A 115343-nucleotide genomic window follows, 5' to 3' on the forward strand; every position below is an offset into this window, starting at 1 on the left:
CGCTCAACCACCATCTGGGTAGCGATACCCGCGTGGTCGGTACCGGCCTGCCACAGGGTATTTTTACCCTGCATGCGCTGGTAGCGAATCATGGTATCCATGATGGTTTGCTGGAAGGCATGACCCATATGCAAACTGCCGGTGACGTTCGGCGGCGGGATCATGATGCAGAAACTTTCCTGGCTTTCGTCGCCATTGGGTTTGAAGTAGCCCTGCTTTTCCCAGTGCTCGTAAAGCGGCTGTTCGATATCTTGGGGGTTGTATGTCTTTTCCATTATTTCCAGGTTGCCGTGTTCAGGTTGAAACCAGCCATGCGGTACGCTTTGTAGCGTTCGCGCGCCAGTTGTTTCAAAGAGTCTTCATAAGGGACGAAGTCTATCACTTCTGTGAAAGCGGTGGCAAAATCTGCAAAGTTTAGCCGCAGGCTAATCAGAATATCCCGCGGGCTGCTGTTGCGTTTTTGCGGCCAGGCGATCTCCACCGGCGCGCCGCCGCGCGGACCTTCCCCCGCCAGATTATGCGGAACGAAACTTTCTGCGGGGCGTGCCCAGAGCGCTTCGTCCAGACGAATGGCCTGCTGCTCATCTTCGCAGGCGATGAGCACGCGTTTACCGCTGCGCCAACGTTCTGCGGCAATGTCACACACCAGCTGTTCAACGGCGCTCAGGCCATCCTGTTGCGTATCATTGTCCAGAAGATAGAACGTTGCGTTTTTCATATATGGGGCTTCTTGTGGTGACTTTAAATGCTTAAGCCGGGCGGCGCTACGCTGACCCGGCCTATAAACGGTATCTTTCCAGAGGCCCGGCAAGCGTAACGCCGCCGGGCATCAGACGGCAATTACTCTTCGCCGGTAAATCCGGCGCGGTTGAGCAGGAACTGCGACAGCATCGCCACCGGACGACCGGTCGCGCCTTTGGCCTTCCCGGAACGCCAGGCGGTGCCGGCAATATCCAGATGCGCCCAGTTGTATTTACGGGTAAAGCGCGCCAGGAAGCAGCCTGCGGTAATCGCTCCGCCAGGACGGCCGCCGATATTGGCCATATCCGCAAAATTTGACTCCAGCTGTTCCTGGAACTCGTCGGCAAGCGGCAGACGCCATGCGCGATCGCCCGCCAGTTCGGACGCGCCGATCAGCTCGTGGGCCAGCGGATTATGATTCGACATCAGGCCGGTGATGTGGTGGCCGAGCGCGATCACGCAGGCGCCGGTCAGGGTGGCCACGTCGATAACCGTTTCCGGCTCGAAACGCTCAACGTAAGTCAGCACATCGCACAGCACCAGGCGACCTTCGGCATCGGTGTTCAGCACTTCCACCGTTTGCCCGGACATCGTGGTCAACACGTCGCCAGGACGATAGGCGCGGCCGCCAGGCATGTTTTCACATCCGGCCAGCACGCCGACAACGTTCAACGGCAACTGAAGTTCCGCCACCATGCGCATCACGCCGTACACCGCCGCCGCGCCGCACATATCGTATTTCATCTCGTCCATGCCTTCTGAAGGCTTGATGGAGATACCGCCGGAGTCAAAGGTCAGGCCTTTACCCACCAGCACGATAGGCCGCGCGTCTTCTGCCGGGTTACCTTTGTATTCGATAACCGACATCAGCGATTCGTTCTGCGAGCCGTTGCCGACCGCCAGATAAGAGTTCATTCCCAGCTCTTTCATCTGCTGCTCGCCGATAACGCGGGTAATGACGTTCTTACTATAGGTATCGGCCAGCTGGCGCGCCTGGGAGGCCAGATACGCGGCGTTACAGATGTTGGGCGGCATGTTGCCCAGATCTTTCGCCGCTTTGATGCCGGCGGCGATCGCCAGACCGTGCTGGATAGCGCGTTCGCCGCTGGTCAGCTCGCGACGGGTGGGAACGTTGAAGACCATTTTACGCAGCGGGCGACGCGGCTCGCTTTTGTTGGTTTTTAACTGGTCGAAGCTGTATAGCGTCTCTTTGGCGGTCTCGACGGCCTGACGCACTTTCCAGTAGTTATTGCGGCCTTTGACGTGCAGTTCGGTCAGGAAGCAGACGGCCTCCATTGAACCAGTATCATTCAGCGTATTGATGGTTTTCTGAATAACCTGCTTATACTGACGCTCGTCCAGCTCGCGTTCTTTACCGCAGCCAATAAGCAGAATGCGCTCCGACAGAATGTTCGGCACATGGTGCAGCAATAAAGTCTGGCCAGGTTTGCCTTCCAGCTCGCCGCGACGCAGCAGGGCGCTGATATAACCGTCGCTAATTTTATCAAGCTGTTCGGCGATGGGGGAGAGACGACGTGGTTCAAAGACGCCGACCACGATACAGGCGCTCCGCTGCTTCTCCGGGCTACCGCTTTTTACACTGAACTCCATGCACTACGCTCCTGAATCTTAAAGACAACGACGGTGGCTACGGATAGAATTGAAAGCTTTCGTAACTCATGTCCGCTGTTGTGGTGACTTCGTGTTAATCTTAACGTTATTACGGCCTTGGTTCGTCAGAAAAGATCCTGATACGCAGAACCAGCGAGTCATTTAATCTTAGCGATGTTTTCGACGACTAAAGAGAATAAATGACGTTTAAGCCATGAAACAAGCAATTTTCCTGCAATAAAACGGGTTTTTACGGGCGTATTTATAGTGATAATCATAAGATATCTGGTTCGTGAGACGCTGAAAAGCCAGTTGGCGATCCTATTCATCCTGCTACTCATTTTCTTCTGTCAGAAACTGGTCAGGATCCTCGGCGCCGCTGTTGATGGCGATATCCCGACAAATCTGGTGCTCTCGCTGTTAGGGCTGGGCGTACCTGAAATGGCGCAGCTTATTCTGCCCCTGAGTTTATTCCTCGGGCTGCTGATGACGCTGGGCAAACTGTATACCGAAAGCGAAATCACGGTGATGCACGCCTGCGGCCTGAGTAAGGCCGTGCTGGTGAAAGCCGCCATGATCCTTGCGCTCTTTACGGGCATTATCGCGGCGGTCAACGTGATGTGGGCCGGGCCCTGGTCGTCCCGTCATCAGGATGAAGTGCTGGCGGAAGCGAAAGCAAACCCCGGCATGGCCGCGCTGGCCCAGGGCCAGTTCCAGCAGGCCAGCGACGGCAGCGCAGTGCTGTTTATTGAGAACGTCAACGGCAACCGTTTCAGCGACGTCTTCCTTGCCCAACTGCGGCCACGAGGCAACGCGCGCCCTTCGGTGGTGGTCGCGGATACCGGCGAGCTCTCGCTGCGTAAAGACGGTTCGCAGGTGGTGACCATGAATCAGGGCACCCGCTTTGAAGGCACCGCGATGCTGCGCGACTTCCGCATTACCGACTTTAAAAACTATCAGGCGATTGTTGGCCATCAGGCGGTGGCCTCCGATCCGAACGATACCGAGCAGATGGATATGCGCACCCTGTGGCGTACCGATACCGATCGCGCCCGGGCGGAGCTGCACTGGCGCTTCACGCTGGTGGCAACGGTATTCATCATGGCGCTAATGGTGGTGCCGCTCAGCGTGGTGAACCCGCGCCAGGGTCGCGTGCTGTCGATGCTGCCGGCGATGCTGCTCTATCTGGTGTTCTTCCTGCTGCAAACGTCGATTAAATCGAGCGGCGGTAAAGGCAAAATGGATCCGATGATCTGGATGTGGGCGGTAAACCTGCTCTATTTCGCGTTGGCCGTGCTGTTGAACTTGTGGGATACGGTGCCGATGCGCCGCTTCCGTGCCCGTTTTAACAAAGGAGCGGCGTGATGCAGGCGTTTGGCGTACTTGACCGTTATATCGGTAAGACGATTTTCAATACCATCATGATGACCCTGTTCATGCTGGTTTCCCTGTCGGGCATCATCAAGTTTGTCGACCAGCTGAAAAAGGCCGGGCAGGGCAACTATGATGCGTTAGGGGCCGGAATCTACACAATTCTCAGTGTGCCGAAAGATATCCAGATCTTCTTCCCGATGGCGGCGCTGCTCGGCGCGCTGCTGGGGTTGGGCATGCTGGCGCAGCGTAGCGAGCTGGTGGTGATGCAGGCTTCCGGCTTTACCCGCCTCCAGGTGGCGCTGTCGGTGATGAAAACCGCGATTCCGCTGGTGCTGCTGACCATGGCGATGGGCGAGTGGGTAGCCCCGCAGGGCGAGCAGATGGCGCGCAACTATCGTGCTCAGCAGATGTACGGTGGTTCGCTGCTTTCCACTCAGCAGGGCCTGTGGGCGAAAGACGGCCATAACTTTGTTTATATCGAGCGGGTAAAAGGTAACGATGAGCTGGGCGGAGTGAGCATCTACGCGTTTAACGACCAGCGCCGTCTGCAGTCCGTTCGCTACGCCGCTTCGGCAAAATTCGATACCGAAAATAAGCTCTGGCGACTGTCGCAGGTGGATGAATCCGACCTGACCGATCCGAAACAGGTCACGGGGACGCAGACCGTCAGCGGGACCTGGAAGACCAACCTGACGCCGGATAAGCTTGGCGTGGTGGCGCTGGATCCGGATGCGTTGTCAATCAGCGGCCTGCACAACTATGTTACCTATCTGAAGTCCAGCGGTCAGGATCCGGGCCGCTATCAGCTCAATATGTGGAGCAAAATCTTCCAGCCGCTGTCGGTGGCGGTGATGATGCTGATGGCGCTGTCGTTTATCTTTGGCCCGCTGCGTAGCGTGCCGATGGGCGTCAGAGTCGTGACCGGGATCAGCTTCGGCTTTATCTTCTACGTGCTGGACCAGATTTTCGGCCCGCTCACCCTGGTCTACGGCATCCCGCCGATAATCGGCGCGCTGTTGCCGAGCGCCAGCTTCTTCTTGCTGAGCCTCTGGCTGATGATGCGTAAATCCTGACGTAACGCGCCCCCTTCCTGAATCAGAAAGGGGGCGTTTTTTTAGCGTTTCCGTCCGCCAAGTAAGCTTCCCAGCATTCCCCTGACTATCTGCCTGGTGACCTGACGTACCGCGCTCTTCGCTGCCGTTTGCACAATGCCGTCGCGTTTGCCGCCGCGCGGCCCGGTAGTGCCGAACAGGATATCTTTGAGCCCGCCGAGCAGGCCGTCGTCATCGCCGTTTGGCTGGCCTTTTGCGGGCGGGGATTGCTGCTGCTCAGTTGTGGCCTGCACGCCCTGCTGCAGCATTTCAAACGCCGATTCACGGTCGATCTCTTCTTCATATTTTCCGTACAGCGGCGAGTGGTTAAGCAGTCCGTTACGTTCGTCATCGGTGACCGGGCCCATGCGCGAGCAGGGCGCGATAACCATCGCCCGCTCTACTATCGAGGGGCTGCCTTTCTCATCAAGAAAGGAGATCAGCGCCTCGCCGGTGCCCAGCTCCTGGATCGCCTGCTCGGTGCTGAACGCCGGATTCGCGCGCATAGTTTGCGCGGCGGTTTTTACCGCTTTTTGGTCTTTCGGCGTGAAAGCGCGCAGGGCGTGCTGCACCCGATTGCCCAGTTGACCCAGCACCGCATCGGGAATGTCCGCCGGGTTTTGTGAAACAAAATAGACTCCGACGGCTTTAGAACGAATCAGGCGGATGACCTGCTCGATTTTATCCAGCAGCACCTGGGGCGCATCGTTAAACAGCAGATGCGCCTCATCGAAGAAAAAGACCAGCTTTGGCTTTTCCTGGTCACCGGCCTCCGGCAGACGTTCGTAAAGCTCGGAAAGCATCCACAGCAGGCTGGCGGCGTACAGCTTCGGCATCTGATAGAGCTTTTCCGCGCTCAGGATATTAATTACCCCTTTACCCTGCGCATCAACGCGCATCCAGTCCTGGATATCGAGCATGGGTTCGCCGAAAAAGTGCTCTGCACCCTGCTGCTCCAGGGTCAGCAATCCGCGCTGAATCGCCCCGACGGAGGCGCTGCTGATGTTGCCGTACTGGTTCTGAAAAGCTTTGGCGTTGTCGCCAATGTGTTGGGTAATCGCGCGCAGGTCTTTAAAGTCGAGCAGCAGCAGCCCGCGGTCGTCGGCGATCCGGAAGATGATATTCAATACCCCGGACTGAACCTCATTGAGGTTGAGCAGGCGAGCCAGCAGCAGCGGCCCGAGATCGGAAACCGTGGCGCGGACCGGGTGGCCTTTCTCGCCAAAGATATCCCATAGCACTACCGGATTAGCATGCGGCTGCCAGTCCGTTGCGCCGATTTTTTCCAGCCGCGCCTGCAGTTTTTCCGAACTTTGGCCCGCCTCAGCGATACCGGTAAGGTCGCCTTTCACATCGGCCATAAATACCGGAACGCCGATTTCCGAGAAAGATTCCGCCAGCTTTTGCAGCGTGACGGTTTTACCGGTCCCCGTGGCGCCGGTAATTAAGCCGTGGCGGTTCGCCATAGCGGGCAATAAATGCAGCTGTTTTTCCAGCGTGCGTGCAATCAGCAGCGGTGAGCTCATGAGCGATTTCTCCATTTATCCTGCTGCGAGTATAGGCAACCTGATAGCAAAAGTGGGGAGATCGCGCACGCCTTCGCTTATTCCCTTCAGGCGCAGTGGCGCTGAACTAACGCGATACTCTGCTCGATTTCGCGGCGGATATCGTCTTCGCTCCAGTTTGCCAGCTCCGGTGAGAAGGGCTCGAACGCATATACGCCCTGATAGCCGCGGGCCTCCAGGTTTTTGACCTGCTCGCAGCTTTGCAGCTGGTCTTTTTCGGTCAGCATAATGCGTTCGTTGTCGGTCAGGGTTTCGCGCGGGCGGGTATCTTCTACGCCGGAAAGGTGCACCAGGCCGATTTCGCCGATATCCACCTGGCTAAACTCCTGCTCCGCCTGTGGATAAAGATGATGGTGAAAGGTATCGATCAGCAGCTTAAACGGCACCCGTGCGTCGTGAATCAGCGTTTGCGCCTGCGCCGAGGAGCGCAGCGAGCTTTGCGGGAAGCCGAGCGGCTCGACGAGTCCCTCAATGCCATAGAAGGCGAATAGCGGCGCCAGGTCGCGCAGGGCGTTAAGGGTTTCGCTCGCCGGAACCTCGGTACCATCGTTCAGTGGACACAGCACCAGCGATTTCGCGCCGACGGCTTTGGCCTCTTTTAGCAGGGACTCCGTCAGGCTGCGAACCTCTGCGGTGCGGCAGTTGAAAGGATAAACCGCGTTGATAGTGAGGATCTCAATATGGTAGCGGTCAGCCAGTTCACGAACCTGCTGGTGGCTCAGGTCGTCGGTCACTTTTCCGCTGGGGAGGTCGTTACGTAGCTCGACTTTGTTTAGCCCGAGGCTGTTCACCAGCCGGAAGAAGGCCTCAATGCTGAGGGAAGGGGCAATCTTGCGGTTGATACAGAAACGCTGTGCTGCAATAGCCATTTTGACTCTCCTGAAATAGATAGTTCGGCGTCGTTCGATTACCCCATAGTCAAAACATTTATTCCAAAATTAGCAATGCATGAAATGGCGATTTTTTGAGCCGACTCGCAAAATATTTTTCTTGTCTTCTTGCATTGCGGCGGGTTCCGGAAGGCGCTACACCTGCTCTCTTTTTATGGGGGCTTTGCCTGTAAGACAGCGTTTCCTTACAAGAAAATGCGACCATCATCACCAAAATACAATTTCATTAATGATGAATATTGAAATATTAATTTCATTTTACTACGGTACAACACAGCAGATCCAGTAATGGGCCGTACTGCGTTGGCCCCCGATACCCCATACATATGAGGCGAGAGCATGACTATCACAGGAAACTTTATTGGCGGGAAGACCGTTACCAGCGGCAGCAACAATACAATGCCGGTTTTCGACCCCGCGACGGGCAAAGTGGTCCGCGAAGTCACGTTATCGACCGCGCAGGAAGTCTCCGATGCGATTCAGGTGGCGCATGATGCTTTTGATGGCTGGTCGCGTACCACGCCGCTGCGCCGGGCCCGCGTGCTGTTTAATTTTAAAATGTTACTTGAACAGCACGCTGAAGAGCTGGCGGGGATTATCGTCAGCGAACACGGTAAAGTCTTTTCCGATGCGATGGGCGAACTGACGCGCGGCATGGAAGTCGTTGAGTTTGCCTGCGGGATTCCGCACCTGATCAAAGGCGAGTTCTCATCGGATGTCGGCACCGGCGTCGATAGCTATTCTCTGATGCAGCCGCTGGGCGTAGTGGCGGGCATTACGCCGTTCAACTTCCCGGCGATGGTTCCGATGTGGATGTTCCCGCTGGCGCTGGCCTGCGGCAACAGCTTTGTCCTTAAGCCGCCAGCGCTGGCCCCTGGCGCTGCGGTGCGCCTGGCGGAGTTGCTGAAAGAAGCGGGGCTGCCGGACGGCGTCTTTAACGTGGTGCACTGCAGCAATGAAGATGCTGAGCAGCTGTACAAGGATCCGCGTATTGCGGCGGTAAGCTTTGTGGGATCTTCCGGCGTGGCGGAGCATATTTATAAAACCGCCAGCGCTTATGGTAAGCGCGTTCAGGCATTTGGCGCGGCGAAAAACCACGCGATTGTGATGCCGGATGCCGATCTTGATGCCACCGTGAATGCGATAATGGGCGGCGCGTTCGGCTCTGCGGGCGAGCGCTGCATGGCGCTGCCGGTGGTCGTCGCTGTGGGCGATGAAACGGCAGATAAACTCATTGCGCGCCTCAAGCCGCTGGTGGAGTCCCTGAAGGTCGGCCCGGGCTGTATGCGCGGAAAAGAAGAGAACGAAATGGGTCCGGTCGTCTCAGAGGCGCATCAGAAAAAAGTGCTGGGATATATTGATAAAGGCGTCAGCGAAGGGGCGACGCTGGTAGTTGACGGGCGCAAGCTGCGAGTTGCCGGTTTCGAAGAGGGTTACTACGTTGGCGGAACGCTGTTCGACAACGTGACGCCGGAAATGACTATCTGGCGCGAAGAGATTTTTGGCCCGGTACTGGGTATTGTCCGCGTGGCGGACTACCACAGCGCGCTGGAGCTGGTAAACAGCCATGAGTTCGGCAACGGCAGCGCCGTCTTTACCAGCAACGGCCACACCGCGCGTGAGTTTGTACATGATGTCCAGGCCGGAATGGTTGGGGTCAACGTGCCGGTACCCGTTCCAATGGCCTTCCATAGCTTTGGCGGCTGGAAACGCTCCGTATTTGGCGCACTGAACGTGCATGGGCCGGATGGCGTGCGTTTCTATACGCGTATGAAAACCGCCACCGTCCGCTGGCCGCAGGGTCAGCAAACCGTATCTGAATTCAGCATGCCGACGTTAGGCTAATCGGCGAAGGAGAGCGCCATGTCTTTACTGGCTAAAGCAAAAAAAGAAGGGCAGATTCAGCACATCACCCCGCTGAGCGCGGGGTGGAAGTACATTGGTTTTGATGTCTGGATGTTAAAGAAAGGGCAAACCGTTACCCTGGAAAGCGGCGATCGCGAGCTGTGCCTGGTGCTGGTCGCCGGGCTGGCTTCGGTAAAAACCTCGCAGGCCGATTTTCCGAATCTGGGCCAGCGTATGTCGCCGTTTGAGCGGACCCCGCCCTGGTCAGTTTACGTGCCGCCGCAGGATAAAGTCGAAGTGACGGCAGATTCTGACCTTGAGCTGGCGGTATGCAGCGCCCCGGGTAAAGGAACTTTACCGGCTCGAGTTATCTCCCCGCAGGACGTGGGCGTAGAGCATCGCGGTAAAGGGCGTAACCAGCGGCTGGTGCACAATATTCTGCCGGATAGCGCGCAGGCGGACTGCCTGCTGGTGGTAGAGGTTTACACTGACGAAGGAGCGACCAGCTCATGGCCGTCGCACAAGCACGACACGGCGCTGCCGGGTCAGGAAACTCAGTTGGAAGAGACCTACTACCACCGTTTCGATCCGCCGCAGGGTTTTGCCTTCCAGCGCGTCTATACCGATGACCGTAGCCTTGATGCCTGTATGGCTCCCTACAACCACGATGTGGTCATGGTACCGCGCGGCTACCATCCGGTAGCGGCGATCGCCGGGTATGACAGCTATTATCTGAACGTGATGGCCGGTCCGGATCGCAAATGGATGTTTACCTGGGAAGAGGATCACGCGTGGATCAACAGCCCTGATTATCCCCGCCACGATTAACAACCGTTGATGACAAAAAGGCCGGTTAGCCATGCTAGCCAGCCTTTTTGATCCTGTAGCCCGAATAAGATCGTCGTCGCAATTCTGCCACATCCCCGGCTCGCGCTGCGCTCAGCCGGGCTACGGGTTTACCGTCGTCTGCGGACAAGTCGCCCGGATAAGACGTTTACGTCGCAATCCGGGAATAATGAAAAATTTAAGCCAGCTGCTTCGTTTCTGCATCCTTGCTGCTGTTCAGCGCCAGCGAGACCGCCAGAGTCTGAGCCAGACACAGGGAGGCCACCTGCGAGCGGAAACCATCAACCTGCGCCTCGCGCACGACAAAGCAGACGTCGCTGAAGGCCGCCAGCGGGCTGACCTGGCTGTCGGTAATCGCTATCTGACGTGCTTTACGCTGCGCGCCGAGCTCCACCAGTTCAACCACTTCCCGCGCATACGGAGAGAAGCTCACCGCCACGACGACATCTTTCGGCCCGACCAGGCTGAGCTGTTCGGTAAACATGCCGCCCAGACCGTCAATCAGGAACGCTTTACGGTCCAGATGGCGCAGGGCGTAGGTCAGATAGGAGGCGACGCTAAAAGAGCGGCGCAGGCCGATAACGTAGATATTTTCCGCTTCCGCCAACAGCGCGACCGCACGCTGCAGATCGTCGCCGGAGGTCTGCATCGCCAGCTGCTGCAGCGCCTGAGTATTAACCATAGTGAACATATTCAGAATTTCGGTCGGCGTTTCCGGCGGGGTTGCGTCATCCGTGGTGGTCTGGCGGAACAGACGCGCGCGCTCGGTATAGTTAGCGGTCTCTTCCATCAGGTGCTGCTTGAACATCTGCTTCATTTCGTTGAAACCGCTAAAACCAAAGGCGTTAGCGAAGCGGATCAGCGTGGAAGGGGGGACGTCAGCTTGTTGCGCGATAGAGGCCACGGTATCGAAAGCCACGCTATTGCTGTTATCGAGAATATAGCGGGCTACCTGTTTCAGGCGTTTGCTTAACGTATCGTAGCGACGCCTGATTTCATCCTGCAAGATGGTAAGTTGGGTCGGATTATTGGCCATAGATTGCGCTCTGAGAAAATGAAAGGAATATAATTTCCAGTGTATCAAATGAAGCGAATTTTTCATTTACTACGATGAAATACGCGATTCATTTCACGAAGATCCAGAAAAAAGCCCGCATCTTTGGGAAAGGATGCGGGCCAGGTTAGTATCAGCCGCGGGCTTCGCGCCAGTAGCCGATGAGCGTGAGATAGTTGCGTTTGACTTCGTCAATCAGCGCCTCATCGCTGAGCTCTCCCTGCATCCAGCGCCGTGAGGGCAGGCCAAAAATGGTGCGTCCTACCGCAAAGCCTTTGATCATCGGATGCTTCGCCGCTTCGGCAAAACCGGCGCGCAGGCGATCCGATGGGGCGTCCAGACCGAGGATTAAAATTCCGCGACACCAGCTATCTTCGCGCGCGATCAGTTTACCGATCCTTTCCCACTCCGCGCTCGACAGCGGCGGCAGCTTCCACCAGTCCGGCTGGATGCCCAGCTGATAGAAGTGCTCCAGCATGTCGTGGTAATGGCGTTCATCTTTATCCGGACCGTTTTCCGGCAGGATGATTTCCAGCAGCAGCTCATGCCCGGACTTATTGCACGCCTGCCAGACCTCCAGCAGCAGCGCATCCTGTTCAGCGCGCAGTTCGGCAGGGTCGGCCGGGTGGTAGAAGACCAGGCATTTCACGACGTGCTCCAGCGGCCAGTCGATAAGCTGGGAACCGATGTTGCCATGTTCCAGGCGCAGCGGGCGCGAGCTTGGCATTTCAATCGGCCGGCCAATCCACCAGCCCTTGCCGGTGATGGCATTGAGCGAGCGCTGGCCGTAGGTGCCATCGGCGAGAATGCCGCTGCGGCCGTCAAGACCGGCTTCGTCTCCGGCGGCTTCCGCGGCCGCCAGCAGCAGCAGCTTCAGCTGCGGAATACAGGATTCATCACGCCCGGTTTCCAGCGCCAGGTCTGCCAGCTGCTTACGGTGGTCAAAGGCGAAAATGCACAGCTCCGGCCACGCCTGGCGGCGGCTGGTGACGCGATGGAGATGGTTGAGGCGAGCGTCGATATCCGGACGCGGGACAGATTCTGCTCGCGACAGATAGTCGTCAAGTTCGGCTTTGGTTGGCATCGCGGGCGCGCAGCCGTGACGTGAAACCACCAGCGCGCCGCAGGCGTTAGCGTAGCGACAGGCCTGCTCCCAGCCTTCGTCGTTAAGCCAGCCGCGCAGCAGGCCGGACATAAAGGCATCGCCAGCGCCGAGGACGTTAAGCACGTCTACGCGCACGCCCTGCTGCAGCGGCACGCTATCCCAGCTGTCGGGAATGTCGCCTTCCAGCACCACGCAGCCCATCGGACCGCGTTTGCAAACCAGCGTCGCTTTCGTGGCGTTACGCACGTTTTTCAGCGCGGTCAGAGTATCGGTACTGCCGCCGGCAATATGAAACTCCTCTTCAGTCCCCACCACTAAATCGAACAGATGCAGGACTTCCTGCAGCTGGCTGGTCACCTGACCGGACTCAATGAAACGCGTTTCGCCGTCGCCTAAAGAGGTTAACCCCCAAAGCACCGGACGATAGTCGATATCCAGCGCCGTACGCAGGCCGTGACGGCGCGCGTACTCCAGCGCCTTCAGCACCGCTTCACGCGTGTTGGCGTGCGAAAGGTGGGTACCGGTTACCGCCAGCGCCCGGGAGGAGGCGATGTACTCTTCCTTAATGTCTTCTGGCGAAAGGGCCATATCGGCGCAGTTATCGCGGTAAAAAATGAGCGGAAATGTCTCCTGATCTTTAATCCCCAGCATCACTAACGCCGTCAGGCGCTGCTTATCGGTGATCAGATATTCGGTATCGACGCCGGCGCGGCTGAGCGTTTCGCGTAAAAAACGACCATTGTGCTCATCGCCCACGCGGGCAAGCATCGCCGATTTTAATCCCTGTATAGCGGTGCCGAAGGCGACGTTGCCGGAAGAGCCACCCAGGTACTTAGAAAAACTGGCAACATCTTCCAGCCTCGCGCCAATCTGCTGGGCATAGAGATCGACTGCCACCCGGCCAATACAGATGACGTCGAGTCGCTTTACTGCTGCATTCATAGCTAGGGTTTCCTTTTGCATTTCTGCTGTACGGAAGAGTCGGGATGCCGACAGCGTCTCCGAAAACAGCCTGAGGGTTATTGGTTATCCCTAGTTTGAGAAATAAATATTTCATTTGCAAACTAGATCGAAATTAAAAAACCAAAAATGTGAGGGATATACCACTCTGCCGCGCCGAGCCCCATTCTGCCTCAGATCCTGCGCGCCGAGGTAAAGCTGAACTACCGGCCATTTACTATCACTCTTTACCTATGATTTTTAAGGGGATATTAAGAGCAGTACCGCGTAAATTGCGTGTTATCCCGGATACAGGATGTGAATGAAACGGGTGAAATGCATAGAGAGTTTGATCCCTCTCGCAAAATGAAATATTTCTTCTGTATTTCTATTTAATGAAAAAAATGTTTGCCTATAATCCAGAAGTATTCCAGTGGCGTTAACGATTTTCCTGGCCCATCGCTTGTCACGCTGGGCGGGGTAAAACGCTGACCTACACGCAAATACTGAACAATAAGGATTGGGCAACATGGGCAAACTGAGACTGACAATGGCGCAGGCGCTGGTGAAGTTCCTGGATAACCAGTACCTGGAAGTCGATGGCGAAGAGCATAAGTTCGTTAAAGGCATCTTTGCTATCTTTGGCCACGGCAACGTGCTGGGAATGGGCCAGGCTCTTGAACAAGATAGCGGTGAAATGCGGGTCTATCAGGGGCGTAACGAGCAAGGGATGGCGCATGTCGCCACCGGTTTTGCCAGACAGTCCCTGCGTCGTCAGATTATTGCCTGCACCTCCTCCATTGGCCCCGGCGCGGCAAACATGATTACCGCTGCCGCCACCGCGACCGCCAACCGCATCCCTCTGCTGCTGCTGCCGGGAGATGTGTTTGCGACCCGCCAGCCTGACCCGGTGTTACAGCAAATTGAGCAGAGCCACGATCTCAGCATTACCACTAATGACGCGTTTCGCGCGGTGAGTAAATACTGGGATCGCATCACCCGTCCGGAACAGCTGATGAGCGCCTGCATCAACGCCATGCGTGTGTTGACCGACCCGGCGGAAACCGGTGCGGTCACGCTCTGTCTGCCGCAGGATGTCCAGGGCGAAGCCTGGGATTATCCGCAGTCCTTCTTTACCCGTCGGGTACACCGCCTTGACCGCCGTCCGGCCAGCGTCGCACAGCTGGCGGATGCGGTGGCGGCGATTAAAGCCAGCCGTAAGCCGCTGATCGTCTGCGGCGGCGGGGTGAAATACTCCGGCGCCGGCGAAGCGTTGACCCATTTTGCCGAACGCTACGGCGTACCGTTTGCCGAAACCCAGGCGGGTAAAGGCAGCGTTGTCTCTTCGCATCCGTATAACGTGGGCGGCGTCGGCGAAACCGGCTGCCTGGCAGCGAACCTGCTGGCGAAAGAGGCGGACTTAGTCATCGGTCTCGGCACGCGTTTCAGCGATTTCACCACCTCGTCAAAATGGATTTTCCAGCACCCGGGCGTGCGCTTCCTCAATATTAACGTCAGCAACTTCGATGCCTGGAAGCTGGATGGGATTCCGATGCTGGCGGATGCCCGCGAAGCCCTCACCGCCCTCGATGACGCCCTGTCCGGCGAATCCTGGCAAGCAGGCTGGGGCGAGCAGATTGAAAGCGTGCAGAGCCGCCAGCTGAAAGAGACCCAGCGCGTTTACCAGGCGGTATGGCAGGAAACCGCTTTCGTCCCGGAAATCGACGACCATCTGGATCGGGAATCGGTGTATCGCGAATTTCGCCAGATAACCGACTCCACCCTGACGCAAAGCAGCGTCCTTGGCGTACTCAACGAAACGCTGCCGGCGGATGCGGTGATTGTGGCGGCGGCGGGGAGCCTGCCGGGAGATCTGCAGCGCGTCTGGCGCAATCGGGCCACCAACACCTATCACGTTGAATACGGCTACTCCTGCATGGGGTATGAAGTCAGCGCCGCGCTGGGCGTGAAGTTAGCCCAACCGCAAAGCGAGGTCTATTCGCTGGTCGGCGACGGCTCATTCATGATGCTGCACTCCGAGCTGGTGACCTCCCTGCAGGAGCGCGCGAAGATCAACATCGTACTGCTCGACAACATGGCCAACGGCTGTATCAACAACCTGCAGATGGAACACGGTATGGACAGCTTCGGCACCGAGTTCCGCTTCCGCTGCGCCGAATCGGGCCAGCTGCAGGGCGGCCTGGTACCGGTAGATTTCGCCACCGTCGCTGCCGGCTACGGCTGCAAAACCTGGCGCGTCACGACGCTAGAAGAACTACGCCACGCGCTGGACGCCGCGCGCCGCGAAACCGTCAGCACCCTGATAGACATTAAAGTGCTGCCGAAAACCATGGTGCACAAATATGGCAGCTGGTGGAACGTCGGCGTCGCGCAGTCTGCGCTCTCCGAGCGGATCCGTAAGGTTGCGCAAATGATCAATGAAAAACGCGCTCAGGCGCGGGATTACTAAAACAGAACACAAACCCTGAACCCTACAAATCTCGGGAGAAAACCAACTATGTCACTCAAATTAGGTGTCATCGGTGCCGGCGCTATCGGTAAAGAACATATCCGTCGTTGCACTCAGGTACTGCAGGGAGCCACGGTAGTGGCGGTTTCGGATATCAACGAAGAGAACGCGCGCGCCGCGGTTGCGCTGCCGGGCGTGCATGCCGAAGTGTACGCCGACGGTCATGACGTGATTAAGGCCAGCGATGTGGATGCCATTCTGGTCACCTCATGGGACCCCACCCACGAAGAGTACACGCTGGCCGCCATCGCCGCCGGGAAGCCGGTGTTCTGCGAGAAGCCGCTGGCGATGAGCGCGGAAGGCTGCCGCCGCATCGTTGATGCGGAAATGAAAGCCGGTCGCCGCCTGGTACAGGTCGGATTTATGCGTCCTTATGACGAAGGCTATCTGGCGCTGAAAAAAGTGATCGATGACGGCGATATCGGCGCGCCGCTGATGCTGCGCTGCGCGCACCGCAACCAGTCGGTAGGTGAGGATTACATCACCAACATGGCGATCACCAACACCCTGATTCACGAGCTGGATGTACTGCGCTGGCTGCTGAATGACGACTATGTTTCCGTGCAGGTGCGCTTTCCGCGCTCCACTTCCCACACCCATGCGCGCCTGAAAGACCCGCAGATCGTGTCGTTTGAAACGAAAAAAGGCACGCTGATCGACGTGGAAGTCTTTGTGAACTGTCAGTACGGCTATGACATCCAGTGTGAAGTGGTGGGGGAAACCGGTATTGCCCGCCTGCCTGAGCCGTCGGCTGTGCAGATGCGCAAAGCCGCTAACCTGTCGACCGCTATCCTGACCGACTGGAAGGATCGCTTTATCAAAGCGTATGACGTTGAGCTGCAGGCCTTTATCAATGATGTTCAGGCCGGCCAGCTGCACGGCCCATCGGCATGGGATGGCTACGCGGCATCCGTTGCAGCCGACGCCTGTATCAAAGCCCAGGGCACCAGCGAACCGGTTGAGGTGACGCTGCCTGAGTGCCCTGATTTCTACAAACGCTAATCCCGCTTTGCTGACGGAACTTCTTTGCACAGGTAACGACGATGAAAATTGCTTTTGACGTTGATGTCATTAAAGACCTCGGGGTCACCCGAATGGTCCATCAGGTGGCGGAGTGGGGCTACAAGTACATTGAGCAATCGCCGCACCCGCAGATCAACCCGTTCTACAAGCACCCGCGCGCCAGCCGGGAAATTATGGCTGAGTACAAGCAGGCGCTGCGCGATACCGGCGTAGAGCTCTCTTCGTTTATCTGCGTCTACCGCTGGTCCGGTCCGGATGAGCTGCGCCGTCAGGCAGCAGTAAAAAACTGGAAACGGCTGATCGAAATCGCGGTTGAAATGGGTGTACAGGTGATCAACACCGAGTTCTCCGGCGATCCTAACCAGCCGGAGATTTGCGATGAGATGTTCTATCGCTCCATGGAAGAGCTGCTGCCGATTTTTGAGCGCGAAGGCATCCGCGTTGAAATTCAGGCGCATCCGTGGGACTTCTGCGAAGAGAACAACGAAACCGTCGATATCGTGAAGTCGTTCCGCAGCGATAACGTTAAGTACGTTTACAGCGTCCCGCACACCTTCTTCTATGACAAAGGCGTGGGCGACGTTGAGAAGATGCTGCGCTACGCGGGAAGCGATCTCTCCCATGTACTGATCGCGGATACCCGCAACCATACAAAACACTGCCGCTATATCGTTAACCCACCGGGCGTAGATGCCGTCGTTCACCAGCACGTGGGCGTCGGGGAAGGGGATGTTGATTTCGACGCGCTGTTCCGCACCCTGCGCGATATGAAATTTGCCGAGCAGACCTTCAAGGTCGGCGGTGAGCCTATCGTGGCCACCTCGCTGTTCGGCTACCCGGAAAAAATGAAATACCAGGCAGTGGAAACCCGTGAACTCATCGAACGTGAATTGCTGCGCCGGTAGGCGCAGCGGCAGGAGCCCCCTACTATGAACAAAGATAACGTAAAACTGGCTATCGCCCCGATTGGCTGGACTAACGACGATATGCCGGAGCTGGGCAGCGAGAATACTTTTCAGCAAATCGTCAGCGAAATGGCGCTGGCGGGTTTTACCGGCAGCGAAGTCGGCAGCAAATATCCACGCGATCCGGCGGTTCTCAAGCCGATGCTGGATATCCGCGGCATTCAGATTTGCAACGCCTGGTTCAGCACCTTTTTTGCTAACGGCCAGCGGGAAAAAACCATTGATGAATTCGTTAACCACATGAATTTCCTGCATGCTATGGGCGCGAAAGTGATCGGCTGCTCGGAGCAGAGCGGCAGTATTCAGGGGCTGGAAAAGCCTATCCTGGAGAATGAGAAACCGTGCTTTAGCGAAGAAGAGTGGCAGCGGGTGGCGGAAGGCTATAACACCCTCGGTCGTCTGGCGGCGGAAAAGGGCATGCAGGTCTGTCTGCACCACCATATGGGTACCGGTATTCAGACGACGGCAGAGATCGACAAGTTTATGTCGCTGGTGGATGACAAGGTCTTCCTGCTCTACGACACAGGACACGCCTGGTATTCCGAAGGCGGCGAAGAGCCGATGCTGGCGATTCTGAAAAAATATCTGCCGCGCATTAACCATGTTCACCTGAAAGACGTACGTCCGCCGGTGATCGAGCAGGTGCGCCGCGAAGGACTCTCCTTCCTGGACGGCGTGAAGAAGGGGACCTTCACCGTGCCGGGCGACGGCGTCATTGATTTCCGTCCAGTGTTTAAACTGCTGGACGAGCATGGCTATAAAGGCTGGATGGTGGTTGAGGCCGAGCAGGATCCGGCGCTGGCCAACCCATTCGAATACGCCGTAAAAGCGCGTAAATACATCCGCGAGACGGCAGGAATCTAATCGTTGTTTCATTTTCAGGCCATACGCTGTATGGCCTGCTTTTTTTGCCCCATCACTCAGCAGTAGCTCAAGACGTAGAACGAAAACAACACGTCGGTGAGGCCTCGGCCTCTGCATTCAGACTAGAGCAAATCTTCCCTCAAACAAGGCGGGTTACTGGAGTCTATTATGTCTAAGGAACAATATCTTACACTCAATAAAGCGTCGGGACCGAATAGCAATACCCCGACAACGCCCTTTGTAAAAGTTGTCGCCCTGATCGCGACGCTTGGCGGTTTACTTTTTGGCTATGATACCGGGGTGATTTCCGGTGCCTTACTCTTTATGGGCACCGAGCTTCATCTCACCCCCTTTACCACCGGTCTGGTCACCAGCTCGTTGCTGTTCGGCGCCGCCTTTGGCGCACTGCTATCTGGCAATCTGGCGAATGCGGCGGGCAGAAAGAAAATTATTCTGTGGCTGGCGGTGCTTTTTGCCATCGGCGCGATAGGTACCTCTATGGCGCCGGACGTTAACTGGATGATTTTCTTTCGTCTTATTCTCGGCGTCGCGGTCGGCGGGGCGGCGGCTACCGTTCCGGTCTATATTGCCGAGATAGCTCCCGCGAATAAGCGCGGACAGCTGGTTACTTTGCAGGAACTGATGATCGTATCCGGTCAACTGCTGGCCTATATTTCTAATGCCACGTTCCATGAAGTCTGGGGCGGGGAAAGCACCTGGCGCTGGATGCTGGCGGTGGCGACGCTACCCGCCGTGCTGCTCTGGTTTGGCATGATGTTTATGCCGGATTCACCGCGCTGGTACGCGATGAAAGGGCGCCTGGCGGAAGCCCGTCGCGTGCTTGAGCGCACCCGGCATAAAGATGATGTTGAGTGGGAGCTGCTGGAAATCACCGAAACGCTGGATGAACAGCGCAATCTCGGTAAGCCCCGGTTCAGCGAGATTATGACCCCGTGGTTGTTCAAGCTGTTTATGATCGGTATTGGTATAGCGGTTATTCAGCAGCTTACCGGTGTAAATACCATTATGTACTATGCCCCCACGGTACTGACCTCGGTTGGTATGACTGATAATGCCGCACTGTTTGCCACTATCGCCAACGGCGTAGTCTCAGTATTGATGACATTCGTTGGCATCTGGATGCTTGGCAAAATTGGCCGTCGCCCGATGACCATGATTGGTCAGTTCGGCTGCACCGCCTGCCTGGTCTTTATCGGTGCGGTCAGCTATCTGTTACCGGAGACGGTTAACGGCCAGCCTGATGCGCTGCGTGCCTATATGGTTCTGGCAGGGATGTTACTGTTTCTGAGCTTTCAGCAGGGGGCGCTGTCGCCGGTGACCTGGCTGCTTATGTCGGAAATTTTCCCAACCCGTCTGCGCGGTATTTTTATGGGGGGGGCGGTATTTTCAATGTGGATTGCCAACTTCCTGATCTCCCTGTTCTTCCCGATACTGCTGGCGTGGTTAGGGCTTTCAGGCACCTTTTTTATCTTCGCCGGTATTGGCGTATTTGGCGCGATATTCGTCATTAAATGCGTACCGGAAACTCGCCACCGTAGTCTTGAACAAATCGAGCACTATTTGCGGGATAAGCTGGACACCAGTGAAGAAGGGCAGGCCGCCAGGGCCCGGCGAATAGTGGCTGAATCGCAGGCGAATAAAGTGTAACGCTGAGCGGTATCTGCGATGCTGGAGCGGTACTCAGCGGTCTGTACGGACCGGGCTAATGAGCCGTATCGAACGATCCCCTCCCCCTTGAAACAGGGGGAGGGGGTACACTGCTTCCGTACGGTATGACAGAAGATACCTCAGCTATCGGCGGGGATAGCGGGGGAAAGGGCTACTTCACTTCCGCCAGCGCGGTTTTATCGACGTAGGGCTTCATCAACGCATCGGCTTCCTTCTGCGCCGCCTGCACCGCGGCTTCCGGGGTAACATTGGCATCATTGACCACCGCGGCCAGCTGATTTTCCATCGCCTTACGCACGGCAACGGTCTCCCAGGTGGAGTACCATGGGTGGGCATACTTCAGCTGTTCGAGGGCGATAGCCGCGCGCGGATCCTGCTGCAGATACGCCTTCATTTCCGGCGTATCGTAGGCGGCCTTACGCGGGGAGAAGTAGCCGGTAAAGCGACTCCAGGCGCCGTTGACCTGCGGGCTCACCAGATACGTCAGGAACTGATACGCCGCTTTTTTCTGCGCGTCGTTGATGCCTTTGAAGCTAACCAGGCTGGCGCCGCCGATCGGTACCGCCCGCTGCTCTTTAGCCGGCAGCATCGCCACGCCCAGCTCAAAATCTTTGCTGTTCTCGCGCATAAAGCCCAGCGCGCCGGTGCTCAGCATCGCCATTCCGACTTTGCCGGAGAAGAAGCTGGCGCCGATCTGTTTCGAATTCAACACCCCGGAAGGCATCACTTTGTCTTTATAGACCAGGTTCTGCCAGAAGCGCAGGGCGCCGATGGTGGTTGGCGTGTTGTAATAGACTTCGCCCGGATAGTCCTCGTTAAAGTATTTCCCACCGTTGGCGCGCACCAGCGCCGAGAAGATCCAGCCGCCGTAATCATCGTTGGTCGACGGCAGCATGATCCCCCACTGGCCTTTGCTTTCGTCGGTCAGCTTTCTGGCATCCGCCAGCAGCTCAGCCCAGGTTTGCGGCGGCTGTTTGATCCCGGCCCGATCGAACATCGTTTTGTTGTAGTAGAGGATCGGCGTCGAGTTATGGAACGGGATCGCATAGGTGGTGCCCATCACCTGGGCGTTTTTATGCATTGCGGGCCAGAACGCCTTCACCAGAAAATCCCCCGCTTTTTGGTCGCCATACTGGAACAGTTCGTCCATCGGCAGGATCTCATCTTTCAGCGCCAGATCGGTGGTGAAGTTGGCGGACATAATCACCAGCGCGGGCGGCTGCCCGGCTTTCTGCGCTGATTCGGCTTTGATCTTGGTGGTGTCGTAGTTGCCGGTAAAGATCCCGCGCACTTCGACATCCTGCTGCGACTCGTTGAATTGCTTAATGACGCGGGTCATCTCCATGGTCAGCTTGCCGTCCACCGGCGCCGGAAACATGAAGTCGATCTTCTCTTTCGCCAGCGCCGCGCCGCTCAGGGCAAGGCTGAGCCCAACCGCGAGAGCGGTGAGAGGTTTAAACATGGTCTGTCTCCATCAGTAAATTATGCTGTTTCTCAGCATGAAAAAGATGCACATCGGCAGGTGAAAAGCCGAGGATCAGCGAATCGCCTTTCTCCGGCACCGCGCCGCGATGGCGACGGCTAAAGCGTAAGGTGCCGGCGGGGGTGCTGACGTGGAGCAAATAATCGGCTCCCATCAGTTCTCGTTGCAGCACGGTGGCGGGCAGGCGCAGATGGCTCTCCTCCACGCGGTCGCTGATATGTTCCGGGCGAATGCCTAACCACACTCGGGATTCTTCACGGTAGCGCGGCGGCAGCGGATAGCGCAGCTCACCCAGTAATACCTCACCATCAGCGCAGGGCAGCGAGAGCAGATTCATCGCCGGAGATCCGATAAACCCGGCGACAAACAGGTTGGCCGGGTTGGCGTACAGATACTCCGGTCGCCCGACCTGCTGTACGTGGCCGCCGTTCATCACCACTATGCGGTCGGCCATCGACATCGCTTCCGTCTGGTCATGGGTGACGTAGACGGTGCTGGTTCTGAGCTGCTGGTGGAGGTCCATAATGCTGTCGCGCACTTCGCTACGCAGGCGGGCGTCGAGGTTGGAGAGCGGCTCATCCATCAGGAACAGGCGCGGATTGCGCACAATCGCCCGCGCCATCGCCACCCGCTGCCGCTGGCCGCCGGAGAGCTTCGCCGGTTTGCGATCGAGCAGGGTATCCAGCTGCAGCATCTGCGCGACTTTATCCACCCGGGGCTGCCAGCTGGCCTTCTCCTCTTTGCGCACCTTCATGCCGAAGGTGATGTTGTCGCGCACCGACAGGTGCGGAAACAGCGCATAGTTCTGGAAGATCATCGCGAAATTACGCTCTCTGGGCGACATGTCGGTGATGTTCTCATCGTGCAGCCAGATCTCCCCCTCGCTGACCGGCTCCAGCCCGGCGAGCAGGCGCAGCAGGGTGCTTTTACCGCAGCCGGACGGGCCCACCAGCACCACGAATTCCCCTTCGCGAATATCCAGCGACAGGGCGCTGAGGGCCGGTTTACCGTCAAACTGTTTACTGATGTTTTGCAGACTAAGCATGGCGTTTAGCAATCTTCCGTTGGGCAGCTGATATTTTCGTCGTACATCCAGGGGCCGGCGTAGTGGGTCAGAGGATGCTGATAGCTCACCCACTGCTCGTCGACCTGGCGATGCATCAGGCACGACGCCGGAGAGAGGTCGTAGTACGGTCGGGTATCTTCATAAAAGTAGGGTACCTGGTGGACGGTTCCCGGGATGGTGGAGATGATTGCCTGGCGATACTGGGTCATGGTCAGGCTGTGGTTATGGCCGCAGAAAATGCGCGTCAGCGACGGGAAACGCTCAACCAGCGCCAGCAGACGATGGCCGTTTTCGCAGGCGATAGGATCCATCTGCGCATTGCCCAGCGGCAGCGGCGGATGATGCATAAATACCGTCGCCGGTTTATCGCCGCCATCAAACAGCTGGGCTTCCAGCCATTTGATGGTTTCCTCGGTCAGCCAGCCTTTCGACGTACCCGCCCGGCTGGAGTCGATAAACAGCAGGCGAGTGGCAAAATCGTCTACCGCGTAGTGCATGTTTTGCGCGTCGCGGCCGAGCTGCGGGCACAGCGGATGCAGGTACTCCAGAAACAGCGCTTTATCGTCGTGGTTGCCGGGAATGAGATACAGCGGATAGTTCAGGCTGCCGAGGATCTGGCGGGCGACCTCATACTCTTCCGGGCGGCCGCAGTTGACGATATCGCCGCTCACCACCACCGCGTCCGGAGGCTCCTGCAGGGCGTTCAACTGGGAGACGACGTCGGCATTGGCGGCGTTGACGTCAATAAAGCCGTACAGCTTCTGGCTGCGGCTGCGGAAATGGGTATCGGAAATTTGCGCTAACAGCATGAAGAGCTCCTTATTTGATCCCGGAGAAGCCGAAGCTTCGCAGGAACTGTTTCTGGAAGAGGATAAACGCCAGCATCAGCGGCAGGCAGACCATCAGCGTGCCGGCGCCGATGATGCCCCACTGACCGCCGGATTCGGCGCCCATGGCGAACGAGACCAGCCCCACGGTCAGCACCTGTTTGTCCGGGTCGTTCAGCATCATCAGCGGCCACAGATACTCGTTCCAGTGGTAGGTAATGCTGACGGTGGCGAAGGCCAGCACCGACGGCCAGGACATCGGCAGCAGCACGCGGAACAGCACCTGCCACCAGCGACAGCCCTCCATCAGCGCCGCCTCTTCCAGCTCTTTGGGTATGGCCAGAAACGCCTGACGCATCAGGAACACGCCGAACGCCGAGGTGAAGTAGGGCATCATCACCCCGGTGAGGGTGTTGAGCAGGCCGAAGGTTTTCAGGGTCAGCATGTTCGGCACCATCATCACCACCGGCATGATCATCAGCTGGACGAGGAACATCAGGAACAGCGTCTTCTTGCCGCGAAACTCGTGGCAGGCGAAGACGTAGCCGGCGGTGGTGATGGTCAACAACTGCACGAAGAAGGTGCCGAAGGTGAAGATAAGGGTGTTGGCGTAGAGGCTCAGCCAGTCGGCGCTGGCCCAGGCATCGCGGAAGTTATCCAGCGTCAGCGGCATACGGGGCAGCAGCGAGGCCATATCCTCGCCGAAGGTCGTGGCGCTGAACGAGGTCGCCAGCATCCATAAAAACGGGCTCATCCACAGCAGCGCCAGGCAGCACATTAATACCGTGAGCGTAAAGGGCTGCGAGCGGCGCAGGCGCAGCCAGAGCGGGCGCGATGCGCTGTGCGATCGCAGCGCCAGCGGCGAGATTTCAGCGCTCATAGTGCGCTCCTTTCTCCAGCAGTTTGAGGTTAATCAGCGAGAAGGCAAACAGCCCGGCCAGCGTCAGGAAGGTGGCGGCGGAAGCTTTACCTAAATCATGGGTGTCCCAGGCGAGGTTCTGGATGTAGTAGAGCAGCACGGTCGTGGCGTTATCCGGCCCGCCGCGGGTCATTACCGCCACGTGGTCGATCTGGGTGATGGAGTAGATCAGCGCCGTGGTTATCACAAAGCTCAGGGTCGGGCGCAGCAGCGGCAGCGTGACCTTAAAGAACACCTGCGTGCGGGTGGCGCCTTCCACGATCGCCGCTTCGCGCGTGGAGGCCGGGATGCTTTGCAGCCCGGCGAGGAAAAACAGCATGTAGTAACCGGCGAACTTCCACACGCCAATCAGCGCCAGCGCCAGCAGCGCGCTATTGCTGCGCCCCAGCCAGTTGTTGTTCATCGGGCCGAACAGCTTCGCCAGATAGTGGTCGAGCAGGCCAAGGCCGGGCATAAAGATAAACAGCCACAGCGCGGCGGCGCTGACCATCGGGATAATCATCGGGAAGAAGAAGGCGGTGCGCAGCCAGCGGTTGACGCGGTGATTCTCGGTCAGGGCGACCGCCAGCAGTAGGGCGAGGGTCACGCCCGGTACCACCGTCAGCAGGATATAAAGCAGGTTATTCACCAGCGACTGCCAGAAGACGTTGTCGGCGAACAGACGACTAAAGTTCTCCAGCCCGACATACTGGCCGCCGTCGCTGACCATGCGGGTATCGAACAGGCTGTCATAAATCGATCGCCCGAGGGGAAACCAGGTAAACAGTAATAAAAACAGCAGGGAAGGCGACAGTATCAGCCAGGGAAGCCAGGTTTTTCTCATGGTGGCGGACGTCTCATTCAGGCGTTTGTAGAAGCCCGGATTGTGAGAAGGATTGACTGCAAACGTATGGCGGGGAGATGACGGTTTAATGACCAGGGAAACAAGCGCCGGGCAGACGGGCCGCCCGGCATCACCTCGGCCAGTGGCGTTCAGGCCGCGCGGCTGCGGCCTGAAGCATGATGAGGAACGATCAGAAGTCGGCTTTCAGCACCACGCGGTAGCGGGCCTTGCCCTCGCGAACGTGCTTCAGCGCCTCGTTGATCTGCGACATCGGGAACAGCTCGGTGGTTGGCGCGACTTTGCTGCGTCCGGCAAATTTCATCAGCTTGCGCAGCTCGGACGGGTTGCCGGTGGCCGAGCCGGAGATGCTGCGGTCGCCGCCAATCAGGGTAAAAGCGGGGACCGGGAACGGCTTCATTACCGCGCCGACGGTGTGGAAGTTGCCGCCGTACGCCAGCGCTTCAAAGTACGGCTGCCAGTCGAGATCGACGGCGACGGTGTTGATAATCAGGTCGAACTGGCCGGCCAGTGCCTTTAAGGCTTCGGGATCGCGGCTGTTCACCACGCGATCGGCGCCCATTGCCAGTACTTCCTGCTCTTTCGCCGGGTTAGAGCTAAAGGCGGTGACTTCCGCGCCCATCGCGTGCAGTAGCTTGATGGCGATATGGCCGAGGCCGCCAATGCCGATGACGCCGACGCGGCTGTTCGCCGTGACGTGATGCATCAGCAGCGGTTTGAAGACCGTGATGCCGCCGCAGAGCATCGGCCCGGCGGATTCGAGATCGACGTTTTCCGGCAGCGGGATCACCCATTGCCAGTCGGCGCGCAGCTTATCGGCGAAGCCGCCGCGGTTGATGATGGTGGGCACCGAGCCTTCCAGACAGTTCACGTGGTTGCCGCTGATACAGGCGTCGCAGTGGCCACAGCTGCGCGCCGTCCAGCCAATGCCGACCTTCTGGCCAACCTTCAGCCCTTTATCCTGCGCCGCGCTGCCCAGCGCCGCCACCCGGCCAATCACCTCGTGACCGGCCACCAGCGGATAGCTCGACATGCCCCATTCGTTGTCGATCATCGACAGGTCGGAGTGGCAGATTCCGCAGTACTCCACCTGCACTTCGACATCTTCCGGCTTGAGGTCGCCGGCATCGTACTCCCACAGCGACAGATCGGCGCCCGCTTCTTTGGCGGCGTAACTTTTAATAGTGCTCATGACAGTTTCCTTGGGTTTGGCGTAGTTAAGAAGGAAGTGTAGAGCATGGGGCGAGGGGACGCTTGGCAGAAGGAGGGGGGAAGGAGGGGTATAGAGGAGGGAAAAATGTGCCCTGAAGAGGCTAACCCACTGAGCCGATGAAAAATTCATCACTTGGTGGCAGGTGAATGCAACGTTGCTTGCATGGCAGCGTATGACAGGTATAATCCAGAACGTTTTCCGTATCCTTTCCGTGCCGGAGTGGCGAAATCGGTAGACGCAGTTGATTCAAAATCAACCGTAGAAATACGTGCCGGTTCGAGTCCGGCCTTCGGCACCAAGTGATGCAATAATTAGCTGCCTAAGGGTGGCTTTTTTTGTGTCCATTTCCGTCCAGATTCGTCCATATCCGTCTGTAATTCAAAGATAATTTATTTTTCGGTAATAACCATTTTTAATGTGTGGCCTTTCCGTGTTGGTCATTTTTCATCCATTGACATCCACACGATTTGGGGGCCAAATTGGGGGCTTAGACGTAGTTCGATAATAGTGAGGCCCCCAAATGGCACTAACAGATCGCGCTATAGTCCACGCCAAGCCTTGTGGCAAGCCGTATAAGCTCAGTGACTCGCATGGACTTTACCTGCTGGTTAACCCTAACGGTTCAAAACGCTGGTATATCAAGTACCGCTTTGTAAACAAAGAGAAAAAGCTCGCTTTAGGCCCTTATCCGCTTTTGACGCTTGCACAGGCAAGACGCATGCGTGAAGAGGCCCAATTACTGCTGATTTCCGGCATCGATCCGAGTGCACACCGAAAGGCTGAACGCCTTGCTGTAACGCCGGAACATACGTTTGAGTCCGTAGCACGCGAATGGGTCTCCAGCAACGTGAACTGGTCGGCGGAACATAAGAAGCGGGTGCTGCGTTATTTCGAGCTTTACGTATTCCCTACGAACGGCAGTTGCGACATCACCAAAATGAAGGTTAAAGACCTGCTGGTACCCATCAAAGAGGTGGAGAAAGCGGGTAAACTGGATGTTGCTTCCCGGCTTCAGCAGCGCACTGCCTGCGTGATGCGCTACGCCGTCCAGAACGGCATTATCGATCATAACCCTGCATCAGATTTAACCGGCGCGGTTTCCACGCCCAAAGTACGTCACCACCCTGCATTAGATTTGAATCTTATCCCTGATTTCCTGGATAGAATCGACGATTACAAAGGCCGTCAACTGACTCAACTGGCGGTAAAGCTGGCGCTGCTGCTGTTTATCCGCTCCAGCGAACTGCGCTTTGCCCGCTGGGATGAGATTGATCTGCGTAACGCCATGTGGACAATCCCCGCCGAGCGTGAGCCGATCCCCGGCGTTAAATATTCAGCGCGTGGGGCGAAGATGCACTCCCCACACTTGGTCCCATTGTCGCGTCAGGCCATCGAACTGCTGCACGAGGTGCGGCAGCGTTGCCGACCGGGAACTGAACTGGTATTCCCCGGCGATCATAACTACCGCAAACCGATGAGCGAAAACACCATCAACAAAGCGCTGCGGGTGATGGGCTACGACACCCAGAAAGACGTCTGCGGCCACGGTTTTCGCACTATGGCCTGTAGCGCGCTGGTGGAGTCGGGCCTGTGGTCAAGCGACGCGGTAGAGCGCCAGATGAGCCATCAGGAGCGCAAGCGCGTGCGGGCGGCGTATATCCACAAGGCGCAGCATCTCGAAGAACGTCGGGAGATGATGCAGTGGTGGGCGGATTATCTGGATGCAAACCGGTTCAGGCACGTTGTGCCGTATGGCTTCAAAAAGTCGCCGGGAGGCGCACTCGACCATATGAGTTTCCAGGAGCGCAATGACCGGCAGCTAGAGGAGCTGAAAGCCAGAATACTGGCTGACTCGGAATGGCTGACGGCGTCTGAATTATCCGCAAAAGCGGGCTTTCGTTCCGCCGATCCTGATGCTGGCCCGAAAGGCTGGAAAGCCGCCGGGAAGATATTCTCGCTGAAGGTCGATGGTGAGGATTTGTACCCGGATTATGTTCTGGATGAGAAAATGAGGCCCCTCAAGGTTGTCAGGCTGATTCTCTCGCTGTTCAAAGAACGTAAGACCCCGTGGGGGCTAGCAATCTGGTTCGGCTCGGCAAATCGCAGGTTGAGAGGAGGGAAGCCGAAAGATTTGCTGATTTCGAAGTCAGAGTTGGTTCTGATGGCGGCGCAGGATGAGGTGGAGTCGGGGGAGTAGGAATGATGGTGGTATTTAGTTATTACTAGATTTGGGCTGTTTTTGCTGGGGGGTTGACAACAGGAACAATTGAATGAGTTCGAATTCTTTGATTTGAAAATCATTAAACGTTGCAAAAGATTTGGCCTAATTGTTTCTGTTGTTGGATTATTTTTACAGATTAATAAAAGTCGAGAATTCATTTTGTTGAAGCAAATCTTTCTTTAAGAATAAATACTTATTAAATAAGAGTGAATAAATATTTAGAATATTCGGTGTATTTATTATTAGGATGCTTGTATGGCCCTCTAAGGATCTCTGGTAATATTATATTTGCCGAGGTTTTTTTATTCTGAGGCAGTATCAAAAAAATATTTAGATAAAAGCATTTGAAATATTTCTATTAAATTCTTGGCGCTTTTTTATACATATGATATTATTTGGTTTTAGTGTCGTTACAATCACCTTTGGATATTGATTTCTGCACTATTATGAAGAGGGTATTTTAGTTCAAATTGTACAAGGCTTATTGGCGTGGTTAATTTATGGACAATAAAATGGAAATCTTTTCGTGGGCAAATTTCGGAAATGTTCTAACTTGGTTGTCAGTATTTGCATCGATCGTTGGTGGCATATACACAATCTTGGTATATATCAGAGTGGCAGATATAGAAAATAAATATCTCGTTAAAGTTAGACTTCCTGAACTGATTTCAAAGCTTCAGGATCAAAATAAAGATTTACCAAAACTTCTTTCTGAATTTGAACAAGACAATACTAGTAATAAGAAAAAAAGCGCAGTATCCGCTTCTGTTCACTCAACAATAATAATATTGGAAGATGTTAAACGGAAGTTGGAACTTGATAAAAATCAGTTTAAATATTCAAGCCCTCCAATATCAAAATGGTTACTTTCAGTAACAGATGAAAAATTATCTAGAATGCTTAGCTCCAGACATCTCGACATTGAAGGATTATGGGGAATCCAATCAGAGTTAAGCAGTGTAATTATGCACTTAGAACAAATAAATTTAGATTTAGGATGGACGAGATCATGAGTGATAATATTATACAGTTGATCACGCAATTAAATAGATACACCTTGAATGGAAGTATATCTTGGAGGAGGGATGATGCTCCTTATAATATCATTCATGGTTCGGATTCATATATACCTCTATTTTTTAGCGTTAATTTCAATGGAACTAAGTTTGGGATCTATGAAGAGAAGTATAGATATTACACAGATGTCGATGAGTTTTACTGGACGTCTCAAATCGTTCTTTGCATCCTTGATGATAATAATCTTGAGGTATGGAAGTATAAAGAAAGATTTTCTGTCCTTAATGACCTTTTTGATAATGTTAGGTATAAGCAATCAGGGATTGAAGATATTTTAAGCAAGCTCCCAAAAAAATAAGTGTATAAAGCAGCTTTGAAAGGAGCTGCTTTTATATGAATTTCTTATTGGTTCCTAGAATATAAATCTCTATGGATTTTATTCATATATCATCTAATGTTAATATGGTTTTCAATCTAATTGACTTAGCTTTGTATGATAAAATGATTATCAATACAATAAGATATTAATCATGCCTGCTTCAGCTATCACATCGCCATTAATGTCAGGTTTTGCTAAGGTCATCATTAGTTCTGGAAAAATCTGAGCTAACACTAATTAATACACTTTACTGATTCAATTCCTGAACTAACCTGGTGTTGATATACAGCTTTTCTCGACCAACGCTCATTTCTTCCAGCACGCCTATCTCGACTAACTGTTTGAGATACGCTGATGCCGTCTGGCGTTTAGCGATACCTCGTTCAACAAGGTTATCGATCCGGCAATACGGTTGCGCATAGAGCACCTGGATGAGTTCATAGGTATATATTTTTGGTAGCTTCTCACGTACATACTCGGTCGTTTCTGCCATCAATGCCCGAACAACCGCAATCTTGTCAGTCGTCCATCGGGACGTGTTTTCTACGGCCTCCAGCATAAATAATATCCACGATTCCCAGTCTCCTTCATCTGTTACCCTACGCAAGAGCATGTAATAATCACTACGTCTCTCCAGAATAAAGCGGGACAGGTACAGGATAGGCAGTGAAAGTAATTCATTTTGAATCAGGTAAAGAATATTCAGGATACGACCTGTTCGCCCATTCCCGTCCGGAAAAGGGTGGATGCACTCAAATTGATAGTGTGCAATAGCCATTTTCACCAATGGATCTAAATCATCATCGCCATGTATGAACTGCTCCCAGTTCGCCAATAAGTTACGGATAGTATCTTCACCCACCGGGGGCGTATACACCACGCTGTTATTCTGATCGCGCAGTACCGTGCCCGGTGTTTTTCTTATATCGGTCTGAACTGCGCGTAATTTGGTGCAGATAGCGATTGCTGTGTTTGTGCAAAGTGGATAGATCTCAAGATGGGTATAACCATCATAAAGCGCCGTACGATAGCGCAATGCTTCTTTGGTTGCTGGATCTGCTCCGTCTGCACGATCAGCATACTGAAAGAGCTGATCGCTGGTCGTTACGATGTTCTCAATGCGTGAGGAATCTTTCGCTTCCAGCATCGGAAGAATGTTAATCAACAATTCCTGGTCGGGGATCAACTCACCCGCTGTTTTCAGCTCTGCAATTGCCGCACGCGCATTTATACACGCTTTTAGTACATTGCGAGTTTCAATTTGCTGCAGATCAGGCGGCAGTTTTGGCAGATCGTTGTAAGGGGCTTCGGGATTCCAGTTCATATATTTATAAAAACCGATTTCATCGACATATAGACATCATATGTCGATGCTATAAGCATGTCACGGCATCATGTTTAAAAAATCGTGTTTTATCGACATATCGCCGCAACGTGTCGATGGCATAAACATGTTTTGGCTATATGTTTAAAAAAATGCTTTTTATCGACATACCCTCAGACGCTTGGCGCAGGCTATCTGGATTTGCCTGGGAAGAGACTTCACTACCTGAGATGTATCGACCTTTAAATGAGGTTACTCGGCGACCTTGCAACTGCAAAAAATGCCCCTATTTCATGGCAAATTAACCGCTAAATTCTAGCCATGGAGGAAACTACCGATGTTACCCCGGACACACCGCCAGCTCGTAAGCGTTGAAGTGATGTGGCCTGCTCAGACGCTACCGCTTCCCCTGCAACAGGTAGTCGAAGCATTGAATCAGGGCGAAACGCCCGATCAGATTATTATCCGCATGAACCAACAGGGGCTGCTGGCGTGGCGCGAATACGCATTCGAGCAGGATACACACGATGTCTTTCAGGTGCGGCTGGACAATCAGCATGAAGCGCGGTTTCTCTGCCGCTACGTTACGCTGCCGCTGCACTGATGTCCGTATCCCGGTAACGCGAAATTGAAGAGTGCTGTTTATCCCCGGATAAATTAATATGCTATAAAATAAAGAGTTAGCATATGTCGTTTCAGGGATGATGAGTTGTAAATGAAGAAGAAACTGCCAGACCAGCTTACCAGGGAATGCATTATTGCGGCTATGCGCGCCTATGATGAAGGTGTACGCCACCAGTTCAGCGAGTCCCGGCTGTATGATGTGATCTTTGAAGGGCGCAGTTATCCACCGAAAGCTATAGTCGGTATTGCTGCTTCAAATATGACAGGCGTTGAGTTTTCCCCTGAAGATTTTAGTGGTGGTATCAAGTCGAAATGCGTCAAGTTGCTTACCGATCAAGGGTTTCAGATCGTTGAGAAAAATTTGGGTAACGAGCAGCCTGCCATCAGTATTTTTCCTGATGAACTGCCGCCGCAGAGCGTATTTAATGAAGGTGCAGCTACGCAGGTAACGGTTAACCGCTATGAACGCGACCGCAAGGCCCGCCAGGCCGCATTAGCCTGGCATGGTTGTCTGTGCAGAGTATGTGGTATTGATATGATGAAGGTGTATGGTGAGATAGCAAAAGGTTTTATCCATATACATCACCTGATTCCGCTATCAGACATCAAAGAGAATTACTCTCTGGATCCCAAAAAAGATCTTATTCCCGTCTGCCCTAATTGCCACGCCATGTTGCATCGGCGTAATCCGCCTTTTTCGCCTGAAGAATTGAAATCAATTATTGAATATCATGCGGCTCTTTAGGTATTAAAGCCCATTCGCTGTAGCTCGGTGGAAGAGAGTATTTTGATATAAATTGCTATTCGCGCAGCAACTTCAGCCACGGATTATTCACCGGCACTTTCTCCCCCAACACCTGCTTCGGATCTTCCATCAGAAAACCTTTCAACTGACTACTTTTCTTTTGTGGAACCCGAACCTCGCAGATCCAGATAAAACTGTCATCATTACAGCGCAGGGCAAGCCCTGACTCCTGAAACATTCGCTGTGCCAGTTTCCAGCCGTCGCCGGTATCGCCTGTAGTTTCTGCTGCGTATGTCTTAAAGATCCCCGGCGAAATCAAGAAAAGATGGTTTTCCACCACATGTACCTTGCCGTTCCGGGTATTCACCGTGCCTGAAGGGTTGGTGTGGTTCTTCAGCCACTGCAGGAAATTGTTATTGTCACCAAGCCTCGGGTCGTCTGCTATCTCCGGCAGCGGTTGAGTGGGAGCGCTAAGTTCAGGGACGGGTTCAGCTTCGCTTACCGGCGTCACATCACCGGCAAAACAGGCGGGACGTTGTTCGCCAGGTTCCCATATTGCAGACGGCGTCAGGCGCAGCAGCGTCAGCGGTTCAACGGGCGACCAGCCCTTATCCGATCGGATAATGCAGCGCCAGATCGCTTTATCCTCATTGGCAACGATAAGCTGGTGCGCCAGCAGTTCGTCAAACAGGCGGTTATTATTTTCCGGCACGCTAGATACGCCATGCTGGAGCAGCCAGGCGCGTACCCGGTCGGCGGTGGTTTTGCTGATCAGCCACAGCGCATCCTCCGTCAGCCAGCCATCAGATCCGCATTCGGGATTATTGAGCCGGTACTCGTTCTGTACCAGCGACCGCAAGGCGGAAAGAAGCTGCTGGGGGAAGGACGAGGGCTTTTGTGCCAGCGCGGTTTTGATATTGCCGCCGAGGTATCGGGCGACAGAGGCTTTATCGGCCTGCTGCACCAGTTCAGCCAGCGCGCCAGCCCATTCGTAGTGTCCGGTGAGCTGATAAATCAGGGACGCAAAAGCCGTCGGGTATCCGGCCAGCCAGTCCAGTAATGGCGAGGATATCAACTGATTAATCAGCATTGCGCCAGCGGCAGGATGTAGATGATAGTCGCGACCGTGGCTCTGGTACTGCCAGCGATAAGGCTTTGCCAGATTACCCTGCCACGGATGCCAGCGGGTGCCATCACGTTGATGAATCTCCATATCCACGGCGATTTTTCCCGTATCGTGCAGCAATGCCGCGCATACTACCGCGACCGTCCATGCGCTGGCCTGCCGGGCCTGTTCTTCCGCCCCCGCTTCTGGTGGCAACAGGTAACCCTGGCGCAGTCGAATGGCGTTGCAGGCAACCTCCAGCGAATGATCCAGTAGCCCACCGGGAATGGAATGGTGATGACTTTGTGAGGCGGGTAGCAGCTGTACCAACGCGGCGAGGCGATGAATCGCCGTGAGGATCCAGCTATCATATAGGGTATCCGGCAGCGGGGTCAGTTGCCGTAACTGCTGCAAACAGGACTGGCGTAACGGTGTTGCCAGCAATCGCTCTGCGGATTGTGGCGCAAACCAACCCTCCGGCAGCGTAGCGTCTGGTGCAGGTGGCTGGCTCTGGGATGGTCTTTGTAGCCACTTCAGCATATTTCTCCTTTTCGGGCAGGCCCCTTTGCCCTTGTCGCCCTTCCTTTGCAGTGTCTCCCTTTGGGCCTTTTGTTAGTAGTATATTTTTGCTGTCAACAGGGAATAATTAAGCATTGCTTGTATATCAACCGGGATATATGTCCAGATTTAATTCTATTCAGTGTTATTTATTAAGTCATATGAGGAGGCGAGGATTTAGATTGTCTTACTAAGATGATTAATTCAATAGTAATAATAGAAAATAAATTAACTCAAGGGTTGTTGATATTTTATAAATAATTTTGTCTTTTATGAAGTTAGTAATTATATTAACTCTAATTTCAAGAGTTTCTTGTGGTTAGCTATATCTATTTATTGTTTTTATCAAAATCAAAATAATCATTCAGATTCTTGTATAATTCTTTTTCATCTATTGGCAAACCATTTTCTTTATCATGATATAGGTGTTCTAGATATAGTTTTGCTTGGTTTTTTCTTAATGTGACACCATTTCGCCCACTACTATCTACTGGGCGGAAATGCAGATTGGCACCTAGGTTGTAAATATCTAGACACTCACCTGCTGTTGTTTTAGCACCAGCTAAGAAACTATATCCAACACAAAATGGATCCGGTTTTATAATTGATTCACCATACATTAATTCACAATCATTAAGTATGTCATGCATCTTTGCATAATCTTTCCATTTCTTGTTCTGAATATAATCTTTCCAGCTTTCGAAGTTATTTTTTATGTTTTCTTTTTTGAAGTATAATAAAAGACACGCGGACCGCTGATCAGTTAAATAACGAGAGGTCAATTGTAGAAGTCCTTCGAATATTTTCTGGTTATTGTATCCAATTTTGGCTTCAATCAGCCATTTGAATCTATCTTTTTCTACAAAAATATCAACATGTCCTCTATTAGATGGTTCACTTTTGGTTTGAAAACCAGCTTTCTCAATAAGGAGTGAAATAGTCGTACTGATTTGCTCCTCCGACTGGTCATAATACTTATCCGCATTACTCTCTATAGATTTGACTGCATTTCTTAAAGTTATAAAAACACTGCGACTGAACTCATCAAATTTTTGAGGGTCAATTAAATCTAGGAAATCATCCAGAACTCCTGAGCTTAGCATTGAGTCAAATACTTCATCCTTTATTATCATTAATCTATTTCCCAATCTCCATCGTCACCTATAATACTTATACTTGTTGTAAAATAGAATGAAAGTCTTTCTTTGAGAACAGGGCATACAAAATGCCCATCTTTTTTTAAACATTCATTGCGATGGTATAAATAATGTTTAAATTCGACTTTAGTTAGCTCTAATTCTTCATTATCCTCTAGAATATACGAATATCGCGGTTCTAATATTTTTAAAGTCTCCCCGCAAAAATATACGGCAATATTTAAACATTTGTTATTATCAGTTTTTGTTATACTTTTGATTTTAGATAGAGGGAAATATTTTATGGAAGGGTTGTTTTCTATAAAATAGATTAGGCGAAGCATCTCCTCCTTGAGTTCTAACTGCAGAACAGGATCATCACTTATTTTCAACTTCGCCTGCTCTAAGTGCCCCATCACTCAGTACCTTTCTCCACTATAGAAGCTAACGAAATGGAATGTGACAGCCCCTTCGGATTATCGATTATAAACCGCTTGCATACAGTATAATTAAAGTTAGCCATTGACTCCAGGCTAATCTGTGTTTTGATTTTAAGTTTGACCTTTGGATCAATTTCTTCCCAACGGACAGTAACTGCAACACACTCAACATCTTCTTTTTCAGAGCCTGCTAAATGATATTCTTGTTCACGTAAACATACATCAACTTCTTTACGACATGTACGAGGAATAGAAATACCATTATCTTTGCTATAAAAAACACAATCAACAACTCGGCCTATTGAACTATTATTATAGATAGTGCTTATAGATTTATTTAGATTTATTGAGTTTGAATCTTTAAGGCTAATGCCATTCTTAGATAATATTTCAACGAAAGTATCTTGTAAGCGAGCCATTTCATTATCTATATCGCGCTTACCAATTTCTGTCGATATTTTAAATTCAATTCTGTTATGCTCTTTAGGAATGAATACAGTATCAATAAATTGTTTTTTTATATCTTCTCTGTAAGAAACTTTTCTTAAGACACCCTGAACCTTTTCAAGCTTTTCAACGCGCTCACTGACTCTACGAGGGGTAGAAAAGAAGAAAATTATACCACTCTTCTTATATTCGATGTGTGTCAAAACAGGGAGTGAGGATACAGTTAAATCTTCTGGACTCACAAAAAGTGGGAAGCACTCGGAGTAAGGTTTACCATCGTATTTAATTTTATTAGCGTTAGCCACTAAGACTGAATGTTCATTTGCTGTAAGTGGAAAAATTTCACAGTAATGTTTACCTAAGAACATTAATGCTTTAGTAATACTGACTAAGTTACTATATGTAGCACGTTCTGAGGCCTTGCGTTTTCCTGAAAATTGTTCAAGGATATTTGAACGAGTCTCTTTCCAGCCTATGCCTGTATCAAAATCAAACCGTTTAAGATAGTAACGCGAATAGTTTGTATCTGAAATGGTTCCAATAACTTCCAGTAATTGCTCAATTGGTAAAGATGAACTGGATACACACGACTCAACCTGAGACATAATCGACTCCACTTTTTCTTTTAATTAAATTATTGAAAGATATGGAAGTCAATAAAAAGATTGTAAATTCTATATTATATTTGTGGATTATAATGATGTATATTTATACAGTGGTTGGCTTTTTTTGTTGTTAAATATAATAAATTAAGTAATTTTTTGTCGACATAAAAGATGCAATTCTCCGTCTATAAATATTTCCTTGCCTTTCATGCTAAAGGAGTTGAAAGTGTGATATGAATCACAAAAATAATCTTGAAAGAGATGTTGCACATAGCTAATGTCGTTGAATGGGGTATTATTAAGTTTTATCTTCCTCTCTTCTATCCATGATATCAAATAGATTGTAGTTAATTCTTGAGTGTATCTTAGGAAGTCATATTTAGTTCGTTCGTGCGAGTCAATCTATGGCTAATCGGTCTTTTTTATTGTACAAAAAAGTGGCCGATCGAAACCGGCCACTCCGTTCCACTTACCACCAGGCATAAAACATCAGCCTGTCTCGCTCAAAATCAAACGTCTCCAGCGTCTCTTTCACCCAGATGGTGACGGCGCGGACATCTTTCCAGTAGTGCTCTCCATAATCGGTATAACCATAGAAAAAGCCATCAATCGTCGGATAAAGCGCGCCGCAGTTATCCGGCGTCAGGCTCTGCAGGTCACTCAGAAGCGCCTGCAAATGTGCTTTGGTGACTTCTAACAGCACCTGGTTGCGCACCAGCCCAACGTGTTTATCCACCCATTTGAGTAACGGGTTCACCTTGCGGAAATAACCCACTCTGGCGTACTGGCTTTCATCGGGCGCGTTTTTTGCCCGTTCGAAAAAGAAGATGTCGAGTCCCATACATTGTTCCTCATTCCCCTTCATACTTCAGGCCGCAGGTGCGTTGGCTTTCCTCGCTCACCCCGGTCACGTAGTTTGTCTACGCTCCCGGGGATTCGCTGCGTCCCCGTCTTCCTGCAACCCGCATGATTTTGGGGAATATTGATGGGGAGCAACTTCCCGGCGGGGAAGACACCCTGTGCGGGTGGGCTGTCAGGCGCTAAGCTGACAGGGTTGTGGTACAGCGTTGAGTAACCATTCACTGGCGTGGCGCGCCATACCGCTGGCGCGGATCACTGCCCGCTTGTCCTGGCGCAGAATATCCAGCCAGTAGCCGATATAGCTGGCGTGCTGGAGCCTGCCCTGAATACCGCAATGGGCGCACAGGAAGGCGCTACCCATCTCCGCCACTAATTCTTCAGCGGCGTAGAGCGCTTCGGTGCGTTCCGCTCCGGCAATACCGGGGCGGTTGAGGCGTGAAGTGTGTCCGGTAGCGTGCGTCAGTTCATGCAGCAGCGTGGCGTAGTACGCCTCGCTGCTTTCAAACTGTTGCGGGTGCGGCATCATCACCAGGTCGGTCGCGGGTTTGTAATACGCTTTCGACTGACGGCGATGGCGCAGCGTCACGCCGCTATTCTTCGCAATGGTTTCGGCCATCTCCACAGGCTTTGTGGGCCGGATAAACGGCTCGGACAGCGACTGCGGCAGGCCGTCACACTGCGACAAGTTAAACAGCCGAAATTCACGAATAATCCCGAAATGCCGCACCTTTGGCTCACCGTCTTTATCCAGCAACGGCTGGCCGAGTGCATCGGTCTCTTCCTGTGTGCGTGGCAGATACAACACCGCCAGAGAAGATTTCTCCCCCCGGCGCACTTGCCCGCCGAGCGCGCTGACCTGATGGAACGTCAGCCAGCGGTCACTGGCGAAGCTCTGCTTGTCGGCGCTGTTCCACAGCAGCGGCACGTTGATGCCGTGATACGGTCGACCGGATAACGCATTGATCGGAAACGGCGGCTCGCCATCGCGCCACGGGCGGATCCACGGCACATTGCCATTCTCCAGCTCAGCAATAATCTGGTCGGTGACTTTCTGGTAGATATCGTTGCTTCTGTCCATTGTGCGATCCTCATGGAAGAAGCCGGAGCTGCCTCCATCCGGAAGCGACTCCGGCGGGGAGAGGTTATGCCTGTTCAGCCATCGAGACCTGCACATAGTGGCCGTGATAGTTGAGCGACAGCGGTAATGCGACAGGGATTTTCATATCGCCCTGCGGCGGCTGGCAGTAGATCGTAAAGGTGACTTTCTTGCGGGACGTCCCGGCGGTGCGCAGGGTCAGCAGTACGGCGAGCAACAGATTGCCCAGCCGTTCTTCCACCTGCTGCGGGTCGGCGGGAAATTCCACAGCGGATTGCCAGACATCAGGGGCGATAACCACCGGCATTAACGACGGTTTTTTATCGAAAAGCGACATGGTGTTTCTCCTGTAAATGAGCAGGGAACACCCTTCGCAGGGCATTTCCCTGCGGGATGGAATGGTACGGGTATCCTGCGCATCTGCGCCGTTCGCGCCTTCCGGATACATGGCGAACTTACTGCATGGCTGGCGGTAGTGTTTTCTGCGCGGGTGATAAAAGGGAGGGGAAAATCATTACCGGGGCTGAAGAGTTTTGTCGTTCCTGAAATGTGAACGCAGGCAGATTGATGCGCACGCATCGCTCAAAAAATGATCTTTTTCAGGCGGATACTGAAACCAGAAAAGCATATGACCTTGAACAGTAAACACAATGACTGGAGGGATATGCTAATGAACCAACAAGATATAAACGCATTGAAGAATTTTGATTTTCTGGCACGCAGTTTTGCCCGTATGCACGCCCTGGGCCAGCCAGTGGATATTGATGCCGTGACCGGCAATATGAGTAATGAACAGCAAGCATGGTTCCGGGAGCGATACGACCACTACCGAAAGCAGGCTGAGCGGGCGAAAGTGATAGAACAGCGGTGATGTAACGAACAACGGGCTTAACGGCCCGTTGCGTATTTTCAGGCTTTGAAAATCTGTTTACGGTGCCAGCCGACATACTGTTCAGCAGGCCACTGCGTTTTGTCATAAGGAAGGAATAACTGCTGGCCGTCCCGGTGCCAGAACAGATGGTCTACCACCGGACTGCGGCTGACGCCGCCGGAGATGCGGATGGTCATACTCTCATCCAGCCCGAACGCCCCCATATCGAACGCGTCATGGTGCAACGTACAGAGCGCCAGTCCATTGTTCACCACGCACGGGCCACCGTACGCTTTCCAGTGAATATGCGCCGCTTCAATACCAACCAGTGCACCATCCAGCCGGAGATCGTAACCACAGAACGCGCACCGTGAGTGGTAAGCGCGAAGAACGATATCCCTGAAACGCGGATCGCGGTTCCTGGAGCGATCGATAAAATCGAATCCCAGTTGGTTGGCCAGGATCCGCTGAATACTTTCCGGGAAGCGATCGGTGAGGATCTTCTGGGCCAACTGGTCGATCAGCTCAGGGTGTGCCAGCAATTGTTGATAAGCCGCCTCATCGAAGCCGCCCGCCACTTGGTTATCAATCAGTTCTTTTTTTGTCGGCTGGGTATTGCCCCTGCGAGGTTTACAGCCTTCCGCATGGGTGATTTCCCAGAAGCCGTCGGTTCTGAGCCGCCAGAAAGGCATATTGGGATAGTCGGTGCGTCGCTTGGGACCAAACTCTTTCAGCAGACGAGTAAGCGGTTCGTGGATCTCGAGGCCGTAGTTAAACAGGCGCGAGTGGCCTGCTTTGTACTGCGACAGTACGTACAACAGCAGCAGCGGTTTATGCGGCGCGCATACGTCACCCTGACGCCAGACAGAGACGTTAGCGATGGCGGATTGCAGCGTTTCAGGAGAGATCATAAGAATGAACCGGGTAACAGGCTGATGTTATTGCGATCATGCTCGCAAAATGCCGTTGACTCAAGGCCAGTTTGTCACAACATCGGGATGAGAACGTCAGGGAATACGTGCTTTACTGACGATCATTTTCCCGACCTGTCCTCCCGCGCTTTTGATATCGCCGACCGCGCTGCCCATCACTCCGGCGACCGTACCGCCGATCCTGACGCCTGCCCACGTTAGCGCGCCCAGCCAGAATGCGGGTAACACCAGGAACATCACCCCCATAATGATATTCACAATCAGATCGTCGGAGGTGTTTTGCAGGCCCCAGAGGTTGAAATACGAGTGAGTATCGCTGTCATACATCATTTGCATCAGCCAGTTATCCAGCCAGCGGGCGAGTTCCCACCAGAAGGTAAGGAATAACAGGGCGAACTGAACAAAGCTCAGCGTGATGACCGTTTTAAGATCCCATGCCGAGAACAACAGGATCACCGGAATACAAATCACCAGCGCCATTTCGAGGAACGCCTGCACCATCGGTAGCGCCTGGCGCACATTATCAAATGCCGGAAACAGGGCGTAGCTGGAAAGCCCGGCACCGACAATCCCGCCGATCCGACTCAAGAACTGCGTCTGGCTCAGATTATCCCCCGCACTCCCGCCAAACCCGTTGTACACCAGCCCGCCCTGTGACACCTGCATATTGCGCTGGCTCACCAGCGAGCGCAGTACCGCCTCTTCATACTCGTCTTTCGACTGCCCCAGTTTTTGTAGTTGCTGCCAGAGCGTGGTATCGACCTGCTTCAGTAGGCGGTTTTTCAGCCCCGCATCACCATCGGACCACCACTCTTTACACGCGGGATAGCCTCCGCCACCTGTATTGCTCAGGCCATCATCGCGGCTGGCGTCATAAGGCCAGGCGGCACGGGGTGAGCGGGAATGATCATGGTCGTAATAGCCAGGCGTGGAGAGGTAAAAAGACGATCCCATCCAGTCCACTTCCCGGCTTTGCTCCTCACTGATATCGCTACCCAGCCGTTTCAGGCGCGTGCGCGATGGCCCATAGCAGTCGTTAACGAAATCCTGTAATTCCTGTGCCAGCGCTGGATCGGCGATCCGGGTGTGCTGCACCTCAAAGCGCAGCTGGCGCAGGTCCGGCTTGCAGGGCAGCACTGCGACGGCGGCGCTGGTGACGCCTTTGCCCAGCGCGTGGGTGAAGTACCACCATACCGGCACGGAAGCGCTCTGACCGCTGAGTTCATTAATCAAAGGTGCATAGCCGGAATCGCCGGGCTGTACCACCGACCAGCCGCACTGCTTCGTGCGCTGGCTGTCGTAGGTGAGGGTATTGATATCAACATTGAGAAACGGTACGCCAGCGAAGAGGATCACCAGCAGGGCGCTGTAGAGCGAGTGCTCCACCCAGACGACCAGCAGGCGGGCGACGTTGCCTTCATCGGCCCCCTGGCCGCGCGCTTTCAGCCACAGGGCAACCAGTTTTGCCAGCAGGGGCAGGGCGAACAACCCGGTAGCGGTCAGCGTCTGCCACACGCCGTTGTTCACCAGCCAGCCGAGCAGGGTGAGCACGTACTCGAAATAGCTGTTGGCGGTCATCGCGGACTGTCCGGCTGCGGGTTATTGAGGTTGTGCAGACGGCGGTCGCTGTCGTCCGGCACTTCCACTGCCTGCCCCTGAAGCTGGTCACGCTGCTGTTTGCGTTGCAGGATCTGGCTCGCGGTATTGCGCGTCAGCGCCTGGCGGAAATCGAGTTCCAGCTTAAGCTGGCTCAGCTCTTCATCCAGCTGGGCGGTGGTTTTGCCTAAGCTGTCCTGCGCTTCTTTGACGTTGGCGATATTCGGTTCGCGCATGCCCGCGAGCAGCGTGCGCCGGGCCAGCAGCGCCTGTTCGGTGACGCGGGCCAGCGCCAGTTCTCCCGCCAGCCGTTCGGTGAGGACGGTGGCGTCCGGATCGTCGCGCAGTGCCTCGACCACGCCGCGGGTCAGTTGCATGGATCCGCCGGAGGCTTTCGCCAGATTGTCGAAACCGGGTTTCTGACTGCCACTAACCAGATCTGTCAGGAGGGGCAGGATCTTCGCCTTTTCTTCGTCGATCAGCGGATGCAGGCCGATCCCCGCCTGCGCGCCGGAACGTGCCTCCGGATCGTCGGTGACCTGCGCTACGCTGATAGTCTGCTCGCCAACCACGCGGGTCATCCATCCGGCGGCCTCTTCAGGGGATGTCCAGGTGCTACAAAGTTCTCCGTCGCATTCGTAGGAGGCAAGAGACATGGTGCTGGTGGCAGGCTGCTGGTTGAGGATATTCCAGCCTGCGGCGGTGGCATCATGGACTACCTTAATCGGCGGCTGGCCTTTGCCGCCTCGCTTTTCGCCACCTATCCAGCGTTTACCCTTTTCGGCAGCCTCTTTTGCCGCTTTCTGGTCGGTGCGGATGGCGTCGCTGTCGCTGGCGGCGAGGGACTGGTAATTCTCCGCTTTGGCTCCGGAAAACCAGGCGGAATCGGCCGCTAAATCGGTCATCTTCTCCGCCATTTTCTGGCAGTTCAGCAGCGACTTATCAAAATCCAGCCGCCCCTGCAGCACGCCGTTGGTCAGCAGATCATAAAGCTGCGGATTGGCGCGCTGGATAATCATCGCGGGCAGGCTGGCAACCGCCCCGGTAGCACTCTGGATGACGTTGCCCATTAGCTGCTGGAAGCCGTCGGTGATGCCGTTGAGTTGGTTACGCACCGTGGTGTTGATGTCGAAATTGCCGCACATCATATCGGCGTTCCAGCCAATGCCCACGTTAAGCGGTGAAGGGCTACGGCGTACCGGAGGCGGCATGACCGCCTCGCCGCCGCCAATCTGATAGTAAAGCAGGTCGTCGACCGCGCCTCGCGTGCGGAAGCTGTAGTTGTCTGCCGCCACGCAAACCCAGGAGAAAAACAGTAAGACTAGGCAAAGGACTCTCATCACCGCCTCCGTTAACCCGTACTGCCGAGGAAGGTTTGCCCCCGGCGCGGACAGCATTTATAGGGCCGCCACAGTGTCCAGGCGTACGCGCCATCCTCCGCCAGCTTGTCGGCGTAGGTGTCGGTGGCGCGGCCATCCGGGAACACCGAACAGGCGGCGGATTTTTTCGGCGTGAGCATTTGCCAGCGATGGTTATCGCTGTCACCTTCGATAACCGGGGTGGGCGGCCAGTACCCGGCGCGCGATGAGGCTGTCAGCGGCGTGTAGATATGCGACTGCCCGGTACGCGTCACCAGATCGGCCACGCGCTGGGCGATAACGGCTGCGGCTTTATAGTCGTGCGTCTGGCTGATGGCTCCGGCGCGCGGGTAGAGATTGCCCCACATATCGCCGTTCTGACCGATTTCCCGCATGCCCGGCGTCAGCGCCTCTGGCCAGGTCATTTCCGGCACACCGCTGCGCCACGCCAGCGTATCGAGTTGACTCAGAAAGTACGGTTGAAAAGGCTGCGATGAAGGTGAGCAGATATAGCCAAACTGGGTGAAAAATTTTGCCAGTTCATCACCCGCCGGGAAGCCGATGGCATCGGCATTCTTAAAGCGAATTTTGCTGTGCTGGTTTGCGGCGCGGGGATGAGTGTCGCCACCGCTTTCAGCAATGCCGGGTAACGCCGGGCTGAGCAGAGACATCTCCGTCCACGGATTCTGCCCGGTGTTGTTGTAAGCCGACACCACCAGATCCGGACGAAAATGGCTGACCTTCACCGACGTGCGCACCGTACAGCCGAACGGCGTGCAGTACAGCCAGTAGCATAGGCCGACAACCCTGTAGTTCACGCAGTCCGGCGACAGGGTGGAAGCGGCAATTTCCGGCGTGGTAATGGCTCTGAGCGGGAAAGCGGCGCACAGCATCAGGGGCAGCAGAAGAGGAAAGCGGTCTGGCATAACGCCTCCGGCAACAGAGTTTTCTTCTGCCGGGTGTAGCGCAATGCTCATACGATCACTGCTGAAAACTGGAACCAGCCCGTGAAAATTGTTGAGTCTGTCATCAACCTTTGCCGGGCTTTCTGGTGTTATTCTGTGGTTCAGGCCGGGCTACGAAAGTGGTTCCGGCCTGTTTTTTTCTTCATTTTTTATTGTGTTTAAGGAGCAAGGCTTATGCCAGTAAAACGAAAACATCTGACCCGCCATGAAGTGGGGCAGATACTGCTTGCAGCGGACAGAGGGATCCATTTTGAGCGGGATTACTGCCTGATTCAGATGTGTTTTTTACACGGTCTGCGGGTCAGTGAACTGTGTGGGATGCGACTGTCGGATATCGATTTGGTCGGGCGTTCGGTCTATGTCCGACGGCTCAAAAACAGTCTTTCAACGCAGCATCCACTGTTTGATGCCGAATTGCCCGCATTGATGCGCTGGCTAAAGGTGCGCCGCCGCTGGCGGGAGGCAGACAGCGACTGGCTTTTTCTGTCGCAGAAAGGAGGCCCGCTATCGCGCCACCAGGTCAGGTTATTGCTCAGACGTTACGGCGAACTGGGCGGCGTCAGCATTTCAGCATATCCCCATATGCTGAGGCACGGATGCGGCTACGCATTGGCGGATCTGGGGCGTGATACGCGTCTGATACAGGATTATCTGGGGCACCGGAACATCCGGCATACGGTGATTTATACGGCGACAAATACGCAGAGGTTTATGAATGTTTGGGGGAATATGAGAGAAAACCACACAATTAGTGCCAGAATGTAAAGTAGTATCAGAAAAATTTAGCAAAGTGTCAAAATTTTTCTGAGACCCCTTTTGATAACGGATTATCTCTCTGTTTTTAAATAAAAATAAAACGTAGCAGATATATGATGTTCCTCTGGCCCTTGCTGGCAACGTGCTTTAGAGGTTCACGTTGCCAGTTTTCATTCGCTCACCGCTTTACTGTTTTATGCCATTCCGACCGTTCTTTTCAGCCAGCGCTGACATTTTATTTTTCACTGTCATCTTCCACCAGATTTTCTTCTGAACTCACCACTCTGGCACTAACGGGAAAGTCTCCCGTAGGTTTTTTCACCGCCAGAGTGAAGCAGGGCTGAGCCCTGAACGATTGTTCACAAGGAGAACTGTATGAAACAAATGATGTTAAGCGCGTGTTTTTTGCTGGTGGCGGGTAACGCTTTAGCCGCTGACGGAACCATTCATTTTACCGGAAGCATTACCGATCAAACCTGTACCGTCGATACCGGCTCACAAAATCTACCGGTTGATTTAGGCAACGTCGCGCAGACCGCTCTTAACGGTGCTGCAGGGATGAAGGCGGCACCTACGCGTTTCACGCTCAGCCTGAGTGATTGCCCTGACACCGTAACAGGGGCAAATGTGAAATTTGACGGTACCTCTGATGGCGTAAACCAGAATCTGCTGGCGCTGGATAGCGGCACCGGGATCGCTACCGGTGTGGGTATCGAAATTGCCGACAGAAATGGCACCGCGATCCCGCTGCATACGGCATCGACGGATTACCCGCTGGCAGAAGGCACCAATTCGCTGGACTTTATCGCTCGCTATGTCTCTACCGGCACCGCGGTCACAACCGGCACGGCGAACGGTACCTCGCAGTTCACCATTAACTACAAATAACGCTGTGCCGTCGCGGGGTACATTCCTCCTCCCATCCTACCCGGTGTACCGCCGCATAACAGGGAACGTTTCGCAGGGATGCGTATTTTTCGCCCGGAGATAACAAGATGAACAGGTATGCAGACGTTGCGCTGGCGCTATTGCTGGCCTCCTTCACCGTGCAGGCACAGGCCGGAATAGTGATTGGCGGCACACGCGTCATTTATGACGGAGATAAAAAAGAGACCTCCGCATCCATTCGTAATCCCGAGAAATCCAGTGTTTATCTGGTACAAAGCTGGGTGGACAGCGGTGAGCAAAATGTGAAAGCGCCGTTTATCGTTACCCCGCCGCTGTTTCGTATTAACCCGGGTGAAGAGAATATCCTGCGCATTGTGCGTACCGGGGGAAACCTGCCGCAGGACCGGGAGTCGGTCTTCTGGCTGAATGTAAAATCCATCCCCGCGACTGATGACAGTAAACCCCGCACCAATGTGCTGCAGGTGGTGGTGAAGTCGCGCCTGAAGCTGTTCTACCGTCCCGCCGGGCTGGAAGGTCGGCCCGAGACCGCTTATCACCAGCTCTCCGTCGCCCGCAGCGGCAACCGCCTTACCATCAGTAACCCTACCTCTTATTACGTCACGCTATTTACCCTCAAGGTGGACGGGCAGGAGATTAAAGACGCGGACATGGTGCCGCCGAAAGGCAGCGTGAGTTTCACGCTCCCTTCGGCATCTGTCTCCAGCGTGAGCTGGCAGGCCATCAGTGACTACGGCGGCGTCAGCCAGACTGAAAGCCGCAGGCTGTGAGGGAGGAAGAGATGAAAAATCCAACTTCCCGGCTGATGGTATTTCTGCTGGCGTTGCTGCTGGTGATGGTTCTGCTGCTGGGGTATTTCCGTCACGCGGAGGCCCGTGAGATCTTCAACCCTCATGCATTGGAGATCGACAATCCCGGCCAGCCGGTGGCGGATTTATCCACCTTTGCTGAAGCCGACGGCCAGCTACCTGGCACTTACCGGGTCACGGTTTATGTGAATGGTGAACGGCAGGGACAGGCGCAGGATATTGCGTTTATCTCCGGGCCGGACAAAAAGCTCAACGCGCAGGTCACGCCCACGATGCTGAAAGCCTGGGGCGTCAAAACGGACGTCTTTCCCGCGCTGGCGGCACTGCCTCCTGAAAAGCCGCTGGAAAATATTGGTCACTACATCCCGATGGCCACCACCGATCTGCGTTTCAGCCAGCTGCAGCTGAATGTGAGTATCCCGCAGGCGGCAATGGATGCCAGCGCCAGAGGCGCGGTGGATCCGTCTGAATGGGACGAAGGGGTGCCTGCCGCGCTGCTGAACTATAACCTCAGCGGCAGCAATACCTGGCGCAACGGAGAAAACGGTTCTGATGACAACTACTACGCTAACCTACAAGGCGGCCTGAACCTCGGTGCGTGGCGGCTGCGCAATTATTCCACCTGGAATTACGATGACGAAAACGGCAGCCACTGGGATTCGGTGAACACCTATCTCCAGCGGGATATCCAGCGCCTGAAAGGGCAGCTCACGCTCGGCGACACCTACACCCCGTCGGACATCTTTGACAGCGTGCAGTTTCGCGGTGCGCAGCTTGCCTCCGACGATAACATGCTGCCGGACAGCCTGCGCGGGTTCGCTCCGGTGATCCGCGGTATCGCACAATCGAACGCCCAGGTGACTATTAAGCAAAACGGTTACATCATCTACCAGAGCTATGTTGCGCCGGGGGCGTTTACCATCACCGACCTGTACCCGACCTCGGGCAGCGGTGACCTGGAAGTGACCATCAAAGAAGCCGATGGCAGCGAACGTACCTTCATTCAGCCTTTTTCTGCGGTACCGATTATGCAGCGTGAAGGGCATCTGAAATATGCCCTCACCGCCGGGAAGTACCGGAGCGGCAATGAGGACAGCGACGAACCGCAGTTCAGCCAGGTGACCGCGATTTACGGCCTGCCGCATGCCATCACCGTTTATGGCGGTACGCTGTACTCGGAGGATTACCAGTCTGGCGCGGCGGGGCTGGGTTTTGGCCTTGGCGAGTTGGGTTCGCTTTCGGCTGATATTACCGCCGCGCATACCACCCTCAACAACGATGAAACCCACGACGGCCAGTCGTACCGGGTTCAGTACTCGAAGGATTTTCAGACCACCGATACCAGCTTCACGCTCGCGGCCTACCGCTATTCCACGGAGGGTTTCTACACCTTCCAGGAGGCGAACGATCTGCGCTCGGACAGCGATGATGGCTGGCGGATGACATACAACAAACGCCAGCGGCTTCAGCTGGATCTCAGCCAGAGCGTAGGCAGCTACGGATCGATTTTTGTCTCCGGCTACCAGCAGGATTACTGGAAAGAGGACGGTTATGAACGCACCCTGAGCACCGGCTGGAACGGGAATATTAACGGGATCAGCTACAGCATCACCTACAGCTACAGCGATTACCCGGAAAGCACCCAGCCTGCCGATCAGCAACTGGCCTTTAATATCCAGGTGCCGCTCAGTAAATTCCTCTCCGGTGAGGCGGCAAATAACGCCTGGGCCAGCTACAGCGTCAACACCGCTAAACATGGTGATACCCGCCAGCAGGCCGGGCTCAATGGCACCCTGCTTGCTGACAACAACTTAAGCTACAGCCTCCAGCAGAGCTACACCAATCATGGCGTCGGTGGTTCCGGCAATATCAATGCGGATTACAAAGGCGGCCAGGGGGAAATCACCGGCGGCTACAACTATGACGATGACTCGCAGCAGGTTAACTACGGCCTGAAAGGCGGCGTGGTGGTTCACCCGCATGGGATGACGCTTTCCCAGCCGCTCGGCGAGTCGCTGGCGGTGGTCAGCGCTCCGGGCGCGGATGACGCGAAGGTGCAGAACAACACCGGCGTTTACACCGACGGACGTGGCTATGCGGTGGTGCCGTACGTCAACCCGTACAAGAAAAACCGTATTGCGCTGGATACCAGTACGCTGGACGATGAGGTGGATATCGACACCGCCGTGCAGACCGTGACGCCAACGCAGGGTGCAGTGGTGATGGCGGAGTTCAACACACGCGTCGGACGACGGGTGCTGATGACGCTGCTGTATCGCGGGCTGCCGGTGCCGTTCGGCGCGCAGGCGAAGCTGAAAGAGGGCGGCAGTGGCATAGTTGGCGACGACGGCCAGGTGTACCTCACGGGCGTGCCGGATGAAGGTGAGATCGCGGTTAGCTGGAACGGGGCGCAGCAGTGCGTGGTGCATTACCGGCTGCCGGAACAGGAAAACCAGCCACCGGTATTGGCGGCGAGTCAGGAATGCCTTGAGGTCGGAAAATGAACATGTGGCGATGGATGATTATTCTGGTCGGGCTGACAGTTAGCCAGGCTTCATGGGCGCTGTGTTCCGCATCGGGGAGCTTCTCAATAAGCCCCGGTAGCATAGTGGTTCAGCGGGACGCGGTAGTTGGGCAGCCTATCAGTGACTGGCTGATGTCTAACCAGGGCGTGGCCTACCAGAACTGTAATTACGACAGCACAACGCAATATCTTATTGTGGCGGGTATTAAAAATACGGGTTCAAAGGCCAGCGTCACCTGGAATGGTGAGGCGGTGTTTAACACCAATGTAGCGGGGGTAGGATTCGTTTTTGAAGGCCGCACGTCATTCGACAGCAACCCTTTACCCGATAACTGGACCGGTATTGCCAGCGGCCAGTCACAGGTCTTCACCACCCAGACCAGCCACAGTTCGGGGTACCATCCTTCGATTAACGATCAGGCGCGGATCCGGCTGATCAAAACCGGCAATATCACGCCGGGAACGCTGAGCGGTAACCTGGGGCGTTTTATAGCCGGGACTCGTGAGAATGCGCAGTGGTCAAATGAAATCCCTATCGCTTTTTCCGGGGGGCAAATCACGACCGTCGCCTGTACGGTGAATACCCCTGATGTAGACGTGAATCTGGACCAACACAAAAAATCGGAATTTACCGGAACTGGTTCGGCTACCGAATGGAAAGCCTTCAATATCGAACTCAATTGTGACAAAAGTTCCCGCATCAACGTCCGGATCGATGCCACTCAGGATCCGTCGAATATCGCTGGTGTGATGAAGCTGGATAGCGCGGCTGGCGATCTGGCGGCGACGGGGATCGGCGTCCAGCTGTACTTTGCGCCGGATAACAGCGCGGTGCAGTTCGGGCAAACGAAACTCTATTACACCTCGCCCAATGGGGGTTCTGAAACGGTGCAGCTTAAGGCACGTTACTACCAGACGACCTCCGCGATTACGGCTGGTGAGGCTAACGCCACGGCGACCTTCACGCTGACTTACCAGTAACCGCCCGGGATGAACATATGAAAAAAATCATCTGCTTATTATTACTGATAATGGCTATTGCGCCGTTGGTTGAGGCCAGTTGTTCCTTTTACAGCGGTGTGTCCGGAGAAGTGCCGGGCTATCTGAACTTCGGCAATGTGGTTGTTCAGCGCGATACGCCGATCGGCAGCGTCATCGCGACGACGGTGACCGGCGCTTATAACAACGGTAATGCCATCGCGGGCTGCAAGCGGGAGGCCTGGACCGCTCGCTGGGAGCTGACGCAATGGGGAACGCTGAGTGGCTATGGCAACGGCGTCTACAATACCAATCTCGTCGGAGTGGGTTTACGCCTGACCACTGCTCAATCAGGCAAAGTACTGCCGTATGAAGCCAGCTATCCCTACAATGCCGGGGGCTCATGGGCCTCCATTCCAGGAGATGGGATCAAGGGGGAACTGATAAAAACCGGGGATATTACCAGTGGCACCTTAACCAACGGGGTACTGGCGCGCGCTTCGGTCGTCAACCAGTTTTACTTTGCTAACATCACGCTAAACGGAACCAACACCGTCACCTCTGCCGCCTGCTCGGTAACATCGGTGGATGAGCCGGTCCAGCTTGGCGATCACAACAAGCGGGAGTTCAGCGGCGTCGGCTACACCACGGACTGGAAGGGATTTAATATCGTGCTGGACTGCAATAAAAGCGCGCATATTTATGTACAGATTGATGCCACCCGGGATGCGTCGAATGCGCCAGGCGTGATGGCCATCGATTCCGAAAGCGGCAGTACCGCGGCGACGGGCGTTGGGGTTCAGCTTTACTTCGCGCCGGACAACAGTGCGGCGCAGTTCGGGCAGGTAAAGGATTATTATACTTCGCCTAATGGCGGGATGGAGACCGTTCAGCTCAAGGCGCGTTATTACCAGACGGCCTCAGCGGTGACGGCAGGGCCCGCCAATGCCACGGCGACGTTTACGTTGACGTATAAATAGCTACCTGAACAATTTTAAAGGTTTTAGACTAACCCTCTGTTTATCAGGGAAGATGATAATGACCCAATATTGGTGGAAAGATCTTTTTGATCGCAATAATAACTGGCAGGGTCTGGAGCTGATACTCAAGAGCAGCCAGAGGACCGACGTGGCAATGGAAATGCTAAGTGGTCGGTATGGGCGAATGGTGCTACAGGTCTCCGGGAAGACATTATTCTGGGCATCAATGTTGAAAGATCATTCCGGTGTCTGGTTGGTGTTTAATGTAGATCATTCCGCTTGCCAGACATTATTACCGGCTGTCACATCTGAAGATATTGAGGGGATTAAAAGCAAAGGCGAACGGGCCTGGACAGGTGAATGGTGTCGCTATTTTTCCCGGCATTTAATGAATGCGCCAGTGCCTCTTCTGTCTCCTCGCCGATGGCTGATAAGGCCGATGGAGGCCAAATATCCATTACCAAAATTATCCGGACAGCGTGTTCCTGTAAATAGCTGGCGTTTTGATGCCCCAGAAAGCAGCGGGAATATCGGCTGTAGCTGGACGCTCTACGGCGAATATTTTCCTGATTTGGTCAATCCTGACAAAGTCAGATTAGTGGATTGGTGGTGGGGAGGTAGCCTGCTACTCGGACGTTATCCGATACAACCTGATGCCGGAAGGTTGAAATGGTGGCGTAAAAAAAGCCGTGAGGGTGCGCTGCCTCCGGTACTCGTCTGGTATATAGCAGGGCTGGGATCATTTGTTATTCTTGATGGTCATTATCGTTTACAGGCAGCGATTGCAGAAGAAATTCCACCTTCATTTCTGGTGCTCAGCGAATTGCAGGAACGGGATTTTGCTACCGATCAAGACCATCGTGCCCGTATTGTCCGGGCTTTAGAACAGCAGCTCAAAAATCCTAAGTGCAAAATCGATGGTGTAAATCAGACGCTGATTAATCTTTATGACACACGCTATCTTTATGCCTCAACCCATAGCCGCGCGACGCTTGGCGAAGGAACACGCTGGGCACAGGAGTTAGAAAGCTATCTGCAACGGCATCAGTTGGAAGACTATCGGAACAGGGTACTTAATGGCGTTAACGATGAATGCTGAATTAAGGATAACAAATGGCGGCATTCTTTAGGGAAACAGAGTAAACGGGCTTGCGGATACCAGCATCCCTGCTGGCCGACTATTTTAATGACACTGTTTTTTGACTTTCGAGACTCTGGTGTACCGCCTCACAAATACGGCTGACCGCCAGTCCGTCCACCGCGGTGACCGGGTACGGCGCTTTATGTATGACCGCCCGCACAAAATCATTGATCGGGTCGATACCAAAACCGCTGGCAACACCGTTGCGGTAGTTGATGAAATAGCTGTTGGGCGTGAGCGTCATGCCCGGCGTGGTGATTTCCAGCCCGCGATGCTGCGAGGTGCTGCGGATATACGTTGCCTCGCAGAGAATATCGATGCGCCCGTCGTTGTCCTTCGGGAAGCCCTCCGGCAGCACCCACGAGTTTTCCACCACCCACGAACTGCCATCGGCCATCGTCAGCAGGCTCTGCACGCTGTCGAAGGTGTCGAGGCCGCATTCAACTATCAGCCGCTTCTGCCCGACGGCATACACCGACACCACCTCCTGGCCGGAGAGGTGACGCACAAGGTCAAAGCAGTGTGAGCCGAGAAACCACACCGGGGAGCTTGCGCCCGCCCAGTCCAGCCACTCCGTCGGCACGCTGATGACATCGTCCATGCTGATATGCCCGCGCAGGATACGCCCGGCTTCCGGCTTCTCCAGTTCGGCCTTAATGCGCATTACTGCCGGGTCCCAGCGTTTGTGGAAATCGACGCCGACCAGCAGGTCCCGCTGCTGCGCCATCTCCACGATAAGCTCGCACTCGCGTACCGAGGTGGCGAGCGGTTTCTCCGCCAGTACATGCTTGCCGTGGCGCAGGGCGGTGAGGATGGATTCAGTGTGGTACGGGTCAGGTGTCGCCACCGAGAGCACGTCGATGGCTTCCTCCTGCAGCAGGACATCCAGCCGGGTATAGCCCATCACGCCGTAGGCCATGGCAAGGTCATCGCAGCGCTCTGTAACGGTGTCGCAGATGGCGACCAGTACCGTGTCCGGGTTATGGCGGTACGCATTCATATGGTGTTTGCCGTAAATACCTGCGCCCACCACGGCGGCTCTGATTTTGTTCATCGTTGAGTCCTCAGAATAAGCCCAGGGAAAACAGCCAGCCGATGATGACGGCCAGCGGTCCGGTCAGTTGTCTCGACAGCAGAAAGGCGGGTACACCTTTTGCGATGGTCTCCGGCTTTGCCTCCTGCATCGAAAGGCCAACAGGCACGAAGTCGCAGCCGACCTGCACGTTGATGGCAAACAGGGCGGGCAGGGCGAAGGCCGGAGATATCGCACCCGCACCAATCTGCGTACCAATCATCACGCCAATCACCTGCGAGATGGCCGCGCCCGGCCCGAGCACCGGGGAGAGGAACGGAATGCCGCAGATGAGCGACAGCAGCACCAGCCCCCACAGCGAGTTCGCCAGCGGCGTCAGGGCATGGGCAATCAGGCTGCCGAGTGCGGTCTCCTGCACCAGCGCAATCAGCAGTGAGACAAAGGCCATAAACGGGATGACGTTGCGCAGCGACACATCCACCGCCTCACGGCTGGCGGCGAACAGCAGGGCGATAACGTGGCCGACGGCGGTGCCGGTACGCTCGATCATGCGCACCAGCTTCTCCGCGCCATGGGGAGGTGGCGGAGCGGTGGTAATGACTGGCTCCGGAGATGGAACTGGCTCAGGCTCGCCGTCCGGCGCTTCGGCAGTATCCACCAGAACCAGCTGTTCCATCGTGACGCCGGAAACGTAGTTATCCTCGGTAATAAAGTGCGCCAGCGGTCCTGCCCGCCAGGTGGGGAGCACGTTGATGGTCGGGATGCCCTTCTGCGGATACAGGCCACAGCGCAGGGACCCGGCGCAGTTAATTACCACGCACAGCAGTTCCTCATCCGGGGGAATACTGGCGAAGCCGTTGACGATTTCCGATTCGGTGAGTGCGCCGATTTCTATCGCGACGGGATGGATTTCCCGCCCGGTGAGCGACAGCACCTTTTTGCCGCTGCCAACGGGCAGCCACAGCCCTTTACCGTAGCCGCCGGGACCGGGTGGAATGAGTACCGTGTTCATGGTCGTCCCTCCTCAATCACCAGATTGCCGTGCAGGTCACGCAGGTTCGGCACCGGGCCGGAGAGATGAACCGCGCCGACGTGGCAGGGATTCAGGTCACCGTTGAACACCAGCGTCAGGTGGCTGAGTTCAAACAGCGCCTGTTGTGCCCCCTTGCCGACGGCAGTCACCAGATAATCACGCCCTGCCAGCATCAGGCGGTCGCCGGGGAGTATCATCAGGCTCTCTTCCCGGAACGACGGCTCCAGCGACAGGGAGTAATCAAGGCAGTCCTTCGGCCCGTTGCTGTCGAAGGTGATGAGCATTTTGTCGGTGAGGCCATCAGCGACGAACAGCCCGATGGCAACGATACGTGCGCAGTAAATCATCATGGCGCATTCCCCCGTTTGCTTAAGCGCAGGAACAGGTACTCGGTGATAATCCCGCGGATTAAACCAATCAGCATGGCGGCGGCGATATAGCGCAGCGCCAGCGAGGTGACGGGCTGACCGAGCGCCTTAACCCCGGCCGCGACGCCGAGCCAGACGAACAGTTCCGATGGCACCACGTGGGGAAACAGGCTGGTGAGGGGATGGGCAGTGGTGCCGAGTGCATCTTCATAACCAGGTTTGCTCTTTTCGGGCAGGAGTTTGCCTAAAGTGAGCGCGCCGGGGCTGCTCATAAAGAACCAGCCGAGTACCGGCAGCATGCCGTAGGTGAGGATGCGCGAGCGGCCGAGCAGGGCGGCGACTTTCTCCATTCTGACGGTCCCGACCAGCTTCATCAGGAAGTTGATGGCCAGCAGCAGGCAGATGAGCATCGGGATAAGCCCCGTCATCATGTTGAGGAAGATTTTGCCTGCCGCCTGGAACAGGTGGATAAAGCCTTCAGCCAGGGAGACCAGAAACATGGCGGCCTCCTGTGCTCAGGTTGATTGTGGGTTGTGGTTCGGTGTGCATAAACAACTCTCCTGTCAGGTGTCGTTGGTTAATGCGTCCTGCCACTCACAGCGCGGGTCGTTATGTCCCGGAGTTGTCGGTTGTTGTCATGGGGTGAAGCGGTTTTCGGGGTTCACGTTTGTTACTGGAATTGAGGTAACGGCCGGGCCAGATTTCAGACGGATGCACGTCGAGTGCGATGGCAATCAGCCACTCGCCTTTCGGCCAGGGGCGCGTCAGGGTATTCGACAGCGTTGACGAGGCCAGTCCCGCTTGCCGCGATAGTTTCGCCAGACTGGTACCGCGCTTGTGTAGGGCGGCAACGATGTCGGCGGGGTGCCAGTCTTTTTTAGCCATTTCGTTTACCTCTCTCAGGTCTAAAACCAGTTAAGACAGTACGTTATTCGTCCTTTAGGAAGTCTAAAGATAACTCATCTTAAGGAATGCTAAAGATGCTGTCAATATAACCACTAACAGGACAGGGTTATGGTTCCGAAGCGTCTGAGGATTGCGAGAGAGTTAGCCGATATGTCACAAGAAGAATTGGCTATTGCAGCAGGAATTTCTGAAGAAACGGGTAGTTCGAGAATGTCCCATTACGAAAATGGCAGGCATAAACCTAAATTCGAGCTGGTTTGTCGATTTGCTGAAGTTCTCAATGTGCCTGAAGGTTACTTCTACACACTGGATGACGGCTTTGCTGATGCGATGCTGAAACTTTACGGTGGAAAACGGGTTCAGTGGAAAAAGGGTCGCTTAAGTTAATTGATCTTGTTAACGCTCTCTTTGTGTTATGGTTATCTATCTTTATGAAGTCTAAAGATAAACATTCTTGAGCAATGCTAAAGATTACCGTGAAATCCTTACAGGACGCACGGTATGATCCCCAAGAGACTAAAAGAAGCTCGCTTGCGAGCAAAGCTGACCCAGGAAAAGCTTGGTGTACTCGCTGGTATAGAAGAGGCTACGGCTTACTCGCGGTTATCGCATTATGAGAATGGTACGCATAAGCCGACGTTTGAGCTGGTGTGTGAATTTGCTCGAGTGCTGGATGTCCCTGAGTGTTATTTCTACACTGTAGATGATGAGTTTGCCGAAGAAGTGCTTGCTCTCTTCAAAAAGATAAAAAAAATTAGATGAATTACTATTTAATCATGAAGTAGGCTGAAATTTATGACTAAGCATAAACAATTTGAAGAGTATCTTTTTCATGATACTTATTATTTTTGCCATTGTGTGAAAAATATACTTTGCGATCAAACTTCATATATCGGAGGTTTGAATGATTTTCATGGCGATGGAAGGGTAACATCCTTTTCAATAGCATTTCCAAAATATTCACATTTCCATGCGTTTATAGAATTTATAGTATCTAATATATATTATGAAGAATTGGAATGGAGCAATATCCAAAAGCTACATAAAAGATTCAAAGAGCTTACCCAGTTTGAACTCGCAATGTTATCTAACAGTGAAAATGGTGGTGTGTTTTCTTTCTTTAATAAGTATCAGGAATATATGGGTTTTTTGTCTAGTGAAGGTATTGCTTTAAGCCAAAGCGATGAGTATTCATTGCAAGCATTCTTAGAGCATTTCATGTCAAATGAGGTTTTTGTTAATCATTTAGAAAAGACTGTAGATGAAGTGTTTTATGTCTTATTCGCTAATAGATTAGTCGTCCAGCTGTTCAATGAAATGATTGCCAGCGTTAGGGAATATGATAAAGATGTATTTGAAGATGATAGTTGCTGTAAGCCTAATGGGGTATTGAAAAGGAAAAATATACCATCATGGGTGAAGAATGCTGTTTTCCATAGGGATAAAGGAGTTTGTGTTATATGTAAAAAAGATTTAACTCATCTAATAAATAATTTTAATGAAGCTAATTATGATCATATCGTTCCTTTATCAAGATATGGAATAAATGATATATCCAATATTCAACTGTTATGTAAGGAGTGCAATCAGATTGATAAAAATTCAAAAGGAAATGATAGCTCGTATGATTATTTCCCTTGGTATCGCATGAATTGAGATAATGTTTTATATTTGATATTTTGATTGAGAGAACAAAGAGTGAAGGCAACCTGTAAAGCCGCCTCCACTTCACTACATCCGGTCTCCTTCATAATCCGCATCCTTTCCGCCTTCTCATGCTTCTCGGTCATAGCTAACGCCAGATACAGCGCTGGCGGCACCACCCGAAACAGCGCCTCAACCCGAGGCGACAACACCACGCCCTCGGTATACTGCCCCGGCGACTTCACTGCCGAGCGCAGCAGTTGCCGCTGTTCCTCGGTCAGCGCCTTAAACCGGCACACCTGTTCAATCTCCTCCGACGGCATCACCAGCAGTTCCCACCACTCGATCATATTGAGCAGTTTCTTCGCCTCGTCGGGAAAATCCGCCAGGTTCTGGGTGGCGAGCCACAGCCAGATGCCGAGTTTGCGCCACATCTTCGACCCCTTGGTGAGGAACCGCGCCAGCAGCGGGTTAACGGTAATGATATGCGCCTCATCGGTGATGTTGACGATTGGCCGCGCCAGATGCTGGTCGCGTTCGCCGAGGTTATTAATATGATTAATCAGCGAGATATAGCTGATAGCAAGCTGTGCTTCATAGCCTTCGCGGGCAAAGGTGGCGAGATCCACCAGAGTGATATCCGCCTCCGGCCACATCGTGCCTTCGCGGTTAAACAGCTCGCCTTCAAACCCGGCGCAGAACAGGTTGATGGATTCCGCCATTTCATATGCCCGCTGGCGGCGGACTTCCGGCAGGCTGCTGTCGCGGGAAAGGGTGAATAGTGCGTCACGGATATCTTGCGTCAGCGTCTGGCGTTTTTCCTCGTAGCAGGTATGCGCGGCAGCGATAATCGCCTGGCGGATCATCGCCCGATCCGGCCGGGTGAGGCGCGCATCCTCCTTTGCTTCGCCGCCGGTGATCATCAGCCGGGCGGTGATCTCCATTTCGCCGAGCACGTCTCGCTGGTCGTCGCCCTCGCTCTCTTCGTCCTCCGGCGGTTCGGCGTCGGTAACCGCCTGTTCCACCAGTCGCCAGGCATCGGCGAACAGGGGCAGGGTAACGCCGGAGCCGGGACGCAGGCTGATTTTGTTCACCGTCAGGCCGTGGGCGGCGGCGTAGTCGGCCATCAGGCCAAACGAGTTCCCGGCCTCAATGATAAACAGGCGCGGGCGATGCAGCGCCATTAGTTGCGCGATTTTGGCGTTGAGGGTGGCGGATTTTCCCGCCCCGGTTGGGCCGAGCAGCAGCAGGTGGCCGTTTTGGGCACGGTCCAGCTTATTCAGCGGATCGAAGCACAGCGGCGCACCACTGCGGTTGAAGTAGCAAATCCCCGGATGCCCGGTGCCGGTTTCCCGTCCGTACACCGGCAGCAGCCCGGCGATATGCTGCACAAAGTTGAGCCGGGTATACAGCCCGCGCGGATCGCGCAGGGGATCGAAACACATTGGCAGCCAGCGTAACCAGTGGCTGAGCGGGGCGACTTCATGCTGTTCCTGCACCGGCACCAGTCCGGCATTCAGCAACAGGCTGTGCAACTGGCGCTGCTGGCGAAACAGGGTATCGGTGTCGGGCGCATGCAGGTAAAACGCCAGCGTACTGCGGTAAAGCTTATGCCCGTCCTTCAGGTAGCTGCGCACATCGCGGCAGTCGCGGCGGGTGTATTCCGAATCGGTATTGTCGCCAATCGCCCGGTCGGAAAGGTGGCTGATGTGCTGCTCCAGTTTGTCCTGCGGATACACCACCACCGTCAGGTTCATGATAGTGCCTGCTGGTAACAGGTCGAACAGGGCGTTGATACCGTCGCCACGCGTGGTTTCTCCGGTCAGCAGGCCGGGTGGCGGCGCTTTGCGCAGGCGGTCGACCACCACCACTTTATGTGGGCGGTTATCCAGCCACCAGACACTGTTCTCCGCATCTGAGCGCGGCTCGCTTGTCAGCAGTCGTTCGGCGAAATCGGTGATGACGGGCTGGGATTCAGCTTCCGGTAAATCCAGTTGTCGCCAGAAGGCTTTTTTATCTTCAACGGGCGGCGCGGGATTAAACCAGCGCACCAGCCAGCGGTGAATGGCTTGTTCATTCTGACGGACTGCGCTGATGCCCGCCGCTTTTAGCCCGGCGGTGAGACGCTCGCAGATATTATTCAGCGTCTCTTCCGGGGACGGTTCGTCCGGCGAGAAACCAGGAAGCCAGCGGTATATCACCACCCGCGTGCGCCGCCACGTCGCCCGCCAGCGGGTACGGGTCACGGTGTTATCGAGAAACAACCCCTCATCGCGGGTGAGATTCACCATATGGTTTGCCATCTGTGTGAGCCACTCGCGGGTAAAGGCAGAATCGCGAATTTCCGGTGCGGCATAAGCCGCCAGCGTCTCCAGCCATGCCTCGCTGTCGTCCTCATCCTGACAGAAAAACTGTACCACCCACGGGGCGCGCTCATGCTCGTCAAAGGCGTCCTGTAAGGTGTCAGTGACGGTATCGCGCACCTGTTCCAGAAACGCCGTCGAGCGGCCTTCGGTGCCAACGGGCGTCAGTTCGAACACTGCACCCACCGAACGGCCATCCTCCAGCAGTAGCGTCTGTGAATCCGGCAAAAACTCCACCCACGGCAGCCAGTCGACAAATGACGGGCCTTTACAATAGCTGGCGTCCAGTGCCTGTTCGGTCAGGCCGCGCCGTTCACTCATGGCGGCGTCAGGCGCTCGCCCGGCAGCGCATACTGCGGGCGTGTGTAGAAGGGGAAGACGGTGCTGTAGCCGGGTACCGGTGTATTGCCGTTAAGGTGCGGGAAAACGTACAGCACAAGATCCGGATTGGGTAGGCGCGGGAACTGGCTGCGGATGGTGTCCGCTTCGGGTTGTGTCACCGGACCATCTGGCGGGCGGCGCAACTGGGCGCGGGCATCCAGCAGGGCCGCGCTGCCACCGCTTTGCTGCTGCCACAGTGAGAGCATGCTGGCATCAGGATCGACCGGCATCAGTTCCTCCTGCGAGGTGCTGCATCCGGCCAGTAACAACAGAAGTATAAGGATGGTAAATTTCATTCCAGTCCTCCCGGCTTGCTGGCCTGCCGGTATTTCACCTGGCGGCCTTCCGGCTCGTAGTCGATGGTCAGCGGTTCGGTCAGATGTACCGCCACCTTATGGCCCGGCGGCACGTACACGGCATCGAACATCTGGCCGTAGTGCTGTTTCATCCAGTCGGCGGTTTCTTTTAATCCGCCGCCGATGGCCTGGCCGAGCACGTACTGACCGTTGTTGCCCGTCACCGCGCTGGTGATGCTCCCGTCCTCCACCACGGTGGTGCTTTCACCATTGGCGAAGGCCTGCGCCGCCGCGCCGGAACCCGCCAGCAGGAACTGCGAGGTCAGGTACTCCTTCGCGTTGCTTTTGCGTTCGCCGTGAATACACGGCAGTCCCTGGTTATCCGAAAGCCAGCCGATCTCCTGCTGTTTGTTGCCGGATTTGCCGCCCTGCGGGACGGTGCGGATGGTGCCGTCGTGGAACACAAAGGTCATGGAGGTGATTTGCCCGCGCACGCAGGAGAGTGTCCAGTCGCCGGAAGCGATGCCGGAGACCACCGCGCCCGCCACGTCCGGCAGTTCGATGCCGTTGGCGGTGAGGTTGTCCTCGCCAATTAGCAATTTGAACGGATAGGGATCGCTGACGGTGCCGTTAAGCGGCACGCGGCCAATCAGTGCCGTCATGGCGACCGATCCGGTCAGCGTGGCGTTCTGCGGCAGGGTGTAGATCTTCACATCAGGTTTTGGCGGCGGTTTGTCCGCCGCTTTCAGAGGGACGCGCAGCAGCTTTTCATCCATGGGCGGGGGCGCATCCAGCGGCTCCAGCCAGCGGATATCCGGCTGTACGTCGGCAGGCAGTTCTCCGGGCGTCAGCCCCAGACCGGGCGGGATATCGTCCGGGCGTTTCGCCATCAGGCGGTCGAGCTTATCCAGCAATCCCCGCTGGCTTTTCAGTAGTTCATCGCGCATCTGATCCTGCTGCCTGCGCATATCCCCGCGTAACTCTGATACCAGTGTCGCCTGCTGCGCTTTCAGCCGCTTTTCGCGCGCCTGCTGGCTTTCATTATCGCTCTGGATAGCCTGAAGCTCGCGGCGGTACTGCTTCATCTGGCCGACCAGCGTGGCGACGGTATCGGCAGGCGTGTCGCCATCGATGCCCAGATCGCGCAGTTCCTGCGGCGTTAATGCTGCCACGCTGCGGGACGGGGATTTCTCAGTGGTGTTTTTGCTGGCGGGACGCAGCAGCAGCCATACCGTTACCAGCACAATCACGGGCAGCAGGATTTTCAGCAGGAGACTCTGGCGCGGCATCATGGTTTCGGCTCCGGCAGCAGGGCGCGGGAAACCGGGCCTTCCGTCACCAGGTACACCACGGTGGTATCTTCTGCCAGACCACGCGGGCCGAGCCAGTCATTCTGGAACGCGGCGGCGGTGAACTGCCCCTGAAGCTCGCGCGGATCGAGCGTGATGCGCTGTCCGCTCTGGTTTTGCAGGCGGATGGCGGTGACGGTGGTGGTGTTAACCTGCCATGACGCCAGCGGGATGGCGGTAACAGGCTGCTGCGGCAATAAGGTGGTGATGCGTTTCGCCAGCCGGACAGGGGCAGGTGTGACGCCGGGAAGAGCTTCGACGGTGCGCAGCGGGGTATACAGGTTCTGCGCGGCATAGCGTACCAGCAGGACGGGCAGGGGCTCTGTTGATGCTGTCACCGGGACGGGCGATTTTGCTGTGGCTGGCGTCTGCGGCGCATAGCTGATTTGCACGGGTTCAAGTGGCGAAGTGCTTTGGGTGGCCTGAATATCCAGCAGGATCAGCTCGCCGCTGCCGGTATCACGTAGCTGGATTCGTGTGGACGGGAACGCCGTATTCGCCAGCAGGAAGACCTTGCCGCCCGCGCTTTGCAGACGCACTTTGCCTTCCAGCGTGGCGGGATAACCGATGCGCACTGCTTTACCCACGTCGACAATCCGCTCCTGCCCGACATGCAGCGCGACGGGTAGCGGGATGTTTTCCCACTGTACCACTTCCGTGGCGAAGGCCGGGAGACTGAATAACAAAGCAAAGAAGAGGTATTTCATTGTTTCTCCTCCGCTACCAGACGCTGCGGAGCGGAATCGGTACAGTCGATCGCCAGTCCCCACGGGTTTTTCTCCGCATCAATGGCGTAGCGCACCACCTGCAACGGGTAGCGCACCAGCGCTTTTTTCACCGGCTCGTTCTGGTAATACTCTTCAACTGCCACGTCCAGCGTTACCCGCCAGGTGTCCTGGCTTAAGGTCTCGACGCGCGGGACAGGGTGTTTATCACCATCATGTACCAAACTGCTGTAGCCGTGGCCGGGAAGCTCATACACGCCTCGTGTCCGTTCGCGCAGTTCACCACCGTTGCGACGCACCTGAAAATCATGCTCCAGGCGGGTGTAACAGGCGGGCGTCAGGTATGCGCGCAGCGAGCGGAGGTTGCGGGAATAGTCCTCCTCGCCGTTGTCCGGCCAGCGGTTAAGCTGCTGGAAGATATAAAAGGTGAAGGCGTAGACGCTGGCGGGCGGCACCTCCCACCACGGACGAGTGCTGCCGCTGCGCAGATCCGGCGGGAACCAGAGGGTGAGCTTTTGCGGCGCGCTGTACCAGCCGTAGCCGACGCCCGCCAGACACAGGCACAGCAGAACAATCACTGCCCGCAGCGTCAGAATATGGTTATCGCGCTCGGCCAGCGCATGGCGAAAGCGGCTCATCGCGGACTCCTGCGTACCACCCAGACATCGCTGTGCTGGATCAGTTGTGTACCCCGAAGATGATGGCGCTCCAGCCAGGCAAGGATTGCTAAGGGTAGCCAACTGTCGGGCTTACCGCGTTTGGCTCGCGCCAGAATGCGCCCACCGCCCTGAATCAGCAACGCCGCGCCTGCCAGCGCCAAACCGGGGATCAACGGCCAGTAACCGATGAGCAGGGCCAGCAGAATGCCGGATATGCAACCACCACCAAGACCGCTTGCCAGCGCCAGAAACAACTCTCTGGTGGTCAGGCCGCGCCAGACCACCGGTTCACGGTTGAGGCGGTCGGGTAGGAAAGGGATTGTCGTCATCAGAGAATGTCCGAGGCCTGGTTGAGCAGCCAGATGATGATTACCAGCAGAATGCTGCCAACCCCCGCCATCGAGCCCAGATCTTTCCACTGCTTGCGTCCGCTCTGGATCTCCGAATAGGTGGCGATACAGTTGTTCGCTACCACCAGAAATCCGACGGCGCAGATGCCCAGAGCCAGCACGACCACGATATCAAAACCGTAGTTCTGCAGCGTCTCCATAATACCCTTGCCCTGGCCGCGCGACGGATCTTCCATCGTCGGCAGGTCAGCGAGGGCGTTAAATGTGGCGAGCAGCAGTAACAGAAGCCAGCGCATGATGCCTCCTCAGCTTAGTACCAGCCAGAAACTGACCAGCACCAGTAACAGTGAACGGGCCGCCACCGCGCCAAAACTCTGCCAGCTCAGACGCTGGCGGCCGACGCCCTGCCAGGCGACCATTAGCGTCCAGGCGCACCACAACAGCAGGACGCTGGTAAACAGACCAAGCACCAGCAGGCTGACGGTCTCCGGTTTGCTCAGGCTGGCGGCCTGAAAGGCGGCGAGTTGCGAGTCAGTCATCGGGGTTCTCCTGCTGGTAGCTGGCGCTCAGAGGCTGGACGGCGCGCGGCTGCGCTCTTGCTGGGCTAAGGTAGCGGCGGATGCCCTGTTCAACGGCGGTAATATCCTGCTGCGCCTGTAAGTAGTCGAAGAAGTAGCGCGACTGTGGATCGGTGCTGGCGCTGCTCCGGGCGCGTTCCAACGAGGTTTTTACGCCGTCGAGTTGCTTCAACGCAAGGGCGAGCTGGGTGGATTCCGGAGAGGCGATTGCAACTCCTTGGAAAAGAAGAATAGATACATTTAATAGTGTAATTCTGTTCATTTATATCACTCCGTGGATATCGGAGTGATAATAAAAAATATTCAATCAGATGAGATCTGAGAATTATTAGTGAAAAATAAAAGATGTTTAATCTATATACTTAAGTTCAATTAAAACAATGAGTTGTGTTTTATAGGGGCTCGCATCAACACTTTTGCGAGCCATAATGATAAGTTAATCAGATGTCGAGAAACTTTTCGTGAAATCTTCATGAATTTTCAATTCATAATCATCTGGAGCATCAAGAAATTGGATATCTATATGATTTCCATATTTAGATGTTAATAGTTTAGCTTTTCCATTTTTGTCTTTTCTATCTCCAGTAGCCAAGAAAAATTTTTGATATCGTCTTGGTGATACCCCTTCAAATAACACAAAATTTACCTTGTAAGCTTCATTTAGCTCAGTAATGGCATCATTATGTAATCGCAATGCTAAACTTTTTTCGTAAGGCTCGATGAAAACAACTTTTTTGATTCCTGATGCTACAATATGTCGTGCGCAATTATGGCAGGGATATGTCGTAGAATATAATATTTTATCTTTTGTGCTTTCACTAGGATTTCTTGCTAATGAAGTAATTGCATCCATTTCTGCGTGGATTGCTCTTGAGTACTCTATTATAGAAGACACAGGTGTCTCATTGAATAACAGATTAGCAATCTCGCTAGGTGATACCGGTTTTGGAGAAGAAGTTAGTTCATCTTCAGATGATTTAGGTTCTTCGTGAGTGAAAATGTTATAGTTTTTTAGTATTGATTCAAATTTCTCTCTAATTTTATTCTTATGTTCATCATTGAAACAGTGGCCTCCTTTATGGATGCAGCGATGATCATCTGCAATGTTCCCTGTTTCATAATATAGCCCGCCAAAAGGTTTAGGGACATCATTACGTCCAGTAGCTATAATATCGCCATCATCGTTTAAAATTGCTGCTCCGACTTGTCTTGATAAACAAGCAGATGTTAGAGAAGCAGAAAAAGCTGTATACATGCCTTTTTCATCACGGGTTGGAGTTATACCATTTTTACCATGAATCAGTGCAATGCATCGTGAAATTGCTTGCTTTTGTAGTGACTTATTACCAGAGTTATTATTTATAAAAAAATCAGAGTCTAAAATTGTTTTTTCAGTTTGTTGACCTGTCTTCTTCTCGGATTTTTTATCTTCAGTGATGATCTTGTATATATCATTTGTTGATATGCCCTCATCCCTTAAATTTATAATTCTTTCACTTTCACTTCTAAGCATTCCAAATAAATAAAAATTATGCGGATATATTAATCTGAGTAACTCAACTTCGTGAGGATGTTTTAGTTGGTCAATAATAAATGCGACTTTACCAATATCTTTTTTTTCAAGATCAATATTGTTCTTTTTCTTAATTTCAGCTTTTATCCTAGTTATTTCGCTAATCACTGCTTGGGATAAATAAGTGGTTTCTATTTTATCTCTAATTAAGTTACCTTGGCTTTGTAATTTTAGGTAACGTTCTGCCGCATTGCGGATAAGTAGTTCAACAAGATTTGGATGTTTCTTGGAGAGGTCAATGATTATGTCACTAACTCTAATAGTATGAGTATCATAATCATAAATATCTAATTCTGCCTTTACAGTCTCAACGAGAGATCTAAATCCAGAACCAACTGTACCACATATACCAATGATAAGAGTTTTTGACTGCCTTGATCTTATGAAATCGATGGATTTCTTTTCTGTCGAATCATCTATCGACTGTTTTTTTGAGTCTTTTACCGCGATTGCTGCGTTCGTCATTTGCGATTACACCAATTATTTACCAAATTTTACTTTCAGCCCGTTCCACTAATTCATCTATGATTTTTTTTCTTTCGTATTCTTCGATAGTTACTATCGTTGAATGGATAGCCATATCATATCCTTCAAAAACCGTCTTCTCACAATCAGAACTTTGTGAGACTGATTTAAAATTGACGTACACAACACCTTCGTTTTCAACTGACATACTTCCTCCTGTAAGCGCAGTGCATAGTACAAATCCCCAAGTTTATGTCAAGGATTACGCTGTAAGCTATTACACCTATAATCCTATAATCCTCCTTTGTCCATTCGATTAGTACATCCTTGTGCAACTGGTTCCAACTAAGTACAACTTTTGATGTATACAATGAAATTTTATTAATGTAATGGTATGATTTTTTTGATATTTTATTGTTTTTATAACCAACGCTTAAAACTCCCGGCGGCCATCCATACCGTTATCCCGGACCATAAGGCGGCAGGTAATAAAAGCAGTATCGCAGGCAGAAACAGTGGCTGAGCCAGATAAACCACCCACAGCGTGGTGGCGACTGAACTGCCGGACCTGATGACGTAGCGGTGGAAAAAAACCGATTCTAGCCCGGAGCCAAACCGCCTCAAATCCCGCAGGACCAGTCCGTCTGTCAGTCCGATTAATACGCATAGACAGACCAGGGGGAGAATGGAGACGAGCCATACCAGGCGCTGCATAAAACTCACCAGCGTATAGGCCAGGGCGGTGAACGGTTTCTGCAGGAACCTGTTAGCCAAAAGTCCGTGAGTTGTCCCGTTCTCCAGCAACATCACCATTTCATTCCTCAGCGGATGCGGTTGTAATGCGCTAACCAGTTCCGCCTGCTCCTGCCTCATCACTTGAAAAACATGCCTGCTCCCCTCCTGTGGCCACCAGAAATACAGCCCCGCCAGCTCTAGTACGATCCTTAGAACCAGCGCTCCAATAACCAGCCCTATAAGTCGTCCGGCCAGCGATAGCAACCAGCCAATCGGTCCTTGTGGTGGAGGCGAAGGTGGGGCCCGTTGTTCGCTCATTCCGCCAGTCTCTGCTGGCGCGCCTGCATCCACGCCGCCAGCTGCGCGACGGACTCCGGCAGTGGGCAGTGTTTATCCGCCACGGGCAGCGGCAGGCGAATTTTCCACAACCGTCCGCCTTCAAGCAGGGCAAAAGCCTGGCCTTTGGGAAGCTGGATCAGCGCGGCGGTATCCAGCAGCGGTACATTGCGGGTAACTACCTGCTCGCGGGTGTTGCTGCTGAAGCTGTTGGTGCCGCCCGGCGTGTCGGTGACGCCGGAGCTAACCTGGCGGCTGCGCACTTCCACCTGCGGCAGTTGTTTCGTCAGCAGTTCGGCAGTGGCGGTTTCGCGCACCCGCAGCATAATCAGGTTGTTGAAATTGCCGACCACCTGGCCTGCTTTGGGCGCGCTACCGAGGCGGGCCTGAATATCACTGAGCGTCTGGGTGTAGGCGGTGACCTGGATGCCCGCACCGCCGCCCTTGTTGACCAGAGGAATAAACTCGTCGCCCATCAGTTCGTTAAACTCATCGCAGTGCAGGTTGATGGGCGGAGGTTTTTCACTGCTGGTGGGTAGTCCTTCGTTGAGGCCAAATTTGTAGAGATGCCCGGCGACACTCACCAGATCGGCAAACATCGAGTTACCGACAGCGGCAGCGACCACTGCATCGGAGAGTGCATCCAACCCGACATACACCACCGCTTTCTGGCGGATCGCCTGCTGCCAGTCGAGGATCGGACGCGTGTCGTCCAGATCGTGGTAATCCGGAGCGAGCAGGGCGGCGAGCGTGCCGGTGGTCAGCTTTTCCAGCAGCGGCAGCAGCGAAGCGACAATCTTGTCGAAGTAGGTTTTGTCATAGCGCACCGCCGAGAGCAGACCGTCGAGGATCGGATCGTATAATTTTTCCGCATTGAGGTACTGCTCCAGTGCCACCACGTGAGGATCGCGGCCCAGCATATGGCGCGGCGTGTTTTTGTCGTTAACGCGCTCCGCCAGCTGCGCCACCACTTCCCACGCCCGCGCGTTATGGCGCGGCAGCACGATGCGGGCATAGTCGATAAACAGGGCGTCGATATTGACGACGTGGCGGGAAATTAACTGATAGTCGGGACGCTGCCCGAGAGCCACCAGGGCGCGGGCGATGATATTCACAAAGCGCCAGGCGAACTCGCGGAAGGCTGCCGAGTTGCCTTCGCCAGAAAGCTGTCCGGTGAGGCGCGACGCCACTTCCGAGATGCGGCCAAAGCGCCCGATGGCGTTGTAGCGGGCGGAGATCTCCGGGTAGGCCAGATGGAACAGAATAAAGCGGTCGCCGCGTCCGGCGCGCTGCGCCTCTGTCCACAGACGCTTCAGCAGGTCGGCATCGCCCTTCGGATCGAAAACGATTACCACCTCACCGCGGCGGATGTCCTGAGTGGCAAGCAGTTCCGCCAGCCGGGTTTTGCCGACGCGGGTGGTGCCAAGCACCAGCGTGTGGCCGGGGCGTTCGCTGAGCGGCAGGGTGACGTCGTACTCTTTCAGTTCTACTCCATGCAGCCACGGATTGCCGCCGACGGGCGGCAGCGGGCGCACCGGGTTCAGCCAGCGATCGGCGCTGAGCAGGCGGGCAAGGCCGGGAAGAGTATGTTCGCTGCGTTTTTCGATGTGTCTTGCCAGGCGGTAACACCATCCAGGGCGCAGCCAGCGTGTGGCTTCCGGTTGCAGGCAGTCGTACAGACGCTGGGTGTGGATGGGCTGCCAGCGAAAGCCCTTACCGAGAAACAGCCGCTGGCGGCTGACCGGGATATTCCTGCTGGTGATCGCGTAGCGCGGCAGGCGCAACAGGTTGCGGTGGTAGCGCACGATGTGCCAGCCCTGCCAGCCACGTCGCAGGGCCAGCAGCAACAGTGCGCAGGCCATCAGGCGGGCCTGCCACGGCGTGAGCATCAGCAGCGATGCTTGCGTCAGGCAGATTAGTGCGCCACAGCCAGCGGTGACGGTGCTGTAAAACTCCACGGGCGGGCGCAGCAGCGCTTCCAGCGCGTAGCAGCTCATGGCGGTGCGGCCTGTTGCAGATGGTGGCTGACCAGCTTGCGGTAGCGTGCGGCGGGCGCGCCGCCAGCAGGGCGGTGATAGCGGGCGGCGGCATTGAGCCAGCTTCCGGGACGTTCATCGTAGCGCTGACGCAGTAGTTGCGCGGTGAGCGACAGGTTCTGCAGGGGATGCAGGGCGTCGCAGGGAGAAGCAAAATACGCCCGATGCCAGCCGATATTGATCTGCCCGAGCCCCACGTCAATGCGCTTCGGGCTGGTACGGCGGATGGCGGCCAGCAGCGCCTGACAGGCCTGCTCCTGGCTGGCGTAGCGGTAGCCGGTACCTTTGATATTGAGCGTCCACGGCCATGGGCGATGTTTGCCGCTCAGGTTCGCGCCGCTTTCGGTTTGTGTGACGGCCCACAGCAGTTCCGGCGGCACGCGGTAATTTTTTGCGGCGCGCATATAAGCCTCTGGAAGAGGCTGCGCCAGCGCCAGACAGGGCAGCAGCAGGATCAGGGCAACACCTCGCGCCATTGCTCCCCCTTACGCTCCAGCGCTACCGGGATTTTGCTTTGGCCCAGCATCAGCCATCGGCCCGCATCATGGTTAAGGGTGATGCTGTGTTCACTCACCAGCTTTGTGTCGATGCCGTGCGCCATCGCCCAGCGGCGCACCCGGTTATCATCACCTTCGCTGTTGACCAGCCAGATATCCAGCGGACGCTGTTGCGCCAGCAGGGTACGCAGCAGGCTGTCGCAGGGCGGGCAGTCATCTTTAACGAACAGCGAAACGCGGGAAGTGCTGGCGGAGGTGGTTTTCAGCGGTGTCAGGCCCGGATACAGGCGTTGCCAGGCCGCGTCATAGGCTCGCTGGAAGGCGAGTTCTTTCTCCAGCCGCTGGTATTCCTGCCTGACCAGCAGTTCGGCGAAGCGCTGGCGTTCGTGGTCTGTGTTGGCTTCGACGCCCAGGGTGGTCAGTGGATCGAGCCCCGGCGACCAGACGCCGCGCGTCTGCTGTTTCAGCGTGAGATAGCGCTGCCACTCCTCCGGCGTGATACCCCAGACGGTGGCCTGCTGTTGCGTGGTCAGCGGTCTGAGAGCAGAGCCCGCGTTCTGGCTGGTTTGCATCTGAAGCGGTTGCGCTAGCACGCTGGCGGTGAACAGTAACAGGAGAATCAGGCGTTTCATCGCTTACTCCGGCATCTTCAGCGTCAACTGGCGTTTGCCGTTGCGGAATACCGCCCGACGCTCATCAAACCGCTCTAGCCGCCAGCCGCTCCACTGTTCCCCCTTGCGCAGCCACACCACCTGATGGAGGTAAACGGCTTCGGGCGGCACAATCACCGCCAGGGGGATATCACCGCGCTGTATGGTTCCGGCGAGAAAAAACGGGGCCGTTAACGGCCCCAAAGGGCTGAGGGACACGGGATGACGGTAAGCCACCGTCTGGGGGAGGGAATGGTCACTGGCAAAACAAATCTCGCGACGATTTTCGTCAGCGGTCATCCGCCACGCCGGGCCCGCCAGCAGTTGCAGGGCGCTCTTCAGGCGCAGCGGGCCGGTGTTGTACTGGCTCAGCGGTAATGGGAGCCCATAAAGCTGCGCCCGGTGCGCATCGGCGAGACACAAAGACCAGCCGCTGTCGCGCAGCAGGTATTGCAACGCTTCCCCTACCGTCGGGTGAAAACCGGGCGGCACGGACAGGGCGGTAAGCTGTTCGAGTGGCGGCTGTTGCGGTGATGTGCTGACCAGCAGATAGCGGTCGTAGCGGACGACTTCTGGCGTGGCTGGGGAGGCGGTGGCCACGCCGATGAAAATGAACAGGAGCAGGGCTATTAATAGTCGTTTCATCGCATCCTCCACAGTGCTTTGACAGGAGCGTGCTGGATGAGAGGGCTGGGGACTACCGACAACTGTTTGCGGCGTCAAAAAATAGCGCCCTGTTAAGGGCGCGAAATCAATTCAGTAAGGGAATCTTTCACCCATCAGCCCCAGCGTGGCGGCGATGGGGATGCCTTGCTCAGAAAAATGAACGCGTAACGTTAGCCTGACGGTTTGCTGCTGCGTGCTGCCGTTGGTTTTCTGCGACAGCACCGAGCGGTAATCGATACGAATGGTGCGTTGCGGCGGTTGGTGGGCGATAAAGGCCACTATCACCGCCATTTCAACACCTTTCAGCAAGTCCCTGATGGCGTTGTCATTCCGGTTTTCAAGACAGTGCTTGTGGGCCGAAAGGGTAATGGCCAGATCCAGCGGTAAGCCAGCGTCCAGCGTCTTGTCATCAAGGTTAATCAGTTTGCCCTGGTTAAGGGCTTCTTCGCGTGAATTCAATGCGGTATTCATCATGCGTCTCTCCGGTAAAAGGCCAGGGAAACGCCCCGACGGGGGAATTTCCCCGGCAGGGTGAATGCTGTGCGTCAGAACTGCGGTACAGGCTCTGCTGGCGGTGCGGCGGGCGCTGGCTGAGGCTCAGCTTCGCGCTCTGCCCGGTAAACCTCTTCACCGTCAATTTTGATGAGCCCGATGTGCAGCAGATGGGCTTTCAGGCTGACGCCGGTTTCGCCTTTACGGTCGCCTTTGCTGTAGACAAAGGTGTCGGCATACAGATCGCCGAGGCGGAACTGGATCAGCACCTTGCGTTTCTGCTCGCAGGCGTCGATACAGCGGCGCACCAGTTTCTGCGCTTCCTTGCCGCTGACGCGGCAGTCGAACCAGGTGTGCTCCGCGTTGCTGGCTTCGCCCCGTAGTGCGGCAATGTCGCAGCACAGGAACGGTTCGCCTTTTTTCGGGGTCACTTCCCGGATCCGGTTGAGGTAGCCCAGACCGCTGGTGTACAGGTTGAAGTAGTGGGTATCGTTCATGGTGGTATCTCCGTGTTGAAGGTGCGGAGCGCCCCATGCGCGGGAACGTCCCGCTTCGGGTTTGGCTCATCGGCTGCAAGGCCTCTGAGTTACTGGCAGTACGGGCATTCCGCGCTGTGCGCCTCCGCGTTTCAGGAATGCATGGCGGGTTTTGCTGATAACGGCATTACAGCAACAGTTTTCGGGATGAGAGGACAGCGAGATTTGTTACCGGTGGCTGAATAATTTCCGTGACAGGCCGGGAGTATAATGCGTGATTCATATCACAAAATTGCGCTTCGGTGAGTTGAAATATTGTGCAGTAACCTCATATAGAAAGCGGGTAAGGAATACCTGCCCACAAGACATGAACTTTTTGAATATTCTTTTTACTGTTCAGGAGGTACATGATGACTCTCAGAACTTTTCCTGTATTACACGATCTCTCCGACTCTCTGTTTGCGGACCGTTTTAACCGTATCGATCGCCTTTTTAGCCAGCTAACCGGCAGTACGCCGTTGCCCTCCACGCCTTCTTACAATATCCGGCGGCTGGGGGATAATCGCTATGAACTGACGCTCAGCGTGCCGGGCTGGAAAGAGAGCGAACTGGAAATAGAAACCGTTGGCGGTCAGCTGAACATCAGCGGTAAACGTGAAGAGGAGAAAACCGAAAACGGCGAAGAAGGGTGGATCCATCGGGGTATCAGCCGCAGCGACTTCCGGGCCAGCTATAGTCTGCCGGAGCATGTGAAAGTGACCGGCGCTTCGCTGGAAAACGGCTTGCTGGCGATTGAATTACACCAGGATATCCCGGAAGAAGAGAAACCGCAGCGCATCGCCATCAACAACAACCCGGCAATTGAACACAAGCCGTAATCGTTGACTGACGTTGTTTTCACGCCCGGCAAACGCCGGGCGTTTTGCTAACCTGATGAGCCACTTTTCTGGCCTCTGACTATTTGAGCCGTGAGCGCTGTAACGGTTTCTTGCTGCTGCGCCAGGAACGCCTCCAGCCCCATTTTCCCCGTCGCGATGTCATCCAGCATCTGCTCCCATAGCGCAGTGGTGCCCGGATCTTTCAGCGTTTCCGGCAGGGCGTCAATCAGCGCGCTGGCGGTATCCGTTGCCAACAGAAAGCGGCGTTGCTTAATCAGATAACCACGCTTAAGCAGCGTCTGGATAATCCCGGCGCGGGTGGCTTCGGTGCCAATACCGGCGTTCTCTTTCAGCCGCTGTTTCAGGCGCTCATCGCTGACAAAACGGGCGGCGTTTTTCATCGCGGCAATCAGCGTTCCTTCGGTGTAGTGCTCCGGCGGTTGAGTCTGGCGGGCGCGAACGTCCACCTGTTCCACCTCGCAGGTTTGTCCCTGCTGAAGGGCAGGAAGTGCCTGCGTTTCTTCCGGCGATTGGGTTGCCATCTCGCGTAAAAACAGTTGTCGCCAGCCGCTGACAATCACCACTGAGCCACGGGCAACCAGCGTTTCCCCGGCGCAGTTCAGGCGCAGGTCGGTTTTGTCCACCTCATGGTCCGGCAGAAACTGTGCCAGAAAATGGCTGCGCACCAGACCGTAGATCTTGCGCTCACTGTCGCTTAGCTGCGTCAGATCCACCGTTTTACGGGTCGGGATGATGCCGTGGTGGGCGGTGATTTTGCTGTCGTCCCACAGTCGTGAGCGTTGTTGCAGATTCAGTTGCGTGGCGAGGGGCTGGAGTGACATGTCGCTGGCAACCAGCGCGGCCAGAACCTGTGGTGCTTCAGCGTGCATGGAAAGCGGCAGATAACCGCAGTCGGTGCGCGGATAGGTGGTGGCCTTATGGGTTTCATACAGGCGCTGGGCAATATCCAGTACCTTCTGTGCGCCCATGCCCCACTGTTTTGAGCAGACCTGCTGCAGGGCGCTGAGGGTGAAGGCCTGCGGTGGCGGTGTTTTCTCCCGCCGGGTTGTCACGTCCATTACCAGCGCGGTTCCGGCCTGTTGCAGGCGCGCGGTGGCCTCGCGGGCGGCGGATTCTCGGATACAGCGCCCTTCGTCATCGCAGTAAGCTCCATCGGGCTGCCACTGTGCCAGAAAGGAATTGCCGCCTGTATGCAATCGGGCATCTACCCGCCACCAGGGGCGGGGCGTGAAGCGGGAGATCTCCCGGTCGCGCTCCACCACCAGGCGTAAGGTCGGTGTCTGCACCCGGCCCACGGAGAGCACGCCTTTGTGCCGCCGGTTCATCAGCGTGCAGGCGCGGGTCATGTTGATGCCGACCAGCCAGTCAGCGCGGGCGCGCGCCAGTCCAGCCTGATACAGCGGAAACGTGCTGTCGCCGGGTCGCAGCGCAGCGAGCGCCTTGTGGATACTGGCGTCATCCAGCGCCGACAGCCACAGCCTTTGGACCGGACCGCGCCAGCGGCATTGTTCCAGAATTTCGCGGGCGATGGTTTCGCCTTCACGATCGGCATCGGTGGCAATCACCACTGCATCCGCCTGTTTCAGCAGCTTTTCGATGATACGGAACTGCTTGCGTACCTCCGGGCGGATCACCAGCCGCCATGCCGGGGGAATAAACGGCAGATGCTCTGCCCGCCAGTGTTTCAGCGCCGGATCGTAATCCTCCGGCGCGGCCATGCTCAGCAGATGGCCGAAGCACCAGGTGATGGTCACGGTGGCGTTATGCAGGTAACCATCGCTGCGGTTACGGGCGTCAAGAACGCGGGCGATATCGCGCGCCTGAGAGGGTTTTTCGCACAGGTAAAGTTGCATGGGCTGTCTCCGGTGAAAGGGAGTTCAGCATGGTGTGCCGGAGGGATCAGGCGACAGGGGAAACTGGAGGGAGAAGGTAAAAATTGCACCTTAAAACGCGCATTAAACGGATAGTGCCTGTTTTAAGGTGCATGAGGTGAATTTAAAATTTTCGCTAAAGTGACACTCAGGGTTTAACTTTGCACAAAATTTTAAACCAGCGTGGTTAAGGGCTGTATCCGGCGCAGCATAAACATCACCACCGAAAGCTGCGTATTCAGCATCTGCCGCCGCCATTCGAGCGCCATCAGCGCATCGCGCAGTTCATCGCTCGCGTCCGGCTGTTGAATGGCCTCCTGCAACGCCACGCCTCCCGAACGGTTGTTGTCCAGATTACGCCAGCGCAGATAGCTGACGCCGGAGCGCGCCGGGTTGCTGCACAGGATCAGTGGTACGTTGCGTCCCGGTAGTTCATACACCGCCTGTTTCAGCACCGGCTGACGTTGTTGCAGTTGCGCGCGCAACGCCTGTAATTCCAGCACCAGCGCTCGCAGCTCTCCCTTACCCTTAAAGGCCTTTAAAAGGCCCTTTAGCGAGCTTTTGCGGGCGGAGCGTTCATCATCATCGTCATTGAACATCGCGCTGTATCTCCGCAAGCATCTTTTTGGGCAAATTCCCGAGCTTATGCGCCATCGTCTGCGCCAGCGGACTGTTCGCCCGCACGTCGGCGCGGGTCACGCCGGTGGTGCGAAAGCGGTTCACGAAGCTGAACACCTGGAGCATCAGCCGTGGGATGGTGGCAATGAAATCGCGCTTCTCCGCCTGGGTGATAAGGCCGAGGTGCCAGGCAAGCAGGGTGCGGCGGACCAGCAGATCGTAATCAATCAACTGTTGCAGCAGGCGCGAACCGGGCGGTGAGAACAGCGCCAGCGGCAGGATGAATTCGGTCGGGGATGGGTTACTGACCTGCGTGGTGTGGATAGCGCCCGGCAGGCTGGCGAAGGCATGGTCCAGCCGGATGTTTTTTTGCTTCAGCAGGTGGGCGATCAGGTTCAGGCGGATGCGCAGTTGCTTCAGCCAGTGGGCGGCCCACGGATCGTCGGCCTCTTCGGCGCGCAGCAGACGCCTGAGTAACGCCAGACAGAGCAGCATGCCGGTGGGATGCGCCTGCCACAGCCGGGCGGCGACGCGGGTGTGCAGGGTGATGCGGATATCGCTGAACAGGGTTGTGCCAGGCATCGGAAATTCTCCATGGATTCAGATGCCCGCAGTGTCGGTCCGCGCAATCAGTCAGGCGACGGGAAACCCATCTGGTTCGCAGAAAGTTAATTTCGCCGATGAATGAGGTTTGATTGATAGCTGGTACACAGGCTTTATGCGGTGCGCATAAAATCCGGGCTATCTGCGCCGAAGCTGATTGAACTCGCCCCGCCTGGCTTTCTCCAGCGTTGCCAGCAGATAGGCGAGGGGGCGGTGGATATCGTGGGCGGCGATCCGCCACAGACAGTCGTCCAGCACCTGCTGGCAGAGGTCGGGATCCAGATTGCGCATGGCGCGTTCGGCGGCGCGGCGCTCGCTGGCGCTGAAGGGATTATCCACAGGCCAGTGCAGCAGTTGCGTACGCTTTTGATGTTTATTGTTTAAATCTGTACCAGTATGTACGCAATGCGGCTCCGGCTGCCCGCCAGCCCCCGCCGCATCACTGAGTCTTAATTGAAGACTCGGGCATTTTTTACTGAGTCTTCGATTAAGACCAGGGGCGGTCTTCAATGGAGACTCAGTGCAGGTTCGTCCACTGTCCACAGGTTGTTGCAGGGTGAGCAGTAACCCGATGGCAGTGGTGCGGATACGCCGGTTGCGGTGGCGGGAGCAGGCGGTGAGCAGCGCCAGATATTCGCTGTCCATCCGGCAGGCATCGGCATGGGTTAAGGGCGCATCATGCAGGGCGTAAAGATTGCCGGTGATCCTGCCGCTTTGCTCGTCGCGCAGCCGTTGGCACAGGCTCAGCCAGCGGGTGATCCGCAGCATCATCAGCGCGTTGCTGACGGTACTGCGCGAGGCCTTATCGCTCTCAGGCTTGTCGGAGAGCCAGCTCTGCAGTTCATTGTAGGAGGGAAAGACGCCGCTGCCGTCGTCGCGGGCGTGCAGGCGCAGCAGTTGCCACGTGAACTTGTCGCGCGGGGAGAGGTTGCGCGCCAGCAGCAGGCGCTTTGGCACGCTCTGCTGCGGGTTGCCAAGAAACAGCAGCCGATCGTCACTCTTCATGCAGCAGCTTCTCCTGAGTCCACTGGCGCAGCAGGTTCCAGATAACCGTCAGCGACAGGTCGTGTTCGCGGGCCATCGCCATCATGGCGGTCAGCGCGTCGGGTGAGTCGAGCTTGTTCACGCCCGTCTTCTGCCACTCGTTCCATACCAGCGTTTCCACCTGCTCATCCGGAGCATTGTTGCGCCCTTGCCGGACAAACAGGCCAATCAGCCGCCGCCGGGCGCAGACCTCCGGCGTGGAAAGGCCAAAGTAGTGGTTGATGAATTCGATGGACGCGCCGAGCGACAGCGCTTCCTCAAGACGCTGCTGGAACAGCCGCTCCTGCTCCATCCTCGCCAGCATCCGGCCCAGCATCTCGTGGTCAATGTGGGTGGTGATGAACTGCACCGCGCTGTTGCTGAGAAACAGGATGTCGTCGGCGGTAAGACGCGTCAGCTCGCATAGCTCCTGAGGGCTGAAGCCGAGCGATTCGCAGTAGCGGATCTGCCCCTCCTTCAGCGCCTGGACGATGTGGGTGAGCACCGCCTGGTTAACTGAGGGCGTCATGGCGAACCTCCCGCAGCCGCCGCTGGCGGCACAGGCTGATAAGTTGCATCAGTTGCTGGATCTGAGCGTTGTCGTAGTCCGGCGACAACAGCAGTTCGAGGGCGGGCATCGGCGTGCTGGTGTCGCCATTCAGGGCTGCCAGCACCTGATAGCAGCGCTGTGCCGCCGGATGGGGAAATTCGTCGCAGGGCGCGAGGGTGAAACCGGCCGGAGCACTGTCGTTCGGCTGGATACAGGCATCCAGTCCCCAGCAGGCACACAGCGACCGTGCCGTATGCACCAGCGGTGAGGGCCTTGGCTTGGCGGGTTCAGTCGGTAGCTCAGGCTCTGGTAGTGGGGCTTTTTCCGCTTCCGGCGGTGGCGGCCAGAGGACCTTTTCGACCGGAGGTCCCAGCAGCACCTGCCGCTTGCTCTGGCCATCGGTCAGTTCCGCCAGCAACGTATTCCAGCTCATGCTGCTGCGACAGCTCATTTCACCGAGTAGTTCGTCCTGCACCAGTTGCGGAACCACGCCTTCCGGCTCGCCATTGAAGGTGGCAAGGGCGGTGCTGAACAGGTCGGCAAATTCCGGCTGGCGTTCCAGCGGCATCAGCTTTGCCCAGACCTGTTCCGCTGCGCTGCGTAGCGCCAGCAGGCGATCGATAACCTTTCGGGTAAGGCCGCCATACAATGCGTTAGGGATGCAGGGCAGCAGCCAGTCGACGGTCTGTAACATCCGGCTGACTTGCGACTGGCTGACGGGATAGCCGTCGCGGGTGAGTTGTTCCGCCAGCGCCAGCTGCGTCGCGCATTCAATGCCCGCGTCACGGTAGAGGTCGCGCAGATGCAGAATGCCTTCCGCCCGTTCGATAAACATCAGCCCGTTGTGCAGGTCGTTTTCGGCCAGGTGGCCGATCAGGCACTGTAACTCGCCCTGCTGGGGCGACAAGGCTTCCGGCCACGGTCGGAACGGCCAGCAGAAGCGGTGATATTGTTCGTCCTGCGTTTCTAGCCACAGGTCATTGAGGATGGCAAGGCGGGTGTTGCCACCGCTGGCGAGCATGTATTTTTCGTCGCCGGGGCGACGGGTCAACACCGGCGGGTTATCCAGCCCACGGGCGAGAATTGACGCCTTCAGCACGTCATAGCCGGGGTTGCGGGTGACGCGGGGATTGAGAGAGAACGGCTGGATTTGCTCCAGACTGACCTGGACCATCTCCTGTTCTCCGCTATTGCTGGCACCGTGAAGCCAGCGGTTGAGCAGGTGTGAAGCGCACATAATCTTCCTCCGGCATTCAGACATCGCGGGTAAGCCGGATGCGCTGGTGGATCCAGGCATCCACCTCGCTTTCCAGCCAGGCGACGTGGCGGCTGTTGAGTCGAATGGACGGCGGAAACTGTTGTAGCTGGATTTGCCGATAAATCCACGATTTACCGAAGCCGATTTTGTCTTCCACCTGACGTAAGCGTAAAAATCTGTCGCTATTCATAACCATTCCTCCTGTGTCCAGATTTGTTCACATCAGCACGATGGGCGTGGTTATCAAAGCAGCAGCGTCCCTGCCAGGCAGTAAAAATCCTTATCTGGGTTAGTGAGAGTTGTTAGTTGAAAGGGTTAGTTGATCGCGTTAAGGCGGTGCGCCGCGCTGGAGGGCGGTTTTCAACGTCTCGGGGCTCAGCGGCAGGTGCATACCTTCCTCGCGTGCCCAGCATTCGAAAATGTTCAGCAGTTTGTAGGGATGCTCCAGCATTTCATCGTCCAGTTGTGGGTTGTGCTTGCAGGCCAGCCACAGCAAACGGGAAAGCGCAGAGCTTATCCGCTCCTTTGATTCCGGCTGATGACGGGTCAGGAAGGCTTCGAGATGCGTGCGACGGATGACGAACAGTGCGTCAGGAGGCAGCGTGTCCTGCAGGTAGCAGACGGAAAGACTGAGCCGGGATTTCAGGTCATTGCGGCCATTACCATATAACTGGCCAATCAGTAGATGTAGCTCTTCCTGAAGGTTGTTTTGCGTGGCGAGCAGTTCCAGTAAAAGCTCCCGCAACGATTTGCGGCAACAGAGTTGGTAGTAGCTGTCGTTTTCATCGCAGACCACGATGCCAATCTGGTTGCAGCAATGGGTATCATTGGGGCAAGGGCGATTCAACGTTTTCGCCAGTTGCTGGTGGAGCAACAGACGTTCAAGGCCGATTAACGGCAAATTCCACAGATGGCTGGTGGTCAGTTGCAGAGTCGGGTCGCGCCTGCACGGCGGCGAGTTGGCCATCACTTTACGGTTGCCGGGTTTGTTGCACTGCGAAGGCGGAAAGGGAGGCTTGCTGAATCGGCAGGCAAAGCGGCAAGGGGGATTGAGTGGTCTCAGAAGTACGGGCGAGGGGAAGTAGACCGAGAGTGGCAGATCGCCGTGCAGGGCATGGCGGATCAGGTCGGCGGGCAGCAACGTGATGTTGTGCTGCCGGATGACTTCTGCGGCCTCGTCCAGCGTCAGCCACTCCTGGCGGATTTTGTGTGGGGGCATGGGGCGTTCCTTTTTGTGTTGTGGGTTGCGTGTCGTGATTGTTGATGGTGAAAACCGGTGTGCGATGTTTTTGCTAAAACAACTAACCTGATCAGTTTAGTTAACGATCTTTTCAGACATAATCTGGTGATGAATTACGCTGGAAAAACAGGATGTAACATTGAATAGCTCGGAAGACGATTTGCTTGAAGTGGCGTGGTATTTGTCGAAGTACGGTAAATCTCAACCACCTGTGGGACTGGGTGTTCAGAAATGGAAAGAGGCTTTTGCCTTGTTTTATCCTCGCTTTGGAGCGGGTAAAACCGCCAGCGAGTTTCACAATAGTCTGAAAAATAGTCGTGACCGTTTTGATTCCTGGCTTAGTGATGTGCGTGTTGGTTGGCGTGACGAGCAGGGCGCTCCTGCTGCGCTTTCTCATTCAGCGCAGCGTGTGCATCAGCGATTGAGTGTGCTTTCAGAGAGTGTGATTGAGCAGCGCGTTCTCTCGTTAATATCTTCTGCTGGAGATGAACAGGCACAACGAGACTGTCTTATTATTCAGCAGGATAAAAGTATTGAAGATACCGTACGCGAGCAGCTGATTGCGGCACGGCTGGGGCAGGGTACCTTTCGGAAAAATTGTCTCATGCTGTATCCGGCATGCCCTGTTACGGGAACGACGTTTGCGCCGTTACTCCGTGCCAGCCATATAAAACCGTGGGCTGCCTGCGAGAATGGGAATGAACGCCTTGATCCGTTTAATGGAATTATACTGTCCGCACATATTGATATTCTTTTCGATCAGGGATGGATTTCGTTTGAGAACGATGGGCGTTTATTAATTAGTAATGAGCTGGAGATTAGTGTTAAAGAACAGTTTTTATTGCCGGAGAAAATAAGGGCTTTTCCTGTTGAATCGTATTGTTATTTGGAATGGCATCGGGAGAATTTACTTCGATGAAAGTGAATTGGGAAAATAAATTACTACTTAATTTAAAATATATTTTGAGAGTCTGTGAAATTGAGTAATGTTCCTTTAGCGATCCTATGGGAGGAATTTATGCCATCGCTCAATTTGATGAGCTAGTTTGCGTGGTTCGACTCTGAGGTACTTGTTAAAAAATCGGCGGTTTAATCTGTCGAGTCTAACCTTCTCAAGAGGAGCTGCGACTCTCCTTATAGGCTGTTTTTATGAATGCACAAGCGTTTACCTAACTTACGGTTCATGAGATCATACCTACAACGGTGAAACCATGGGGCTCTTTGCTAGAATTTGTTGGATTATTGTTAAGCTTTTTGAGCTAATCTTTACCGACAAAAGAGAAACAGTTAGCGTCTTTTTTGTTTAACTAGTTGTATTTTTTATGGTTTTTGTTGGTATTTATTCATTGAGCCCCCTGAAGAACGAGATGATTGTCAGATGAAAAAAGTATCTTGTGTTGATTTATTTTGTGGTGCAGGTGGGTTAACACATGGTCTTGTGCTTGAAGGAGTACCTGTTGTCGCAGGTATTGATATTGATCCTGCCTGCAAGTTTCCCTATGAGACTAATAATAAAGCAAAATTTATTGAGAAAAGCGTAAGCGATTTTACATCTTCAGACTTGAATGAGCTCTACGCTGATTCAGATGTAAGGATTCTTGCTGGCTGCGCACCTTGCCAACCGTTCTCAAGCTATGCAAGGCGTTATGAGCATGGTGGTAAGGATGGTAAGTGGGGGCTGTTGTACGAGTTTTCTCGCTTGGCTGAGGAAACTCGCCCTGATCTGATCACTATGGAGAATGTACCTTCCGTTGCAAGACATGAAGTTTTCAGCGACTTTGTCGATACCTTAAAACGTATTGGCTATCACGTTTGGTTTAATGTCGTTGATTGCACTCACTATGACGTCCCCCAGATGCGTAAGCGCATGGTACTGCTTGCTTCTTTACACGGTGAGATAAAACTCGCCGAGTCAACGTGTACTCAGCCAATTACAGTGAGACAAGCCATAAGCGATCTGCCAGCTTTAAAAGCAGGCGAAACTAGTACTGGGGATAAGCTACATGTGACTTCAACGTTGTCGGAAAAAAATCTGCAACGTATTAAAGCTTCAAAACCCGGTGGAACGTGGCGTGACTGGCCTGAACATTTAGTTGCTGATTGCCATCGTACAGATAGAGGAAAAACATACTCTAGTGTCTATGGTCGAATGGAATGGGATAAACCTGCTCCGACTATGACTACTCAGTGTTATGGTTTCGGGAATGGCCGCTTTGGTCACCCAGAGCAAGATCGTGCAATCTCATTGAGAGAAGCTGCTATTCTTCAGAGTTTTCCGCAGGACTACGTATTTATCCCCGATGATAGCAATGTCAATCTTAGAGTTCTGGGCCGAATGATTGGAAATGCAGTTCCGGTAAAGCTGGGTCAGGCAATCGCTCGCAGTATAAATTCACACCTTGACGATTTGAACTTGGTCGCAACAAAGTGAAACTTTAACCAGCCTCTGGGCGTACTGAACCGGAATCTGAACATTTTATGGATATTTCGAATCAAAAAAATCATCCTCAACAAATTATTCCAGAGCCAGGGCAACTTGTTGAAGTTCGTCGACGCCAATGGATCGTTGTTGAGGTTTCATCTTCCCAGTTACCACCGCCTTCGTCTCAGCAGCATCTCATAACTCTTTCATCCATAGATGAAGATGGTTTAGGAGAACTACTTGATGTTATCTGGGAAATTGAACCTGGCGCTCAAGTAATTGAACGAGCTGGTTTACCTTCGATTAATGGCCTGGATGACTCTGACACTCTTGAGGCTTTTCTTGATGCAGTGCGTTGGGGAGCTGTCACTAAAGCTGACCATCGTAACTTCTTACAAGCACCTTTTCGTAGTGGCGTAAGCATTGAAGACTTCCAGCTTGATCCGTTGGTGCGTGCAATTGATATGGCCCGTGTCAACCTTCTTATCGCCGATGATGTTGGACTTGGTAAGACCATTGAAGCTGGGCTAATCATCCAGGAAATGTTACTTCGGCATCGAGCTCGCACAGTTTTGATTGTTTGCCCTGCGTCGCTGCAAGAGAAGTGGCGTGTTGAGATGTTAGAAAAATTCGGTCTTGAATTTCAAATCGTCGACACCGCTTATATTAAGCGATTAAGACGAGAACGTGGCATTCATGCCAATCCGTGGACATCGCATCCACGGTTAATCACTTCAATGGATTGGGCCAAAAGTGGGGAAGGTTTGCGTTCTATGCGTGACGTCCTTCCCTTAAAGCCTAGTTATCCACGAAAGTTTGACATGCTTGTCATTGATGAGGCACACAATATAGCCCCAGTGGGTAGAGCTAACTATGCAATGGAAAGCCAGCGTACTCGGTTTATTCGTTCGATAAGCCCACACTTCCAACACCGTTTGTTTTTGACAGCGACTCCACATAATGGCTATACCGAGTCTTTCACTTCGTTGCTTGAGTTGCTGGATGATCAACGTTTTGCCAGAAATGTACTTCCAGATGAGAAGTTGTTGAATCAGGTGATGATACGCCGCCTCAAAAGTGATCTGGTCGATTCAGAGGGCAATCCACTTTACGCCCAACGTAAGCTCAAAGCCTTATCCGTCGAATATTCGGCTCAAGAGCGTTCTATCCACAAAAAACTGGATGAATATTGCCATAGCCGGGAGCAAGGAGCAGAGAAAGCCAGCAATACTTTTGGGACGACCTTTGTCAACCAGCTACTTAAAAAAAGACTTTTTTCATCACCAGCAGCCTTTGCATCTACTCTTGAAAGGCACATATCAACTTTGATGCATGGCAAACGGCCTAATGATAAAAATGCCATGGCTGATCGTATCCTTCATAAAGCAATCCTTCGTCTAGAAGAAGATTACGCCGACGATCAAGAGATAGAGAATGCCCAATCTGAAGCGGTGGAAGAAGCAACACATTACACCCAACCGCTGACGAATGAACAGAAACAAATACTCGATGTATTGCGTCAATGGGCGCAAGTTGCTAAGAATCAGGTAGACTCTAAAGCCAAGGCAATACTTGATTGGATTAATACGAATCTTAAAACAAATAATCAGTGGAATGAGTACCGAGTAATTCTGTTTACTGAATATCGAACGACACATCAATGGATGCATGAGATTCTGGCCAGCCACGGACTTGCTGGTGAGCGCTTAGCTGTTTTACATGGTAGCATGCCGCAAGAAGAACGAGAAAAAGTTAAAGCCGCCTTCCAGACATCACCAAAGGCTTCTGCTGTTCGCATACTCCTCGCAACTGATGCCGCCTCAGAAGGTATCGACTTGCAAAACTATTGTAACTACCTTATCCATTTAGAAATTCCATATAACCCCAATGTAATGGAACAACGTAACGGTCGTATAGACCGCCACGGACAACGCCAAAAAGAAGTTGTAATTTGGCATCCAGTTGATGGTGTGGATAAGGTGAATGCTCGTATCGGTGGTCACGGTGACGATATCCTACGAGCATTACGCAAACTTGAATCAATGCGGGCTGACATGGGTAGCGTCAATCCAGTCATCGCACCTCAAATGTCAGGACTGATTGAAGGCACTATCAAAGATTTTGATACACGTCTGGCTGAAGCCAGAATTGCAAAAACGAAACGTTTTATTAGTGTTGAGCGCGAACTAAAAGAGAGAATTGCGAAGCTACATGATCGACTCCTTTCAGCCAGACAGGAGCTTCATCTCACACCTGAGCATATACAAATAGCCGTCAATACAGCTCTCATGTTAGCTGGTCGTACAACTCTTGAACCTTTTGAGTTACACGATGCTCCCTCAGGTTCTGTATTCAGGATACCTGCTCTCTCAGGTACATGGGCACGTTGTCTTGAAGGACTTCGTCATCCCCATACACAGGAGATTCGTCCTGTCACTTTTGATCACAGCGTGGCGAAAGGACGTGATGATGTCGTACTCGTCCATTTAAATCACCTGTTAGTGCAGATGTGTCTACGTCTATTACGAGCAGAAATATGGGCGCGCGATGATATAAAAAAATTACATCGAGTTACGGTGCGCTCAGTACCAGACATGTTACTTGAAAGCCCTGCGGTCGCTGTTGTTTCACGATTGGTGATTACTGGAGGTAATCACCATCGACTTCATGAAGAATTGACAATAGCTGGTGGCTATCTTGGCGTCAAAAATTTTAGGCGCGAGGATGGTGTTAATAAACTACAGCAATGGTTTGAGCAGGCGAAACCTGTGACTACTGAATTTTCGCTTTTGGATGCCTTTCGCATGCGTTTTGAGCGAGCACAAAACAGTATTCTCCAGTCCGTTGAAGCTAGATCAAAAGATCGCCTGCAATATCTGACTAATACCCTTCAGACCCGCAAAGAGCGTGAATTGTCTGATATCAATAACATACTCAATGAACTTGAAATAACTATCAAATCTGAGTTAGCTAAAGATCAACAACCTATGCAGTTTTCATTGTTTTCAGAAGATGAACGCGCTCAAATCAAGCGTGATAATGCAGCGCTCGAAGCCCGTCTCGCTCGCATTCCCGCAGAGCGGGAACAGGAAGTACAAACAATCGAACTTCGCTATACCAACATTGATGATCGCACATTCCCTGTCGCCGTCATTTTTCTCGTCCCAGAATCTACTATTCAGAGAGGTGCAGCATGAGTTTAAATAATATTCACGCTGAATGGCTTTCTCTGGTAGATATTTCGGGACCTTTTCTCGCTATCCCGGTACTAACGCATACATTTCCTCAGGGACTAGAGGTGCTTAGTAGCTTCAAGTGTAGGCGGCTGCGCCAAGCCTATGACGAATGGCGGGAGGCATTAGAACTGGAAGATCCTCAGCTAGAAGAATTGCACTCTGCATGGATAGACGAAGTGCTGTCACGAGTGTTGGAATTTGATGATGATGGTAAAGGTGATGTGCTGAAACGTGCGGAGTGGTGTGGAAGCCACTTGAAATCACTATTGCCGGACCAGGGAGTGGTCCAATATCCCGATTTAGCAGTTGTCGATGAGCAGCAAGATAATAAGCCATTGTTACTCATACATACCTATAAACCAAATGTAGATCTGGAATCAACAGTTAAGCAAGAGGGATGGATAACCACTCCGGCAGATCGTATGGTTCAGTTATGTCGTTCACTCGATTGTCGCCTCGGATTAGTAACCAACGGAGAACGTTGGATGCTAGTAGATGCTCCAGTTGGTGCTGTCACTTCTTTCTCCAGTTGGTATGCGCGTCTTTGGAGTTTGGAACCAATCACACTGCAAGCGTTTGTTCATTTACTTGGCATTCGCCGCTTCTTCGTTGATGAAACTGAACAGTTACCTGCATTGTTTGATGCTTCATTGGAGTATCAAGATGATGTAACTGATGCTTTAGGTGAACAAGTTTGTCGTGCTGTAGAAGTGTTAATTCAATCGCTGGACAAAGCCGATCAGGATCGCAATCGTGAATTGCTGTGCGATGTCAGTGAATCAGAGCTTTATGAAGCCGCGTTAACAGTGATGATGCGTTTGGTATTTTTGCTCTCAGCTGAAGAAAGGGGGCTGCTGCTCTTAGGTGACGAGTGTTATGAGTCTAATTACGCGATTTCCACTTTGCGTATGCAACTACGGCAAGAACCTTCAGAAATCCTGGAAAGGCGTTGGGATGCTTGGACACGATTACTGGCAACCTTCCGAGCAATGTATAGCGGCATTGAGCATGAGAATCTACGTCTACCGGCGTTAGGGAGTTCATTGTTTGATCCTGACCATTTTCCTTTTCTTGAGGGAAGGGCTAAAGAATCCAACTGGAAAAACGATACAGCTGTACCTTTACCAATTGATAATCGAACAGTCCTACTATTACTGGAAGCTATTCAGATTTTTCAGGGGAGGACTCTTTCTTACCGCGCATTAGATGTTGAGCAGATTGGTTATGTTTATGAAGGTTTGCTGGAACGCACTGTCAGGCGTGCCGATAAAGTTACGTTAGAGTTGGATGCAACTAGAAAAGCTCAATCACCTTGGGTAACATTGGCTGAACTAGAATCTGTGAATATGGATGGAGCTGAACAACTGATTGCATTGCTTCATGAACGTTCCGGTTGTTCCGTCAGTAGAATTCGTAAGGATTTATCCAAACTAATCGATGAAAATTTAGCCGAGCGTCTTTTAATTACTTGCCAAGGTGATATAAAGCTACGTGACCGTATTAAACCATTCGCACATCTTCTTCGTACCGATCCATGGGGTTATCCGCTTGTCTATCCGGCAGGTTCATTTATTGTTACTAGCGGATCCAATCGCCGCGAAACAGGCACCCATTACACGCCGAAATCTCTTACCGAGGAGGTTGTTGCTCAAACACTTATTCCTCTGTCTTATATTGGGCCAGTAGAAGGTATTCCGCATGAAGAGTGGCAACTTAAATCATCCGCTGAACTGCTTGAACTCAAAATATGTGATCCAGCAATGGGTTCGGGAGCTTTCTTAGTTCAGACTTGCCGTTGGCTCGCTGAACGACTTGTCGAAGCTTGGTCGCTTGCTGAAAAATCTGGCAAAGTGATAAGTGCAATCGGAGACATATTGGAGATTCCTAATGCTGAAGAGCTCCTGCCACAGGATATGGATGCTCGCATTCTCATCGCCCGTCGCCTTATTGCCGAACGTTGTTTATATGGTGTAGATCTTAATCCACTGGCAGTAGAGCTAGCTAAACTTTCAATTTGGCTCGTAACTTTAGCTAAAGACCGACCTTTTGGATTCCTTGACCATAATTTACGATGTGGGGATAGCTTACTTGGTATTCACCGATTAGATCAACTAACCCAACTTTCACTTAAGCCTACGGTCAAAGGGCAAATACAGTTATCCAAGCAACATATTGAAAAGGACGTTTGGGAAGCATTAGAGTTACGGCAAAAATTGCGGAAAATGGCTGTCCGTGACATTCATGATATTGAAGCTATGTCATTATTAGATTTAAAGTCCCGTTCTCGTCTGAGAGTTTCTAAGCAGATTGCTGATATCTTTATTAAGAAGGTCTTATTTTCCAAGGGGGGCGGACAAAATCTCAAGAATGATCTTGCTTCTTTCTCTGTTTTTGCAAGTGATGCACTTAAACGAGGTAATGAGGACGTTTCATTTGTTGCTAAAAATATCTCCCATGGCCTTATTACTAATGTAACGAATGAACCGTCGAGTCATAAGCCATTTCATTGGCCACTTGAATTTCCCGAAGTATTTACAAGAGAGTGCGCAGGGTTTGATGCTTTCGTAGGAAATCCCCCTTTTTTGGGTAATCGTTTATGGAAATCATCAATGGGTGAAGTACTGCAGTGGCAATGCCAGATGATACTGGGTACCTCGCCAGGAAAGATCGATCTCAGTGTTGTATTTCATCGTCGGGCAGTTGATCTACTTCGCCCTAATGGTTGTTATGGATTAATTGCTACTAGCAATATAGCGGAAGGAAGTGCTATCTCAGTAGGGCTTGGAACTATAGTTCGGAATGGAAGTATCTATTTCTCTAAAAAAGGGATGCCATGGCCAGGTAAAGCTTCAGTGGTTGTATCAATAATTTGCTTCTTCAAAGGAAGCTGGAATGGTACATGTATTTCGGAAGGACAAGCTTGTGATCGTATTGGTGCGCGTTTAGAACCTGAATCTAAAAATGTTTGGATTCCCAGAACACTCCCTCAGTCAATATTCAGCTTTGAAGGCGTAAATAATAGTAAAGGCATGGCGTTTGTGATCTCGACGGCTTCACCGTGGTTCGAACTACTTAAGAGTGAAAAGAATAGCCTTCTCCGGCCATATATCACTGGTGATGATTTAACCAGCTATGCGTTACGAAGAGTTGAACGATGGGCTCTGGACATAGCTGACAGAAAACTGGATGAAATTGAGAAAAACTGGCCCATTGCATTCCAATTTTTAATTCAAGAAGTTCAGCCGACTCGTACAACTGAGGCGTTGAAGAGCTATAAAGGGCTCTATGAGCGCTGGTGGCAATTCTGGAACAATCGTGCTGACCTTATGCGAAAATTAAGGAAAAGAAATGATTTTATTGCATTTGCAAAGGTCACAAAATATCCATTTTGCTTGATGGCTCCTACTGATTGGAACTATACAAATAAAATTCTGCTTATTGAGGTAGGGAGAAAGGATCTTTTTGCCATTTGCTTGAGTTCATTTTTCCGAAATTGGTTATATGCGTTCTCAGTTCGTAGTCTAGGTGCAGACACTAATACTCTTACACTTTCCATCCGTGAGGCAGTATCAACTTTCGCTTTACCAAAGGAAATGGTGTCTAATTCAGGTCAGTTCCATGCGGCTCGCTTTCAAGAGTTAATCATTAATTGGAGTGATGAAAATCAAAGTGGAATAACTGAAGCATTGAATTCAGTGAATAATCCAAACTGCAAACATCCAACAATATGTGAATTACGTAAAATTATGGCCGCAATAGATGTTGAGGTAGCACAGGCATATGGTTGGGAAGGTCTTGATATTTCATATGATTTTCGTAAATTTGACGGTGGTTCATCAAAAGATCCATGGCGTTGGGCTATATCAGAAGATCTAACCGCTGAGTTGATGAGTAAATTAATAGAGCTCAACCGACACTACGTTGAAGGGCTTTCTGGAACAAAAGGCAATGTAGCTAGCCCAGATGCACGAAGATGACGCTCTAAAAGTTGCGTTTGAAAAAATCGAATAGCTATTGAGGATTTTGGCCCACAGTCGAAAGAACACTGATGGTATTGACTTGTTTGATTATTGATGAGGATATATATGGCAGATAACAATAAGTCAGCTAACGCATGGTTTGCTTTTGACCGTGGCTTCGTTAGCGATTCCACTTTAAACCTCCATACAGTGAATTTAAAAGGTGATCGCTCCCTAAATCAAGGGATTGCTGAAAGTGATTGGGTAGTAGTCCTTGATACGTCAGGGTATATCACGCGAATCGGACGCATTCTGCGCATTCGCTCTGATCTCGAAACTACTACGCTCTATTTCGATCGTATGTTTCGGGTTGTATCGCCTGTTTCCATTGGTTCGACCTCACTTACACTACCTGCAAAAGGAAGTTATGGCCGGCTTCAGTGGAAAGAATTCATTGAAATGCTACCAAATTCACTAAATACAAGCATTGCTGAAATACCAACGATCGAAGATCAAACTTACATTCGCGAATTACTGCAACTAGCAGTTATGGATGATTTACTCGGGCCGGCAGCCGGCCCTAATGAGCTTATCGTCGATATGGGCGTAAGGGATCGATATCTTGTTGGTAAGCTTGCTCCACGTGAAGCCGCCGAGCGCAGTTCTGAGTTTTCTGTGGATCCAGAGAATGCTGATGATGATGTTGGTGACCAAATAGTTAAGTCTCAGACAACAAAAGTGGATTCTCCAAAAGTGTCTGGCCGGGGAGAACCTGATGTCCCGGAAGAAATTGATGCTGCCAGCAACCAATCATTGGTACCAAGTAGTCTGGGAATTACTTTTTGTGTCGATGGCGATATTGATCAAATAGAACTAGAAGCTCGTTGGGGACGTTATGAGCGTAGCAATGACCATGAGATTTATCGAATCCGCAAGAACAAGGATACAGGGGGCGAAGAACAGACCAAAGTAAAAGTCTGGCAGCGTTTCCCTAGTGGCGGGAAGATTACATTATCTCTGATAGAAGGCACGATTCCTCCTCAAGTTGTAGATAGTACATGCCCAGATGTTTTGGTACAGGGCACAATTCGTCACAAGAATGAAAATGGGGATCGCCTGATCACCATATTCCTTGTAAATAATCAGGAAGATCCACCTTCTAATCATGATATGGCATGGATTTTCCAACCAGAATTGATCGTTAGACCAGTAAAGGATGCTGCTGAGAAAGCAATATTCAGGCGTAAACCCGTTTTGGATTCTGATGGTATGGATCCCGAACGTGAAGCGCTGGAAATGATTTACCGTAACCATGTTGAATTTGCAGTAGGGCATGGTGTTGCTGTGCATGCTAAACCTGCAGATAACACTGAACTTGCGACTGAAATTCGCACGACTGTTATGCCACAGTACGAAGTCCAGAGAACAGAGACTCCCGGTCTTGATCCATCAGATCGTCCAGCGATGCAAGAAATGGTCAAAAGTGGTTTACTTGACATGCAGAAACTGGCCACTTTGGAAGTGGAACCACTGATCGATGCATTAAATGTACTAACCAAGGACTATCTGGATTGGATTAGTGAACAACGTGCCAGTGTAGGTATTAAAATTACAGGTTTTGAAACCCAATCTCAGATCGCAATGGATCGTTGTAAGGAGATCCATTCTCGCCTGCAAAAGGGTATTGATACACTTAAGCTTAATGAAAAAGCGCTGGCAGCATTTCGTTTCGCCAACAAAGCAATGGCAACGCAGCGAGTACGAAGTTTATACGCGTTGGCTAAACGCCGTGGTGAAGATACAACTATTGAACCATTTGATATTGAAAAGAATCGTAGCTGGCGCCCTTTTCAGTTGGCATTCTTATTGCTCTCTATACCTTCGTTGGCAGACCCAAACCATTCCGATCGCGTGCAGCCTGTAAATGCCTATGCTGATCTTTTATGGTTCCCCACGGGTGGTGGTAAAACTGAAGCTTATTTAGGCGTTGCGGCTTTTACAATGGCCATACGCCGCATGCAGGGTAATTTAGGGGGGTATGATAGTTCGCGCGGCTTGGCGGTAATAATGCGATACACATTGCGCCTGCTAACATTACAACAATTCCAGCGTGCGACAGCCTTAATTTGTGCTATGGAAGTTTTGCGGCGAGAAGCACTCAATAATGGCGACGTGTCTCTCGGATTAGAACCATTTACTATTGGTCTTTGGGTTGGCAACAAAGTAACGCCTGGTTCGACTGAAGAGAGTCATCGAGCTATTGAAGATGCCCGTAATCCGGGAAAAAACCATGCGGGAACGGCCTCACCTGCACAATTAACTAGTTGTCCATGGTGTGGTTCATCAATTATCCCCGGACAGGATGTTGAAGTTAAAAAGGATAAATTGGGGGGAAGGACGTTTGTTTTTTGCGGTGATAAAAAGGGGCGTTGTGACTTTTCCAAAGGAAAATCAAGTAAACAAGCCCATCCAGGATTGCCAGTATTAGTAGTGGATGAAGAGATCTATCATCGCCCTCCCACAATGATGATTGCTACTGTAGATAAGTTTGCCATGATGGCATGGCGTGGCCAGGTGAGAACACTTTTCGGCCGTGTAGGATTGGAATGTGAACGACACGGTTTGCTCTGGCAGGGGGCTAGCTGCACAGGAAATCATCCCGCAGCCAAAGGACAACCTTCAACTAAAGTTAAGGTTATCAATCCAATACGGCCACCGGACCTTATCATTCAGGATGAATTCCACTTAATTAGTGGACCTTTGGGCACTATGGTTGGATTGTATGAGACTGCTGTTGATGAATTATGTAGTTGGAATCTTGACGGGAAGTCGGTCAGACCAAAGATCATTGCTTCAACTGCAACAGTCCGTAAAGCTAAGGAACAGGTAAATAATGTTTTTATGCGCCAAGTGGCAGTATTTCCACCACATGGGATAGACGTTGAGGATAACTTTTTCTCAGTACAACGACCTATAAAAGAAAAGTATGGACGTCGTTATCTTGGGGTATGCTCGCCTGGCAGTTCAAGGCCCGCAATGCTGATCCGTGTTTACACTGCATTCCTGACCGCAGCACAGGAATTATTCAACCACTTTGGCGAGCCTGCTGACCCTTATATGACAATGGTTGGCTATTTCAACTCGCTACGCGAATTAGGCGGGATGAAGCGACTTGCAGAGGATGACGTACAAACACGTTCTTACCGGGTGCGAATGAGCATGGTGGAAAGACCGGCATTGGCACAACGTAGTATAAGCAATATTCGTGAATTAACTTCCCGAGTATCCAGTCAGGATATCCCTAAATATCTTGATAATTTAGAGGTTAAGTTTAAATCTGACTTTGATACTACTACTGGTAAGTATGTGACTAAATGGCAGGAGGGGGATACACGGGCTATTGATATCGTCCTTGCTACTAATATGTTGTCTGTCGGCGTCGATGTTAACCGACTTGGTCTTATGGCCGTAAATGGTCAGCCTAAAGGAACGGCCGAATATATCCAGGCTACCAGTCGTGTAGGGCGTTCATTTCCCGGTTTAGTTTGTACCGTACTAACATGGGCTCGTCCAAGAGACCTTTCTCATTACGAAACATTCGAACATTACCATGCCACCTTCTACAAGCATGTAGAGGCCCAGTCTGTTACTCCTTTTTCTCCTCGAGCGATGGACCGTGGTTTAACAGGTGCGTTATTAAGTCTTGTTCGTCTGGAAAACGACGAATTCAGTCCAAACGATGGGGCTGGTAAGTTGAATATGTCTAATCAAGTCGAGATCTGTAATGCAATCAAAGCTCTGGCGAATCGTGCAGGTAACGTTGCAGAAGATAATTCTCGTAAAAAATTGGCAGAGAATGAACTGAAAGAGCGTGCTGATGAATGGGCAAAGAAAGCGTCTATGGGGGGGCGGATTCTCGCATATGAAAAACGTGGGCCTGAAATAGATAAGACAGTTAGTTTAATAGACTCACCAGGCCTGAAGCCTTGGGACAACTGGACCGTGCCTATGTCAATGCGAGAAGTTGAACCAGGTGTGAGACTTATAATGAACACCAACCATATAGCGGACGATCACAATTGGAAGCCTCGTCCCGCAACTAAGGATGAGGACTGATTATGAAAATTAATGAGAAAACACCCGTTGGTGAAGTTCGCCCGAGCCAATTGCTTTGGACATATGGTCCTGGAGCCCTCATTGATTTGCCCAACTTGTCAGTTGTAACACTTGGAATCGACAGGTGGGAAAAGAACCGTTGTCAGCCAATTCAGGAAACCCGGTTACTAGCTGCCGTTAGAAAGGTATTAGGTGACCAGGTTGAAAGCTTGCGAATGCCACCATTTAAAAAAGGCGAAGTCACAGATATGTTGTCTGCCGAGGCAAATATCGGGGTACCTGTTCGTCCTTTCCCTAGATGGTTACGATGCGTTAAATGTGGGTTACTTTCACCTTACGATGCCGGGCTTTTCGAAATAAAACCAAATCAATATAGACCTGAACGAACTCGTTTTGTCCATAAAGATTGCCGGGGTTCTAAGGGCGATCAACCAGCCAGGGATGCTGATGCAGTACCAGCCCGTTTTCTTCTAGCTTGTCGCGATGGCCACCTTGATGATTTTCCGTGGCATTATTTTGTTCATGGAGGAAACAGTTCGTGCAAAGGGACACTGCGATTCTTTGAAAGTGGTGCTTCATTGCAGACAGAAAATCTGTGGGTAAAATGCGATTCTTGTGAATCATCAAGGAGTATGGCGCATGCATTTGGTAAGGCCGGTAAAGAAAATCTTCCTGCATGTAGAGGACGTCATCCTCATCTGGATTACTTTGATGCTGAATGTAACGAAGAACCACGTGCAGTACTGCTTGGGGCCACGAATAGCTGGTTTCCTATAACGCTTTCAGCACTAGTGATCCCATTATCAAACGTTACCCCATTACATCAGATAGTCATTGATTATTGGAATGATTTTTCGGATGTAGAAGATCCTGCTGAACTTAGAGGGACACTAAAAATCCTCAACAAACGTGGTGAAGCTCAAGGTATTGAAAAGTATGCTGTAGAGGAAATATGGTCTGCAATTGAAGCTCATCGCTCACATTATGGTGAGGAGTTTGTCGGCGAGGCTGATATTAAAGGTCCTGAATGGGATGTATTGATAGAACCTAATCCCCCCGCAGATTACCCTCATTTTATGAGTAAAAAAGCTAGTACTCCGACGCGTTTTACGCCATATATTGAGCGAGTTTTACTCTTAGAACGGTTACGTGAGGTTAATGCTTTACTTGGTTTTACCCGGGTCGAAGCTCCTGAAGAATCTGAGGATCCCAATGAACGACCACAAATGGCCAGCCTGTCACGGAGCAAACCTGATTGGGTACCTGCTAATCAGGTCCATGGTGAAGGGATATTTCTGCAGTTCAATGAACAAGCGCTTGTGGCATGGGAATCTCTGGACGCTGTAAAACAATCGGACAAAATGCTTCGCGGTGGGCATACAGGTTGGAGAAATGCTCGTCACTTGGATCCAGAAGAAGGTTATCCCGGCATTCGCTATGCTATGTTGCATACACTTTCCCATTTACTGATTCGAGAATTGGCTCTGGAATGTGGATATAATGCCGCGAGTATTCGTGAGCGTATCTATGCAAATACAACCAATGGCACTCCTCAGGCGGGTATCCTTATTTATACCGCTGCCGCTGATTCAGACGGTACTTTAGGGGGACTGGTTGATCTTGGCAAACCAGAAAATCTTGGACGTTTACTTGAACAAGCATTAAATCGCTCAAGGATCTGCTCATCAGACCCATTATGTTCAGAGCATGATCCAGAGAAGGATCGTTCGCTGCATGGAGCTGCTTGCCATGCCTGTAGCTTAGTTGCAGAAACCTCTTGCGAGAAAGGGAATCGCTATTTAGATAGAGCCCTGCTTGTACCAACACTGGAGCATACTGAAGCAGCTTTCTTCAAGGATTTATTAAATGGATGATCTTCTGGACGCTATTACAGCGCTGAGCTCTCTAATATCATCTGAAAAAATAAGAGCTATCGCTGAAAATATTAGCCATATTGATGATAATAAATCTATGGCCACATTATACAATGTGGTCAATACTCCAATAGCTGTAACAATAGTCAAACAACTCACTATGGCCTGGCAAAAAACGTCTGTCAGTTCTAGTGAGTTGGCTGCAATGCTCCTTACTGCCAGCCATGTCTATTCAAAAGCCACTTCAGAGCAATCTACCGAGTTAGTGTGGACTGGCCCCACAACACCATTTGTTTCAGCACGTCGTACTGAACAGGCTTTGCTTCAAGTTATTAGTACCGCTGAGCGCACTCTGTTTATAACCAGCTTCGTCGCTTATGATGTTTCAACGATAGTGAAAGCATTAAATGCTGCAAATGAACGCGGAGTTATGATCTCAATTTTACTTGAATTATCGCAAGAGAAAGGTGGTAGTTTAAATTTTGATACCATTGAGAAGATGAGAATACAGGTCCCTTCAGCCAAACTTTATGTATGGAATAATAAAGATAATGAATATTATGGCGGATGTGTTCATGCAAAAGTTGCTGTTGCTGATGCTCGGGAGTGCTTTATCACTAGTGCAAACCTTACTGGGTATGCTATGGAAAAAAATATTGAAGCCGGGGTGCTTATTTCTGGCGGAAGTATTCCAAGGCAACTTAATGAGCATCTTTTCTATCTTATTAAAACAAAAATTATTAGCTTGATTTGATAATGCGGTTTTAATAGCCCCTACAATGCACTATTAGAAATAAATTTATACTTATGGCTTATTTCGTTTCTCTGTGAGTAATAATATTTGGGTTCATCAGTTTGCGGTGTTATTTTAAGTGATATATGAGTTATCTGTTCTGTGAGGCAATTCAAACGTAACCTTATTTACTGAACTTCAGTAAATTTAAAACTCTATATTGAAATGGGTTTAGGGCTTGAAAATCAAAAAAATTTTTCACGTATGGAACGGATTGGGGATTCAACTGAATCAGAAATTAAAAATCATAATTTATAGGTGGCTGGTTTTTTATATTCCTGCATCATATCTCTGATACAGGAACAGTCACAGTGAATGGCTATAAATTATTAGTAAACAGAATGTCTATCTCTCACCTGCATGGCGGTACTTATGAATAGGCTCACCTGTTTGGGCGTGCACAGCTAGAACAGGATAGACAAAGGGGCCTTGGCTGCTGGCGTCAGTAGCTTGTGCATATTCATCATCTGTTTTAGGCAGATTGTTTTCAGGGCATAAATAAAAAATCATTGGTGCACGAATGCTGAATTCAGATGGTTCAAGTATGTAGTCCCGCTTAATTACCTCTTGTTGCGCTTTGTTTAGTGTTGGATTGGCTATAAAACGCACGGGGATTACGACCTCCCATGCGGTATCTTTGCGCGGAGGGGGGGCGGCAGGAATAATCAGTTCCGGCGAGTCCAGAAATCGCGCCAAAACAAAGTCCTTAAACGCCGAACTGCCCCAGTCATAGGCTCGCACATGCTGGCGCCCGTTAACGGTGATAATTACCGTAGGGCTTAGTGTACGGGATATGCCTTCCGGGTTTTCCATTGACGCATAAGTCACTTTTACTTGCCCCTTCTGTTCGATTGCTGACAAAAAAATTGCCAGCGTGCGGCTATGCACTGCGCGATGGATGAGCGGGATTTCCTGCGCGTGGGCCGCTTGCGGCGGTTGAAATTCTACCGTCGCACGCCAGACCAGATCGTTTTCTCCCAGCAAAACAGGCGTAAACGTCGTACTGGGGAAATACCCTTTTCGGCCGGCCCCCTTCTCAATAGCATTGCCTGGAGCGACCTCCATATAGGTTCTTACATCAGTACGAGCTTGTTGCGCCGAGACGCCAAACTCTTCAGCAATCATGCGCGAAGTGACTTTTCGTTCCCACAGTAGCTGGCGCTCAATATAGCGCAAGCGCAACCATTGTGCGTGGCTGAGGGGGGATTTGTGTTTATCAAGAAACATTGAGTAGTACATATCAGTTTTATTCTTATTTGCAGGTTAATCAATTGCGGTTTGATATACGGACTAAGTATAGAAGGCGAATGACATCAAAACAAATAACATTGTTATCAAAGAAAATTAAGCAAAGTTTCTTTGCTTAATTGGGCGGGGAGTACTATAGTGACTTCCGTCTCAGAGGGAGAATGTTATGTCACTAGGGTTTTTGGAGCAGGCTCGTAATGAATCTATGGCACGCCGCGAGCTGACGATTCAATCTCACGCGTTGCTGGTAGTGCGGACGCTGGATTCAATATACAGCGCCCTACAGCGCAATCCGTTTGATGGCTTCGAGCTTGATGCACTGGCGGCAATTATGTATCTCTTTGACGCCATGCTTTATTATGCTGACCGCGAGCGCCAGCCAGGTATGACGCGTAAAGAAGCTGAGCTATGTCTGGTTGGGCACCTCAATGAAGCCTATCCGGGACAAGAAGCGTCCGACTACGCGCAAGTTGCCAGCAAGATTTTTGCGGCGATCAAAGACCCTTTCCGTCTCAGTTATTACGACTTCTCGCAACGAACGCATTCCGAAGAGCAGATAGTCCGTCTGGTACGCTATGACCAGCTATCCGGCTCAGATGATATTCTCTGGTCGCTGACTGATGAAGGAATGCTGTTCTATACCCTCCGTTTGGATGAAACGCCGATAGAACGCGCTGCGATTCTGGCCTGGCGCACGCTTAAAACCATCCGTCGCGGTGAGATCGACAAGGCAGTACACCAGATCCAATCAACGCAGCGGCAACTGGAGCAATATCTGATTGGGATGCGGATGAAAGTGCGTGCTGCCCAGTCTGGTGATTTGAGTGCATCTTATGCACACGATATCCGTCCCGTACTCAATGATTCCTTTGATAAAACCCGAGAGGTTTTGGAACATATCCAGAACTCAATGTCGGCCATTACCGAAATGCTGGTTGAAGGAAGTTCGAAATTAAATCCCGACAAATTAAATAAGCTACGTAAGGCACAGGAGATTTTTGCTGAGGTCTGCGCTTTTACGCAGCGCTATCAAGACTGCTTACTTGATGTTAACAAAGATTTTGAGCGAGCTCGTCTGAAACTCATTATTCCCAGAGATAATACCCTTTTCCGGGAAACGCTTGAAAAAGGTGTACTCAAGCCCTTGCTGTCTCATCCCCCCGACACTGTCGAAAAGGAAATCGATGGTCTCACCGCACGCCTGTTGGCTCCCCGAAGACAGGATGATGATCGGCACATTCTGTTTGACCTTGAGGCGCTGCTGAACCTTTATCTCGATAGATTTGAACAGGCGCTTCCACATGAGATACAGGACCTCACCGATCAGCCTGTAGCTATTGAAACCAACCTGCGAGGTATCCCTGAATCTGTCATTAAAAAATGCAGCGATTGGGTTAGTGACCGATTGAAGAATTGGGGGCATGTGAGCTTTAGAGATGTTTTCGACGCCTATGAGTGCGAAGAATTATCCGAACAAGAACAACAGGTTTGTTTACTTCATATTGGCAGTCTGGCAGCTAACAGCGATCCCGCAATAGAAGTAGAGATAGACGACGCTATCGAAACAACGCTCTGGCGGGCTAACAATATCAAACTGTTAATGGTCGCTCCCTTATACCCCTTTGAGGAGTAGTTATGTACGACAACGCGCATCAACAAGCGAAACGCTACGCCGAGATTGCCACGCAGGCAATTATGAATTCACTGGGATATAAAATGGGGGATGAGCTGATTCAACGTGCGCTTGATCTGCAAGGTGATGCCCTGTTCGCAGAGATTATCCGTGGCGTCGCGACAGGTATGAAATTGCGGTATCTCGGGATTCATGAGACCTACGGGGTATTACTGGCTGCAGATGGCCGAGGCCCGTTTTCCCCATCTTTGGGTTGGCTGAACAAACGCTTGTTACCTGAAACAATGGCTGAGCAACAGGGTAAGGAACGGAAAGAACAGCGTCTGTTTGCAGGCTTAACACTGATTGCGTTGCTGGCTGATTTGTTTCCAACTCCAGACACCGTTCGTGTCGAGTTCGGTCAGAGTAACGCCATTAATGCCGCCTCGGTGGTAGCCAGGCTCAATAATGTTGCCGACCAGGTGATTGCCCAGCGCAAGGCCGAGGGGGACGATACCGTAGATGGCCTACTTATGGCGGCCAGGTTTGTGCAGGAAGAACGTATTCCCCGTATTCACGACGAAAAGGTGGGGCGTGTCTCAAGTATTCGCTCGCAAACAGAAATGGCAACGCGCTGGATACAACTGCTGCAGGAGGAAGGCTTTCTGGCCGAAGACAGCAGTTTGTCGGGAGAGTCCGACTGGTATCCGACCCAAAAACTCAAACATTATCTGCGCCATACTGGCATTGAAGAGACGGTGCGTTTTGTCATGAGCATCAGTCCAGCCGTAGAAGAACGGTCGTCAGACTTAGTTGAAAGCGATATTGCAGCATTAGCAGATACCATGGAGTTTTCTTCGCTCAATGAACGTCCAGTTACAACTGGAACCACAGAAACACAACGTTTGACGGAGATTTAATCATGTGGCTGATTAAGCGGGTTTATATGGATGGCGCAGGCCATGAAGAAGCTTTCTACAAGGACCTCACACTGGACTATATTGGCCTGTCTCAAGCGGTCGGTAGCCCTGTTGTTGAAGGCCTGCGCTCGCCCGTCAGGAATGCGAAGGTGGTGACCAGTACCTATCAGCAGCTTGTGAATGGGGGCGGTAAATCAACCTACATCGCGCTGCTGTTATCGATTTTTGAGCCGTCCGTTAGTGACTTCACCCAATATCTGGCAAATCATCGCCAGAGTGAATACCACTACCGCAATTACTTCTATAAAGAACTCTCTGTTGTTTTGGTTGAGATGGTCAATGAATCAGGACAAACGTTATTACTGGGACATGCTCATCAGCGTAATGGAGATGATGTTGACCGCACACTGTTTATTTGTGATGCGCCCGACGCCCTGATGGGCGCGCCGTTTGATGAAGTCCCTTCTTATTCCCGCGCGGAACGCAATTCTGAGCTACGTCCCTATGCCAATAGCCTGCGCAGCTTTGATAGCTGGCTTAATCTCAAGGCCGGTAGTGAAGGCGGCATGCATTGGCGTAAAACCACCAGACAGAACGAGTGGCGCGCATTTTTGCTGGAACAACAAATTAACGTTGATCTTATCAAAACAATGGTGACCTTCAACTCCGAAGAAGGTGGCCTGACCCGTTTTATCGAATACAAAACTGAACATGATTTCCTTGGCGCATTTTTCGCCTGCACCATGTCTAAAGATGCGGCTGAGCGGCTGCGGGAACTGGTAGCGCATGAAGTTGAACGTCAGGGAGAGTTAGAGGGGATCCGTCGTAACGAGTCCTTCCTGAAGGATGTGCTGGCTAACTGGCTGGCGTTTCTTGATCCGGCTAAACAGCTGGAAAGCATCCAGGCGCAGCAGCAACTGCTGGATGATGGCTTCCGGGAAGCAATGCGCGATCTCGCAGCCTTTGTCAGGGATGCTCAGGTTGAACAGACGCAGCTTGAAGATAACATGGATAGTTTGCAAACGCATATTGGCCAGGCGATGTCTCTGCGTGAGCAGTTAGGTAAGCGCAGAGCACTGCTTGAATATGATCTCGCGCAGCATCAGTTCGACAAACAAAAAGCGATAGTCGATGCGCTTCAAGACGAAGCCGATACCAATCAGCGCCAGATTGAGATTACTCACGCTGCTATAGACTACAAAGCCTATGCTAAGGCCCAGAATGAGTATCTCCAGGCAGATGAAGATCTGAAGGTATTCCAAAGTAAAGCGGAAAGGCCGCTACAGGTTATTTTCGAGCGTACTGCAGGCGAAGCCTTAGGCACATTAGAGTGGGCAATTGACAGGCATCGCCAGCAGGAGGCTACGCTTGAGGAAGAATTAGGGCAGATGGATAGAGAAAGCAATGCCCTTAAACAATCATACGACGAACTACAAAAGATGCTGGGTGGCCTGGAGGCGGATCGTGAGAGATATAAAAGAGACAAACAGCAGGGCGAATCGCAACGGAATGAATTATGTGAAGCTGGATTGATCCAGAAGGATGAAACACCAGTAGCAGCCCAATACCGACTGGAATTAACCTTACGCAATGCAAAGCAGAGTGAAGAACTGGCTAATACAATTCTTCATCAGAAAGAGCAGGCGCTGGAAGCACAGCTGAATGTTGTGCGGGAGGCATCAATTGAGAAAAGTGAGGCCCAGCAAAAACTCATTCTGGCTGAACAAAAACACCAGTCAGCTGTGGATAGTGCTTTAGTTTTAGCAAAAACCTATCAAAAACTGCCAACGTCAATGCAACATGATCTAGATATTGAAGACACGAGTTGGCACAGCGAGCAGTGTGGATTGCAGCTCGACAAGGTATTGAATGCGAACTCTCACACGCTGAATGGAATGAAAGAGCGTTTACTGCAAGCCCGGCACGAACTGGACGAGTTAAGGATGACGGGACATGAACTGGTCGCTAAGCAGGTCAATGAGGCACTTGAAGCGTTTTATGCGGCGGGCATTGCACGGGATAAGCTCTGGACATTTCCACACTATTTGGCCTCTGTTTACAACGATGATGCACAAAAGATTGCATCGGTGATCGATCAAAACCCTGGACGCTACCTGAGTCTGGTCGCGCTCGACAATGTAACTTTTGAACAGGTCCATAAAATTAGTGAGCTCCTTCCCTGGAAGAAGGCACCTATTGCTATTTACCTGCTGGATGAAGCACAAGATCTCCGCCGAGAAACGTCTGAATTAGTACAGGTCGTCCTCTCAAACCCCGATAAGCACGGATATAGCCAGGCCGCTTACGAAGCCCGGCTGCAAGACCTGGAGAATATCGTAGCGTCGCAGGAAGTCAGTGTGAAGGCGGAGAAGAGCGCCCTTAAGGTACTGGAATCTTTCAGGAATGACTGGCGTCTGCATTACGAACAGTATGGCAAGCATTGGGGGGGACTGCTTGACCAACGGGAGCTGGCTCTCTTAATACTGGAAAATGCTGATGCAGCACTTAAGCAAGCTGAGCATGATGAGCAAACACTGCGTGACGAGAAGATACATGCTCAGGTGCGGTTAAACAACGCCCAACAGCAGAAAATTCAGGCAGAAAAAGCACATGATAAACTGAGTTTTTTTGTAGAAACTGAATGGGCGAAGCGTGAAACGGCGATAATGAAACTGGAGCAGTTAGCTGCACAGATTCAACGAAGCAAGGACACTCTTTGCACCCAGAGAGAGAGACTGGAACGGCTGAACGAGATCGAGAAGAACAAGCGCTCCGAGAAAACCCTTTTAAATATCCAAATGGGCAACTGGGGTAATCTGTGTAACGAGCCGTTCTATTCAGAGATTACGGCGACTGAAGGTATGGCCGGACGAAGCCCCGAAGATGCCCATGAGATGGCAGCTCAGGCGCACAAAAAATTGCTCGAAGCAGCCAACGGTGATCAAGTGACCGCTCTCAAGCAACAACTGAAAGATGCTGAACAGGCACAACGTTCTGCCTCTGAGCGTTTGACTGCTCAACCCACCTACAATACATATCCGGACGAGGTAAAAGCGGCGGCTATCAATGAGCTAACGGTAATTAATAACCGTATCGTACGCCTGAAGGAACAGCAAAAGCAATTCACGCAAAATCTAATTAATTCTCAGGTAACTCTGAAAAATTTTTCTCAAAGCTGTGAGGAGGCTGGTAAAGCACTTGACGAGGATTTTATTTGGGAAGAGAAGCCCATTGAGATAGAGACAATCCAAACGTCTCTGGCTGAAATCGTCAACAGCCTCCATGAAATTGAATACCAGCTAAAACTTCAACTGGAGCAAAAGAAGCTGCAGTTGCAAAAGATGGAAAATGTGAAAGAACGGCTGCAGAACGCCAAAACAGCTCAAGCGATGATTCAGCCCATTACGCCGAGCTCTGCCGCGGGTCTACCTGGCAGGATCCTGAGCATCACAGAATATGCTGACGATCTGGCTACACAATGCCAAATGTATGCCGGTCTAAATGAAACGCTAAAACAGCAAAATATACGCGTCTCTACGGTCTGGGGAAAATTCCGCAAACGGATCGAAGAAGAGTTGGCCAAGGATCTAGATACCCGAGCCAGTCAGGAATACTTACGGCAGTTGGACTCAATCGCAACTTATCATGAAGTGCTGGGCGATTTGGACAGGGTCGGTACAGGGATCACGCAGGTATTTGAAGCTGTGCAGGATAGCCTGGAACAATTCCAGCGTTCGATTGATCTGACTGTCACCCATCTGACTGCTCATCTGGAAGGGGCGATTAAACTTCTCAAGCGCGCGATGTCGGTCAAAATTCCTGAGGATTGCCCCGTACTGCCTGGCCGGCCCATTATCAAAATGACCGACCGGCTGAATGATGTTGCCGCTGATCTCAGGGGTTTTGCCAGCAGCCGCTTGCAGCAGTGGATAGCCAAGGGACAGATACCCCGATCGCCCAATCGAGACGCCTTAACAGCTGATTTGATACAGTCGGTATTTGGCGAAGGGGAGCTGGAGGTGCGTTTGCTGAAGACGAATGCCAGCCGTCCACAATGGACTCCTGTCACCCGACTTGAAGGTTCGGGTGGACAGCGCCTTACATCTGCCTTTTTACTGTTTGTGACGGTTGGTAAAGTACGAGAGTACGATACGGGTATTTCAAGTGCAGGATTCTTGTTAGCCGATAACCCGCTGGGTAAATCGAATGCCGATGATCTAATGCGAATTCAAACCCAAATGGCCAAAGCCTATAAAATTCAGCTCATCTACCTGACTGGTATTTCGGATGAAAACGCCCAATCAATGTTTGATAACCATCTCTTCCTGAATAAAGTTCAAAAACTGAGGCGGCGCGATTTGGTAACCGTTGATAAAGAACGCCATGCCCTGTGGGCAGCTTCTCTGGCTGCTAAGCCACAGTTCGATCCCGTCATTTAAGGCTGATATGAGATGAGTAGCGTAATGATCTGGCTATCCCGACTGGAGTCGACAGCCAATAAACATCGTCTTGCCGCTGGTAAGGCCGCCCGTACAGTGAAAGCTAATGCGGTGCTGGATGAGGTATTACGCGCACACAATCAAGAGGCCTTGAGCCAGGAGGTGCCTGATTTGCTGAGTCAGGCTGTTACGCTACTGCTTGAGAGGGACTGGCGGGCTCAGCCTAAGCGCAAAGCGAGTTGGCAGCGCTACTGGCGGGGTATGAGCCTGCCAAGTACTTTTGTTTACGAAGGTGCCATCGTTCCTACGAAGACAACATCAGAAATAGCCTGGCATCCTTGGTTGGCCCGACGTATTACAGGACAACTGACCCAGCCAATCAAAGCACGCTTACAACAGCTGAATACATATCTTTTTCGCCAAACCGAGGGCGACAAGTCACTATTCCCGGGCTTGCTTGGGCATCGTGAGCGGTCTCTGCTTATATTTGGTGACGAAAAAGCGCTGGACTCCTTGCCGCCTGATGGCTGGAAGCATGTCACTCTGACTTTGGCTGATATGGGCGCGTTTCGACGTGCACCGCCTTTACCGTATGAGTCATCATGTTGCCATGATCTTCCGGCTATCATTGTTGAAAACTCCGATGTGTATTATCGACTATGCCAACTTAATCGAGTTGAGACTCGTTGGTCACTGGTCATTTATGGCGCAGGTAACAAAGTGTCCGGCCAGGCGGAGTGCGTGTCACAACTCCTTGAGGTCGAACAGGTAAAACAGTTACTTTATTTTGGCGATCTGGATGTAGCGGGCTTAAAAATCGCCCATCAGTTGCAGTGTAAGCTGCTTAGTGATTACGGTATCAGCTTACATTTGGATGAATGGCTTTATAATGAACTGATCTTAAATGGTCTAATGACGCCAGAAGGGAACGCCAATAACGAACGGTTTGATTTTGAATTGCAGTGTAGGTGGATGCCACAGTTTGTTTTACGAGAAATGAAGACTCTTCTGGCGATCCATCAGCGTCTACCTCAAGAAGGCGTGGCTTCTTTAGGTTTAGTCATATAGTTTGAATCCCAATGTGTTTTTTAGGAGATAGCCTACTTATAATACAGGTGGGTACTCCTATTGGAGAGTAACCTTTACTGCTGATTTATTATTCATCGTGACCGATGATATATATTTACTAATCATATTGGCTCCATTTATTGAGAATAAAGATCCAACTTTGTGATCTTCCACCCAGTATTCAATTTCATGTCCCATTCTGGGGGCAAATCCCCAAACTAAATTCTAACAACCCATTAATTTTCAATTACTTAAAAGAAAAGGCGAGTCCGGCCTTCGCACCAAATCCCCCAATCAGACCACTAAAATACTTTTTTGTATCTGCATTTCATCATTTGAAAAGCTCCTGTTGAGGCATCTGTTCTTCTGGCCCCGATGCGGCTAGCACAGCACTCTCCCCACTATCCACCCGCGCTTCATCCTCACACCACCTTTCAAACAGCCTGGCGAATCTGGCGCTTTGCCAGGTTTCTCCAACCTGGCTCAAGATAAAGCCAGTGACCACAATAGCGGAAATAAAGTAAAACAGTGAAAATGCGATAGCTGAATTTACGCCCCCGCTGGCCAGTAACGATTGTATTGTCGTCCACCAGGCGCAAGCGAAAATAACTATTGAAAATAGCCAGAAACCCCCGCTAACGAGGTGAAAAGTTTTAATTTTTTTAGCATCTACAGAAAAATGATTTTCTTCACAACGATATAAGGATGGGTTTTTAAGGAAACTTATTAATCGTACATCATATGAGCCGATATTTTTATCAGCGATAAACGCGATCAACTGATGGGCGTGCCAGACAGGGAGGGTAATCCCGATCTGCTCATACAAAAACTTTATTTGTACGGTCTGATGCGTCCTCGAGAGTTTGGTGTCGGGTATGTCAGCGTTCGCTATCTCAGCGATTTTATTCAGCACCTCTATTTTGGTTTCAATAGGTACCTTTTCAAAGCGAATTTTTCGCTTCGTTTGCGGGCTGGACATCACTTTTCCCGCCCAGTCGATCATCTTTTTAGCCACATATAAAATCGCGGGTAGCAAAACCAGCTTTGCAATATCTATCTCATTAATGGCTCCCATCGTTATTCCTCTATAAAATGAATACGTAATGAATTTACAGCACCAACTTTATTTTATGTAGCCCTCATTATTATGAGGGCTTCGATATGGCTAATTCCTGGCTTACTTCTGGTCTGACTTAATGCCATCCGCCCAATACGGCCCCTGCCCGGAGGCCGTTATGCTTAAAGACTGAAGCCAATCTCCACCGATGCCGCACTGCGTTCCCCCTCGCCATGGTAAACCGCCTCGATATTGTTACCATCGGGATCGAGTACAAAGGCCGCGTAGTACCCCGGGTGATAAGTTCGCTCACCGGGTGCGCCGTTATCACTGCCGCCGTGTGCCAGCGCCGCCTGGTAAAAAGCATCCACCGTCTCACGATCCCTGGCCTGGAAAGCCAGGTGATGCCGTCCTGTCGGCTTACCTGTGGAACCGGGGCTATTAATGGATGAAACAACAAGCTCATCAGCCCAAAAATAATCATCGTAGGTATTCACGACAGGGATCTCAAGGACCGCCAGCACGGCTGTATAAAACGCTTTGCTGGCCTCGAAATCATTTACCACAAGCTGGATATGGTCGATAAGCCTGCCGCGATGTAATCGGTAAGTCTCCATGATGGTTTCCTCATTCAGTCGTATTAACAGGTGTTTATCTGTTATCTAAAAGGAGCGTTGTAGGGATTTGATGGATAAGTACAGGTCCGGAGTGGCGATATAGAGCATGGCATTAAAATCCAGTCTGTCACCGCAATCCTGACCCCTCAACCTCGTCCCCCAATCACCCCGATAAACTCTCTGACCTGCTTCTGCTTCCTGGCCGACAGCTTCTCCACCCTACGCATCGCGGCTTCCAGCTCCGGTTCCGGCTCAACCGCCGTCAGCACAATACAGCCCTCCATCACCCGCACCTCCACCCGGGTGCCGGTCGAAAACCCTGCCGCCGCCAGCCACTCGCCCTTCATGATCAGCGCCGGAACAAGACGACGATCTGGCAAACGTCTCACATAACTCACCGTCAACTGACGCTTATTTTTCGGTGACACTTCTGGATCAAACGAATCTACAATACAATCAGCATTAGTCATGGTTGCTATTCCTGGTAAATAGTAATTGTGATCAGCGGTGCGGGTGTGCGCCAACACATTCGCACCGCGCTAAATAACACCTGTAAACCTAACCAGTAATAAAAATAAAGTCCAGACTTTAATCGGACATAATAAACGCTTTTAACCGCAAATTAAGAATTAACAGAATGCATGATGCTATTAATTAGCGCCTGTGGAAAATGACTTTCCTGATATTGCTGAAATAACCGTAAAGCAGATTCAAAAAATAAAAGCGAGATAATGCACGCAACAGGATGCCCATACCTAATTACGGGCACCCCATCTCTTTTGCCAGCGTCCCCTTCCGGGACTTCAGGCGGCGAGCGATACCTGCCGGCAGGGTGGACCAGAACGAGAGCGCCGGATGAGTCCGCCGCTCAATCTCCTCCACCGTCACTTGATAATCACAAAAACTGGCACTTTTGGGCGTCGCCTGATCCAGCAAAAACGCCGCGTATTTGCCCTTATCCGGACTGGAGCCGATAAAAATAATCTTCCAGTAGCCGCTGGGAAGCTCCACCTCGGGCGCGGCGGGCAGGGTGGCGATATGCCGTTCGAACAGCGGCCCGGTAACGGACCACACCGCCGCCACGTCGCGGCGCTCGGCGAGGGCGCGCTCCTTATCCTCCAGCCGCGCCCACGCCCCCTGATTCAGGTCGGAGGCCTGAGGGGTGATATTGGAAAGATAGTTTAACGCCTGCCAGTCTGCGCTGGCGCCGAGCCCGGCGAGCGGCGCCTGATGCCCGCGATCGACCGCCAATGCTGCGCTGGCCCCTTTGTATGCCGCGGGGGCAAGAGTATCCGCAGCGGGTAAATCCGGATCGCGCTTCCAGCTGCGCGAACGCCCGCTGGCCAGGCTGGCTTTGGTGATTTTATACGCCACCCAATTGGCGAATTTGCGGTGGCTGTTGTTGTTGAGCGTATAGGCTTCGCGAACCAGCGTCTGGTCGCTTCCACCGGTCGGGCAGCCCACTTCACAATTATCTACGTGGGATAACCCGGCAACGCACGCGGCGGCAAAAAATAACGACGGCAATACGCTGAATATTCTGAATAGCTTCATGTTGTTGATGACGTCACAGAGAAGATGAATCGATGCATAAAAGAACCCCCTGAATAATCAGAGCGGAATTCACCTATGAATCGCAAAGATGAAGTGAGAGCGTAAAAAGAGTTAGCCGGTCGCAGCCGCGCGGAATATCACAAGATGATTTAACATCACGGCGGATGTTATTTTGTGATCTCAGAAATGATGTTGAATGAGGTAATCAGACTCGCTGCCCGCTATTTTCAGCCGGGCTGAACGGGCGGGAATATGTCCAGCGAAGCGTAAAGCGGTGCGGCATCCATGTCGTTGTCTGAAAAAATGTCGCGGCAGGGGAAAACGCTTCTCTCTGCGAGGAGGATTACTCAGACTACGCGGATGACCGATTAAGGAGATAAGTTATGAAAAAGGAACGCTGGAGAGGCGTGCTGGCACTGGCCATACTTAGTCTCCCTGCGCTGGCGGAAACCGGCGTTTCATTCAGCCACAAAGACTGGGAAGTGGTATGCGATAACACGCTGACCTGCCGGGCGGCGGGATACAGCGCTGAAGAAGGAAAAGGCGGTTCGGTGCTGCTGACCCGCCAGGCCGGAGCGGGCACTGCCGTCTCGGGAGAGCTGATGCTGGCGGAGGTGACCGACAGCGACGTTCTGCCGGGCAAACTGACGCTGTTGATCAACGGCCAGCCGGCAGGCGATGTGAAGCCAGCAAAAGAGAGCTGGCCGCTGTCGGAGAATCAGGCCCGGGCGATCGTTAACACCATCAAAGGCAGCGGGAAGGTCGAATTTACAGGCGGGGAGGCGCCGTTTGTGCTTTCCGGCGAAGGCGCTTACGCGGTACTGCTGAAAATGGACGATGTTCAGGGGCGAATCGGCACGCCGGGCGCGTTGACCAAAAAAGGCGACAGACCGGAAAATAGCGTCCGGGCAGCGATTCCCGCCCCGGTTATTCACCGGGTCATTCCTGAGAAAACGCAGGAGAGAGCGTTAACCGCGCCTGAGCTGGCGGTGCTCAAGCCGAAGCTTCTGGCCACGCTAAAGAACGATGATTGGTGCGATCGCCTCCAGCCTGAGGAGGGTGAGAAGCCTGAAACCATTAGCCTGACGCCGCTGGATCACGCCCATTCTCTGATTTCGGCCTTGTGCTGGCGGGCGGCCTATAACGAGGGATATGGCTATTGGGTTGTGGATAGCAAACTTGAGGGCAATCCGACGCTTATCACGGTCTCCGGTTCTGAGTATGGTGACGGCGAGATTTTTATGAGCCAGAAAGGGCGAGGGCTCGGCGATTGCTGGGGGACGGCAAGCTGGCTCTGGGATGGCACAACGTTCCGTAAAAGCCGTGAAGCGACCACCGGGATGTGCCGCTATCTTCGCCTCGGCGGGACATGGGATCTCCCCACCTGGGTGACCGAGGTTAAACTGGCAAAATGAAATAGCGCGGCCAGAATCTCTCCCGGCACACACGTCGACAGAGAGGGCGGAGAAGGATCTTAACGATCGCCAGCGTAGCAGGATCGCGATCGAGAGCGGCAGAGGCGGCAGAAAACTGACGCCTTGTTCAAAATAACAGCGCGGCTAATGTATTGCTAACTCGAATTAGTTTATGATTAAGCCGTTCTGTTCGTTATGGAAAATGAGTTTATGGCCAAAACCGTTGAGCAAGTCGCCAGGGCGCTGGAAATCTCGATTACCACCGTGCGCCTGGTGCTGGGTGGCAAAGCTGAGCAGTATCGCATCAGCGCCAAAACGCAGCAGCGTATTAATGATTACATCGCCGAGAACGGGCTGGTCGTTAACCATATCGCCCGCAGCCTGAAGCTCAATAAAACCGAGACCTTAGGGCTGGTGATCCCGCGTTTATCCAACCTGTTTTTCTCCACCCTGGCGGAAAAGCTTGAAGCCTGCTGCCGTCAGGCGGGGTATCAGCTAATGATTGCCTGCACCTACAGCGACAGCGAGCATGAAAATAGTCTGGTTGAAGGGCTGCTGGCGCGCAACGTTGACGGGCTCTTCGTGGTGCCCTCTACCCGGGAAACGCAGCTGCATCACCAGAAGGTGGCGCGCAAGCGGCCGCTGGTGCTGCTCGACCGCGATTTTGGCGAGAGCGACGTGTCGCTGGTGGTGAGTGATAACTATAACGGCAGCAAAAAGCTGGTGCAGGCGATGACCCAGGCGGTGGACGTCTCGCCGATTTTTTTTATCGCCGGGGATACCCAGCAGCCGTCGATCCAGCGTCGTCTGCAGGGCTACCTGAGCGAGCTGCCCGCGGGGAAGGAGTGGATATTGTCCGCCAGCCATAACCGTCAGGAAGAGGGCAAGCAGCTGATGCTCGATTTTCTCCGTCAGCATCGCGAACCGCCGAAGGCGTTTATCGCCTCCTCCCTGCCCATTCTGGAAGGGACGCTGAGCGCGCTGCGGGAAACCTACGGCTTTATTCCGTCGGATATTCCCATCGGCACCTTCGATGAACACCAGATGCTGGGATTTCTGCCGAACGCGGTGTGGTCGATGCGCCAGGATGAGGACGCCTGGGCGCAGCACGCGTTTCATCTGATGCAGCAGAAGCTGCAGGGGGAAAATGCCGATGTGAAGATCACCGTCCCGATGACCCTGATTCATCGCCCGCTGTCGGTAGAGAAGCAGCGGAGCCAGTAAATGACACGGCTTGTGTGAACACGTCAATCCCCGGCCGCGCTATGCTGGCCGGGGCTACAAATACCGCATCCTGCGCGCGCTGGTAGCCCGGATAAGGCGCGGGCGCCGCAATCCGGGAACCCTTAACGATCCCTCATCAAGTCAATCGCTGAACAAACCGCGCCGCCAGCCCGGCGTCCAGCTCTGGCGGCAGGCCGCTGATCCCGACGCCGCCAATGGCCAGCCCGTCGACGATCACCGGCTCGCCGCCCGGCATCGCCAGCAGCTGCGGGTCGTTAAATACCGCCAGCTGCAGGGTACCGGAGCTGACCTCTTGCGCCAGCGTTGCCGTCGGACGGCGAAAGCGCAGGGCGCTCCAGGCCTTGCGCTGCGCCAGCTGGCGCGGTAGCGGCGGGCAGCGAGCGTGCGCACCAAAGGCGATGAGCTCGCCCTCCGGCCCGACAACCGCCACTGCCAGCCCCCGGGTTCGCGCATCGCTTTCCGTCTCCTGTAAAAACCGCGCGACCTGCTGGCATACAACGCTATCGTTCAGACGGACCTGGGGACAGAACGCGTCATTGTCCGGCATCGGCGATATACCCCCTTAAGCGCAGATAGAGGTCATCCAGCTCGCCTTTCTGCGCCGCCGTCAGCGCCACAAACGGCTCGCGGGTGGGGCCGGTATCGACGGTCTCTTTCGCGGTAAGATACTTCGCCGACTGGAACACGCCGCGCGCGACCAACTGCTCCACCACCTCGTTGATCTGCTGCTGCAGGCGCTGCGCCCGGGCGATGTCGCCCTGCTGAAAAGCGCTGCGCAGGGCGAGAAACAGCTCCGGCTGCAGGTTAACCGTGGTGCCAACCGTGGCCGTCGCGCCCGCCGCGAGGCTGGAAAGGAAGATCTCATCGAAACCGTTAAAAAAGACTTTCTCCGGGTAGCGGGCGATCATGCGTTCCAGCGAATAGAGGTTATGCGAAGTATGCTTCACCCCCAGAACCTGCTCTTCGCCGAGCAGCGCGTCGGCGCTCTGGGCATCCAGCTCGACGCCGGTAAACTGCGGAATATTATACAAAATCACCGGAATCGAAATGGCGTCCAGCACCCGACGGTAGTAGGCGATAATCTCCTCGCGGCTATATTTGTAGTAGTAGGGCGGCACCAGCGACACCGCGCTGGCGCCGTCCTGCTCGGCGTGCTTCGCCAGCTCGACGGCGTCCCGGGTGCGTGGCGTCCCGACGTGGGCGATCACCGGCACCTGACCGCCCGCCGACTGCACCAGCGTCGCCAGCACCTGCCTGCGCTCATCGAAACGCAGCAACGGTCCCTCCCCGGAGGAGCCGCAGCAGTAAAAGCCTTCAACCCCGCGCGCCAGCTGGGCGCGGGCGAGCGCGTCCAGCGCCGCGTAGTTCACCGACTCATCGGCGTGCATCGGCGTCACCACCGCGGAGATAATGCCGCGAAAACGCTGCCATTTATCGCTTACCATGCGGTCCAGCCTCCATCCACCACCACGTTGGAACCGGTCATATAGACCGAGGCGTCGGAGAGCAAAAACACCACCGCGCCGTTGTACTCGTGGGCTTTCGCCATCCGCCCGATGGGAATACGGTGGGTGTAGTTTTTCTGAAAGCGCGGGTCCTGATCGCTGCGCTCGACGCCGGAGAGGGTCAGGGTATTGACGCGAATGCCGTCGCGCCCCCAGTAGGTGGCGCAGTAGCGGGTAAAGTTATATAGCCCGGACTTTGCCGCCGAATAGGCCACCGGTTTGACGAACGGAATGCCGGTGTCCTCTTTTTTGTAGCTGTAGATATCCTGCACCGGAGAGACCACGCCGTAGATCGAACCGACGTTGATGATCGAGCCGCCTTTGCCGGCCTGCTTCATGCGTTTGCCGACCTGCTGGGTCATCAGGAAGGTGCCGACCAGGTTCACTTCCACCACCTCGCGGAACACCTCTTCCGGAAACTCTTCAAACGGCCCGGAGACTTCCGGCGGCGCGCTGGGCTGGGTGTCGACGCCCGCGTTGTTGACCAGGCCATCCGGCACGCCCCACTTCGCTTCAATGCTGTCCAGCACCCGGTTAATGCTGGCTTTATCGGTAATATTCACTTCCGCGCACAGCAGGCGGTCGGAGTCCTTAATCGTCCCCAGCACGCGGTCGACGCGCGCGGCATCGACGCGGGTGGCCAGCGCCGCCACCTTCGCGCCGCGTTCGTGTAACGTCTTCACATACTGCGCCCCCAGCTGTCCAAGGCCGCCGGTCACAATGATGACCTTGTCTTTAACCGAGAATAACGTGTCTTCCATTGTCCTTTCCCCTCACTGCGTGGTTAGATTTTGTGGGTTGCGAGGTAATCACGATCGAGAATAATGCCGTGGCCCGGCCGTTCGCTCGGTACGTAGTAGCCGTCCACCTCTTCGCCCGCTTCGGCGATGATGCGCAGATCTTTCCAGCGCCCGCCGTCGGTCATCTCGGCGTATGAGATATTCGGCACCGTAGCCAGCAGGCTGGCGCTGAGCTCCATGACAAAATGCGGCGTCATCGGCAGGTTGTGCGCGCGGGCGACGGCGGCGATATCCAGATAGCCGGTGATCCCGCCGACGCGGCCGAGATCTGCCTGGATGTAATCCGCGCTGCCGCTCTCGATGTACTGCGTAAACTGGTTTAAGTTATAGACGTTTTCTCCCAGCGCGATAGGCGTGGCGCTGCGTTCGCGCAGCCGCAGGTGGCCGGCGATATCGTCGGAGGGCAGCGGCTCCTCAATCCACAGCAGGTTAAGCGGCTCGAACAGCTTGAATGCGCGCAGCGCCTGCGGGAAGTTCCAGCCCTGGTTGGCGTCCACCGCCAGCGGGAAGCCCGGCACCGCCTCCTGAATCTTACGCAGCCGCTCCACGTCCTCTTCCAGCGTCGGTTTGCCCACTTTCACTTTCGCCGCCAGATAGCCGGTGCTTTTCCAGCGCTTGACCTGGTCGATCACTTCCTCAATGGACAGATGCAGGTTGATGCCGCTGCCGTACAGCGGAACGCGATCGCGCACGCGGCCAAGAATGTCGATAATCGGCGCGTTGAGGGTTTTACCTAACAGATCCCAGTAGGCAATATCCAGCGCCGCCAGGGCATGGGTGGTGACGCCCGCGCCGCCGACGTCGTGTACGTGTTTATACGAGCGATGCCACAGGCCGCGCGGGGAGAGCGGCTGGCCAATAACGTCCGGGATAATCTCGGCAATCAACGCAGAGATGGTTTTCCCGCACCAGCCGGAAGTGTGGCTAAAGCCGGT

At 53.1% G+C, this 115343-nt stretch carries 104 protein-coding genes and 1 tRNA gene (2 of these 105 running past the window's edge); 40 read left to right on the forward strand and 65 right to left on the reverse strand.

From position 1 onward, the window contains the following. The 3 genes from ABLV75_RS05860 to pepA all read right to left on the reverse strand — a co-directional run. Positions 1–275, reverse strand: the 5' portion of a protein-coding gene (locus tag ABLV75_RS05860; protein WP_348854904.1) for a valine--tRNA ligase. Its footprint begins 2581 nt before the window's first position; only the first 275 of its 2856 coding nucleotides appear in the window; its start codon is at positions 273–275; its stop codon lies off the left edge, out of view. Further along, positions 275–718, reverse strand: a complete 444-nt coding sequence (gene holC, locus ABLV75_RS05865; protein WP_004098129.1) for a DNA polymerase III subunit chi — start codon at positions 716–718, stop codon at positions 275–277. The genes ABLV75_RS05860 and holC overlap by 1 nt, the downstream gene beginning before the upstream one ends. A 122-nt stretch (positions 719–840) precedes the next feature. Further along, complete coding sequence (pepA, locus tag ABLV75_RS05870; RefSeq protein WP_004108865.1) at positions 841–2352, reverse strand: leucyl aminopeptidase; 1512 nt, start codon at positions 2350–2352, stop codon at positions 841–843. Between the two features lie 267 nt (positions 2353–2619). On the opposite strand from pepA, the gene lptF reads away from it, so the two are divergent. Both lptF and lptG read left to right on the forward strand, forming a co-directional pair. Beyond that, complete coding sequence (lptF, locus tag ABLV75_RS05875) at positions 2620–3717, forward strand: LPS export ABC transporter permease LptF (protein ID WP_004108862.1); 1098 nt, start codon at positions 2620–2622, stop codon at positions 3715–3717. After that, positions 3717–4799, forward strand: coding sequence for an LPS export ABC transporter permease LptG (gene lptG, locus ABLV75_RS05880; RefSeq protein WP_004108859.1), 1083 nt, complete (start codon positions 3717–3719; stop codon positions 4797–4799). The genes lptF and lptG overlap by 1 nt, the downstream gene beginning before the upstream one ends. A gap of 41 nt (positions 4800–4840) precedes the next feature. On the opposite strand, the gene ABLV75_RS05885 is transcribed toward lptG, so the two are convergent. After that, positions 4841–6343, reverse strand: coding sequence for a helicase HerA-like C-terminal domain-containing protein (locus tag ABLV75_RS05885; RefSeq protein ID WP_023320231.1), 1503 nt, complete (start codon positions 6341–6343; stop codon positions 4841–4843). 86 nt (positions 6344–6429) lie between these two features. Continuing rightward, positions 6430–7251, reverse strand: a complete 822-nt coding sequence (locus ABLV75_RS05890) for a TIM barrel protein (RefSeq protein ID WP_049591348.1) — start codon at positions 7249–7251, stop codon at positions 6430–6432. A 360-nt stretch (positions 7252–7611) separates the two neighbouring features. Between ABLV75_RS05890 and ABLV75_RS05895 the strand changes: the two genes are divergently transcribed. Continuing rightward, on the forward strand, positions 7612–9117 hold the full coding sequence (locus ABLV75_RS05895; RefSeq protein WP_004108850.1) for a CoA-acylating methylmalonate-semialdehyde dehydrogenase: 1506 nt from the start codon (positions 7612–7614) through the stop codon (positions 9115–9117). A gap of 18 nt (positions 9118–9135) precedes the next feature. Then, positions 9136–9945 (forward strand): 5-deoxy-glucuronate isomerase, encoded by an 810-nt coding sequence (gene iolB / locus ABLV75_RS05900; protein ID WP_004117568.1) that lies wholly within the window; start codon positions 9136–9138, stop codon positions 9943–9945. A 196-nt stretch (positions 9946–10141) separates the two neighbouring features. Here iolB and ABLV75_RS05905 read toward each other — a convergent pair whose 3' ends face one another. Both ABLV75_RS05905 and iolC read right to left on the reverse strand, forming a co-directional pair. Then, positions 10142–10999 (reverse strand): MurR/RpiR family transcriptional regulator, encoded by an 858-nt coding sequence (locus ABLV75_RS05905; RefSeq protein WP_004098142.1) that lies wholly within the window; start codon positions 10997–10999, stop codon positions 10142–10144. A 151-nt stretch (positions 11000–11150) separates the two neighbouring features. Further along, entirely contained in the window at positions 11151–13064 is a 1914-nt protein-coding gene (gene iolC / locus ABLV75_RS05910; protein WP_348854905.1) for a 5-dehydro-2-deoxygluconokinase, read from the reverse strand. 526 nt (positions 13065–13590) lie between these two features. On the opposite strand from iolC, the gene iolD reads away from it, so the two are divergent. The 5 genes from iolD to ABLV75_RS05935 all read left to right on the forward strand — a co-directional run bounded on the left by iolD (position 13591) and on the right by ABLV75_RS05935 (position 20111). Next, entirely contained in the window at positions 13591–15531 is a 1941-nt protein-coding gene (iolD, locus tag ABLV75_RS05915; RefSeq protein ID WP_004108842.1) for a 3D-(3,5/4)-trihydroxycyclohexane-1,2-dione acylhydrolase (decyclizing), read from the forward strand. Between the two features lie 48 nt (positions 15532–15579). Beyond that, on the forward strand, positions 15580–16593 hold the full coding sequence (locus ABLV75_RS05920; RefSeq protein ID WP_004108840.1) for a Gfo/Idh/MocA family oxidoreductase: 1014 nt from the start codon (positions 15580–15582) through the stop codon (positions 16591–16593). A 41-nt stretch (positions 16594–16634) separates the two neighbouring features. Further along, positions 16635–17519, forward strand: coding sequence for a sugar phosphate isomerase/epimerase (locus tag ABLV75_RS05925; protein WP_004098146.1), 885 nt, complete (start codon positions 16635–16637; stop codon positions 17517–17519). A 24-nt stretch (positions 17520–17543) separates the two neighbouring features. Continuing rightward, complete coding sequence (iolE, locus tag ABLV75_RS05930; RefSeq protein ID WP_004108838.1) at positions 17544–18443, forward strand: myo-inosose-2 dehydratase; 900 nt, start codon at positions 17544–17546, stop codon at positions 18441–18443. A 168-nt stretch (positions 18444–18611) separates the two neighbouring features. Continuing rightward, positions 18612–20111, forward strand: a complete 1500-nt coding sequence (locus tag ABLV75_RS05935; protein ID WP_004108837.1) for a sugar porter family MFS transporter — start codon at positions 18612–18614, stop codon at positions 20109–20111. A 172-nt stretch (positions 20112–20283) separates the two neighbouring features. Here ABLV75_RS05935 and ABLV75_RS05940 read toward each other — a convergent pair whose 3' ends face one another. The 6 genes from ABLV75_RS05940 to ABLV75_RS05965 all read right to left on the reverse strand — a co-directional run bounded on the left by ABLV75_RS05940 (position 20284) and on the right by ABLV75_RS05965 (position 26460). Beyond that, complete coding sequence (locus tag ABLV75_RS05940) at positions 20284–21594, reverse strand: ABC transporter substrate-binding protein (protein ID WP_004108836.1); 1311 nt, start codon at positions 21592–21594, stop codon at positions 20284–20286. After that, on the reverse strand, positions 21587–22660 hold the full coding sequence (locus ABLV75_RS05945; RefSeq protein ID WP_163525003.1) for an ABC transporter ATP-binding protein: 1074 nt from the start codon (positions 22658–22660) through the stop codon (positions 21587–21589). The genes ABLV75_RS05940 and ABLV75_RS05945 overlap by 8 nt, the downstream gene beginning before the upstream one ends. A gap of 5 nt (positions 22661–22665) precedes the next feature. Beyond that, positions 22666–23490, reverse strand: coding sequence for a phosphodiesterase (locus ABLV75_RS05950; protein WP_348854906.1), 825 nt, complete (start codon positions 23488–23490; stop codon positions 22666–22668). A gap of 10 nt (positions 23491–23500) precedes the next feature. After that, positions 23501–24388 (reverse strand): carbohydrate ABC transporter permease, encoded by an 888-nt coding sequence (locus tag ABLV75_RS05955; protein WP_004108826.1) that lies wholly within the window; start codon positions 24386–24388, stop codon positions 23501–23503. Continuing rightward, positions 24378–25250, reverse strand: coding sequence for a sugar ABC transporter permease (locus tag ABLV75_RS05960; protein ID WP_023320237.1), 873 nt, complete (start codon positions 25248–25250; stop codon positions 24378–24380). Before ABLV75_RS05960 ends, ABLV75_RS05955 begins: the two co-directional genes overlap by 11 nt. Before the next feature lie 190 nt (positions 25251–25440). Then, positions 25441–26460: an NAD(P)-dependent alcohol dehydrogenase gene (locus tag ABLV75_RS05965; protein WP_004108819.1), complete on the reverse strand. Its 1020-nt coding sequence runs from the start codon at positions 26458–26460 to the stop codon at positions 25441–25443. Between the two features lie 234 nt (positions 26461–26694). On the opposite strand from ABLV75_RS05965, the gene ABLV75_RS05970 reads away from it, so the two are divergent. The 4 genes from ABLV75_RS05970 (at position 26695) to ABLV75_RS05985 (ending at position 30077) form a co-directional block, all read left to right on the forward strand. Further along, positions 26695–26779, forward strand: a tRNA-Leu gene (locus ABLV75_RS05970). Between the two features lie 222 nt (positions 26780–27001). Next, positions 27002–28678: an integrase arm-type DNA-binding domain-containing protein gene (locus ABLV75_RS05975; protein WP_071992001.1), complete on the forward strand. Its 1677-nt coding sequence runs from the start codon at positions 27002–27004 to the stop codon at positions 28676–28678. Between the two features lie 536 nt (positions 28679–29214). Then, on the forward strand, positions 29215–29715 hold the full coding sequence (locus ABLV75_RS05980) for a hypothetical protein (protein ID WP_057058083.1): 501 nt from the start codon (positions 29215–29217) through the stop codon (positions 29713–29715). After that, positions 29712–30077 (forward strand): hypothetical protein, encoded by a 366-nt coding sequence (locus tag ABLV75_RS05985; RefSeq protein ID WP_148673297.1) that lies wholly within the window; start codon positions 29712–29714, stop codon positions 30075–30077. The genes ABLV75_RS05980 and ABLV75_RS05985 overlap by 4 nt, the downstream gene beginning before the upstream one ends. 268 nt (positions 30078–30345) lie before the next feature. Here ABLV75_RS05985 and ABLV75_RS05990 read toward each other — a convergent pair whose 3' ends face one another. Further along, on the reverse strand, positions 30346–31422 hold the full coding sequence (locus ABLV75_RS05990; protein ID WP_032734445.1) for a Fic family protein: 1077 nt from the start codon (positions 31420–31422) through the stop codon (positions 30346–30348). Between the two features lie 337 nt (positions 31423–31759). Between ABLV75_RS05990 and ABLV75_RS05995 the strand changes: the two genes are divergently transcribed. Together ABLV75_RS05995 and ABLV75_RS06000 are read left to right on the forward strand one after the other, a co-directional pair. Continuing rightward, positions 31760–32026 (forward strand): hypothetical protein, encoded by a 267-nt coding sequence (locus ABLV75_RS05995; RefSeq protein WP_032734444.1) that lies wholly within the window; start codon positions 31760–31762, stop codon positions 32024–32026. Between the two features lie 111 nt (positions 32027–32137). After that, positions 32138–32791: an HNH endonuclease gene (locus tag ABLV75_RS06000; RefSeq protein ID WP_032734443.1), complete on the forward strand. Its 654-nt coding sequence runs from the start codon at positions 32138–32140 to the stop codon at positions 32789–32791. A gap of 55 nt (positions 32792–32846) precedes the next feature. Here ABLV75_RS06000 and mobH read toward each other — a convergent pair whose 3' ends face one another. The 7 genes from mobH to ABLV75_RS06035 all read right to left on the reverse strand — a co-directional run bounded on the left by mobH (position 32847) and on the right by ABLV75_RS06035 (position 39376). Further along, complete coding sequence (mobH, locus tag ABLV75_RS06005; RefSeq protein WP_032734442.1) at positions 32847–34436, reverse strand: MobH family relaxase; 1590 nt, start codon at positions 34434–34436, stop codon at positions 32847–32849. Positions 34437–34783: 347 nt separating this feature from the next. Then, complete coding sequence (locus ABLV75_RS06010) at positions 34784–35587, reverse strand: hypothetical protein (RefSeq protein WP_032734441.1); 804 nt, start codon at positions 35585–35587, stop codon at positions 34784–34786. Then, complete coding sequence (locus ABLV75_RS06015; RefSeq protein ID WP_032734440.1) at positions 35587–36006, reverse strand: hypothetical protein; 420 nt, start codon at positions 36004–36006, stop codon at positions 35587–35589. The genes ABLV75_RS06010 and ABLV75_RS06015 overlap by 1 nt, the downstream gene beginning before the upstream one ends. Continuing rightward, positions 36006–37082: a hypothetical protein gene (locus ABLV75_RS06020; protein WP_032734439.1), complete on the reverse strand. Its 1077-nt coding sequence runs from the start codon at positions 37080–37082 to the stop codon at positions 36006–36008. The genes ABLV75_RS06015 and ABLV75_RS06020 overlap by 1 nt, the downstream gene beginning before the upstream one ends. A 469-nt stretch (positions 37083–37551) precedes the next feature. Then, on the reverse strand, positions 37552–37923 hold the full coding sequence (locus ABLV75_RS06025) for a hypothetical protein (RefSeq protein WP_032734438.1): 372 nt from the start codon (positions 37921–37923) through the stop codon (positions 37552–37554). Between the two features lie 192 nt (positions 37924–38115). Further along, positions 38116–39021 (reverse strand): zincin-like metallopeptidase domain-containing protein, encoded by a 906-nt coding sequence (locus ABLV75_RS06030; protein WP_032734437.1) that lies wholly within the window; start codon positions 39019–39021, stop codon positions 38116–38118. 64 nt (positions 39022–39085) lie between these two features. Continuing rightward, positions 39086–39376 carry a hypothetical protein gene (locus ABLV75_RS06035; RefSeq protein WP_032734436.1) on the reverse strand — a complete coding sequence of 97 codons (291 nt, stop codon included), beginning with the start codon at positions 39374–39376 and terminating at the stop codon, positions 39086–39088. A 333-nt stretch (positions 39377–39709) separates the two neighbouring features. On the opposite strand from ABLV75_RS06035, the gene glgS reads away from it, so the two are divergent. Continuing rightward, on the forward strand, positions 39710–39910 hold the full coding sequence (glgS, locus tag ABLV75_RS06040; RefSeq protein ID WP_032734454.1) for a cell surface composition regulator GlgS: 201 nt from the start codon (positions 39710–39712) through the stop codon (positions 39908–39910). A gap of 38 nt (positions 39911–39948) precedes the next feature. Here the strand turns inward: glgS and ABLV75_RS06045 are convergent, their stop codons facing one another. From ABLV75_RS06045 to ABLV75_RS06060, 4 genes are all read right to left on the reverse strand, one after another. After that, on the reverse strand, positions 39949–40821 hold the full coding sequence (locus ABLV75_RS06045) for a phosphorothioated DNA-binding restriction endonuclease (RefSeq protein ID WP_265776974.1): 873 nt from the start codon (positions 40819–40821) through the stop codon (positions 39949–39951). Positions 40822–40917: 96 nt separating this feature from the next. Beyond that, on the reverse strand, positions 40918–42420 hold the full coding sequence (locus tag ABLV75_RS06050) for a conjugal transfer protein TraG N-terminal domain-containing protein (protein ID WP_032734434.1): 1503 nt from the start codon (positions 42418–42420) through the stop codon (positions 40918–40920). Then, positions 42417–43778 carry an integrating conjugative element protein gene (locus ABLV75_RS06055; RefSeq protein WP_032734433.1) on the reverse strand — a complete coding sequence of 454 codons (1362 nt, stop codon included), beginning with the start codon at positions 43776–43778 and terminating at the stop codon, positions 42417–42419. Before ABLV75_RS06055 ends, ABLV75_RS06050 begins: the two co-directional genes overlap by 4 nt. Positions 43779–43789: 11 nt before the next feature. Then, positions 43790–44722 (reverse strand): TIGR03756 family integrating conjugative element protein, encoded by a 933-nt coding sequence (locus ABLV75_RS06060; protein WP_071992002.1) that lies wholly within the window; start codon positions 44720–44722, stop codon positions 43790–43792. A gap of 213 nt (positions 44723–44935) precedes the next feature. On the opposite strand from ABLV75_RS06060, the gene ABLV75_RS06065 reads away from it, so the two are divergent. From ABLV75_RS06065 to ABLV75_RS06095, 7 genes are all read left to right on the forward strand, one after another. Continuing rightward, the gene (locus ABLV75_RS06065; RefSeq protein ID WP_032718898.1) at positions 44936–45526 is read left to right on the forward strand and encodes a tyrosine-type DNA invertase; all 591 of its coding nucleotides are present in this window, start codon (positions 44936–44938) and stop codon (positions 45524–45526) included. Between the two features lie 366 nt (positions 45527–45892). Continuing rightward, a complete protein-coding gene (locus ABLV75_RS06070; protein ID WP_032734432.1) occupies positions 45893–46405 on the forward strand; it encodes a fimbrial protein in 513 nt (170 codons plus the stop codon). 107 nt (positions 46406–46512) lie between these two features. Continuing rightward, complete coding sequence (locus tag ABLV75_RS06075; RefSeq protein WP_032734430.1) at positions 46513–47193, forward strand: molecular chaperone; 681 nt, start codon at positions 46513–46515, stop codon at positions 47191–47193. Positions 47194–47204: 11 nt separating this feature from the next. Next, on the forward strand, positions 47205–49736 hold the full coding sequence (locus ABLV75_RS06080) for a fimbria/pilus outer membrane usher protein (RefSeq protein ID WP_032734429.1): 2532 nt from the start codon (positions 47205–47207) through the stop codon (positions 49734–49736). Next, on the forward strand, positions 49733–50737 hold the full coding sequence (locus tag ABLV75_RS06085) for a fimbrial protein (protein ID WP_071992000.1): 1005 nt from the start codon (positions 49733–49735) through the stop codon (positions 50735–50737). The genes ABLV75_RS06080 and ABLV75_RS06085 overlap by 4 nt, the downstream gene beginning before the upstream one ends. 17 nt (positions 50738–50754) lie before the next feature. Next, on the forward strand, positions 50755–51714 hold the full coding sequence (locus tag ABLV75_RS06090) for a fimbrial protein (protein WP_032734428.1): 960 nt from the start codon (positions 50755–50757) through the stop codon (positions 51712–51714). Between the two features lie 58 nt (positions 51715–51772). Continuing rightward, positions 51773–52813 carry a ParB/Srx family N-terminal domain-containing protein gene (locus ABLV75_RS06095; RefSeq protein ID WP_032734427.1) on the forward strand — a complete coding sequence of 347 codons (1041 nt, stop codon included), beginning with the start codon at positions 51773–51775 and terminating at the stop codon, positions 52811–52813. A 79-nt stretch (positions 52814–52892) separates the two neighbouring features. Here the strand turns inward: ABLV75_RS06095 and ABLV75_RS06100 are convergent, their stop codons facing one another. The 5 genes from ABLV75_RS06100 to ABLV75_RS06120 form a co-directional block, all read right to left on the reverse strand. After that, positions 52893–53909 (reverse strand): Gfo/Idh/MocA family oxidoreductase, encoded by a 1017-nt coding sequence (locus ABLV75_RS06100; RefSeq protein WP_032734426.1) that lies wholly within the window; start codon positions 53907–53909, stop codon positions 52893–52895. 10 nt (positions 53910–53919) lie between these two features. After that, positions 53920–54900 (reverse strand): PTS glucitol/sorbitol transporter subunit IIB, encoded by a 981-nt coding sequence (locus tag ABLV75_RS06105; RefSeq protein ID WP_032734425.1) that lies wholly within the window; start codon positions 54898–54900, stop codon positions 53920–53922. Beyond that, complete coding sequence (locus ABLV75_RS06110) at positions 54897–55271, reverse strand: PTS glucitol/sorbitol transporter subunit IIA (RefSeq protein WP_032734424.1); 375 nt, start codon at positions 55269–55271, stop codon at positions 54897–54899. The genes ABLV75_RS06105 and ABLV75_RS06110 overlap by 4 nt, the downstream gene beginning before the upstream one ends. Beyond that, positions 55268–55789, reverse strand: coding sequence for a PTS glucitol/sorbitol transporter subunit IIC (locus tag ABLV75_RS06115; protein ID WP_032734423.1), 522 nt, complete (start codon positions 55787–55789; stop codon positions 55268–55270). Before ABLV75_RS06115 ends, ABLV75_RS06110 begins: the two co-directional genes overlap by 4 nt. A gap of 109 nt (positions 55790–55898) precedes the next feature. Further along, on the reverse strand, positions 55899–56174 hold the full coding sequence (locus ABLV75_RS06120; RefSeq protein ID WP_032734422.1) for a transcriptional regulator: 276 nt from the start codon (positions 56172–56174) through the stop codon (positions 55899–55901). A 129-nt stretch (positions 56175–56303) separates the two neighbouring features. Here ABLV75_RS06120 and ABLV75_RS06125 point away from each other — a divergent pair, with 129 nt between their 5' ends. The 3 genes from ABLV75_RS06125 (at position 56304) to ABLV75_RS06135 (ending at position 57851) form a co-directional block, all read left to right on the forward strand. Further along, positions 56304–56582, forward strand: coding sequence for a helix-turn-helix transcriptional regulator (locus ABLV75_RS06125; protein ID WP_032734421.1), 279 nt, complete (start codon positions 56304–56306; stop codon positions 56580–56582). A 114-nt stretch (positions 56583–56696) separates the two neighbouring features. After that, entirely contained in the window at positions 56697–56957 is a 261-nt protein-coding gene (locus tag ABLV75_RS06130) for a helix-turn-helix transcriptional regulator (protein WP_032670671.1), read from the forward strand. 33 nt (positions 56958–56990) lie between these two features. Next, positions 56991–57851, forward strand: a complete 861-nt coding sequence (locus ABLV75_RS06135; RefSeq protein WP_032734420.1) for an HNH endonuclease — start codon at positions 56991–56993, stop codon at positions 57849–57851. Here ABLV75_RS06135 and ABLV75_RS06140 read toward each other — a convergent pair. From ABLV75_RS06140 to ABLV75_RS06225, 18 genes are all read right to left on the reverse strand, one after another. Further along, a complete protein-coding gene (locus tag ABLV75_RS06140; protein WP_050595495.1) occupies positions 57824–60523 on the reverse strand; it encodes a conjugative transfer ATPase in 2700 nt (899 codons plus the stop codon). The genes ABLV75_RS06135 and ABLV75_RS06140 overlap by 28 nt on opposite strands. Further along, positions 60520–60879, reverse strand: coding sequence for a TIGR03751 family conjugal transfer lipoprotein (locus tag ABLV75_RS06145; protein WP_032734419.1), 360 nt, complete (start codon positions 60877–60879; stop codon positions 60520–60522). Before ABLV75_RS06145 ends, ABLV75_RS06140 begins: the two co-directional genes overlap by 4 nt. Further along, a complete protein-coding gene (locus tag ABLV75_RS06150) occupies positions 60876–62171 on the reverse strand; it encodes a TIGR03752 family integrating conjugative element protein (protein ID WP_032734418.1) in 1296 nt (431 codons plus the stop codon). Before ABLV75_RS06150 ends, ABLV75_RS06145 begins: the two co-directional genes overlap by 4 nt. Then, positions 62168–62935: a TIGR03749 family integrating conjugative element protein gene (locus ABLV75_RS06155; protein ID WP_032734417.1), complete on the reverse strand. Its 768-nt coding sequence runs from the start codon at positions 62933–62935 to the stop codon at positions 62168–62170. Before ABLV75_RS06155 ends, ABLV75_RS06150 begins: the two co-directional genes overlap by 4 nt. Then, on the reverse strand, positions 62932–63591 hold the full coding sequence (locus ABLV75_RS06160) for a PFL_4703 family integrating conjugative element protein (RefSeq protein WP_032734416.1): 660 nt from the start codon (positions 63589–63591) through the stop codon (positions 62932–62934). Before ABLV75_RS06160 ends, ABLV75_RS06155 begins: the two co-directional genes overlap by 4 nt. Further along, complete coding sequence (locus ABLV75_RS06165; protein WP_032734415.1) at positions 63588–63941, reverse strand: TIGR03750 family conjugal transfer protein; 354 nt, start codon at positions 63939–63941, stop codon at positions 63588–63590. Before ABLV75_RS06165 ends, ABLV75_RS06160 begins: the two co-directional genes overlap by 4 nt. Further along, positions 63941–64258 carry a TIGR03745 family integrating conjugative element membrane protein gene (locus tag ABLV75_RS06170; protein ID WP_009654415.1) on the reverse strand — a complete coding sequence of 106 codons (318 nt, stop codon included), beginning with the start codon at positions 64256–64258 and terminating at the stop codon, positions 63941–63943. The genes ABLV75_RS06165 and ABLV75_RS06170 overlap by 1 nt, the downstream gene beginning before the upstream one ends. A 9-nt stretch (positions 64259–64267) precedes the next feature. Then, positions 64268–64501: a TIGR03758 family integrating conjugative element protein gene (locus tag ABLV75_RS06175; protein WP_032734414.1), complete on the reverse strand. Its 234-nt coding sequence runs from the start codon at positions 64499–64501 to the stop codon at positions 64268–64270. Next, positions 64494–64802 carry an RAQPRD family integrative conjugative element protein gene (locus ABLV75_RS06180; RefSeq protein WP_032734413.1) on the reverse strand — a complete coding sequence of 103 codons (309 nt, stop codon included), beginning with the start codon at positions 64800–64802 and terminating at the stop codon, positions 64494–64496. The genes ABLV75_RS06175 and ABLV75_RS06180 overlap by 8 nt, the downstream gene beginning before the upstream one ends. A 174-nt stretch (positions 64803–64976) precedes the next feature. Then, positions 64977–66578 carry an anti-phage dCTP deaminase gene (locus ABLV75_RS06185; RefSeq protein WP_032734412.1) on the reverse strand — a complete coding sequence of 534 codons (1602 nt, stop codon included), beginning with the start codon at positions 66576–66578 and terminating at the stop codon, positions 64977–64979. A gap of 19 nt (positions 66579–66597) precedes the next feature. Then, positions 66598–66786, reverse strand: a complete 189-nt coding sequence (locus ABLV75_RS06190; RefSeq protein WP_032734411.1) for a hypothetical protein — start codon at positions 66784–66786, stop codon at positions 66598–66600. 212 nt (positions 66787–66998) lie between these two features. Beyond that, the gene (locus tag ABLV75_RS06195; protein ID WP_032734410.1) at positions 66999–67631 is read right to left on the reverse strand and encodes a DUF4400 domain-containing protein; all 633 of its coding nucleotides are present in this window, start codon (positions 67629–67631) and stop codon (positions 66999–67001) included. Further along, entirely contained in the window at positions 67628–69646 is a 2019-nt protein-coding gene (gene traD, locus ABLV75_RS06200; RefSeq protein WP_032734409.1) for a type IV conjugative transfer system coupling protein TraD, read from the reverse strand. Before traD ends, ABLV75_RS06195 begins: the two co-directional genes overlap by 4 nt. Beyond that, on the reverse strand, positions 69643–70161 hold the full coding sequence (locus tag ABLV75_RS06205; protein WP_032734408.1) for a transglycosylase SLT domain-containing protein: 519 nt from the start codon (positions 70159–70161) through the stop codon (positions 69643–69645). The genes traD and ABLV75_RS06205 overlap by 4 nt, the downstream gene beginning before the upstream one ends. Next, the gene (locus tag ABLV75_RS06210; RefSeq protein ID WP_032734407.1) at positions 70140–70814 is read right to left on the reverse strand and encodes a TIGR03759 family integrating conjugative element protein; all 675 of its coding nucleotides are present in this window, start codon (positions 70812–70814) and stop codon (positions 70140–70142) included. Before ABLV75_RS06210 ends, ABLV75_RS06205 begins: the two co-directional genes overlap by 22 nt. Positions 70815–70817: 3 nt before the next feature. Further along, positions 70818–71477: a pilus assembly protein PilL gene (locus ABLV75_RS06215; protein ID WP_032734406.1), complete on the reverse strand. Its 660-nt coding sequence runs from the start codon at positions 71475–71477 to the stop codon at positions 70818–70820. A 111-nt stretch (positions 71478–71588) separates the two neighbouring features. After that, positions 71589–71972 carry a hypothetical protein gene (locus ABLV75_RS06220; RefSeq protein ID WP_032734405.1) on the reverse strand — a complete coding sequence of 128 codons (384 nt, stop codon included), beginning with the start codon at positions 71970–71972 and terminating at the stop codon, positions 71589–71591. A 71-nt stretch (positions 71973–72043) separates the two neighbouring features. After that, positions 72044–72487 (reverse strand): STY4534 family ICE replication protein, encoded by a 444-nt coding sequence (locus tag ABLV75_RS06225; RefSeq protein WP_032734404.1) that lies wholly within the window; start codon positions 72485–72487, stop codon positions 72044–72046. Between the two features lie 386 nt (positions 72488–72873). On the opposite strand from ABLV75_RS06225, the gene ABLV75_RS06230 reads away from it, so the two are divergent. Further along, the gene (locus tag ABLV75_RS06230; RefSeq protein WP_023182588.1) at positions 72874–73344 is read left to right on the forward strand and encodes an Hsp20 family protein; all 471 of its coding nucleotides are present in this window, start codon (positions 72874–72876) and stop codon (positions 73342–73344) included. 47 nt (positions 73345–73391) lie between these two features. Here the strand turns inward: ABLV75_RS06230 and ABLV75_RS06235 are convergent, their stop codons facing one another. From ABLV75_RS06235 to ABLV75_RS06270, 8 genes are all read right to left on the reverse strand, one after another. Continuing rightward, entirely contained in the window at positions 73392–75218 is a 1827-nt protein-coding gene (locus ABLV75_RS06235) for a DNA topoisomerase III (protein ID WP_032734403.1), read from the reverse strand. A 191-nt stretch (positions 75219–75409) separates the two neighbouring features. Further along, complete coding sequence (locus ABLV75_RS06240) at positions 75410–75835, reverse strand: DUF3158 family protein (RefSeq protein ID WP_032734402.1); 426 nt, start codon at positions 75833–75835, stop codon at positions 75410–75412. Beyond that, positions 75825–76436, reverse strand: coding sequence for a PFL_4669 family integrating conjugative element protein (locus ABLV75_RS06245; RefSeq protein ID WP_032734401.1), 612 nt, complete (start codon positions 76434–76436; stop codon positions 75825–75827). The genes ABLV75_RS06240 and ABLV75_RS06245 overlap by 11 nt, the downstream gene beginning before the upstream one ends. A gap of 159 nt (positions 76437–76595) precedes the next feature. After that, a complete protein-coding gene (locus tag ABLV75_RS06250) occupies positions 76596–77462 on the reverse strand; it encodes an STY4528 family pathogenicity island replication protein (protein WP_032734400.1) in 867 nt (288 codons plus the stop codon). Beyond that, the gene (locus ABLV75_RS06255; RefSeq protein ID WP_032734399.1) at positions 77452–78009 is read right to left on the reverse strand and encodes a DUF2857 domain-containing protein; all 558 of its coding nucleotides are present in this window, start codon (positions 78007–78009) and stop codon (positions 77452–77454) included. The genes ABLV75_RS06250 and ABLV75_RS06255 overlap by 11 nt, the downstream gene beginning before the upstream one ends. Further along, the gene (locus ABLV75_RS06260) at positions 77993–79267 is read right to left on the reverse strand and encodes a ParB family protein (RefSeq protein ID WP_032734398.1); all 1275 of its coding nucleotides are present in this window, start codon (positions 79265–79267) and stop codon (positions 77993–77995) included. The genes ABLV75_RS06255 and ABLV75_RS06260 overlap by 17 nt, the downstream gene beginning before the upstream one ends. A 16-nt stretch (positions 79268–79283) precedes the next feature. Further along, positions 79284–79478, reverse strand: a complete 195-nt coding sequence (locus tag ABLV75_RS06265; RefSeq protein ID WP_001561320.1) for an AlpA family transcriptional regulator — start codon at positions 79476–79478, stop codon at positions 79284–79286. A 138-nt stretch (positions 79479–79616) separates the two neighbouring features. Beyond that, positions 79617–80507, reverse strand: coding sequence for a hypothetical protein (locus tag ABLV75_RS06270; RefSeq protein ID WP_032734397.1), 891 nt, complete (start codon positions 80505–80507; stop codon positions 79617–79619). Between the two features lie 160 nt (positions 80508–80667). Here ABLV75_RS06270 and ABLV75_RS06275 point away from each other — a divergent pair, with 160 nt between their 5' ends. From ABLV75_RS06275 to drmC, 7 genes are all read left to right on the forward strand, one after another. Continuing rightward, the gene (locus tag ABLV75_RS06275) at positions 80668–81447 is read left to right on the forward strand and encodes an HNH endonuclease (RefSeq protein ID WP_032734396.1); all 780 of its coding nucleotides are present in this window, start codon (positions 80668–80670) and stop codon (positions 81445–81447) included. Positions 81448–81906: 459 nt separating this feature from the next. After that, positions 81907–82959, forward strand: coding sequence for a DNA cytosine methyltransferase (locus ABLV75_RS06280; protein ID WP_032734395.1), 1053 nt, complete (start codon positions 81907–81909; stop codon positions 82957–82959). A gap of 47 nt (positions 82960–83006) precedes the next feature. Next, on the forward strand, positions 83007–86147 hold the full coding sequence (gene drmD / locus ABLV75_RS06285; protein WP_032734394.1) for a DISARM system SNF2-like helicase DrmD: 3141 nt from the start codon (positions 83007–83009) through the stop codon (positions 86145–86147). After that, complete coding sequence (locus ABLV75_RS06290) at positions 86144–90163, forward strand: type IIL restriction-modification enzyme MmeI (protein WP_071991998.1); 4020 nt, start codon at positions 86144–86146, stop codon at positions 90161–90163. Before drmD ends, ABLV75_RS06290 begins: the two co-directional genes overlap by 4 nt. A 108-nt stretch (positions 90164–90271) precedes the next feature. Further along, complete coding sequence (gene drmA, locus ABLV75_RS06295; protein ID WP_032734393.1) at positions 90272–94261, forward strand: DISARM system helicase DrmA; 3990 nt, start codon at positions 90272–90274, stop codon at positions 94259–94261. Between the two features lie 2 nt (positions 94262–94263). After that, the gene (locus ABLV75_RS06300) at positions 94264–96135 is read left to right on the forward strand and encodes a DUF1998 domain-containing protein (RefSeq protein WP_071991997.1); all 1872 of its coding nucleotides are present in this window, start codon (positions 94264–94266) and stop codon (positions 96133–96135) included. Beyond that, complete coding sequence (gene drmC / locus ABLV75_RS06305; RefSeq protein WP_032734389.1) at positions 96128–96889, forward strand: DISARM system phospholipase D-like protein DrmC; 762 nt, start codon at positions 96128–96130, stop codon at positions 96887–96889. The genes ABLV75_RS06300 and drmC overlap by 8 nt, the downstream gene beginning before the upstream one ends. 384 nt (positions 96890–97273) lie before the next feature. Here the strand turns inward: drmC and ABLV75_RS06310 are convergent, their stop codons facing one another. Next, positions 97274–98167, reverse strand: coding sequence for a WYL domain-containing protein (locus tag ABLV75_RS06310; RefSeq protein WP_032734388.1), 894 nt, complete (start codon positions 98165–98167; stop codon positions 97274–97276). Positions 98168–98342: 175 nt separating this feature from the next. On the opposite strand from ABLV75_RS06310, the gene ABLV75_RS06315 reads away from it, so the two are divergent. From ABLV75_RS06315 to ABLV75_RS06330, 4 genes are read left to right on the forward strand one after another with little or no spacing between them, the layout of a single operon-like run. Beyond that, positions 98343–99809, forward strand: a complete 1467-nt coding sequence (locus ABLV75_RS06315; RefSeq protein ID WP_032734387.1) for a hypothetical protein — start codon at positions 98343–98345, stop codon at positions 99807–99809. 2 nt (positions 99810–99811) lie between these two features. After that, positions 99812–100708: a hypothetical protein gene (locus tag ABLV75_RS06320; protein WP_032734386.1), complete on the forward strand. Its 897-nt coding sequence runs from the start codon at positions 99812–99814 to the stop codon at positions 100706–100708. 2 nt (positions 100709–100710) lie between these two features. Further along, entirely contained in the window at positions 100711–105147 is a 4437-nt protein-coding gene (locus ABLV75_RS06325) for a hypothetical protein (protein ID WP_032734385.1), read from the forward strand. A gap of 24 nt (positions 105148–105171) precedes the next feature. Beyond that, the gene (locus ABLV75_RS06330) at positions 105172–106215 is read left to right on the forward strand and encodes a Wadjet anti-phage system protein JetD domain-containing protein (protein ID WP_032734448.1); all 1044 of its coding nucleotides are present in this window, start codon (positions 105172–105174) and stop codon (positions 106213–106215) included. A 331-nt stretch (positions 106216–106546) separates the two neighbouring features. Here ABLV75_RS06330 and ABLV75_RS06335 read toward each other — a convergent pair whose 3' ends face one another. The 4 genes from ABLV75_RS06335 to ABLV75_RS06350 form a co-directional block, all read right to left on the reverse strand. After that, a complete protein-coding gene (locus ABLV75_RS06335; protein WP_004108745.1) occupies positions 106547–107290 on the reverse strand; it encodes a hypothetical protein in 744 nt (247 codons plus the stop codon). A gap of 164 nt (positions 107291–107454) precedes the next feature. Next, positions 107455–107889: a VOC family protein gene (locus ABLV75_RS06340; protein ID WP_032728836.1), complete on the reverse strand. Its 435-nt coding sequence runs from the start codon at positions 107887–107889 to the stop codon at positions 107455–107457. Positions 107890–108035: 146 nt separating this feature from the next. Continuing rightward, positions 108036–108359 carry an endoribonuclease SymE gene (symE, locus tag ABLV75_RS06345; RefSeq protein ID WP_004133486.1) on the reverse strand — a complete coding sequence of 108 codons (324 nt, stop codon included), beginning with the start codon at positions 108357–108359 and terminating at the stop codon, positions 108036–108038. 289 nt (positions 108360–108648) lie between these two features. Further along, positions 108649–109443 (reverse strand): DNA/RNA non-specific endonuclease, encoded by a 795-nt coding sequence (locus ABLV75_RS06350; protein WP_204723871.1) that lies wholly within the window; start codon positions 109441–109443, stop codon positions 108649–108651. A 383-nt stretch (positions 109444–109826) separates the two neighbouring features. Between ABLV75_RS06350 and ABLV75_RS06355 the strand changes: the two genes are divergently transcribed. Continuing rightward, on the forward strand, positions 109827–110858 hold the full coding sequence (locus ABLV75_RS06355; RefSeq protein WP_195440913.1) for a DUF1176 domain-containing protein: 1032 nt from the start codon (positions 109827–109829) through the stop codon (positions 110856–110858). A gap of 210 nt (positions 110859–111068) precedes the next feature. Further along, the gene (locus ABLV75_RS06360) at positions 111069–112082 is read left to right on the forward strand and encodes a LacI family DNA-binding transcriptional regulator (protein WP_004117622.1); all 1014 of its coding nucleotides are present in this window, start codon (positions 111069–111071) and stop codon (positions 112080–112082) included. A 136-nt stretch (positions 112083–112218) separates the two neighbouring features. Here ABLV75_RS06360 and ABLV75_RS06365 read toward each other — a convergent pair whose 3' ends face one another. The 4 genes in view from ABLV75_RS06365 to ABLV75_RS06380 are tightly spaced (at most 23 nt apart) and all read right to left on the reverse strand, a layout consistent with a single transcriptional unit that may run on beyond the window. Beyond that, positions 112219–112650 carry a heme-binding protein gene (locus ABLV75_RS06365; protein ID WP_023329185.1) on the reverse strand — a complete coding sequence of 144 codons (432 nt, stop codon included), beginning with the start codon at positions 112648–112650 and terminating at the stop codon, positions 112219–112221. Next, complete coding sequence (locus tag ABLV75_RS06370) at positions 112637–113548, reverse strand: dihydrodipicolinate synthase family protein (RefSeq protein ID WP_049591320.1); 912 nt, start codon at positions 113546–113548, stop codon at positions 112637–112639. Before ABLV75_RS06370 ends, ABLV75_RS06365 begins: the two co-directional genes overlap by 14 nt. Continuing rightward, complete coding sequence (locus tag ABLV75_RS06375; RefSeq protein WP_004117630.1) at positions 113542–114369, reverse strand: SDR family oxidoreductase; 828 nt, start codon at positions 114367–114369, stop codon at positions 113542–113544. Before ABLV75_RS06375 ends, ABLV75_RS06370 begins: the two co-directional genes overlap by 7 nt. Positions 114370–114392: 23 nt before the next feature. Next, positions 114393–115343, reverse strand: the 3' portion of a protein-coding gene (locus tag ABLV75_RS06380) for a mandelate racemase/muconate lactonizing enzyme family protein (protein WP_004108723.1). The gene runs 153 nt beyond the window's last position; 951 of the gene's 1104 nt are visible here — the last part of the coding sequence; the start codon falls outside the window, past its right edge; the stop codon is at positions 114393–114395.

The sequence above is a fragment of the Klebsiella sp. CN_Kp066 genome (assembly GCF_040065135.1).
GTDB lineage: Bacteria > Pseudomonadota > Gammaproteobacteria > Enterobacterales > Enterobacteriaceae > Klebsiella > Klebsiella oxytoca.

What these genes read in the sequence shown, in the direction of transcription:
- ABLV75_RS06300 (WP_071991997.1), top strand. Translation starts at nt 94,264, where the DNA reads ATGAAAATTAATGAGAAAACACCCGTTGGTGAAGTTCGCCCGAGCCAA.
- drmC (WP_032734389.1), top strand. Translation starts at nt 96,128, where the DNA reads ATGGATGATCTTCTGGACGCTATTACAGCGCTGAGCTCTCTAATATCA.
- ABLV75_RS06065 (WP_032718898.1), top strand. Translation starts at nt 44,936, where the DNA reads ATGCCAGTAAAACGAAAACATCTGACCCGCCATGAAGTGGGGCAGATA.
- ABLV75_RS06265 (WP_001561320.1), bottom strand. Translation starts at nt 79,478, where the DNA reads ATGAATAGCGACAGATTTTTACGCTTACGTCAGGTGGAAGACAAAATC.
- ABLV75_RS06255 (WP_032734399.1), bottom strand. Translation starts at nt 78,009, where the DNA reads ATGACGCCCTCAGTTAACCAGGCGGTGCTCACCCACATCGTCCAGGCG.
- ABLV75_RS06115 (WP_032734423.1), bottom strand. Translation starts at nt 55,789, where the DNA reads ATGTTTCTGGTCTCCCTGGCTGAAGGCTTTATCCACCTGTTCCAGGCG.
- ABLV75_RS06105 (WP_032734425.1), bottom strand. Translation starts at nt 54,900, where the DNA reads ATGAACACGGTACTCATTCCACCCGGTCCCGGCGGCTACGGTAAAGGG.
- ABLV75_RS06155 (WP_032734417.1), bottom strand. Translation starts at nt 62,935, where the DNA reads ATGAAATACCTCTTCTTTGCTTTGTTATTCAGTCTCCCGGCCTTCGCC.
- ABLV75_RS05890 (WP_049591348.1), bottom strand. Translation starts at nt 7,251, where the DNA reads ATGGCTATTGCAGCACAGCGTTTCTGTATCAACCGCAAGATTGCCCCT.
- ABLV75_RS06310 (WP_032734388.1), bottom strand. Translation starts at nt 98,167, where the DNA reads ATGTACTACTCAATGTTTCTTGATAAACACAAATCCCCCCTCAGCCAC.
- ABLV75_RS06195 (WP_032734410.1), bottom strand. Translation starts at nt 67,631, where the DNA reads ATGAGCGAACAACGGGCCCCACCTTCGCCTCCACCACAAGGACCGATT.
- ABLV75_RS05920 (WP_004108840.1), top strand. Translation starts at nt 15,580, where the DNA reads ATGTCACTCAAATTAGGTGTCATCGGTGCCGGCGCTATCGGTAAAGAA.
- ABLV75_RS05935 (WP_004108837.1), top strand. Translation starts at nt 18,612, where the DNA reads ATGTCTAAGGAACAATATCTTACACTCAATAAAGCGTCGGGACCGAAT.
- ABLV75_RS06370 (WP_049591320.1), bottom strand. Translation starts at nt 113,548, where the DNA reads ATGGTAAGCGATAAATGGCAGCGTTTTCGCGGCATTATCTCCGCGGTG.
- mobH (WP_032734442.1), bottom strand. Translation starts at nt 34,436, where the DNA reads ATGCTGAAGTGGCTACAAAGACCATCCCAGAGCCAGCCACCTGCACCA.
- ABLV75_RS06070 (WP_032734432.1), top strand. Translation starts at nt 45,893, where the DNA reads ATGAAACAAATGATGTTAAGCGCGTGTTTTTTGCTGGTGGCGGGTAAC.
- ABLV75_RS06100 (WP_032734426.1), bottom strand. Translation starts at nt 53,909, where the DNA reads ATGAACAAAATCAGAGCCGCCGTGGTGGGCGCAGGTATTTACGGCAAA.
- ABLV75_RS05955 (WP_004108826.1), bottom strand. Translation starts at nt 24,388, where the DNA reads ATGAGCGCTGAAATCTCGCCGCTGGCGCTGCGATCGCACAGCGCATCG.
- ABLV75_RS06365 (WP_023329185.1), bottom strand. Translation starts at nt 112,650, where the DNA reads ATGCCGGACAATGACGCGTTCTGTCCCCAGGTCCGTCTGAACGATAGC.
- ABLV75_RS05895 (WP_004108850.1), top strand. Translation starts at nt 7,612, where the DNA reads ATGACTATCACAGGAAACTTTATTGGCGGGAAGACCGTTACCAGCGGC.
- ABLV75_RS06165 (WP_032734415.1), bottom strand. Translation starts at nt 63,941, where the DNA reads ATGACGACAATCCCTTTCCTACCCGACCGCCTCAACCGTGAACCGGTG.
- ABLV75_RS06220 (WP_032734405.1), bottom strand. Translation starts at nt 71,972, where the DNA reads ATGATGAATACCGCATTGAATTCACGCGAAGAAGCCCTTAACCAGGGC.
- ABLV75_RS06250 (WP_032734400.1), bottom strand. Translation starts at nt 77,462, where the DNA reads ATGAAGAGTGACGATCGGCTGCTGTTTCTTGGCAACCCGCAGCAGAGC.
- ABLV75_RS05990 (WP_032734445.1), bottom strand. Translation starts at nt 31,422, where the DNA reads ATGAACTGGAATCCCGAAGCCCCTTACAACGATCTGCCAAAACTGCCG.
- ABLV75_RS05975 (WP_071992001.1), top strand. Translation starts at nt 27,002, where the DNA reads ATGGCACTAACAGATCGCGCTATAGTCCACGCCAAGCCTTGTGGCAAG.
- ABLV75_RS06215 (WP_032734406.1), bottom strand. Translation starts at nt 71,477, where the DNA reads ATGAAACGACTATTAATAGCCCTGCTCCTGTTCATTTTCATCGGCGTG.
- ABLV75_RS05940 (WP_004108836.1), bottom strand. Translation starts at nt 21,594, where the DNA reads ATGTTTAAACCTCTCACCGCTCTCGCGGTTGGGCTCAGCCTTGCCCTG.
- ABLV75_RS06045 (WP_265776974.1), bottom strand. Translation starts at nt 40,821, where the DNA reads ATGATCTCTCCTGAAACGCTGCAATCCGCCATCGCTAACGTCTCTGTC.
- ABLV75_RS06205 (WP_032734408.1), bottom strand. Translation starts at nt 70,161, where the DNA reads ATGGCGCGAGGTGTTGCCCTGATCCTGCTGCTGCCCTGTCTGGCGCTG.
- ABLV75_RS06270 (WP_032734397.1), bottom strand. Translation starts at nt 80,507, where the DNA reads ATGCCCCCACACAAAATCCGCCAGGAGTGGCTGACGCTGGACGAGGCC.
- iolD (WP_004108842.1), top strand. Translation starts at nt 13,591, where the DNA reads ATGGGCAAACTGAGACTGACAATGGCGCAGGCGCTGGTGAAGTTCCTG.
- ABLV75_RS06130 (WP_032670671.1), top strand. Translation starts at nt 56,697, where the DNA reads ATGATCCCCAAGAGACTAAAAGAAGCTCGCTTGCGAGCAAAGCTGACC.
- ABLV75_RS05925 (WP_004098146.1), top strand. Translation starts at nt 16,635, where the DNA reads ATGAAAATTGCTTTTGACGTTGATGTCATTAAAGACCTCGGGGTCACC.
- glgS (WP_032734454.1), top strand. Translation starts at nt 39,710, where the DNA reads ATGAACCAACAAGATATAAACGCATTGAAGAATTTTGATTTTCTGGCA.
- ABLV75_RS06190 (WP_032734411.1), bottom strand. Translation starts at nt 66,786, where the DNA reads ATGTCAGTTGAAAACGAAGGTGTTGTGTACGTCAATTTTAAATCAGTC.
- ABLV75_RS06080 (WP_032734429.1), top strand. Translation starts at nt 47,205, where the DNA reads ATGAAAAATCCAACTTCCCGGCTGATGGTATTTCTGCTGGCGTTGCTG.
- drmA (WP_032734393.1), top strand. Translation starts at nt 90,272, where the DNA reads ATGGCAGATAACAATAAGTCAGCTAACGCATGGTTTGCTTTTGACCGT.
- iolB (WP_004117568.1), top strand. Translation starts at nt 9,136, where the DNA reads ATGTCTTTACTGGCTAAAGCAAAAAAAGAAGGGCAGATTCAGCACATC.
- ABLV75_RS06245 (WP_032734401.1), bottom strand. Translation starts at nt 76,436, where the DNA reads ATGCCTGGCACAACCCTGTTCAGCGATATCCGCATCACCCTGCACACC.
- ABLV75_RS06360 (WP_004117622.1), top strand. Translation starts at nt 111,069, where the DNA reads ATGGCCAAAACCGTTGAGCAAGTCGCCAGGGCGCTGGAAATCTCGATT.
- ABLV75_RS06290 (WP_071991998.1), top strand. Translation starts at nt 86,144, where the DNA reads ATGAGTTTAAATAATATTCACGCTGAATGGCTTTCTCTGGTAGATATT.
- ABLV75_RS06240 (WP_032734402.1), bottom strand. Translation starts at nt 75,835, where the DNA reads ATGTTCAATGACGATGATGATGAACGCTCCGCCCGCAAAAGCTCGCTA.
- ABLV75_RS06170 (WP_009654415.1), bottom strand. Translation starts at nt 64,258, where the DNA reads ATGCGCTGGCTTCTGTTACTGCTGCTCGCCACATTTAACGCCCTCGCT.
- ABLV75_RS06375 (WP_004117630.1), bottom strand. Translation starts at nt 114,369, where the DNA reads ATGGAAGACACGTTATTCTCGGTTAAAGACAAGGTCATCATTGTGACC.
- drmD (WP_032734394.1), top strand. Translation starts at nt 83,007, where the DNA reads ATGGATATTTCGAATCAAAAAAATCATCCTCAACAAATTATTCCAGAG.
- ABLV75_RS06135 (WP_032734420.1), top strand. Translation starts at nt 56,991, where the DNA reads ATGACTAAGCATAAACAATTTGAAGAGTATCTTTTTCATGATACTTAT.
- ABLV75_RS06260 (WP_032734398.1), bottom strand. Translation starts at nt 79,267, where the DNA reads ATGTGCGCTTCACACCTGCTCAACCGCTGGCTTCACGGTGCCAGCAAT.
- ABLV75_RS06235 (WP_032734403.1), bottom strand. Translation starts at nt 75,218, where the DNA reads ATGCAACTTTACCTGTGCGAAAAACCCTCTCAGGCGCGCGATATCGCC.
- iolE (WP_004108838.1), top strand. Translation starts at nt 17,544, where the DNA reads ATGAACAAAGATAACGTAAAACTGGCTATCGCCCCGATTGGCTGGACT.
- ABLV75_RS05885 (WP_023320231.1), bottom strand. Translation starts at nt 6,343, where the DNA reads ATGAGCTCACCGCTGCTGATTGCACGCACGCTGGAAAAACAGCTGCAT.
- ABLV75_RS06120 (WP_032734422.1), bottom strand. Translation starts at nt 56,174, where the DNA reads ATGGCTAAAAAAGACTGGCACCCCGCCGACATCGTTGCCGCCCTACAC.
- ABLV75_RS06015 (WP_032734440.1), bottom strand. Translation starts at nt 36,006, where the DNA reads ATGGGGCACTTAGAGCAGGCGAAGTTGAAAATAAGTGATGATCCTGTT.
- ABLV75_RS06085 (WP_071992000.1), top strand. Translation starts at nt 49,733, where the DNA reads ATGAACATGTGGCGATGGATGATTATTCTGGTCGGGCTGACAGTTAGC.
- traD (WP_032734409.1), bottom strand. Translation starts at nt 69,646, where the DNA reads ATGAGCTGCTACGCGCTGGAAGCGCTGCTGCGCCCGCCCGTGGAGTTT.
- pepA (WP_004108865.1), bottom strand. Translation starts at nt 2,352, where the DNA reads ATGGAGTTCAGTGTAAAAAGCGGTAGCCCGGAGAAGCAGCGGAGCGCC.
- ABLV75_RS06125 (WP_032734421.1), top strand. Translation starts at nt 56,304, where the DNA reads ATGGTTCCGAAGCGTCTGAGGATTGCGAGAGAGTTAGCCGATATGTCA.
- ABLV75_RS06110 (WP_032734424.1), bottom strand. Translation starts at nt 55,271, where the DNA reads ATGATGATTTACTGCGCACGTATCGTTGCCATCGGGCTGTTCGTCGCT.
- ABLV75_RS06210 (WP_032734407.1), bottom strand. Translation starts at nt 70,814, where the DNA reads ATGAAACGCCTGATTCTCCTGTTACTGTTCACCGCCAGCGTGCTAGCG.
- ABLV75_RS06160 (WP_032734416.1), bottom strand. Translation starts at nt 63,591, where the DNA reads ATGAGCCGCTTTCGCCATGCGCTGGCCGAGCGCGATAACCATATTCTG.
- ABLV75_RS06095 (WP_032734427.1), top strand. Translation starts at nt 51,773, where the DNA reads ATGACCCAATATTGGTGGAAAGATCTTTTTGATCGCAATAATAACTGG.
- ABLV75_RS06025 (WP_032734438.1), bottom strand. Translation starts at nt 37,923, where the DNA reads ATGGGACTCGACATCTTCTTTTTCGAACGGGCAAAAAACGCGCCCGAT.
- ABLV75_RS06355 (WP_195440913.1), top strand. Translation starts at nt 109,827, where the DNA reads ATGAAAAAGGAACGCTGGAGAGGCGTGCTGGCACTGGCCATACTTAGT.
- ABLV75_RS06330 (WP_032734448.1), top strand. Translation starts at nt 105,172, where the DNA reads ATGATCTGGCTATCCCGACTGGAGTCGACAGCCAATAAACATCGTCTT.
- symE (WP_004133486.1), bottom strand. Translation starts at nt 108,359, where the DNA reads ATGACTAATGCTGATTGTATTGTAGATTCGTTTGATCCAGAAGTGTCA.
- ABLV75_RS06315 (WP_032734387.1), top strand. Translation starts at nt 98,343, where the DNA reads ATGTCACTAGGGTTTTTGGAGCAGGCTCGTAATGAATCTATGGCACGC.
- ABLV75_RS06145 (WP_032734419.1), bottom strand. Translation starts at nt 60,879, where the DNA reads ATGAAATTTACCATCCTTATACTTCTGTTGTTACTGGCCGGATGCAGC.
- ABLV75_RS05950 (WP_348854906.1), bottom strand. Translation starts at nt 23,490, where the DNA reads ATGCTGTTAGCGCAAATTTCCGATACCCATTTCCGCAGCCGCAGCCAG.
- ABLV75_RS06030 (WP_032734437.1), bottom strand. Translation starts at nt 39,021, where the DNA reads ATGGACAGAAGCAACGATATCTACCAGAAAGTCACCGACCAGATTATT.
- ABLV75_RS06090 (WP_032734428.1), top strand. Translation starts at nt 50,755, where the DNA reads ATGAAAAAAATCATCTGCTTATTATTACTGATAATGGCTATTGCGCCG.
- ABLV75_RS06350 (WP_204723871.1), bottom strand. Translation starts at nt 109,443, where the DNA reads ATGAAGCTATTCAGAATATTCAGCGTATTGCCGTCGTTATTTTTTGCC.
- ABLV75_RS06230 (WP_023182588.1), top strand. Translation starts at nt 72,874, where the DNA reads ATGATGACTCTCAGAACTTTTCCTGTATTACACGATCTCTCCGACTCT.
- ABLV75_RS06060 (WP_071992002.1), bottom strand. Translation starts at nt 44,722, where the DNA reads ATGCCAGACCGCTTTCCTCTTCTGCTGCCCCTGATGCTGTGCGCCGCT.
- ABLV75_RS06320 (WP_032734386.1), top strand. Translation starts at nt 99,812, where the DNA reads ATGTACGACAACGCGCATCAACAAGCGAAACGCTACGCCGAGATTGCC.
- ABLV75_RS06075 (WP_032734430.1), top strand. Translation starts at nt 46,513, where the DNA reads ATGAACAGGTATGCAGACGTTGCGCTGGCGCTATTGCTGGCCTCCTTC.
- iolC (WP_348854905.1), bottom strand. Translation starts at nt 13,064, where the DNA reads ATGAATGCAGCAGTAAAGCGACTCGACGTCATCTGTATTGGCCGGGTG.
- ABLV75_RS06340 (WP_032728836.1), bottom strand. Translation starts at nt 107,889, where the DNA reads ATGGAGACTTACCGATTACATCGCGGCAGGCTTATCGACCATATCCAG.
- ABLV75_RS06000 (WP_032734443.1), top strand. Translation starts at nt 32,138, where the DNA reads ATGAAGAAGAAACTGCCAGACCAGCTTACCAGGGAATGCATTATTGCG.
- ABLV75_RS05985 (WP_148673297.1), top strand. Translation starts at nt 29,712, where the DNA reads ATGAGTGATAATATTATACAGTTGATCACGCAATTAAATAGATACACC.
- ABLV75_RS06185 (WP_032734412.1), bottom strand. Translation starts at nt 66,578, where the DNA reads ATGACGAACGCAGCAATCGCGGTAAAAGACTCAAAAAAACAGTCGATA.
- ABLV75_RS06055 (WP_032734433.1), bottom strand. Translation starts at nt 43,778, where the DNA reads ATGAGAGTCCTTTGCCTAGTCTTACTGTTTTTCTCCTGGGTTTGCGTG.
- lptG (WP_004108859.1), top strand. Translation starts at nt 3,717, where the DNA reads ATGCAGGCGTTTGGCGTACTTGACCGTTATATCGGTAAGACGATTTTC.
- ABLV75_RS06020 (WP_032734439.1), bottom strand. Translation starts at nt 37,082, where the DNA reads ATGTCTCAGGTTGAGTCGTGTGTATCCAGTTCATCTTTACCAATTGAG.
- ABLV75_RS06050 (WP_032734434.1), bottom strand. Translation starts at nt 42,420, where the DNA reads ATGACCGCCAACAGCTATTTCGAGTACGTGCTCACCCTGCTCGGCTGG.
- ABLV75_RS06225 (WP_032734404.1), bottom strand. Translation starts at nt 72,487, where the DNA reads ATGAACGATACCCACTACTTCAACCTGTACACCAGCGGTCTGGGCTAC.
- ABLV75_RS06325 (WP_032734385.1), top strand. Translation starts at nt 100,711, where the DNA reads ATGTGGCTGATTAAGCGGGTTTATATGGATGGCGCAGGCCATGAAGAA.
- ABLV75_RS06150 (WP_032734418.1), bottom strand. Translation starts at nt 62,171, where the DNA reads ATGATGCCGCGCCAGAGTCTCCTGCTGAAAATCCTGCTGCCCGTGATT.
- ABLV75_RS05995 (WP_032734444.1), top strand. Translation starts at nt 31,760, where the DNA reads ATGTTACCCCGGACACACCGCCAGCTCGTAAGCGTTGAAGTGATGTGG.
- ABLV75_RS06140 (WP_050595495.1), bottom strand. Translation starts at nt 60,523, where the DNA reads ATGAGTGAACGGCGCGGCCTGACCGAACAGGCACTGGACGCCAGCTAT.
- ABLV75_RS06175 (WP_032734414.1), bottom strand. Translation starts at nt 64,501, where the DNA reads ATGACTGACTCGCAACTCGCCGCCTTTCAGGCCGCCAGCCTGAGCAAA.
- ABLV75_RS05960 (WP_023320237.1), bottom strand. Translation starts at nt 25,250, where the DNA reads ATGAGAAAAACCTGGCTTCCCTGGCTGATACTGTCGCCTTCCCTGCTG.
- ABLV75_RS05965 (WP_004108819.1), bottom strand. Translation starts at nt 26,460, where the DNA reads ATGAGCACTATTAAAAGTTACGCCGCCAAAGAAGCGGGCGCCGATCTG.
- ABLV75_RS06180 (WP_032734413.1), bottom strand. Translation starts at nt 64,802, where the DNA reads ATGAACAGAATTACACTATTAAATGTATCTATTCTTCTTTTCCAAGGA.
- ABLV75_RS05980 (WP_057058083.1), top strand. Translation starts at nt 29,215, where the DNA reads ATGGAAATCTTTTCGTGGGCAAATTTCGGAAATGTTCTAACTTGGTTG.
- ABLV75_RS06335 (WP_004108745.1), bottom strand. Translation starts at nt 107,290, where the DNA reads ATGGGAGCCATTAATGAGATAGATATTGCAAAGCTGGTTTTGCTACCC.
- ABLV75_RS05905 (WP_004098142.1), bottom strand. Translation starts at nt 10,999, where the DNA reads ATGGCCAATAATCCGACCCAACTTACCATCTTGCAGGATGAAATCAGG.
- ABLV75_RS05945 (WP_163525003.1), bottom strand. Translation starts at nt 22,660, where the DNA reads ATGCTTAGTCTGCAAAACATCAGTAAACAGTTTGACGGTAAACCGGCC.
- holC (WP_004098129.1), bottom strand. Translation starts at nt 718, where the DNA reads ATGAAAAACGCAACGTTCTATCTTCTGGACAATGATACGCAACAGGAT.
- ABLV75_RS06280 (WP_032734395.1), top strand. Translation starts at nt 81,907, where the DNA reads ATGAAAAAAGTATCTTGTGTTGATTTATTTTGTGGTGCAGGTGGGTTA.
- ABLV75_RS06035 (WP_032734436.1), bottom strand. Translation starts at nt 39,376, where the DNA reads ATGTCGCTTTTCGATAAAAAACCGTCGTTAATGCCGGTGGTTATCGCC.
- ABLV75_RS06010 (WP_032734441.1), bottom strand. Translation starts at nt 35,587, where the DNA reads ATGATAATAAAGGATGAAGTATTTGACTCAATGCTAAGCTCAGGAGTT.